The organism is Paenibacillus sp. FA6 (assembly GCF_051550225.1).
Classification (GTDB): domain Bacteria; phylum Bacillota; class Bacilli; order Paenibacillales; family Paenibacillaceae; genus Paenibacillus_AQ.
The window spans coordinates 3575625-3690967 of sequence record NZ_CP188820.1 but is presented as its reverse complement, the minus strand read 5'-3'; the positions used below and the strand labels follow the sequence as shown (position 1 = coordinate 3690967).

98 protein-coding genes, 1 tRNA gene and 2 riboswitches (1 of these 101 only partly in view) are annotated in these 115343 nt (G+C 42.3%); of the genes, 78 read left to right on the top strand and 21 right to left on the bottom strand.

All coding sequences use genetic code 11. The annotated features are described in order from the left end of the window. The 3 genes from ACP8HI_RS17260 to ACP8HI_RS17250 all read left to right on the top strand — a co-directional run. A protein-coding gene (locus ACP8HI_RS17260; protein WP_438347433.1) for a helix-turn-helix domain-containing protein crosses the window boundary here: on the top strand, nucleotides 1-249 show its 3' portion. It extends 114 nt beyond the left edge of the window; 249 of the gene's 363 nt are visible here — the last part of the coding sequence; the start codon falls outside the window, past its left edge; the stop codon is at nucleotides 247-249. Between the two features lie 102 nt (nucleotides 250-351). Then, nucleotides 352-433, top strand: a tRNA-Leu gene (locus tag ACP8HI_RS17255). Between the two features lie 100 nt (nucleotides 434-533). Continuing rightward, entirely contained in the window at nucleotides 534-1235 is a 702-nt protein-coding gene (locus tag ACP8HI_RS17250) for a copper homeostasis protein CutC (RefSeq protein WP_438347432.1), read from the top strand. 67 nt (nucleotides 1236-1302) lie between these two features. Here the strand turns inward: ACP8HI_RS17250 and ACP8HI_RS17245 are convergent, their stop codons facing one another. After that, nucleotides 1303-2502: a GNAT family N-acetyltransferase gene (locus ACP8HI_RS17245; protein ID WP_438347431.1), complete on the bottom strand. Its 1200-nt coding sequence runs from the start codon at nucleotides 2500-2502 to the stop codon at nucleotides 1303-1305. A 118-nt stretch (nucleotides 2503-2620) separates the two neighbouring features. Here ACP8HI_RS17245 and ACP8HI_RS17240 point away from each other — a divergent pair, with 118 nt between their 5' ends. The 3 genes from ACP8HI_RS17240 to ACP8HI_RS17230 all read left to right on the top strand — a co-directional run bounded on the left by ACP8HI_RS17240 (nucleotide 2621) and on the right by ACP8HI_RS17230 (nucleotide 10349). Continuing rightward, complete coding sequence (locus ACP8HI_RS17240; RefSeq protein WP_438347430.1) at nucleotides 2621-3634, top strand: LacI family DNA-binding transcriptional regulator; 1014 nt, start codon at nucleotides 2621-2623, stop codon at nucleotides 3632-3634. A 97-nt stretch (nucleotides 3635-3731) separates the two neighbouring features. Then, nucleotides 3732-5084 carry an FAD-dependent oxidoreductase gene (locus ACP8HI_RS17235; protein ID WP_438347429.1) on the top strand — a complete coding sequence of 451 codons (1353 nt, stop codon included), beginning with the start codon at nucleotides 3732-3734 and terminating at the stop codon, nucleotides 5082-5084. Between the two features lie 207 nt (nucleotides 5085-5291). Further along, the gene (locus ACP8HI_RS17230; protein ID WP_438347428.1) at nucleotides 5292-10349 is read left to right on the top strand and encodes an S-layer homology domain-containing protein; all 5058 of its coding nucleotides are present in this window, start codon (nucleotides 5292-5294) and stop codon (nucleotides 10347-10349) included. A gap of 74 nt (nucleotides 10350-10423) precedes the next feature. Here the strand turns inward: ACP8HI_RS17230 and ACP8HI_RS17225 are convergent, their stop codons facing one another. Next, entirely contained in the window at nucleotides 10424-10921 is a 498-nt protein-coding gene (locus tag ACP8HI_RS17225; RefSeq protein WP_438347427.1) for a glutathione peroxidase, read from the bottom strand. Nucleotides 10922-11160: 239 nt separating this feature from the next. Between ACP8HI_RS17225 and ACP8HI_RS17220 the strand changes: the two genes are divergently transcribed. From ACP8HI_RS17220 to ACP8HI_RS17150, 15 genes are all read left to right on the top strand, one after another. Then, nucleotides 11161-11439: a hypothetical protein gene (locus ACP8HI_RS17220; RefSeq protein ID WP_438351874.1), complete on the top strand. Its 279-nt coding sequence runs from the start codon at nucleotides 11161-11163 to the stop codon at nucleotides 11437-11439. Nucleotides 11440-11545: 106 nt separating this feature from the next. Beyond that, nucleotides 11546-11968, top strand: a complete 423-nt coding sequence (locus tag ACP8HI_RS17215) for a thiol-disulfide oxidoreductase DCC family protein (RefSeq protein WP_438347426.1) — start codon at nucleotides 11546-11548, stop codon at nucleotides 11966-11968. A 28-nt stretch (nucleotides 11969-11996) separates the two neighbouring features. Beyond that, nucleotides 11997-12251 (top strand): hypothetical protein, encoded by a 255-nt coding sequence (locus tag ACP8HI_RS17210; RefSeq protein WP_438347425.1) that lies wholly within the window; start codon nucleotides 11997-11999, stop codon nucleotides 12249-12251. A 50-nt stretch (nucleotides 12252-12301) separates the two neighbouring features. After that, entirely contained in the window at nucleotides 12302-12685 is a 384-nt protein-coding gene (locus tag ACP8HI_RS17205) for a VOC family protein (RefSeq protein WP_438351873.1), read from the top strand. Nucleotides 12686-12822: 137 nt separating this feature from the next. Further along, complete coding sequence (locus tag ACP8HI_RS17200) at nucleotides 12823-13977, top strand: hypothetical protein (protein WP_438347424.1); 1155 nt, start codon at nucleotides 12823-12825, stop codon at nucleotides 13975-13977. Continuing rightward, on the top strand, nucleotides 13970-15220 hold the full coding sequence (locus ACP8HI_RS17195) for a CpaF family protein (RefSeq protein WP_438347423.1): 1251 nt from the start codon (nucleotides 13970-13972) through the stop codon (nucleotides 15218-15220). The genes ACP8HI_RS17200 and ACP8HI_RS17195 overlap by 8 nt, the downstream gene beginning before the upstream one ends. Continuing rightward, the gene (locus ACP8HI_RS17190) at nucleotides 15217-15969 is read left to right on the top strand and encodes a type II secretion system F family protein (RefSeq protein ID WP_438347422.1); all 753 of its coding nucleotides are present in this window, start codon (nucleotides 15217-15219) and stop codon (nucleotides 15967-15969) included. Before ACP8HI_RS17195 ends, ACP8HI_RS17190 begins: the two co-directional genes overlap by 4 nt. Nucleotides 15970-16000: 31 nt before the next feature. Continuing rightward, on the top strand, nucleotides 16001-16855 hold the full coding sequence (locus tag ACP8HI_RS17185; protein WP_438347421.1) for a type II secretion system F family protein: 855 nt from the start codon (nucleotides 16001-16003) through the stop codon (nucleotides 16853-16855). Between the two features lie 13 nt (nucleotides 16856-16868). Further along, nucleotides 16869-17063, top strand: a complete 195-nt coding sequence (locus ACP8HI_RS17180) for a Flp1 family type IVb pilin (RefSeq protein ID WP_438347420.1) — start codon at nucleotides 16869-16871, stop codon at nucleotides 17061-17063. Continuing rightward, a complete protein-coding gene (locus ACP8HI_RS17175; RefSeq protein WP_438351872.1) occupies nucleotides 17053-17718 on the top strand; it encodes a TadE family protein in 666 nt (221 codons plus the stop codon). The genes ACP8HI_RS17180 and ACP8HI_RS17175 overlap by 11 nt, the downstream gene beginning before the upstream one ends. After that, entirely contained in the window at nucleotides 17699-20050 is a 2352-nt protein-coding gene (locus ACP8HI_RS17170; protein WP_438347419.1) for a hypothetical protein, read from the top strand. The genes ACP8HI_RS17175 and ACP8HI_RS17170 overlap by 20 nt, the downstream gene beginning before the upstream one ends. Beyond that, on the top strand, nucleotides 20019-20984 hold the full coding sequence (locus ACP8HI_RS17165) for a pilus assembly protein (protein WP_438347418.1): 966 nt from the start codon (nucleotides 20019-20021) through the stop codon (nucleotides 20982-20984). The genes ACP8HI_RS17170 and ACP8HI_RS17165 overlap by 32 nt, the downstream gene beginning before the upstream one ends. Before the next feature lie 67 nt (nucleotides 20985-21051). Next, complete coding sequence (locus tag ACP8HI_RS17160) at nucleotides 21052-21567, top strand: A24 family peptidase (protein ID WP_438347417.1); 516 nt, start codon at nucleotides 21052-21054, stop codon at nucleotides 21565-21567. Between the two features lie 15 nt (nucleotides 21568-21582). Beyond that, nucleotides 21583-23349, top strand: coding sequence for a DUF6382 domain-containing protein (locus ACP8HI_RS17155; protein WP_438347416.1), 1767 nt, complete (start codon nucleotides 21583-21585; stop codon nucleotides 23347-23349). A gap of 138 nt (nucleotides 23350-23487) precedes the next feature. Further along, on the top strand, nucleotides 23488-23994 hold the full coding sequence (locus ACP8HI_RS17150; RefSeq protein WP_438347415.1) for a hypothetical protein: 507 nt from the start codon (nucleotides 23488-23490) through the stop codon (nucleotides 23992-23994). Nucleotides 23995-24017: 23 nt separating this feature from the next. Here ACP8HI_RS17150 and ACP8HI_RS17145 read toward each other — a convergent pair whose 3' ends face one another. Continuing rightward, nucleotides 24018-24914: a TIGR01777 family oxidoreductase gene (locus ACP8HI_RS17145; RefSeq protein WP_438347414.1), complete on the bottom strand. Its 897-nt coding sequence runs from the start codon at nucleotides 24912-24914 to the stop codon at nucleotides 24018-24020. A 169-nt stretch (nucleotides 24915-25083) separates the two neighbouring features. Continuing rightward, a complete protein-coding gene (locus ACP8HI_RS17140) occupies nucleotides 25084-25554 on the bottom strand; it encodes a DUF2621 domain-containing protein (RefSeq protein WP_438347413.1) in 471 nt (156 codons plus the stop codon). Between the two features lie 124 nt (nucleotides 25555-25678). On the opposite strand from ACP8HI_RS17140, the gene ACP8HI_RS17135 reads away from it, so the two are divergent. The 10 genes from ACP8HI_RS17135 (at nucleotide 25679) to ACP8HI_RS17090 (ending at nucleotide 40983) form a co-directional block, all read left to right on the top strand. After that, on the top strand, nucleotides 25679-26806 hold the full coding sequence (locus ACP8HI_RS17135; protein WP_438347412.1) for a deoxyribonuclease IV: 1128 nt from the start codon (nucleotides 25679-25681) through the stop codon (nucleotides 26804-26806). A 43-nt stretch (nucleotides 26807-26849) separates the two neighbouring features. Beyond that, a complete protein-coding gene (gene purU, locus ACP8HI_RS17130) occupies nucleotides 26850-27749 on the top strand; it encodes a formyltetrahydrofolate deformylase (RefSeq protein WP_438347411.1) in 900 nt (299 codons plus the stop codon). A 251-nt stretch (nucleotides 27750-28000) separates the two neighbouring features. Continuing rightward, nucleotides 28001-30361, top strand: coding sequence for a DUF7408 domain-containing protein (locus tag ACP8HI_RS17125; protein ID WP_438347410.1), 2361 nt, complete (start codon nucleotides 28001-28003; stop codon nucleotides 30359-30361). Then, entirely contained in the window at nucleotides 30358-31287 is a 930-nt protein-coding gene (locus ACP8HI_RS17120; RefSeq protein ID WP_438347409.1) for an ATP-binding cassette domain-containing protein, read from the top strand. Before ACP8HI_RS17125 ends, ACP8HI_RS17120 begins: the two co-directional genes overlap by 4 nt. Beyond that, the gene (locus ACP8HI_RS17115; protein ID WP_438347408.1) at nucleotides 31284-32219 is read left to right on the top strand and encodes an ABC transporter permease; all 936 of its coding nucleotides are present in this window, start codon (nucleotides 31284-31286) and stop codon (nucleotides 32217-32219) included. The genes ACP8HI_RS17120 and ACP8HI_RS17115 overlap by 4 nt, the downstream gene beginning before the upstream one ends. Nucleotides 32220-32277: 58 nt before the next feature. Beyond that, a complete protein-coding gene (locus ACP8HI_RS17110; RefSeq protein ID WP_438347407.1) occupies nucleotides 32278-34050 on the top strand; it encodes a phage tail tape measure protein in 1773 nt (590 codons plus the stop codon). 29 nt (nucleotides 34051-34079) lie between these two features. Then, a complete protein-coding gene (locus tag ACP8HI_RS17105) occupies nucleotides 34080-35069 on the top strand; it encodes an AAA family ATPase (protein ID WP_438347406.1) in 990 nt (329 codons plus the stop codon). Next, nucleotides 35066-36001: a DUF58 domain-containing protein gene (locus tag ACP8HI_RS17100; RefSeq protein ID WP_438347405.1), complete on the top strand. Its 936-nt coding sequence runs from the start codon at nucleotides 35066-35068 to the stop codon at nucleotides 35999-36001. The genes ACP8HI_RS17105 and ACP8HI_RS17100 overlap by 4 nt, the downstream gene beginning before the upstream one ends. Before the next feature lie 118 nt (nucleotides 36002-36119). Continuing rightward, the gene (locus tag ACP8HI_RS17095; RefSeq protein WP_438347404.1) at nucleotides 36120-38117 is read left to right on the top strand and encodes a vWA domain-containing protein; all 1998 of its coding nucleotides are present in this window, start codon (nucleotides 36120-36122) and stop codon (nucleotides 38115-38117) included. Further along, nucleotides 38101-40983, top strand: a complete 2883-nt coding sequence (locus ACP8HI_RS17090) for a VWA domain-containing protein (RefSeq protein WP_438347403.1) — start codon at nucleotides 38101-38103, stop codon at nucleotides 40981-40983. The genes ACP8HI_RS17095 and ACP8HI_RS17090 overlap by 17 nt, the downstream gene beginning before the upstream one ends. A 132-nt stretch (nucleotides 40984-41115) precedes the next feature. On the opposite strand, the gene ACP8HI_RS17085 is transcribed toward ACP8HI_RS17090, so the two are convergent. Continuing rightward, nucleotides 41116-43377 carry an FAD-dependent oxidoreductase gene (locus tag ACP8HI_RS17085; protein WP_438347402.1) on the bottom strand — a complete coding sequence of 754 codons (2262 nt, stop codon included), beginning with the start codon at nucleotides 43375-43377 and terminating at the stop codon, nucleotides 41116-41118. Between the two features lie 132 nt (nucleotides 43378-43509). Between ACP8HI_RS17085 and ACP8HI_RS17080 the strand changes: the two genes are divergently transcribed. The 9 genes from ACP8HI_RS17080 to ACP8HI_RS17040 all read left to right on the top strand — a co-directional run bounded on the left by ACP8HI_RS17080 (nucleotide 43510) and on the right by ACP8HI_RS17040 (nucleotide 52771). Next, nucleotides 43510-44283, top strand: a complete 774-nt coding sequence (locus tag ACP8HI_RS17080; RefSeq protein ID WP_438347401.1) for a helix-turn-helix domain-containing protein — start codon at nucleotides 43510-43512, stop codon at nucleotides 44281-44283. Between the two features lie 372 nt (nucleotides 44284-44655). Next, a complete protein-coding gene (locus ACP8HI_RS17075; protein ID WP_438347400.1) occupies nucleotides 44656-46473 on the top strand; it encodes a cache domain-containing sensor histidine kinase in 1818 nt (605 codons plus the stop codon). A 29-nt stretch (nucleotides 46474-46502) separates the two neighbouring features. After that, nucleotides 46503-47366, top strand: coding sequence for a response regulator transcription factor (locus ACP8HI_RS17070; protein WP_438347399.1), 864 nt, complete (start codon nucleotides 46503-46505; stop codon nucleotides 47364-47366). A 156-nt stretch (nucleotides 47367-47522) separates the two neighbouring features. After that, nucleotides 47523-48836 carry an ABC transporter substrate-binding protein gene (locus tag ACP8HI_RS17065; RefSeq protein WP_438347398.1) on the top strand — a complete coding sequence of 438 codons (1314 nt, stop codon included), beginning with the start codon at nucleotides 47523-47525 and terminating at the stop codon, nucleotides 48834-48836. 204 nt (nucleotides 48837-49040) lie between these two features. After that, nucleotides 49041-49922: a carbohydrate ABC transporter permease gene (locus tag ACP8HI_RS17060; RefSeq protein WP_438347397.1), complete on the top strand. Its 882-nt coding sequence runs from the start codon at nucleotides 49041-49043 to the stop codon at nucleotides 49920-49922. A gap of 96 nt (nucleotides 49923-50018) precedes the next feature. After that, on the top strand, nucleotides 50019-50819 hold the full coding sequence (locus ACP8HI_RS17055) for a carbohydrate ABC transporter permease (protein WP_438351871.1): 801 nt from the start codon (nucleotides 50019-50021) through the stop codon (nucleotides 50817-50819). 109 nt (nucleotides 50820-50928) lie between these two features. Beyond that, nucleotides 50929-51252 carry a 2Fe-2S iron-sulfur cluster-binding protein gene (locus tag ACP8HI_RS17050; RefSeq protein ID WP_438347396.1) on the top strand — a complete coding sequence of 108 codons (324 nt, stop codon included), beginning with the start codon at nucleotides 50929-50931 and terminating at the stop codon, nucleotides 51250-51252. A 246-nt stretch (nucleotides 51253-51498) separates the two neighbouring features. Further along, nucleotides 51499-51888 carry an RDD family protein gene (locus tag ACP8HI_RS17045; protein WP_438347395.1) on the top strand — a complete coding sequence of 130 codons (390 nt, stop codon included), beginning with the start codon at nucleotides 51499-51501 and terminating at the stop codon, nucleotides 51886-51888. Between the two features lie 133 nt (nucleotides 51889-52021). Continuing rightward, nucleotides 52022-52771: a DUF4184 family protein gene (locus ACP8HI_RS17040; protein WP_438347394.1), complete on the top strand. Its 750-nt coding sequence runs from the start codon at nucleotides 52022-52024 to the stop codon at nucleotides 52769-52771. Between the two features lie 57 nt (nucleotides 52772-52828). Here ACP8HI_RS17040 and ACP8HI_RS17035 read toward each other — a convergent pair whose 3' ends face one another. Next, complete coding sequence (locus ACP8HI_RS17035) at nucleotides 52829-53392, bottom strand: hypothetical protein (RefSeq protein ID WP_438347393.1); 564 nt, start codon at nucleotides 53390-53392, stop codon at nucleotides 52829-52831. A gap of 435 nt (nucleotides 53393-53827) precedes the next feature. On the opposite strand from ACP8HI_RS17035, the gene tkt reads away from it, so the two are divergent. Further along, complete coding sequence (gene tkt / locus ACP8HI_RS17030; protein ID WP_438347392.1) at nucleotides 53828-55870, top strand: transketolase; 2043 nt, start codon at nucleotides 53828-53830, stop codon at nucleotides 55868-55870. Between the two features lie 40 nt (nucleotides 55871-55910). Then, entirely contained in the window at nucleotides 55911-56222 is a 312-nt protein-coding gene (locus ACP8HI_RS17025; protein WP_438347391.1) for a pyrimidine/purine nucleoside phosphorylase, read from the top strand. Nucleotides 56223-56601: 379 nt separating this feature from the next. Here ACP8HI_RS17025 and ACP8HI_RS17020 read toward each other — a convergent pair whose 3' ends face one another. Further along, nucleotides 56602-57498: an NAD(P)-dependent oxidoreductase gene (locus ACP8HI_RS17020; protein ID WP_438347390.1), complete on the bottom strand. Its 897-nt coding sequence runs from the start codon at nucleotides 57496-57498 to the stop codon at nucleotides 56602-56604. Nucleotides 57499-57693: 195 nt separating this feature from the next. Here ACP8HI_RS17020 and ACP8HI_RS17015 point away from each other — a divergent pair, with 195 nt between their 5' ends. The 11 genes from ACP8HI_RS17015 (at nucleotide 57694) to ACP8HI_RS16965 (ending at nucleotide 69290) form a co-directional block, all read left to right on the top strand. Then, nucleotides 57694-59049: a glucose-6-phosphate isomerase gene (locus ACP8HI_RS17015; RefSeq protein WP_438347389.1), complete on the top strand. Its 1356-nt coding sequence runs from the start codon at nucleotides 57694-57696 to the stop codon at nucleotides 59047-59049. A gap of 153 nt (nucleotides 59050-59202) precedes the next feature. After that, nucleotides 59203-59835, top strand: coding sequence for a YigZ family protein (locus ACP8HI_RS17010; RefSeq protein ID WP_438347388.1), 633 nt, complete (start codon nucleotides 59203-59205; stop codon nucleotides 59833-59835). A gap of 5 nt (nucleotides 59836-59840) precedes the next feature. Further along, nucleotides 59841-60419 carry a TetR/AcrR family transcriptional regulator gene (locus ACP8HI_RS17005; RefSeq protein ID WP_438347387.1) on the top strand — a complete coding sequence of 193 codons (579 nt, stop codon included), beginning with the start codon at nucleotides 59841-59843 and terminating at the stop codon, nucleotides 60417-60419. Nucleotides 60420-60724: 305 nt separating this feature from the next. Then, the gene (gene cysT, locus ACP8HI_RS17000) at nucleotides 60725-61540 is read left to right on the top strand and encodes a sulfate ABC transporter permease subunit CysT (protein ID WP_438347386.1); all 816 of its coding nucleotides are present in this window, start codon (nucleotides 60725-60727) and stop codon (nucleotides 61538-61540) included. Continuing rightward, the gene (locus ACP8HI_RS16995) at nucleotides 61537-62334 is read left to right on the top strand and encodes a sulfate ABC transporter permease subunit (protein WP_438347385.1); all 798 of its coding nucleotides are present in this window, start codon (nucleotides 61537-61539) and stop codon (nucleotides 62332-62334) included. The genes cysT and ACP8HI_RS16995 overlap by 4 nt, the downstream gene beginning before the upstream one ends. Nucleotide 62335: 1 nt before the next feature. Continuing rightward, on the top strand, nucleotides 62336-63400 hold the full coding sequence (locus tag ACP8HI_RS16990; protein ID WP_438347384.1) for a sulfate/molybdate ABC transporter ATP-binding protein: 1065 nt from the start codon (nucleotides 62336-62338) through the stop codon (nucleotides 63398-63400). A gap of 22 nt (nucleotides 63401-63422) precedes the next feature. After that, nucleotides 63423-64496, top strand: a complete 1074-nt coding sequence (locus ACP8HI_RS16985) for a sulfate ABC transporter substrate-binding protein (RefSeq protein WP_438347383.1) — start codon at nucleotides 63423-63425, stop codon at nucleotides 64494-64496. A 176-nt stretch (nucleotides 64497-64672) separates the two neighbouring features. Next, a complete protein-coding gene (locus ACP8HI_RS16980; protein ID WP_438347382.1) occupies nucleotides 64673-65443 on the top strand; it encodes an MBL fold metallo-hydrolase in 771 nt (256 codons plus the stop codon). Nucleotides 65444-65457: 14 nt separating this feature from the next. Next, complete coding sequence (locus ACP8HI_RS16975) at nucleotides 65458-66372, top strand: AraC family transcriptional regulator (RefSeq protein ID WP_438347381.1); 915 nt, start codon at nucleotides 65458-65460, stop codon at nucleotides 66370-66372. A 121-nt stretch (nucleotides 66373-66493) separates the two neighbouring features. Continuing rightward, nucleotides 66494-67999, top strand: coding sequence for an alpha-glucosidase/alpha-galactosidase (locus ACP8HI_RS16970; protein WP_438347380.1), 1506 nt, complete (start codon nucleotides 66494-66496; stop codon nucleotides 67997-67999). 181 nt (nucleotides 68000-68180) lie between these two features. Further along, complete coding sequence (locus ACP8HI_RS16965) at nucleotides 68181-69290, top strand: site-2 protease family protein (protein WP_438347379.1); 1110 nt, start codon at nucleotides 68181-68183, stop codon at nucleotides 69288-69290. A 232-nt stretch (nucleotides 69291-69522) separates the two neighbouring features. Here the strand turns inward: ACP8HI_RS16965 and ACP8HI_RS16960 are convergent, their stop codons facing one another. The 7 genes from ACP8HI_RS16960 to ACP8HI_RS16930 all read right to left on the bottom strand — a co-directional run bounded on the left by ACP8HI_RS16960 (nucleotide 69523) and on the right by ACP8HI_RS16930 (nucleotide 76716). Continuing rightward, entirely contained in the window at nucleotides 69523-70323 is an 801-nt protein-coding gene (locus tag ACP8HI_RS16960; protein ID WP_438347378.1) for a Cof-type HAD-IIB family hydrolase, read from the bottom strand. Nucleotides 70324-70375: 52 nt separating this feature from the next. Then, complete coding sequence (locus ACP8HI_RS16955) at nucleotides 70376-71284, bottom strand: DMT family transporter (RefSeq protein WP_438347377.1); 909 nt, start codon at nucleotides 71282-71284, stop codon at nucleotides 70376-70378. Between the two features lie 106 nt (nucleotides 71285-71390). Continuing rightward, complete coding sequence (locus ACP8HI_RS16950; RefSeq protein WP_438347376.1) at nucleotides 71391-72503, bottom strand: GerAB/ArcD/ProY family transporter; 1113 nt, start codon at nucleotides 72501-72503, stop codon at nucleotides 71391-71393. A gap of 21 nt (nucleotides 72504-72524) precedes the next feature. Further along, nucleotides 72525-72758, bottom strand: a complete 234-nt coding sequence (locus ACP8HI_RS16945; protein WP_438347375.1) for a hypothetical protein — start codon at nucleotides 72756-72758, stop codon at nucleotides 72525-72527. A gap of 19 nt (nucleotides 72759-72777) precedes the next feature. Next, complete coding sequence (locus ACP8HI_RS16940) at nucleotides 72778-73884, bottom strand: GerAB/ArcD/ProY family transporter (RefSeq protein ID WP_438347374.1); 1107 nt, start codon at nucleotides 73882-73884, stop codon at nucleotides 72778-72780. Between the two features lie 9 nt (nucleotides 73885-73893). Then, nucleotides 73894-75102, bottom strand: coding sequence for a Ger(x)C family spore germination protein (locus tag ACP8HI_RS16935; protein ID WP_438347373.1), 1209 nt, complete (start codon nucleotides 75100-75102; stop codon nucleotides 73894-73896). Nucleotides 75103-75105: 3 nt separating this feature from the next. After that, complete coding sequence (locus tag ACP8HI_RS16930) at nucleotides 75106-76716, bottom strand: spore germination protein (RefSeq protein ID WP_438347372.1); 1611 nt, start codon at nucleotides 76714-76716, stop codon at nucleotides 75106-75108. A gap of 156 nt (nucleotides 76717-76872) precedes the next feature. Here ACP8HI_RS16930 and ACP8HI_RS16925 point away from each other — a divergent pair, with 156 nt between their 5' ends. The 4 genes from ACP8HI_RS16925 (at nucleotide 76873) to ACP8HI_RS16910 (ending at nucleotide 80714) form a co-directional block, all read left to right on the top strand. After that, nucleotides 76873-77133, top strand: coding sequence for a YqkE family protein (locus ACP8HI_RS16925; protein WP_438347371.1), 261 nt, complete (start codon nucleotides 76873-76875; stop codon nucleotides 77131-77133). Between the two features lie 128 nt (nucleotides 77134-77261). Next, entirely contained in the window at nucleotides 77262-78476 is a 1215-nt protein-coding gene (locus ACP8HI_RS16920; RefSeq protein WP_438347370.1) for a hypothetical protein, read from the top strand. A gap of 59 nt (nucleotides 78477-78535) precedes the next feature. Next, entirely contained in the window at nucleotides 78536-79267 is a 732-nt protein-coding gene (locus tag ACP8HI_RS16915) for a hypothetical protein (RefSeq protein ID WP_438347369.1), read from the top strand. Beyond that, nucleotides 79257-80714, top strand: a complete 1458-nt coding sequence (locus ACP8HI_RS16910; RefSeq protein ID WP_438347368.1) for an alpha/beta fold hydrolase — start codon at nucleotides 79257-79259, stop codon at nucleotides 80712-80714. The genes ACP8HI_RS16915 and ACP8HI_RS16910 overlap by 11 nt, the downstream gene beginning before the upstream one ends. Nucleotides 80715-80857: 143 nt before the next feature. Here ACP8HI_RS16910 and ACP8HI_RS16905 read toward each other — a convergent pair whose 3' ends face one another. The 3 genes from ACP8HI_RS16905 to ACP8HI_RS16895 all read right to left on the bottom strand — a co-directional run bounded on the left by ACP8HI_RS16905 (nucleotide 80858) and on the right by ACP8HI_RS16895 (nucleotide 87445). Further along, complete coding sequence (locus ACP8HI_RS16905) at nucleotides 80858-81823, bottom strand: LacI family DNA-binding transcriptional regulator (RefSeq protein WP_438347367.1); 966 nt, start codon at nucleotides 81821-81823, stop codon at nucleotides 80858-80860. Nucleotides 81824-81916: 93 nt separating this feature from the next. After that, nucleotides 81917-85261 carry a GH36-type glycosyl hydrolase domain-containing protein gene (locus ACP8HI_RS16900; RefSeq protein ID WP_438347366.1) on the bottom strand — a complete coding sequence of 1115 codons (3345 nt, stop codon included), beginning with the start codon at nucleotides 85259-85261 and terminating at the stop codon, nucleotides 81917-81919. Nucleotides 85262-85279: 18 nt separating this feature from the next. Then, nucleotides 85280-87445, bottom strand: a complete 2166-nt coding sequence (locus ACP8HI_RS16895) for a glycoside hydrolase family 3 N-terminal domain-containing protein (RefSeq protein WP_438347365.1) — start codon at nucleotides 87443-87445, stop codon at nucleotides 85280-85282. 347 nt (nucleotides 87446-87792) lie between these two features. On the opposite strand from ACP8HI_RS16895, the gene ACP8HI_RS16890 reads away from it, so the two are divergent. The 3 genes from ACP8HI_RS16890 (at nucleotide 87793) to ACP8HI_RS16880 (ending at nucleotide 90889) form a co-directional block, all read left to right on the top strand. Next, nucleotides 87793-89052 carry a sugar ABC transporter substrate-binding protein gene (locus tag ACP8HI_RS16890; protein WP_438347364.1) on the top strand — a complete coding sequence of 420 codons (1260 nt, stop codon included), beginning with the start codon at nucleotides 87793-87795 and terminating at the stop codon, nucleotides 89050-89052. 103 nt (nucleotides 89053-89155) lie between these two features. Then, on the top strand, nucleotides 89156-90043 hold the full coding sequence (locus ACP8HI_RS16885) for a carbohydrate ABC transporter permease (RefSeq protein ID WP_438347363.1): 888 nt from the start codon (nucleotides 89156-89158) through the stop codon (nucleotides 90041-90043). A gap of 18 nt (nucleotides 90044-90061) precedes the next feature. Further along, nucleotides 90062-90889 (top strand): carbohydrate ABC transporter permease, encoded by an 828-nt coding sequence (locus ACP8HI_RS16880; protein ID WP_438347362.1) that lies wholly within the window; start codon nucleotides 90062-90064, stop codon nucleotides 90887-90889. 158 nt (nucleotides 90890-91047) lie between these two features. On the opposite strand, the gene ACP8HI_RS16875 is transcribed toward ACP8HI_RS16880, so the two are convergent. Then, on the bottom strand, nucleotides 91048-92049 hold the full coding sequence (locus tag ACP8HI_RS16875) for a lipoate--protein ligase (protein WP_438347361.1): 1002 nt from the start codon (nucleotides 92047-92049) through the stop codon (nucleotides 91048-91050). 353 nt (nucleotides 92050-92402) lie between these two features. On the opposite strand from ACP8HI_RS16875, the gene cobD reads away from it, so the two are divergent. The 11 genes from cobD to ACP8HI_RS16820 all read left to right on the top strand — a co-directional run bounded on the left by cobD (nucleotide 92403) and on the right by ACP8HI_RS16820 (nucleotide 103270). After that, nucleotides 92403-93494 carry a threonine-phosphate decarboxylase CobD gene (cobD, locus tag ACP8HI_RS16870; protein WP_438347360.1) on the top strand — a complete coding sequence of 364 codons (1092 nt, stop codon included), beginning with the start codon at nucleotides 92403-92405 and terminating at the stop codon, nucleotides 93492-93494. 13 nt (nucleotides 93495-93507) lie between these two features. Then, complete coding sequence (locus tag ACP8HI_RS16865; RefSeq protein ID WP_438347359.1) at nucleotides 93508-94233, top strand: adenosylcobinamide amidohydrolase; 726 nt, start codon at nucleotides 93508-93510, stop codon at nucleotides 94231-94233. Continuing rightward, on the top strand, nucleotides 94230-95204 hold the full coding sequence (gene cbiB, locus ACP8HI_RS16860) for an adenosylcobinamide-phosphate synthase CbiB (protein ID WP_438347358.1): 975 nt from the start codon (nucleotides 94230-94232) through the stop codon (nucleotides 95202-95204). Before ACP8HI_RS16865 ends, cbiB begins: the two co-directional genes overlap by 4 nt. After that, nucleotides 95195-95797 (top strand): histidine phosphatase family protein, encoded by a 603-nt coding sequence (locus ACP8HI_RS16855; protein ID WP_438347357.1) that lies wholly within the window; start codon nucleotides 95195-95197, stop codon nucleotides 95795-95797. The genes cbiB and ACP8HI_RS16855 overlap by 10 nt, the downstream gene beginning before the upstream one ends. Before the next feature lie 133 nt (nucleotides 95798-95930). Beyond that, a riboswitch (cobalamin riboswitch) is annotated at nucleotides 95931-96094 on the top strand. A 244-nt stretch (nucleotides 96095-96338) separates the two neighbouring features. Beyond that, nucleotides 96339-97346 carry an ABC transporter substrate-binding protein gene (locus tag ACP8HI_RS16850; protein WP_438347356.1) on the top strand — a complete coding sequence of 336 codons (1008 nt, stop codon included), beginning with the start codon at nucleotides 96339-96341 and terminating at the stop codon, nucleotides 97344-97346. After that, nucleotides 97343-98389 carry a FecCD family ABC transporter permease gene (locus tag ACP8HI_RS16845; protein ID WP_438347355.1) on the top strand — a complete coding sequence of 349 codons (1047 nt, stop codon included), beginning with the start codon at nucleotides 97343-97345 and terminating at the stop codon, nucleotides 98387-98389. Before ACP8HI_RS16850 ends, ACP8HI_RS16845 begins: the two co-directional genes overlap by 4 nt. Further along, the gene (locus ACP8HI_RS16840) at nucleotides 98386-99162 is read left to right on the top strand and encodes an ABC transporter ATP-binding protein (RefSeq protein ID WP_438347354.1); all 777 of its coding nucleotides are present in this window, start codon (nucleotides 98386-98388) and stop codon (nucleotides 99160-99162) included. The genes ACP8HI_RS16845 and ACP8HI_RS16840 overlap by 4 nt, the downstream gene beginning before the upstream one ends. Before the next feature lie 47 nt (nucleotides 99163-99209). Next, complete coding sequence (cobT, locus tag ACP8HI_RS16835; protein ID WP_438351870.1) at nucleotides 99210-100265, top strand: nicotinate-nucleotide--dimethylbenzimidazole phosphoribosyltransferase; 1056 nt, start codon at nucleotides 99210-99212, stop codon at nucleotides 100263-100265. Further along, the gene (gene cobU, locus ACP8HI_RS16830; protein ID WP_438347353.1) at nucleotides 100262-100834 is read left to right on the top strand and encodes a bifunctional adenosylcobinamide kinase/adenosylcobinamide-phosphate guanylyltransferase; all 573 of its coding nucleotides are present in this window, start codon (nucleotides 100262-100264) and stop codon (nucleotides 100832-100834) included. The genes cobT and cobU overlap by 4 nt, the downstream gene beginning before the upstream one ends. Continuing rightward, nucleotides 100831-101640, top strand: a complete 810-nt coding sequence (gene cobS / locus ACP8HI_RS16825; protein WP_438347352.1) for an adenosylcobinamide-GDP ribazoletransferase — start codon at nucleotides 100831-100833, stop codon at nucleotides 101638-101640. Before cobU ends, cobS begins: the two co-directional genes overlap by 4 nt. Nucleotides 101641-101656: 16 nt before the next feature. Next, nucleotides 101657-103270 carry a cobyric acid synthase gene (locus tag ACP8HI_RS16820; protein ID WP_438347351.1) on the top strand — a complete coding sequence of 538 codons (1614 nt, stop codon included), beginning with the start codon at nucleotides 101657-101659 and terminating at the stop codon, nucleotides 103268-103270. Between the two features lie 25 nt (nucleotides 103271-103295). Here ACP8HI_RS16820 and ACP8HI_RS16815 read toward each other — a convergent pair whose 3' ends face one another. Further along, nucleotides 103296-104984 carry a methyl-accepting chemotaxis protein gene (locus tag ACP8HI_RS16815; protein ID WP_438347350.1) on the bottom strand — a complete coding sequence of 563 codons (1689 nt, stop codon included), beginning with the start codon at nucleotides 104982-104984 and terminating at the stop codon, nucleotides 103296-103298. A 171-nt stretch (nucleotides 104985-105155) separates the two neighbouring features. Here ACP8HI_RS16815 and ACP8HI_RS16810 point away from each other — a divergent pair, with 171 nt between their 5' ends. The 3 genes from ACP8HI_RS16810 (at nucleotide 105156) to ACP8HI_RS16800 (ending at nucleotide 107736) form a co-directional block, all read left to right on the top strand. Beyond that, nucleotides 105156-105440 carry a hypothetical protein gene (locus ACP8HI_RS16810; protein WP_438347349.1) on the top strand — a complete coding sequence of 95 codons (285 nt, stop codon included), beginning with the start codon at nucleotides 105156-105158 and terminating at the stop codon, nucleotides 105438-105440. 32 nt (nucleotides 105441-105472) lie between these two features. Then, on the top strand, nucleotides 105473-106867 hold the full coding sequence (locus ACP8HI_RS16805; protein ID WP_438347348.1) for an L-cystine transporter: 1395 nt from the start codon (nucleotides 105473-105475) through the stop codon (nucleotides 106865-106867). A gap of 133 nt (nucleotides 106868-107000) precedes the next feature. Then, nucleotides 107001-107045, top strand: a riboswitch (PreQ1 riboswitch). Between the two features lie 4 nt (nucleotides 107046-107049). Continuing rightward, nucleotides 107050-107736 carry a queuosine precursor transporter gene (locus tag ACP8HI_RS16800; RefSeq protein WP_438347347.1) on the top strand — a complete coding sequence of 229 codons (687 nt, stop codon included), beginning with the start codon at nucleotides 107050-107052 and terminating at the stop codon, nucleotides 107734-107736. Between the two features lie 76 nt (nucleotides 107737-107812). Here ACP8HI_RS16800 and ACP8HI_RS16795 read toward each other — a convergent pair whose 3' ends face one another. Then, nucleotides 107813-108901, bottom strand: a complete 1089-nt coding sequence (locus ACP8HI_RS16795) for a M24 family metallopeptidase (RefSeq protein WP_438347346.1) — start codon at nucleotides 108899-108901, stop codon at nucleotides 107813-107815. 189 nt (nucleotides 108902-109090) lie between these two features. Between ACP8HI_RS16795 and ACP8HI_RS16790 the strand changes: the two genes are divergently transcribed. The 3 genes from ACP8HI_RS16790 (at nucleotide 109091) to ACP8HI_RS16780 (ending at nucleotide 112382) form a co-directional block, all read left to right on the top strand. Further along, nucleotides 109091-109939: an SDR family oxidoreductase gene (locus tag ACP8HI_RS16790; protein WP_438347345.1), complete on the top strand. Its 849-nt coding sequence runs from the start codon at nucleotides 109091-109093 to the stop codon at nucleotides 109937-109939. A 10-nt stretch (nucleotides 109940-109949) separates the two neighbouring features. Then, nucleotides 109950-110465, top strand: a complete 516-nt coding sequence (locus ACP8HI_RS16785; RefSeq protein ID WP_438347344.1) for an N-acetyltransferase family protein — start codon at nucleotides 109950-109952, stop codon at nucleotides 110463-110465. Between the two features lie 321 nt (nucleotides 110466-110786). Beyond that, a complete protein-coding gene (locus ACP8HI_RS16780) occupies nucleotides 110787-112382 on the top strand; it encodes a copper amine oxidase N-terminal domain-containing protein (RefSeq protein WP_438347343.1) in 1596 nt (531 codons plus the stop codon). Nucleotides 112383-112501: 119 nt separating this feature from the next. On the opposite strand, the gene ACP8HI_RS16775 is transcribed toward ACP8HI_RS16780, so the two are convergent. Then, the gene (locus ACP8HI_RS16775) at nucleotides 112502-113437 is read right to left on the bottom strand and encodes an ArsR/SmtB family transcription factor (RefSeq protein ID WP_438347342.1); all 936 of its coding nucleotides are present in this window, start codon (nucleotides 113435-113437) and stop codon (nucleotides 112502-112504) included. A gap of 430 nt (nucleotides 113438-113867) precedes the next feature. Between ACP8HI_RS16775 and ACP8HI_RS16770 the strand changes: the two genes are divergently transcribed. Then, nucleotides 113868-115250, top strand: coding sequence for an ABC transporter substrate-binding protein (locus ACP8HI_RS16770; protein WP_438347341.1), 1383 nt, complete (start codon nucleotides 113868-113870; stop codon nucleotides 115248-115250). Nucleotides 115251-115343 lie beyond the last annotated feature (93 nt).

Sequence of the window (115343 nt, the reverse complement as noted above, 5' to 3'; positions counted from 1 at the left end):
GGGAAGTCCACACCGAGTACCCATAAGTTAATAGAGATAGGTGAGTATTTCGATGTTAGTTTGGATTGGCTCATCGTGGGGAAAGACCCTCAGAATGACAGGTTGAAAGAAGAACAAGGTATATACATATTAGACAAGCATCGACTGCTACAACGTACAACTTCCGAATTAAGCGAGCGAGAAGAGGACTTTATTAGGGAATATATTGAATTTACAAATTACAGAAGAAACCACCATTTAGAGAAATGAGATTTCGGTGAATAGAGAAGGGTACCATCTGATAATGTGGTCTTCCCTTTACTTTTAATCGGTATCCATGTAGTATATATTGTGTTGTTAAAAATATTGTGCGCGGTCGTGGTGGAACGGCAGACACGCTACCTTGAGGTGGTAGTGCCCATTGGGTGTGAGGGTTCAAATCCCTTCGACCGCATTATAGCTCGAAATCATTGGAAGTCTTGCATAGCAAGGCTTCTTTTTGTTGTATAATTGCCTAAGATAACCGGATAGCATTGTACATATAGGTGATTGAGGTGAATGATTTGATATTAGAGGTTATTGCGACGAGTGTCGCGGATGCTGTATTGGCACAAGAGCATGGAGCGGATCGGCTTGAGTTGATCTCAGGAATCATGGAAGGTGGCGTAACGCCGAGCATTGGATTGATTGAGAAGGTGTTGCGCACTGTCACTATTCCAGTACATGTGATGGTGCGGCCTCACGCGAATAGCTTTTGTTATGATGAGGATGATCTTGCCGTCATGGTTCGGGATATTGAGCGTATTCGTGAGCTAGGAGCAGCAGGTGTCGTATTGGGGGCTTTGACGTCGGATAAGCGTTTGGACACTTCAGCACTACAGATGCTTCTACGTGAAATGGGGCAGACAGCGGTTATATTTCATCGTGCCTTTGACGAGCTAGAGGATCAGCTATCTGCACTTCTTGAACTCGCAAGTTATCCTGTTATTAAGGGTGTGCTAACTTCAGGTGGGATGCCGAGTGTGCTGGATGCTAGAGCGGAGATCCAGGCGTTAATGAAACAGAGCATGAGTCTACCGATTGAAATTATGGCAGGGAGCGGCTTAAGCGTAGCCTCATTGGATGAATTTATTTCTCAAACTGATGTTACGCAAGTTCATATGGGTACTGGTGTCCGCATAAACGGACATGCACTTGCTCCCATTGACCCTAATAAGGTTAGAGCGGCAGCAGCAATAACAGCGAAATACAAATAAGAATGACGGAATAGAAAAAGCCTGTTCATTAGAACAGGCTTTTAAATATGAGCTATAATATAGATATCTAAAACTTATCCATATTATAGAAGACAGAGTTCTGGTTCGGGAAAAGAACCTCAAGCACACTATGGAGTGATGCTTCCTTGGAAGAGCCATCATATCCTTGAAATAGCATAGATATGAAATTCTCTTGGCTTAATATGATGGTAGTATACTCGAGTCCTGTTCGTGCATCAGACTCAATAGATACTTCTCCATTCAGGTAATGAATATATGCCTTTTGTCCTACACACTCCAAACATAATGGTAGGCTTTCTTGAGCATACTCCGGACTGTTGCCCAGTCTCTTTTGAAAAATAGAGGTAAGCTTAGCGAGTAAGGGGTGAAATCGGATGACTTTCCACATCGCATAATTCATCGTATTCTTCTCGGCGCCCCATTGGATGAATGCTTCGACCAGAGCGTGATCGTCTGGAAGGCTTGCCTGAATGGAAGTAGCATCAAGACGCTGTTGCACCAATGCGTGAAATAAAGGGACGGCTGAATTTTCTTCGCCTTCGAGATAGCATAACTCCTCTAGATGAGCAATTCCGCCTTCCTTTGTTTCCGATATAAGTCCGTAGGCAACAATGACTCCATCTCGTACAGCTAATAAGCAGGCAGCGGCTTTCCATCTAGGCCAATGAAGCTGATCTTGCCACACAGCCGAGGATCTAATCGCTGTATAAGTTCTAGAATCGTTAAAATGTTCATAAATATCGGATACGGCATCGCAGTAGGACGAATCGAAAGGAATGGCCTCGATATGCGTATCGTTACTAGCCGTGATGGATGTGGCATTTAAATTGTATAAAGGTTCCGGGACAATATTCCAACCATGTTTTTCATAAAATGGGGTGATGACAGCGTATAGTAAGGAGAGATCGTACTCCTCCTGTTCCATCCATTGTGTGAGGGTATTCAGAATTTGTCGGCATTGTCCCTGTCCTTGGTATTCAGGAACGGTGGCTACGCTACCTAATCCTCCGATTTTCACTTCTGCATGATCAACGCGGCTAATAATCGGGAACAATTGGACGGTAGAAGTAATAGTGTTTTGTTGTGTAGCAATCCAGGTAGTAGACATGTCGTAGGTTGAATCTTGGTCTAACCGGATTTGAAAAAAGTCCCTTCCAACATGAAAGGCATTTCCTAGAATATCATAGACGGCTTCTAATTCTGTTCGGTTTACAATACTGCGTATTTCTGTTTGTTGGGTTGTCATTGAATATATAGACCTCCTATAATGAGAGCGTTTTCCTGTTTTTGTTGACATAAAAGCGCTGATGCATGATAATATGAATATAACATATATGGGAGCGCTCCCACAATAGGTGATGATAATGAAGCATACATTGGAATCCGTTGCAGGTTTAGCGGGAGTATCAAGAGGGACTGTATCCCGTGTAATTAATGGCTTACCGGGAGTGAAACCGAAAGTGCGGGAGAGAGTGCTGGAGATTATTGAACAGACCGGTTATGTTCCTCATCCGCAAGCAAGAAGCCTGGCCGGTGGCAAGACAGGGAATATTGGGGTTATGGTGTTTGGGCCGAAACCGGATTTCTTGAGTCATCATATTTTCTATGAGGCGCTTCAAGGTATTCAAGCAGACACCATTGCTAATGCTTATGATCTGCTCTTATTAGCTAACCGTAGCGACTCGGACCGGGATTATTGGAAGAAGGTCGCTACGATGCGGAAGGTGGATGGGCTCATCATCATGGGTGAGCATATTCAGCAGGAGTATTTGATGTATTACCGAGAACAGAAGATACCTTATGTTCTAATTGGAAAAAGGAACTATGATTCATTACCGATTGCGTGTGTTACCTCCGATTATCGCCATGGGGCTTACCAGGCAACAAGTCATCTGCTGCAATGTGGCAGACGCCGAATCGTATACATCCAAGGTCTTACGAATACTTATCATGAGAATGAGAGATTTGCTGGGTATATTCAAGCATTGCTTGAGGCTGGAGTAGAGCATGACCCAACTCTAGTTATCCATGGTAGAGCAGATCAGGAAGAGGCACGCCAACAGACGAAGCTTCTACTGGAGAGAAATATTCGATTCGATGCTGTATTTGCGGCAAACGATCTGATGGCATTCGGTGCGTTGGAATCGCTCTTCGAACGGGGTTTTCGAGTTCCAGAGGATATTTCGGTCATAGGTTATGATGATATTCAGGCAGCTGCGTACTCATCTCCGCCATTAACAACTGTACGACAAGATAAGATAAGGCTTGGGAAAGAAGCGGTCGGACTATTGTTGGATATTTTTCGCGGTAATCTCGATGTGAATGAACCCAAGGATATTATCATTGATAATGAGTTGATCATTCGAGGAACAACTTAACAGCAGGAAAGCTAAGAAGTATGGACATGAAGGTTAACTGTCCGTCTTTTGGACTATAGTGGGAGCGCTCCCATATTGAAGGGAATGAAACGAACAGATGTCTAATTTGCATAAAGAATATGATGTAGCAGTTCTTGGGGGTGGACCAGCGGGCATTACGGCTGCCATTAGTGCTGCGAGAAACGGAGCCAAGACGATCATTATAGAACGTTACGGATTTCTTGGTGGTATGTCTACTGCAGCGATGGTATATCCATGGATGACCTTTCATTCGGCAGTGGGTGAGCAAGTTATTAAGGGCATTGCCCAGGAAATTATAGATCGATTAATGGCTCTTGGCGCATCACCAGGTCACTTAAGAGATACCGTCGGATTCACTCATACTTTGACGCCTTATCATCCCGAGGTGTACAAAGTGTTAGCTTGTGACATGCTCGAGGAAGCGGGGGCTGATATCCTACTTCATACAGCGGCTATAGATGTCAAAACGAAGGATAACCGTATAAGTGGTGTAACTTTGTACAATAAAAGTGGTATTTCGGAGCTCAAAGCAAAGGTGTATATCGATGCAACCGGAGATGGAGATATCGCTTATATGGCAGGGGATCCTTGGGAGAAGGGGAATATCGACGGGAAAGTACAACCGATGACGATGAAATTTCGCATGAGGGGCGTCGACCTGAACAAGGTCAAGGACTACATGCAGAATAACCCTTCCGAATTCTACGAGAAATCATTGATTTCAGAACTGGATCTTATACCACTCACAGGGGTTATGGGCTTCTACAGTCAATGGAAAGAAGCGGATCTCCCTATTCAACGTGATGGTCTTCTATTCTTTAGCGGACCGAATGAGGATGAGGTTCTTGTGAACGTAACCCGAGTATCAGGTCTAGATCCAACGAATAGTGAGGAATTGACGAAGGCAGAGATTGAAGGGCGCAAGCAAGTCCTCCTTCTAGAAGCTTTTTTCCGGAAGTCTATTCCGGGATTTGAGAAAGCCAGCGTGTCAGCAGTAGGCGCTCAGATTGGAATTAGGGAAGCAAGACGGATTATCGGGAAATATGTGTTGAACGGTACGGATGTATTGGATGGCAAAAGATTCGATGACGTTATTGCCAGAAGTGGTTATCCGATTGATATTCATAATCCAGAAGGTAAAGGCGTCACCGCTAATTTCATTCGAGAAGGCGGCGCGTATGATATCCCTTATCGCAGTATCGTTCCAATGAATACGACGAATTTGTTATTGGCTGGGAGATGCATTTCAACGACGCATGAAGCTCAAGCAACGACTCGTCTGACGCCAAGTTGTATGGCAATAGGCCAAGCGGCAGGTGCCGCAGCAGCACTGGCTGTAATGCATAACTGTGCAACAGCAGAAGTTCCTATTCTTGAATTACAGGCACGATTAATCGAAGGCAATGCCGAATTAGGATATGTAGACTAAACGGATGATTTCGGGAAGATATGAACAATGGCTGGAATTATGAGTGGATGGAAGCGGATGTAATCACATCAAGGAGGTGAAAGAGATTCGTCCGCTCTTCGCTCTTATCATAATATCAAATACGTATAAATTCTATTTTGTAAGCGCTCTCTAACGAGTGTTTACTCCGTACTATTAATAATAATACCTAAGTTGAGGTGACCCCTAATGAAGAAGAAATTGTCTAAACGTTTGTTATCAATCACAATAAGTCTCGCGATGGTATTTGGTATGGTTCCATTGTATGCGGTTTCAGCGGCGGGTGATGTGAATGTTGGAATTGTGAATGCGGGATTTGAAGAGGGTTTGGTGGGTGGTTCTATTCCAGGCTGGAGTAAGGATGCAGCAACGGTAGGGCTGATAGAACTCAGTACTACACAAGCTAAAAGCGGTTCGAATAGTCTACATCTTCACGATACTGACAGCGGTGCTGCTTCTCCAGGATTGCGCGTGTTAAGCGAAAAAATAATGGTCAATCCAGATGGGAAATATACTGTCCAAGCGTCTGTATATGTCGTAGAGCAATCTCATAGTCTTCTGCATGAAGTTCAATATTTCGATGCGAATAATGTTGAAATCACACCAAGGCAGCAAGTGAGCAATGCTAAAGGAAGCCTAACGCTGAATGCTTGGAATGAGATTGTGAATGTCTCTACTGCCCCAGCAAAAGCATCTTATGCGAGAATCGGTTTCTATTCAGGTAAACCAAGCTTGACGGATGCTTACTTCGATGATGTATCGATGATTGAATCAGCGACGCCAGTAATACCAGACCCAGAGCCAAATCCAGGACTACCAACATCTGCTCTTGCTAATCCAGGGTTTGAGATGGACTTGGTTGGTATGGAAATCCCAGGTTGGGCTGTAGATCCTAGTACTGCAGCATTCGGAAGTATTGGACTTAGTAGTGCGTACTCAAGAAATGGAGATAAAAGTTTGCTTTTCGAAGATAAAGTGAACAGTGCAACGCCTAATGGTAGCTTCAGAATGCTAAGTGATCCGATTTCAGTGTCAGTAGGAGATAAGGTTACATTCGAGACTTATGTTTATAAAGTTGCTGCAGGAGATCAAACTGCGCAAATCCAACCTGTCATTCATTACTACGATGCGGAAGGAAAGACTGTAAAAATATATGATTTTGAGGGATATGGTGCCAATACTATCCCTGTGGGACAATGGAAGGACATAAAAATCACTCGTGAAGTTCCTACCAATACAGCCTATATTAAAGTAGGTTTGTACTCTGGTTTTCCGAGCCTTACAAAGTTATATGTGGATGATGCGAGTGTAATTATTGAACCCAATACACCTGTTGTGACTCCACCTGCAGAAGATGTTGCAGCCGAAATCCCAAATGCCGGATTTGAAGAGGCATTGGTAGCTAGTGCGATTCCAAGATGGAGTCTTACAGAAGGTCCTGCGGGATCAATAGGCTTGAATACATCTGTATTTAATAGTGGAAAGAACAGCTTACATTATCAAGATAAGAGTGATAAGACAGGCGTGCAAGTGTCAAGCGACAAGTTTGCTGTTATTCCTGGCGAATCGTACATTGCTAAAGCCTTTGTAAATGTCGTTAACCAATCACATAATGTCGGTTTCAAAATCAATTACTATAATAATAAGGATGTTGAAGTAGGCACGAAACAGGAATTGTTCGGATCATTAGCATTGGGTAATAATCAATGGACTGAGATGCGGGTATCTACTAAAGTTCCAGCGGGAACAGCCTATGCTAAAATTATATTCTTTTCCGGAGCTATTAGTTTCACAGAAGCTTATTTCGATGATGTTTCATTCGATATAGTGCCGACTGAAGTGCCATTAGATCGTAACTATCAAAAAGCAGTGGATCTTGGTCCTATGGTTAGCGTGAGCTTGGGTCAGGCTGGAGCTATTCAGGAAAATGCTTTAGGTGAGAACGAAGTATATTTCCATTCGAATGGATTGCCTGGTACATTCACAGTGTTAGATGCAGAAACAGGTAAGATGAAGTTTACAGAGGTAATTCCAAATACAGAAGCATTGTGGGCCATGACAGTTGGACCAGACAAAAATGTTTATTTTGCAGGGACTGGCGATGGGAAATTGTATCGCTATCTACCTGTAGAGAAGAAAATAGAAATGCTAGGTGGCAACCCATCGGATCCATGGGTATGGGACCTTGAAGCAACTGCAGATGGTAAAATATACGGTGGTACGTTTGCAGATAAAAAAGAAGGTAAATTATTCGAATACGATATTGCAACCAAACAATTCCGAGACTATGGTGTCGTTATGAAAGGTGAAGATTATGTCAGAGGCATAGCAGTAGACGATAAGTATATCTACGCTGGTTTAGGATCGAATCTACATTTGGTTAAAGTTGACCGTGTAACTGGGGAGAAAACAGAAATTAATATCCCAGGTTATACAGGCACGAAAGGCGGAATAATTGCAGATGTGTTCGTAGTTAATAACAAACTGCTTGTTTCAGTTAGTACCGTGAATATGGTAGTTATGAATATGGACACCTATGAGATTGAGCATACATTCCAGTATAGTAATATGATCTCAGATCCGAACCCGGCAGATCCTAATCTGATCTATTATAAGCATGGGACAAAGTTCTTTAAATATGATTTCAGTACAAATAAATCTTCTGAGATCATACTATCCGTGCCACTTCCGGATACAACACGTGTAAAAGATATGCAGTGGATAAAGATGAAGAGTGGAGAAAAGATAGGGAAAACAGTGTTGGCTATGGTAACTCAGTATGGGGAGTATATTTTATATGATCCTTCTGATAACTGGCTTTCATTTATTGAACTTGAAATATCAGCACAACCTGTTAGAATTCAAGCCATTGAAAGAGGTCCAATGGATGGAAGACTTTATCTCGGTGGTTATCAACGGGGAATGAGTATTTATAATCCCTTTACTAATAAAATCGATACGAATATATCTTCATTCGCACAACCAGAAGGCATTGGATTCTTGAATGATTATGTGTACTACGGGACTTATGTTGCTGCAATCATGTATCGCTTTGATCCAACGAAGCCTGTATCACTGAATGCTAATCCTGAAGTGGTCTATAATATTCAACACCACCAAGATAGACCGTTCGCTCTTACGTCTGGGGATAATAAGCTGTTCGTCGGTACTGTTGCTGACTATGGTATTCTAGGTGGAGTATTAGCGATCTATGATGAAGTGAAGGATAAATGGACACAGTTCAACGATGTTGTTGAAGATCAAGCTATTATTGGTCTAGCTTATAAGGATGGGCTTCTCTACGGAGGTACGACGGTATGGGGTGGTTTAGGTTCCGTTCCATCCAAGTCGGAAGCAAAACTCTTTATTTGGGACGTAGAAAACGGTAAGAAAATAGACGAAATCGCACTTGATATTCCTGGTATTGATGATATACCGAAGATGATCGGTGAGCTTTCATTCGGACCAGATGGTCTACTGTGGGGCGTAGTAGATGGCACGATCTTCGCCATGGACGTCACAACCAAAAAGATAGTTAAAAGTAAAGTTATTCAACCAAGTGTATACAATACTAGTAAGTGGAAACCATTCGACTTGCAATGGGCCCCTGATGGTATGCTTTACACGACATTATCTCGCAAATTGATCGCTATCGATCCAGAGACATTGTCTTACAAAATAATTGTGGATACATTCATGAATGATATGTCCATTGGTATCGACGGTAGTATCTATTATGCTCTTGATGCCGGAACAACCATGTCTCGTATTGCTGTACCAGAGACTGATGCAACGTTATCAGCGATTACAGTAAATGGCGTTCCTCTTGAAGGATTCTCGCCAGGAATAGTGAAATACAAGTCCGAACTTACTCCAGAAGCGGTTGTTCAAGCTACCACGACTCAAGCGGGAGCCACTGTGACAATAGAAGTTCAGGAAAAAGAAGGAAAAACAGTTATTACTGTAGTGGGAACAGACGGTAAATCAACGTTGGTGTACACGATTCATTGGAATGAAGTAGGTCCAGTTGATCCGGTTGATCCAGTAGACCCAGTTGATCCAGGAAAGCCTGGAACTCCGGGAACTCCAAGTAATCCATCAGGTCCAGTCAATCCACCAGTAACAACGGATAAGACGGGTCCGAAGACGCAAACGGTAAGTGGCAATAGCTTGAAAGTTAACAAGCAAGGTGTCATTTCTGTTGAAATTGAAAAGAGTAAGACATCGGTACTACTTCCAGTAAATGCAGCAGATATCGTAAAAGATCAATCCATCGTTTTGACGAGTGATGTATTTACGGTTGAACTTGCTCCGGAAGTGTTAAATCAATTGCAAAAGTTAGCGTCTTCAGAGAAGCTACAGGATGCACAGATTAAATTATCCTTCGATGCCGTTGCGGATTCATCGAAGCAAGCATTGCTTAATAAATCAATAAATAGTAACGATGCTAATATTCAAGCAGCAAGTGAGGTATATGACTTCAAGCTATCGCTTGTAGGTAAAGATGGAAAAGAAGTGAGCCCTACTAAATTTGCAGAACCACTAACTCTAACGTTAAAAGTAAACGGAGATGTGAATCCTGATCTAGTGGGGATATACAAGATCGAAGATGATGGCACTTTAACTTATATGGGTGGAACAATTGTAAACGGCCATATCAGTGCTGAAGTTCAATCTTCCGGCAAGTATGCGGTATTGGAATTCGATAAATCCTTCGGTGACATCCCAGTAAGCCACTGGGCTGCTAAGACGATTAAGAAAATGGCTGCAATGTTAATCGCCAAAGGCGTAAGTGATACAGACTTTGCACCTAATGAAAGTGTAACAAGAGCAGAGTTCGCTGCCTTTATGGTTCGTGCATTGGGATTAGAGTCAAAGGGAACAAGCCAATTTGCAGATGTAGCAGCTGGGAAATGGTATTCTTCAGATGTAGCAGCTGCATATGAAGCAGGACTTGTTAATGGATTGAGTGATACATTGTTTGATCCGACTCGTACGATTACGAGAGAGGAAATGGCTGTCATGTTGCTTCGCGCATATGAACTGCAGAAAGGTAACAAATCAGATGTATTGCAGACTAAGCCAATTGCTGATCAAGCAAGTATAAGCCCGTGGGCAAGTGCTTCGATAAATAAGGCACTTGAACTAGGATTAGTCAATGGCCGTGGGAATGATAAGTTCGTTCCACAAGGACAACTGACTCGTGCAGAAGCGATGCAAGCCATCTTCAATATGCTAAACAAATAACTTGAAAAATGAACAACAAGAGAATTAAAATAGAAGACCTCACTCGTATCTTTACGGGTGAGGTCTTCTATATTTCAGAGAACGAACCGAGGATTCTTTAAAAGATCTTCAATGACAATTCCGATTTTATCTGGTGCAGTGGATGGAGCGAAGCGTTCGAGAACCTTACCATCACTGTCGACTAGAAACTTGGTGAAGTTCCATTTGACTGCTTTTAAACCTAGAATGCCAGGGGCTTCATCTGATAAATATTGAAATAATGGGTGGGTGGTTTTCCCTTTTACATCTATTTTCTCGAATAAAGGAAAGGTGACTCCGAAATTAACTTGACAGAATTGCTCAATATCGTCGCTATTTCCGGGTTCTTGTTCATTAAATTGATTACTTGGGAAGCCTAAAACCTCAAAATTTTGGTCTTTGAACTTTTCATAGAGTGACTGAAGTCCTGTGTATTGAGGAGTAAACCCACATTTACTCGCGGTATTAACGATCAATAGCACTTTTCCTTCATACTTGGATAGAGAAATCTCTTCGCCACGAATTGTATTCACTTGGTAATCGTATATACTCATCCATTCTCCCCCTAATAATAATGTTATGATTCCGATACGGGTCTAACACTGTAAATTATACAGTAAATGAAGGGCGGCAGAGTCATTTCTTCTTGGCTGTCTACTTTTGTCTACTAATGGGGAGAATTAGTGGTATAATAAATTGACATCAAGTTGAAAATTAATTAGAATGTCTAAGTACTTGTTGGATAAGCTGGAATAAGATTGTGTTAGCAAATTTAATATAATGGGTGATAATGATGTCTTACAGACCGATCATTTCGAATGTGGAAGAAGCAAGCAATAATGAGAAAGATGGATTGTATGAATTCATCTTCTACTTGGCTGATGGAACAGAGTGTCGTACGTTTTATGATCGTTACCCTGCATGGAAGATGACGAACATTACGAGACTGCAAAAAACACCATGTCCTGTATGTCGCAAAGACTTCATTTGTAGATGTATGGAAGGTTTCAGAGGTACGTTACAGCAACAAATCGACGAGAATCAATGGCTTGAGAAGGCTATTGCCAAGTAAGAGTTAGGTTGCTAAAGACATGAAGCGTAGGAAATCGTCCTACGCTTCTTTTCTATATGTTGTATCGTGTTATGATATCTTTAAGAATGGTAAGTAGAAGGAGGGAATGCTTGTGAAAGAGAATCATATGGAAACTTCTTCAATTGTGCTTATCGATGGTGAGTGTCTTTTGTGCCAAGGTGCCACGAAGTTTATTATTCAGCATGATCCTGCTGGGAGATTTCACTTTGCTTCTTTACAGTCGGACACAGGTCAGAAATTACTATCCAAGAATGGATTGCCCATAGACTTTATGAGTGGTTTTGTCCTAATTGAGGACGATCGATATTTCACACAATCAACAGCTGCTTTACGTATTGCTAGGCAATTACGAGGCCTATGGCCGCTTACATATGGCTTTATTCTACTGCCTAGATTTATAAGGGATACCGTATATCAATATATTGCTAGAAATCGATACCGTTGGTTTGGAAAAGCGGATCAATGTATGTTACCAACACCAGAATTAAAGGGGAGATTGTTAAAATAGCTGGGAATTAGCGTGGGGAGGGTATTCAGTGAAATATATCTGGTTATTGATCGTTGTATGTGTTGTTATATTGATCTTGGTGTTCAAAGCGTTAGGAACTAGGAAATCGAGTGGAAATGTCGTTAAATTTCAGAGGAAGAATAGTAAGCAGGGCTTACAGAAATGTACTTATTGCAAAAAAATGAGTAAATTAACTTTCTATGCTAGTGATGAGGGCAGTGTGATAGGTGTTTGTAAGGAGTGTAAACCGAAGGCTGAATCCCGAGATATGCTACCTATATAATGAGGATAAGTAACTATTAAGATATGTGACAATACAAGGAGTGTATAATGATGATTGAGTATGTTCGGATACATCATGTGAGTTTGGCGGTAAGAGATCTAGAGAAATCTAAAAGGTTCTATTCGGAAATCCTTCGATTTCGTGAAATAGATCGTCCCTCTTTTAGTTCCAGCGGGGTATGGTATGCAGTAGGTGATCAACAACTTCATCTTCTTGAACACCCAAAGGGACAGACATTACGGGATCAGGGGATTGATACGACGGATGGGCACTTTGCAATGTGGGTCCAAAGTTATCAGAAGACGATAGATTGGTTAGACAAGAATGGAGTTCATTATGAAGCTAGGCCTGAGAGTGTTGCTGGATTTGCCCAAATATTCCTTCTAGACGTAGACCATAATATCATTGAATTATCGGCTGAATATGGATCTTAGTAATTCATACTTGCCGACTGGAACTAACTGTGATATTCTATCAGTAAATTAATGGATCGTAAACGGAAGCACCGTTTAACAACCGCGTAACTGCGTTTGTTGAACGGTGCTTTTTTGTTTCATTGGGGGGAGAGTGAATGATGATTCCTGCTAGAGTAGTGTTGGCTGTACAGGAGAGCGATTATATTGAGCCTCTACTTCGTTATGTTCACAGTAGTGAATATGGCGATAAGATGAGGATCGTTGCTTTTACTGAGGTGTCTCAATTTATGAAGTATATGAATGGAAGTGAACGGCCGGAAGTGATCGTAGGAGAGTCGGTATTTCTAGCGCCATGGCTGGAGCAAGGTGAACAGACTGTAACATGGATCGTCTTAGATGAAATGGGACAAGATTCGTTGCAAGGGCCTGTTCTTGCGAAATATCAACCGCTCCCTCAACTGCTAGATTCCATTCTACATTTATCTCGAAGAAAGGGCGTTGTAGCAACATCTCGAGCCACAGGTGAGACAACGATGGTTGGCATACTATCTGCCGTTGGAGGAAGCGGGAAGACAACGACAGCCCTAAATATAGCTAAGCAGTTAGGATCTAGTGGACTGTCAGTGTTCTATCTTAGCTTAGAGACGATGAATAGTAGTGCTGTGTTTCCAAGGCAGATTAGAAGTGGTGAGAGTGGTACAGGGCTGTCACGTCTACTATATGAACTGAAAGCCGCGCAGGAAACAAAAGATTATTCGTGTATTTCAATTCCATCTTATGTTGTCCACCATGAAGGGATCAAGGCAGATATGTTTGAACCGCTGACTAATATCAAGGAATGGATCCAGATGAGTAAGAGCGATGTATGTCAGCTTATGAAGTTGATAGCAGATAGCGGTCAATATGATGTCATTATTGCGGATACAGATAGTAGTGCAGAAGATCGATGCGAGGCTGTGATGGAAGCTTGTGGAAGTCTGGTATGGCTTCTGCTTGATGATGTGATCAGTATGCACAAGAGCGGACAATGGCTATCTTTTCTGGAAAGAAATAATCCTACCTTATATAGTGACATGATGTTGAAAAGTAAATTTATTGTGAACCGTTATGTTGGAAGTCTTGCGAATACACTCCCCTCCACTATAGAACATATTGATGGAGTTCTCCCTTATATACCCTCTTGGAAGCAAGTAAGTCATGAGGAGATTCTATTGAGTTCACCCATATTTCAAAGAGACATTCTGAATCTATGTAGAGAATGGGTAGGGGATCTTGTATCTGCTACGGTTGGGGGAGAACCCCATGGATGAAGAGATGTTTAGGGTCATTCGAAGTACTATTCGCTCAGGTCTAGATGTGACATCTGCGGTAGATGATGCTGAATTAATGAGTTATATCGAACGGACGGTATTGGGGCACAAGGAATTGCAGGATTTGACTGCACTGGAGAAGCGTACACTAGTCCGCCGAATATATGACTCATTTCGCGGATTGGATGTATTGCAGCCTTTAGTGGACAATCCGTCTATCACGGAGATCATGATCAATAGTCATCAAGATATATTCATTGAACAAGAGGGGGAAGTGAAACGAATTTCGCAGCAATTCGAGTCGCAGAACCGCTTAGAGGATATCATTCAGAGTATCGTAGCGGGCGTGAACCGTGTGGTGAATGAATCATCTCCGATTGTTGATGCAAGATTGAAAGATGGCTCGCGTGTCAATATTGTCTTACCACCCATTGCTCTGAAGGGGCCTACGATGACAATCCGGAAGTTTCCAGAGAAGCCAATGACGATGAATGATCTCGTCAGACGAGGTGCATTAAGTGATGAGACAGCTACCTTTCTTCAGAGGTTAGTAGTAGGGAAATACAACATATTTATCAGTGGAGGAACTGGATCGGGGAAGACGACGTTTCTTAACGCTCTATCACAGTTCATTCCAGTAGATGAGCGTGTGATTACGATAGAGGATTCAGCAGAGTTACAGATTGTAACTGTACCTAATCTAGTCTCATTGGAGACACGGAATGCCAACATAGAGGGAAGGGGCGAAATCACCATTCGTGATCTGATTCGATCATCATTACGGATGCGTCCGAATCGGATTGTGGTCGGGGAGGTTCGGGGGAGTGAGGCTTTGGATATGCTACAAGCGATGAATACTGGGCATGATGGTTCGCTCTCAACCGGCCACGCAAACAGCACTAAAGATATGATTAGTCGCCTTGAGACGATGGTGCTCAGTGGAGCGAATCTTCCCATTCTCGTCGTTCGTCAGCAGATTAGTTCAGCCATAGATATTCTAGTTCATCTATCTAGGTTGCGTGATCGTTCAAGGAGAGTGACGGAAATTAGTGAGGTGCTGGGTATGGAGAACGGAGAGGTACAACTGAGTCCGCTCTTTCAGTTCAAGGAAAGAGGGGAGAAGGATGGAAGAATTATAGGGCAACTGGAATCCTGTGGGTTCACTTTACATCATGTTGATAAGCTACGTATGGCAGGTCTTGAAGATACCATTGTGAAGGAAGGTGAGGAGGTCAAGCTATGAGTCGAAATCTCCCTGATTACAGTAGTTATGAGCTAAGTATGTTGGAGAGAGTCCTATGTATTGTGGTCGGGGCCATCATTTTTTATGGTATTGGGTATTTATTTTATCATCAATGGATTGTCTCCCTATTGATAGCATGTAGCGGATGGTTTATTCCTGGTTTCTGGAGAAAGCATATGCTGGATCGTCGTCGTGCTGCAATGAACTTACATTTCAAACAAGCGTTATTCTCCTTGTCTTCCTCTCTTTCGGCTGGCCGATCTGTAGAGAATGGGTTTAGGGAGGCGGTTGCGGATCTACGAATGCTGGATCCCGAAGCGGAGAATGATCTCATTATGGAACTGAACATTATTTGTGCTCGAATGGAATATGGAGAGCCGATTGAGGATGCGCTACAGGATTTCAGTCGACGTGCATCTATGGAAGATATCACGAACTTTGCCGATGTATTTACGACATGTAAGAGAACAGGTGGTGATCTTGTTGAAGTCGTACGTCGTACATCTAACATTATTAGTGAAAAGCTGGATATCCAACAGGAAATATCCGTTATGGTCGCTCAGAAAAAATTCGAATCCAAAGCGATTCTGGTGGCTCCGATCTTCATGATATGTTTCATGAATGTATCATCACCTGACTATATGCTTCCAATGTATAGCGGGGTTGGATTCATAATAACAACATTCTCCTTGGCGGTATTGGGGGCTTGTACTATCTGGATTACGAAGATTATGAATATTAAATTGTAGGCGAGGTGATGTATTGATTGTCTTATGTATCGTGATCCTGATTGTGCTAGTGGGTAGTTGGCTGGTGCTGAATTACATCAGCGGGGGGAAGTATCAGAAACTAAGGAAGATTTCCATGGATGGGCTACGACTTAGCAAGATGGTGAATCCGATGTTATATATTCTAGACAGATTGAGGATAACAACAAGGTTTCCATTCTTCTTCTATAAAGTTCAACGCTCCATTCAGAAAATTCACGGAATGAGATACAGCGGCGAAATGACACTGCTCTATCTAGGCGAGATGATGTGCTACAGCTGGCTGTTGCTAGGTTTGGGTTGTGTTATGTCCATAGGAATGGGGGATAAGACAGGCTTGATTCTAGGAGGTGGTCTAGCCATTCTCTTGCCAGCGGCAATGGTGAAAGATCTTCACAGACAGGTTCAAGTTCGTGATCAAGATATATTGATGGAGCTTCCTGAGCTATTGAATAAAATTGTATTACTTGTTGGAGCAGGCGAAACGGTTCAAAAGGCGATTGCTCATTGCGTTGAAGTAAAGAAAGAAGAACGGGATCATCCTCTGTATAAAGAATTGATACGGATGGTTGGCGATTGGGATAGCGGGTACTCTTTCCAACAAGCATTTGAAAGTTTCAGTAAACGATGTGCTTTACAAGAGGTATCGATCTTTACTACCACAGTGTTGTTGAATTTCAGACGTGGAGGCAATGATTTTGTATTGGCACTTCGTGATTTATCGCGAACACTATGGGAGAAGCGCAAGATGATCACTCGTACTCGCGGTGAACAAGCGTCTTCTAAGTTGGTATTTCCAATGGTCGTTATATTTATGGTAGTTGTTGTTCTGGTTGGTTCACCCGCAATGATGATGATGAATATGTAGGAGGAGTGATGACATGTTAATGAATATATGGGGAAAAGTTAAGGGGTTTTGGCAAGAGGATGAGGGGCTAGGAATGCTGGAGATGATCCTGATCATTGCTGCAATTGTTGTGATTGCTGTGGTTTTTAGGGATCAACTTAAATTAATTGTTGAGAATCTATTGAAAAAGGTTGGTACAAAAAGTGAAAACTTTATTGATGGGAAATAGGCTGAAAGACGATGAGGGAAGCTTCACGCTTGAAGCCTCCCTCGTTATGCCTATCGTGCTGACGACGACGATTATTCTCATGTTCTTCTGTATGTACATTTATCAGCAGTCTATATTACAGCAGGTTGCTTCTGCAGCCGCGGAGAGATCAGCCTATATCTGGGATAACAGCCACAAAGAAGCGTCTAATGGATCCTTTCAGCAGGGACAATATGATTCGCTGTATTGGAGACTGACAGATGATAGGATGCTGGGAACGATGTTCGGCTGGTCAGATGCTAGTAATGAAGAATCGATATCTCTACCCGAAGGTGAGATATCGGGTTCGCTACCAACTGCGAAGCTATCCAAAGTAAGTGTGCTTGTGACAGGTGAAATAAACGGAAAGATTTCTTATGAGAATAAACTGTTGTTGCGAAAAGTGAGTAGCGAATTACACCAGCTAATCAACTTGCCTCCACTAGATCAGATACTATCTGGGGGATCCGAATTGGGAGTGAGTGCACAATCTATCATCGTTGAACCCGTAGAATTCATTCGTACGGTAGATCTAATGAGATATTATGGTGCTAAATTCAAAGGATCTAGTGAAAGTGCTACGAATAAGGGTGATGCTGCCCAAGTATTGCAGAAGTATGGATCAAAAACCAAATAAAGAAAGGGGGAATGGCATGTTTGGCAAATGGCACACAGATCAGAGGGGCTCAGTCTCCATTTTTCTTATTTTGATACTGGCCGTTGTATTTAGTTTTGTTGCTGTGTTCATCGACTACGCTCGAATTGCTGCAATGAAGGTTCAAAGTGAGCGACTTGTGCGTTCTGCAGTTCGCTCTGTGATGTCTGCTTATGAACCGGAACTACAGCAGGAATATGGAATATTCGCCTATGGAGAGAGTAGTGGAGATCAGATTATGTCCGGGGTATTGAATGGAAGTATTGATCATGGAGACCGAGGAGATGCTTTCTCTTTGCTTAATCTCACATTAGATTCGTCCTCGCTGCAGATGGACCGCATGCTCGGAGAATACGAAGTATTCAATCGTCAAATTAGCGAAGAAATGAAATATAAGGCGCCCATTGATTTCACGCTAGAAATTATTAATAAGTTCAAACCGCTATCTCAATCCATGAAGGAAGCTTCTAATACGATGGATGTGCTTAGAAAATTACAAAAGCTATATGACAAACGAGAAGATGCATTGGATGAAATGATAGCTACGCAGAAGAAGACAGCTAAAAGCGTGGAATCGTTACCCAATCTGATCATGGCTCAAGTTGCTAATCATATCTCCAATCAATCATTGGGGGGGAGCATCGATTCGGGTGCCGATATTGCGACTCAATATGATGACTATGTTGCCAAAGCAATCGAGCTGGAGCAAAGAATCGCCGATAAACAGAACAGGCAAAATAACACCAACAGTGACAGTGATGATGACGATGAGGGTAACGATGACGACGAAGAAGAAGAGGACAAGATTATAAATATACTTACGGATTTAATTAGTAGATATCATCAAGGGACTTCAAGCTTGTTGTCTAATGTATCTAATAAGCAAAGTTCATCGCGTTCAGATCATATGAAGATGGGGCCTCAAGCGCTTGAACGATGGGAGGAAGCATACAACATTAATGAACAAATGAAACAAGTGATCGTGGAGTCAGAGAACCGCTCAGCTAGTGAAGGATATGACCATGTATCAAGTGAAGATAGCCCGGGAAGTACAGATATAGGTACTGGTGACACGGATGTCATTCGAAATATCAGAGAAAAAACTCAAAGTCTAATCCTCTCCGAAACGTTACTACAAGATCTTAAGCAGGGAATTGAGGATCAGACTACGGAATTTAAGAGATTAGATAACGGGATAACGTCTTCTAATACAGTATTGGGGATGGCTTTTGGTCAAAGTGGTAGTAGTGACCAAATGAAGTCAACTGTTATTCAGTCACGACACGGTGTAGATCCTTATATGCAGAATTATGTGACTTCCGGTTCAGGGAATATGCTTGATGCAGCACTGAGTAGGTTAGAAGAGAACCGTTCCTCTGATAAGGAGCGCAAGTCAATTGAGAAGGAATCCAAGGCGAAATTGAAGGATGCAACTAAGATATTATCTACGATTAATCGATTGAATGAGAAAGCACAGGGATATATGGAAGAATATCGTACACTACAACAATATTATGATGAAAGTATTTCATTTAATAAACAATCAGCAGATGGATCATATCAAGGGGCTGAACTGGATAGTGATCCTTACGATGCTGGTAAATCAGCTATGGACGATGTGGATGATTTATATGGTTCTATGAGTGGCATGTTGTCAGGATTACAAAATGAATTCTATCAGAATGAATATGCTGCGCTCTATTTTCATCATTTTGATATCACTCGGTTGGGAGATATCGTAAGTAACCCGGGTAGTTCAATTGGAGACGAATTAGTAGAGCAACTAAGTGTTCATAATCAGGAGCTAGAGTATATTCTATACGGCTTTCATAATCCCGTGGGAAATGTATCTGCCGCTTATGCCGAAATATTCGGAGTGAGACTAGCAATACGAACGATGGAAGGTTTAGTGAAGAGTAGTAAGTTGGGAAATCCATTGCTGATTCTGGCAGCAGCATTATTGTATGGGATTGAGATGGCTATCGTAGATATGATTCAACTGTGTCACAAGGGATCGATTGAGTTATCGGCCTATGTAAAAGTGGAGATGACTTACCGCGATTACTTGAGAATGTTCCTCTTTATTCATAGTAATAATGAGAAGAAGATGTCGAGAATGCTATCATTGATCCGTTTTAATACAGGAATTAATCCAAATGAGAGGGCGACCTATTCCTCTGGTGAAGTTGTGATCGGGATGAAGCTGTGGTTTCTTCCGGGAGTGATGAGAATGATAGGATCTACTGCAAGCAACGAAGATAAAGTGGAAGGAAACCGTTACTATGCTACTAAGAAAGCGGATTTTTCCTATTGATCGAAAGAAGAATGAAAAGGGCAGTATGGTACTTGAAGCTGCGTTAGTATTTCCCTTCTTTATCTTTTTCATTGTTTTTCTAATCTATATTGTTCAAATGACATTGATATCGACAGCACTTCAAAGCACCGTATCCGATACCGTGAAGATGGTGTCTTCCCATATGTACCCTATTGCTTTAATCGTAGAGAAAGAGGCTTCACCGGAGGAGGATAAGGACTCCCAATTAACTGGGAACTGGATCATTCCTAAGCTTTCTGTGACGGATTGGGTATCCCAGTATAGTAACTCACTTCCCGCTCCGTTCGCACAATGGATGATGGATGCTGCGACAATGGGAGACGAGCCATTACAGAAAGTAAAGAATAATATGGCTGAAACTGTTCTTGATCCTGTTGTTAAGCCCCTGCTTAAGCCGTTCATTCAAAGTGAGTTTATAAGCTATGATCGGATTCATATTTCCAACATATATCTTCCTGATATGAAGACTAGAGAAAATCCATATTTCGGTATTGAAGTCAGTTACGCGTTACCTGTGAAGGTACCTTTTATCAATAAAGAAATTATATTACAAGCAAAGGCACAGGAACGTCTGTGGATTGGAGATACTTCGGAGGGAATTGGAGGTGGTGTCGGTGAAGAGGTCGCATCTTCTATACAAATACTGGAGAAGCCGAATCCTGCCATTGTCGGAAAGAAGGCTAAGGTTAGGATAAAGGTAGAACCGAATGCTATGGCACAATTATCTGTTTTTTATAAGAGTGGTGAGAGTACTGCCAAGTATCTAGGATGGAGTCAGGCAGACGCTAACGGATATATCGAATGGGAATGGTTTGTTGGAACAAATACGACGCCGGGGACATGGCCTTTCATTATTACATTAGAGGATGGAGAGCGCATGGAAGTGACGTTTACCGTTATTGATCGAGATTAATGTCATTATAGTTCGAGTTCAAAAGATGATTTTTTGAACAACCCTTTATAGGAAATGAGGAAGAGATATGGAGATCGCTTTTGCTGGATGCGCACTTCTCGTAACGGCAGCCTTTATTACGGATATTAAATCGATGAAGATACCGAACAAACTGACTATCCCTGCTATTTTATGCGGAATAATCTATCACTTTATAGCTTCTGGCTGGAGTGGGGCATTGTTTGCCGGAATAGGATTAGCTGCCGGATTTAGTATACTCTTTGTGATGTACTGGATCGGAGCAGTGGGAGCGGGAGATGTCAAACTATTCGGAGGAATTGGTGCATGGACAGGAATGATGTTCACGATTCAGACGTTAATGTATTCCATATTATTCGCGGGACTCATTGGGATTATGATTCTGTTGTGGCGTAGAGAGACATTATCCCGTCTACGAGAAGTAGGGCGTGGAATAGCAGGTTTTTTTCTACTAAAGGATATTGATATATTAAAGAATTGGAGTAAAGAGCAAATTCGTTTTCCGTTTATGCTTGCCGTTGTACCAGGAATCATCTGTGCTTATATCTACGCTTTTCCTTATTAGAAAGGGGTGAATAGAATGTTTGGATTAACACAGGATTTCATCCACAATGGTGGTAACTATATGATTCTGGACAGCCCAGAGGGACTCACTTCATCTGAATTAAACAGAGTACAGACCAGCATGATCACTGCGACGAAGATTCCGCATCTATTATCTCTTCGGTTGAAGGAAATAAATTTTAAGGTGAGTCTTCAATATGATATTACGGATAAGAAGATGCTTACTCATCTACTCAAAAGTGAAAAGTTAACAATGGAAGAATTCTACGATCTGCTGCTTCAACTGGTGAATGCGCTAGAAGAGAGTACTTCATATATGCTAGATCAGGATAAATATATCATTCAAGAAGATTATATATTTGTGGAGGGTCCTCTTCATATTGGGAAATTATATTTAACCTATTACCCCATTCAATCTTTGAAGAATCCTGAACCATTAGAGTCATCGCTAAGTAAGTTGATCACAAGACTAATGACATCGGTGTCCGAATTACAAGGGAACGGGATCCAAACGTTACTACAATATATGAGTGTTGAGGGGTATGCGTTGTCCGGTATGAGAGGTTTGCTTCTGAATTTGTTAGCTCAGGCTGGGGAGCAATCACCATCTAAGCCTACTCACAATAGTATGCCTCCATCCAATTCGTACCGACCTGACCCTGATATAACACCTGATTCCCATTCGATTCTAACTCGAAATTCAACACCAATTCGTTCCACTAAGCCATATGAGCCTGATCTATTCTCCCAACCAGTTGCTAAAAGGGCTGAGGGTGTATATCTTGAACGAAAAGTGGGATTGTCTGCAGCTTCGTTTCAGATGGATAACCAATATGATAACGATTTAAAAGATGAAGATGGAGATTATGAGCCAGGGCCCATAGCAACATATGTATCTCTGGGTTGTCTAGTCGCTTGTGCTTTAGCATGGCGATATCTCTATATGGCATATCCAGGGACAGGCATGTTAATCGTAAGTATACTCGTCACAGGTCTGCTTGGAGCTATCGCATGGATGGGTTGGAAGGGAAAGATCAGGATGCCAATGAAAGGAGCAGAGCCTTTAACAGAATCAGTCGCTTTATTTGATTCACGAGGATTAGGAGATTCTAGTCTGATTCGAAAAAAGGCATCATTTCAAGTAGAGCGTTTAACAGGTTTCTTCGGTGGATCATCAAAGGATAAGGAATTGGAGCCATCGCGCGAAAGATGGGTATTTCCAGATAACCCAAAGACTGAGCGCACTCAAACAGACGCTGTAAATGAAATAGAGGATGAAGCCTCTTCAAGCGTTGGGGAAACTGAGGATGATTACTATGCCAAGCTTGGTCACAGAACAGAAATGTTATCTTCGCCTCGAGTGAATGCAACCGTTCTGTTGATGCCAGAGAATAACATAATTCAGGGTAATAATGGGGTGATTCGTCACTCAAATCCATACCTAGAAAGAAGAGAGATGGGGCAAGTAATTAAGGCTGGACTCATGTATGAGGACTCTGCTCAAGGGGATCTCCCATCCGTTCGAATCGAACTAAATCACCCACATTTCATTATTGGTAGAGCTGCGGAAGTTGCCCAATTCGTAGAAGAAACGCCTGGTACGTCAAGAGCTCACGTAGAACTCTCTAAAGGAAGCGAGGGATATGTCATTAAAGATCTGGGATCCAAGAATGGAACCTTATTAAATAAAGAGTTAATGGTCTCCTATAAAGAATATCTGCTCAACGATGGCGATATATTTACGATTGTTAAGGGTGAGTATACATATCACATGATGAATTAACTTGACCGAATACTCTATTCTGACGACCCTATTCATCCTAGCAATGATATCGGAATGTCCATTGTGATTAGTTTAGCATTATCCAACTTTACCCTCTGTTACAATATAGAAGAATAAACGTGGAGGAGGTAAACTGCCGTGAAGAAATATGTAATATCTATCTCAATAGGAGTCATCTTAATAGCCCTTGTAGTATTCTCTATCTATAGTCAAGCCCAACTTCATCGAGTACCTATTGAATATAGTTATGATATAGAAACGGAAGACTTTTATATCAAAGATATTAACTTTGTGGCTTACCATAATTCATTGTATGTGGCTGGGAATTATTATTTGGAGATGATTGGAGAAGATAATCAGTTTGACGGGGTTAGTTTCGAATGTTCTGTCGACGGGATATCGATCATGTCAGTGGCTCAGGCCGATGATCCTTTTCAACTGCCTGATGCTATGGGGGAGCGGAAATACTACTTCGATCATGGATTTTTATTAGAAAAAATGAAGATAAGCAAAAGAGATATTCTAGAATGGGAAATCAAATACAAAGTTAATGGAGAGACGAAAGAGGTTCACGGTGAAGTCAAATTAAAGGATGTCGTTAAGCCTTTTAGTTCAACGGGTAGTAGAAAACCAATACGCTTGTGATATATTTAAGAATTTCATGAGTATCACTTCAGATCTTGAAGGGCATCTCTGATTTCTGGAAAAGTAAATTCAAAGCCATGCTCAAGAGCTTTACTTGGGATCACTCGCTGACCTTGTAGTAGAATTAACGATAATTCCCCAACGACGGCCTTTAGCAGGAAGCTCGGAATGGGGAACCAATATGGGCGATGGTAGACAGCTGCGACGGTTCTGCCGAATTGGTCGTTCGTGACGGGATGAGGTGCCGCTGCATTCACGGGTCCATTCACTTCTGGGTGAAGGATGCAGAAATCAATTAATCTCACCATATCCGTGATATGAATCCAAGACATCCACTGCTGACCACTACCGATTCTTCCGCCTACTCCAAGTCTAAAAGGAAGTTTCATCATCGGATAGGCACCTCCATGGCTTCCAAGCACCACACTTACCCGAAGTTTCACTAATCGAACTTCCTGAATCGTGTCTGCCGCATCTTCCCATTGTTGAACAACATCTGATGGGAAGTCCATCACACGCGTGGGTGAAGTTTCTTCGAATGTTCCATCATTTGAAGTACCGTAGATGGCAATGGCTGAGGCTTGAATTACGACAGCGGGTTTTTTCTTCAACTGGGAGACTAAATTACTGACAGCTGAGACTGTCTTTAGACGCGATTCGATGATCCGCTGCTTGGCCTGCGTTGTCCATCTTTGGCTGAGAGATGCTCCGGCTAAGTTAACAAGTGCATCCAAATTCTCTAGTAACTCCGGGTGATGCTCTAATTGGTCCCAAGTGATATGCTCTATTTGAGATTGTATAGTTGTAGCATGTGTAGGAATCTTTCGAGTTATGATGATCAAGTGATGACCATCCTTGAGCCAATGTTCTTGTAACGCTTTTCCGATAAATCCCGTTCCCCCACAAATGGCAATCTTCATGATCAACAAACTCCCCTTCCATCACCTACAAATCACCAACAGTTGCAAAAAGGTCACCTAAATTCAGCGAATTCCTTTAAGCGCTAATTTTAGGTGACCAGAGTACATCTAATTACTGGAGAACTCCTAGTTTTCACTATTTCCCCGATTTTAACTGTCATTTTAAGTATTATTTGTTTAACAGATGTTCATAAGGCTTGTAATCAATTTGGTTCTTTTTTAGGAACTTCATCAGGAATTTATAGTCCCGTGCAGGCGTGGCAACAATGTATCCTCGAATGCAGTGGTCTCTCGTTACTTCGGTTGCGTTGCTTTCAACGGCTATTTTACCAATCTCGGCTGCAATGGAATGTTTGGCAATATCTCGAAATGCCGAGGGTACGGGACTAACTAATGTGTTTAATAGGGCTTTCGATTCGTCAGTCCACATCGGGCGACTCCGTTCTACCCAATAATTCTGCCAATCCAGTTTGGACTTTCCATCGGCCTTCGGGAGCACCTTTAGGAACTTGCGGAACATGAAAAATCCTCCGATACACATCGCGCCCATCATGACAATGGTCCAGAAGGCAATGGAGTTCATAAACCATCTGCTTGGAGTACTACTTGACAGTAAATTGACCACGAGTGTGGTATTCATATATGTTCACCTCAATGATATTAATCACTAATTAAGCCGTTACATCTTGATTATAGCGCATTTCTAGATTTTTTTCGCTATTCAAGTTAAAATAGAAGCTATTCGTAATAAAGGGGGATACAACATGTTGAAAATTGGTTCTCATGTGTCTTTTTCGGGCAAGGGTCTGCTAAGTGCTGCAGATGAAGCAAATAACTATGGTTCTAGTTCATTTATGATATATACAGGTGCACCGCAGAATACACGCCGTAAGCCGATAGAATCGATGTATCTTGAAGAGGGTAAGGAGCAGATGCACAAGAACGGTGTTGAGGAAATCGTCGTTCATGCACCGTACATTGTTAATTTAGGCTCGTACAAAGATAGTATATTCGAGCTTGGAGTTAGCTTCCTACAGGAAGAAATCCGTCGTACACATGCTATTGGCGTGAAGAATATCGTGTTACATCCTGGTGCATATACAGATAAGGATGCTGACTTTGGTATTCAGCGTATTGCTGACGGATTAAATGAAGTGCTGGAAGGTACAAATGAGACGGATGTTAACATTGCCTTAGAGACAATGGCTGGTAAAGGAACAGAAATCGGACGTAGCTTCGAGGAGCTAGCTCGAATTATTGATAAAGTAAAACATAATGAACGTCTAACGATATGTGTAGATACTTGCCATATTCATGATGCAGGATACGATATTGTAGGTGATTTAGATGGAGTGCTTGAGGAATTTGACCGGATTATTGGACTGTCACGAATTGGTGTGATTCATTTAAATGATAGCAAGAATCCACGGGGGGCAAGTAAGGACCGTCATACTCCTGTGGGAAGCGGATTTATCGGATTCAACACCATTAATTCTGTAGTGCATCATGAACGTTTACAAGGGATGCCTTTTATATTAGAAACTCCTTGGATCGGGAAAGATGCTAAAACTCAACGTCCGATGTATGAAATCGAGATCGCCTTGTTGAGAGGGAATGTGGCTGAGAGATTTGGCGCTGAGTTTCTGAATCAGGTTGATGAACTTCATTCCTTTTTTGCTACCAAGCAAGTTAACTCTCAGGAATTTGTATTGGACACTTGGAATTTGCTGAAGAATGACGCGAAGGCAAAGAAGGCTGATCCTCGTGAACCGTTAGAACGTCTTTATGATATGGTGATACAAGATAATCTTTTCCCAGACCTAAGTGAAGAAGGCGTAAACCACCGTATTGTGGCCTGGTTAGCAGGTCGAGATATCCTTACAAAACTTTAGGAATAACAAAGTGAAATTGAAGAGAGCGAGGTCTGTAAATATAATGGAAGTGCACATCAATAAGAACTTATCATTATCAGAAAATCCGTACAAAGAGCGTGCAAGGATGCTCATTTCATGTCCGGACGGGCCGGGGATCGTTGCTGCAGTGTCATATTTTCTTCATCAGTATGGAGCAAATATTGTTCAGTCTGATCAATACACGATGGACCCTGAGGGTGGCATGTTCTTTATGCGTATCGAATTTGACCTGACAGATCTAGATCAGAGAATAGCTGGGTTGAAAGAGCAGTTCCAAGAGGTAGCTTCAAAGTTTGCAATGAATTGGAAAATTAATAGTGTAAACCGCAAGAAGAAGCTTGCTATCTTTGTTTCGAAAGAAGACCATTGTTTAGTTGAACTACTGTGGCAATGGCAGGCTGGAGATCTCGATGGTGAAATTGCGATGGTCGTTAGTAATCATCCGGACATGAAGGACTATGTGGAGTCCTTTGGCATTCCTTATCATCAGATTCCAGTAACGGCAGATACGAAGCTAGAAGCAGAGCAACGGCAACTCGAAGTGGTGGGCGATGATATTGATGTCATTATTCTGGCGCGGTATATGCAGATTATTTCACCAACGTTTATTCAGCGCTATCGAAATCGGATTATTAATATTCATCACTCTTTCCTGCCTGCATTTGTTGGAGGGAAGCCTTATGCGCAAGCCTATCAACGTGGTGTGAAGATCATTGGAGCAACGGCACATTATGTGACAGAAGAGCTTGATGGAGGACCGATCATTGAGCAGGATGTACAGCGGGTTAGTCATCGTGATGATGTGAGAGAATTGAAGAGAATTGGTCGGACGATTGAACGTGTAGTTCTTGCCAGAGCTGTGAAATGGCATATTGAAGATCGTATTTTGGTTCATGAGAATAAGACGGTTGTCTTCGGTTAAAAAATAAATAGCTATATTAATGAAGAAATCCCGCCCTAATGGAGCGGGATTTTTGTGTTAAAATACATATATACCCTTTAGAGTAATTTATTCAAGAGATCAATTTAAATTCAATTGCAAACTTTTTGCTCACTCATCACGTCAATAGTTTTTAAGGAGAGATAGATTGTTAACCTAGGGCGACAGAGCTTGATAATCTATCAGTAGAAAAGTAGTTTCGGAGAGGGGAAGTTAAGATCTTGTTTATTCATTTGAGAAATATAAGAAAGTTGATTCTACCGATCCTAGTACTAGCCGTTCTTCTTCAAGTATGGATTATTCCAACCACGGTTGATGCAGATGGACCATCGATCACGATCAAGACGGAACTGGGTTACAACGGGAAGATGAAGAATGGCATGTGGAATCCAGTGAAAATCATACTAACAAGTGATACCGATATTTCGGGGGATATTGTAATCCAAGGCGAGGACCGTTATTCAGGGGCTGCATCCTATGTGCAACATGTGGAACTACCTCGGAATACACCGAAAGAAGTCACGATTGGAATCCCAGGATCGGTATATAACAAGGATAATAATCAGATTAGGTTCTTTAAAGACTCCGTTAAAAAAGGGGGGAGTATACCCTTTGCATCGGGAAAATCTTATATCGAGAGTATGCCTGTAAATGGTGCAATCATTGGGGTGTTGTCGGATGATCCGGATACGATGAATTTCATGAATGTCCTTCGTAGTGATGGATATGACCTCAATGTTATTCCAATGAAAGCGACTAGCATTCCAGAGGACCCTATGTTACTAAATGGTATGGATGTATTGATCATGAATCGATTCTCATCGGATACATTGAGCAAGTCACAGATCAACGGAATCTCAGGGTGGGTGAAGTCTGGGGGTACGCTAGTTCTTGCTGGTGGTGCGGGATATCCAAAGACGGCTGCAGCATTTGCAGATGTATCCCCTGTTCAATATGAGGGGACCTTCTCAGTATCGACGCTACCGGAATTAGCTGCACTTGGTGCTAAACCACTCAACTTGGAAGGGGACTTTACATTATCTAGCGCACAAGTACTAGAGGATAGTGAGATATTGTATCGAGCGGGGAATAAGCCACTATTTGCTACACGTCAAATGGAGCAAGGGAACGTCCTTTATGCAGCGTACGATCTGGCAATGACGCCAATGGATTCGTGGAATGGGCATCCGAAAGTATGGTCTTATCTTTTGAAAGACGATCTTCCTCTAATGAATCAAAATGGGATGATGTCTCAAGAGAACAACTTAAATAATCTAGGATACATACTTAATTATTTCCCTACTCTCACAATGCCTAGCTTTAGCGGATTAGTCTGGATGCTATTGATTTATGTCGTGGTGGTTGCACCCTTGCTGTATTGGATATTGAAAAAGGTGGATAAGCGAGAGTGGGCATGGTGGATTATTCCACTGATTGCTATTATTGCGAGCGGAACAGTATACACCGTAGGATCAGCGGATAAGAGTAGGGAGCTGGCCCATACGCTGAATATACTTGAATTGAATGGACGAGGTAGTTCGACTACGACGAGTGCAACCGCATTCTTCACACCAAGTAGTGGAGATTATACCCTCGAATTCCCTGGGAATTCGTACGTAAGACTTCAACGCGATAGCGGTGGATTTGGCGGAGATGGAGCGAATAATAGTTTTATAGAAGTTGGCAGTAAAGAGACACAAGTGGATCTATTGAATATGCCGCAGTGGTCCCTTGCTAAACTTTGGGTACAGCAGAGTGGTAATCGACAGGTTGGACAGTTGAACGTTACCGTATCTCTTGATGATCAAGGTAATATTGATGGACAGGTGATTAACGAAACGACAAGTGACCTAACGAAAGTTGTATTGGTCATAGGAGGAAAGGTGTATGAGCTCGGGGATCTAGGTAAGAACGAGCAAAGTAGCATCCTTTCAACAATGTCAGGAAAGAACATGAACATATCCGGAGGAAATCTAGGGTCACTGTTATTTCCTTATGTGAACACGAACAATGGAAGTAACTTCAATCGTGAGCGTGAAATATTAATGAATTATGCGCCGTATACTCCTTGGTCTCAACAGGGTTCGTACATTATTGCATGGAGTGAAGATCCGATCTTAACGTATACGCACAAAGGGAAAGCTATTTCTAGCAATCAATTGAACTTATGGACACAACCTGTAACGATGAATTTAATTCACAATGGCGCGATCAATATTCCATTTGGTTATGTCGTCCCGACTATGACGCAAGTAAGCGCAGGCTCTTGGAACCAAGATTCGAACGGGTTGATTAATATGTCACAGGGGACGGCATCATTTGAATATGAATTACCACAGCTAGATCAGAATGCGCTATATGAAGAACTGACGTTACGAGGAACAAGTCCTGGACAGAATACGGAATTCAAAATTTGGAATGAGAACAAGCTAGAATGGGAAGTTGTCGTTTGGCAAAGTGGTGGGTTCACGATTAATTCGAATGTAGAACAATATTTACTGAATGGTAAGATGTTGAGAATGACGGTAACTGTCCAGAATGAGACGACATTTGCTCTGCCGGATGTAAGACTGAAAGGAAAGGTGAAACCATGATTGAAATCTCACATCTTAGTAAACGATACGGTAATTTCGATGCATTGAAGGATATCAATCTCACCATTCCTAAGGGAACAGTATTCGGCTTTGTCGGTCCGAATGGTGCGGGTAAGTCAACTACGATGTCGATTCTAGCGACATTGGTATTACCAAGTTCAGGAACGGCTAAGGTTGATGGCTATGAAGTAACGGAATACCCCAAGGAAGTACGGAAGAGAATTGGTTATATGCCGGATTTCTTTGGAGTATATGATCAATTGAAGACGACAGAATATCTACATTTCTATGGGGCTAGTTATCATATACCCCGTAATGAACGGGAGAAGCTTATTCCACAATTATTAGACTTAGTGAACCTGAGTGATAAGGCTGATAGTTATGTCGATAGCCTTTCTAGAGGGATGAAGCAACGTCTTTGTCTAGCTCGATGTCTAGTTCATGATCCTGAAGTGTTGATTCTTGATGAACCCGCTTCAGGGCTTGATCCCCGTGCGCGTATTGAGATGAGGGAAATATTGAAAGAACTGAAATTAATGGGGAAAACGATTATTATTTCCTCGCATATACTCCCAGAACTTGCAGAAATGGTAGATGAGATCGGAGTTATTGAACATGGTGTGATGATAGCTCAAGGGAAAGTAGCAGATATTCAAAGTCGCCTGCGCGTCAAGAAAATATTGCATATTCGTACTATGGAAAGAGAAGAAGAGTTAGCAGTACGACTTCGTGATGAGCCTTGTGTTAGTGGCGTACTTGGTGACAATACGGGTGTGCACGTTCATTTCAGTGGAGGGGAACAGGAGCAAGCACTTCTACTTCAACAAATGATATCTTGGGGATTTCCAATTCTCTCTTTCCATGAGGCTCAGACCAACTTAGAAGATGTCTTCTTGGAAATTACCAAAGGGGGGCTGGGACAATGAACTGGAGTAAGAAATGGATAAATCCCGTACTTGATAAGGAATTTAGACTTCGGATGCGGACTTCCCGTTCAATGATATCTGTGATGCTGTACATATTAGCATTGGGATTCATAGCCATGGGCTTCATTTATATGACGATGTACTTGGATAATGGTAACGGTGGAAATCAACAGTTTAATTCGGGTATGAGTCAGATGATGTTCTACGTGCTGAGCTTCGCGCAATTGTTGATGATTGCCTTCATGGCGCCGGCCCTGACTGCAGGTGTAATCAGCAGTGAACGTGAAAAGCAAACCTTAAGTATGTTACTCACAACACAGCAGAGCTCAACGACGATTATTCTAAGTAAGCTGTTATCCTCACTAAGCTTTATGGCTTTGATCGTGATTGCAACTTTGCCGGTATATAGTATCGTATTTTTGTTTGGGGGAATTTCACCAAGGCAGTTAATAGCGTTATTCCTGTTCTATTTATTCATCATGCTGTTGTTAGGATCACTTGGAATCATGTTCTCTACGATATTTAAACGGACGATTATTTCGATCATTGTTACGTACAGTGTGGGCATCTTTATTTTTCTCATTACAGGACTTCTATATATATTCCTTATTAGTATGTGGCAACGTAATTATAGTGGTGCAGTTTCGTCTCCTACCTATTCATGGGTCGGGTTTATATTGGGGTTGAATCCTGCAGGAGCCATGTTAAGTTTGTTCCAGCCTGAATTTTCTAAATCTATATTTTATGTGAGAGGGTCATCCATTAATATGGAAGCTCCAATACAACTATGGGTTGAGTTCGTTCTTGTATATACGGTTGTCATTATCGGCTCATTATGGATTAGTATACGTTCTATCCGGCCCGTTCGCAGACGGAAGAAGCGTGAGCCAGCAGAAGAGATGATGGAGCCCAATGCTGAATTGATCAATTGAAGTAGCTTGAACTTGCAGGATGAAATACTCGTATTCGAAAAAAAGGGGGGTGAGAAGAATGGATGAACAGAATGATCCAGTAAACGCTAGCCGTAATCAGCAGGTAGGAAATGATGTATCCGATGCTAGGCAGGTGCACGATCATATGCAGGTGGTTCAACATTCCGTAGCTATGACTCGTAGAAGATTGCAGTTATTTCGTGTGCTGATCTATGGGGGTTATGGTTGTCTTTGTGGATTAATGATGGGACTTATCTTGTTATTGGTAGCTAGGATATGGCCTATTGAACATGTGCGATATTGGGTTGTTGGCATATTTGCTCTATGTGTCATTGTAGGGCTAGTATGGGGCTGGATCCATCGTATTAACGTAACCAAAGCGGCGAGTACGATGGATGAGTTCACTCTTGGACAAGAACGCAGCGACATGATGGTAACAGCCTTGTCGTTCAAGGATATGGAGAACTCAGCAGTTCATTGGCAGAGGAAACAGGCTGCAAAGTATGGACAGCAGTTTACTTCAACTATGAAGAAACGACTACCTCGACCGAGAAGACGCAAGCTTTGGATCATCTGTGCTTCGATGTTTATCGTCGTTCTGATCATTGCCATCCTTCCGAATCCACAAGATAAGGTGCTCGCTGAAGCTAAGAAACAACAAGAATGGGTTAAGACACAAGAGAAACAAGTTGAGGAGTTGGCTAAGAAGTTGCAGACGTCAAAGCTTGCATCACTAGTCAAGCAACCTCTTCAAGAACAGTTGGATCAGTTGCAAAAGGACTTAAATGGACAGAAGGATCCTACGCAGGCTCTTGATCAATTGGAGAAAAGTATGAAGGCAATGGAGAAGTTGGCAAAGCAACAGGAGATGAAGGAGAAATCCTTATCTGAGATGGCGGAGAAAATGCGACAAGTATCTCAGTTGTCTTCGCTTGCTAAGAGTCTATTAAATCATAGTAAAGACGAGCTTCAGAAATCGGTGAGTACTTTGAAGAATGAGATGCGTAAGCTGTCTTCAGAAGAGAAAGAAAAGTTACGGGAATCTTTAAATAAACTTGCTAAAGAAACACCTGCAAATTCTGAGAATAAGCAGATAAAAGATGCTCTGAAGCAATTGGAACAGGCGTTAGAGAAGGGCGATGCTGCGGAACAAGAACAAGCTTTGCAACAGCTAGCAGATGAGTTATCCAAAGCAATTGAAGCGAAGTTGCAAGCTATAGAGCAATCAGATCTAGCCTCAGCGCTCAGCGCAGCATTAGCACAACAGGGATTAGGTCTTGCTGATCAAATGGCTGTAGCTGGTCTTGCTTACTCGGATACATGGAGTAGTGGAGGCAGCGCCGAGATGCTTGCTCAAGCGTCAGCGGCGGGTAACCCGAGTGAAGGTGAGCCAAGCGAAGGGCAAGGAGCAGCGCTAGGGGAAGGTAGTTCGCCAGGATCGGGTACGGGTGAGGGCAGTGGATCTGGTCAAGGAAGTGGTAGTGGTTCGGGCCAGGGAAGTGGCTCAGGGCAAGGTGGTAGTGGAGGCGGCGGGACAGGAACTGGTTCGGGGGCAGGGCTAGGAGCAGGTAACCGTGAGCTAGTGACAACACCGCGTTCTTTGGATGGGAAAGCTGGGCTACAAAGTGACGGCGGCCCTACTCAAGGTGGGGGTGGAGATATTCAGAAAGGTGGAACATCTCCCATGATCGATGGTGCTAGTCGTCCCTATGAAGAAGTATATGAGGATTATGCAACAGAAGCCAAGAAGACGATTGGTAGAAGTGATCTGCCCCAGCAAATGCAGGGGTTGGTAGAAAGTTATTTCACCTCGATTAATCCTAATCGATGAATAAGACTTTTGAGGAGGACAGAGAAAATATGCCTGAAATAAAGATACAGCCTGAGGTGTGGAAAGAAACCATTTCTCGCGTACGTGAGCAGATTGGGGAAATTATTGTTGGCCAGCATGAGGTAGTTGAGCAGATGTTATGGTGCATATTCGCAGGGGGACATGCCTTGTTAGAAGGAATACCTGGACTTGGTAAAACGATGCTAGTACGTACGATTGCCGATAGTTTGGATTTATCCTTTTCACGGATTCAATTTACGCCGGATTTGATGCCGAGTGATATTACAGGTACGCAAGTTCTCTCGTTTGGGAATCAAGGTGTGACGGGGATGACTTTTCAAAGCGGACCGATATTCAGTAGCATTGTCCTTGCAGATGAAATTAACCGGGCTACACCGAAAACTCAGAGTGCCTTGCTAGAAGCGATGCAGGAACATACCGTTACGATTGGTAATGACACGCATCAATTACCACAGCCATTCTTTGTATTGGCTACACAGAATCCATTGGAGAATGAAGGAACTTATCCATTGCCAGAGGCACAGCTAGATCGCTTTCAGTTGAAGATTCTAGTTCCTTATCCCAATGCAGAAGAACTAAAGGAAATCGTGCGGAGAACGACTTCCTCGCATCAGGCAGTCGTGAGTAAACAGGCAAGCGCTTCGGAACTTATGGAAATTCAGCGTGGAGCACGAGAAGTGCTGGTTGCGGAAGAAGTGCTTGATTATGCCGTAAGACTTATGATGATGACGCATCCTGAAGAAGATTCAGCTCCGGAAGGTGTGCGTAAGAATGTAAGGTTCGGATCTGGACCGCGTGGAATCCAATCCATGATCTCTACGGGGAAGATTCGTGCTATATGTCATGGCAGAATGCACCTCTCTACGGGGGATATTCATGCTGTAGCTATTCCTGCACTAAGACATCGCATCTTTTTGAATTTCGAAGGACAGGCAAGGGGGATTACGACAGATCAGATCATTCAAGAAATATTGGATACGCTTGGAGGTAGAACATGAATGGGCAATATTTACTACCACCGGAGTGGCTCCCTCGCCTAGAGAGATTGAGTTTGGGTGCGGGTAGGAGAGTAGCGGGTACGTTGCAGGGGAAACGTCGTTCTCGCCGTTTGGGATCATCGCTTGAATTTGCTGATTATCGTCCATATAGTGCTGGAGATGATATCCGTCGGTTCGATTGGGGTGTGTACTCACGTACCGGCAAGCCATTTATTAGACAATTCATGGATGAACAGGAATTGATGGTTAGTGTGTATGTAGACTGCTCAAAATCAATGGATTTCGGTGAACGAACAGTAAAGGGGATTTCAGGAGGCAACAATGAAATTCCGAGTAAGCTACAATATGCCAAGCAGTTAGCAGCAAGTATAGGGTATATAGCATTATGTTCATATGAGCGTGTACAAGCAGCCTGCTACAGTAGCTCATTAGATTCTCGTCTTCCTGTATTAAGAGGTCGTGGAGCCGTTCATCGGTTGTTTCAGTTTCTAGAAGACGCAGCTGTAGGTGGAGAAGGTAGCTTAGCTGCAAGTCTGGGTGAGCCTGGGGCAATTCCGCGATTACCGGGAATGACGTGGATCTTCTCGGATTTCTGGCTCCGTGATGGAGAAGAGGAGATTGCAAATGCCTTATCTCGTCTTGCTGGTGCGGGTCAAGAAGTGGTACTTGTACATATCGTCTCACAAGAGGAAATGGACCCATCGTTGAGCGGAGATCTAAGGCTCGTAGATAGCGAGATTGGGGCAGGTAAGGATGTAGCTTTAACAGGAAAAGTATTACAGGCATATCGAGCAGAGTGGGATAAATACCGGAACAATCTATCAAGTTATGCAGCAGAACGTGGAATTTCTTATGTTCTTATTCCTAATGATATGCCCTTGCAGCAAGCTGTATTTGGAATATTAGCGGAGTCGGGGCTAGTAAAGACATAGTAGTGAGTCATACTACGCAAAGTTTAGGGCGTGCTTTCGAAGTCAGTTTTGCTTCGCAAAACTAAGTATACGCTTACGAAGTAGTTTTGCTTCGCAAAACTTTTAGGAGGAACTAAATGTGGGGATCGGGTCATGGCTTGGGATGGTGTTCGGTCTAAGCATACCAGCTATACTGCTGATGTATTTGTTGAAACGAAAATTTATAGATACGTTAGTACCGAGTCATCTTCTATGGGAACGAGTCCTTCGGAATATCGAAGCTAATCGTCCTTGGCAGAAATTACAGAGCAGGTTATTGCTGTGGTTACAGCTCATAGTAGCGGCTTTACTTGTGTTTGCATTGATGCAGCCATACGGGTGGGTGTCCGATAACGCTAAAGGTCATGTGGTCATTGTTGCTGATACCTCAGGCAGCATGAGTGCAAAGACAGCAGAGCCTGATGCTGAGGGTGAACATTCGAATCAAGAGATGACGCGGATGGATCTTTTAAAGTCGCAGGTAAAAGATTATTTGAAGGACCATGCCAAGGGGAGTGAAATCACACTGTTAAGCATGGACTCAGAGCCACAAGTCATCTTGTCTCGGGAGAAGAGTCATACTCGTGTTGAGGAAGCTCTGGATGGTCTTCAACCTTATTACGGTAAATCGGCTTATCAAGAAACCATTTCGCTTGCTTCGGCATTAACTCGGGATGAACAAGATGCTGAAGTTATTGTGTTTACAGATGGCCAGTGGAAGGGTGATGGGGAAGGGATATCTTTTCAAGTACCTAGCAGGGTCATTGATATCGAAGCATCCCCATTACGGAATATTGCGATCAAACAATTCGGTGTACAGCATCAATCTACGGGTAGCACGGCGGTAGCCGTCTTGGAAAGTACGGTAGGGGAGACCAGACCTATAGAATACAGTGTATATGGAGACGATCAATTATTAGTAACGCAGACTGCTGATTGGCATGAAGATGGCACGGCTACGCTCAGACTAGAACATCTACAAGATGCGGAAGTGTATCGTCTAGAGTTACATGGTGTGGATGCTTATGAAGCTGATAATACTTCTTTTGCATTTAGCAGTAAAAGTTCAACTCCACGGGTATTATTTCTATCATCAGGGAATCTGTTCTTGGAGAAAGCTCTCCAGTTAACCGGGGCGGAGATTACTAAGATGATTATTCAAGGTACAGGAAGCGATGCACCTATGCAGGAAGATGGGGAGATGGATATGTCATCACCTCCTGTTCCGAAGGAAGCGCCTGATCTGATTATTGTAGATGGAGATATACCGAATTTCGTAAGCAAGGGTGAATGGGAGAAGCTGCTTAGTAAGACACCGTTATGGACGATCGGTGGAATAGGAAAAGAAGTGAAGGTAGGTGGGGAGAAGGCTAAGCTACACAATCATGAGATGACCAAATACCTCTCACTTTCAGGAATATACTTCGGTGCAGTTCTAGAGAGAGACGATCCTGATTGGGGGGATCCGATTATAGAGATTGGGAGTAAACCGGCTGTTTATGCAGGTAAGTTGGGCGGACATTCACGATTATCTTTTCTTTTTAAGTTAGAAGATACGGATCTCCCATTGTCTGCTGAATTTCCAATCATGGTGAATAATGCTGTCTCGTGGTTGACTAGCGGAGAAGGATACGGTCTTGGAAGAGTGATCGCGGGGGGGAGCTTAGACATCCCAATATCTGCTGAAGTTACGAAGGCGCAATGGGTTGCTCAAGGTGGATTGGCCTTATCTAAGGGAATAGATCCAATAGATGCTGATCAAGGGTTAAGAGGCTACACAACGCTTCAGAAGACACCTGCCGTTCCTGGGTTATATGCCTTCGAACAACAGGATGCAGAGGGGAACAAGTCGAGTTATTGGGTAGATGTAGCCGCGGATCCTTTCGAAGGAGCTATTGGAGAGAAGACAGCCTTATCGTTTACTCAAGAAATAACGGACTCGAAGGCAACAATGGGTGAAGCAGAGCAGAATGACAGGGCGAGGAATAAGGCTGACGAGGGGCAGGTGCCGATGTCACTGATGTGGATTGTAGCTGCGGCTGCGCTCGTGATCATGCTATTGGAATGGGGGGTGTATCAGCGTGGGCGTTCAATTTAGTCATCCTTGGCTGTTATTATTACTTATTCCTCTTACTGGGCTTATGGTGTATTCCTATAAATCCGATTTCAGGTTGTCTGCTACTCGCAAGAAATGGGCTATTGGTATTCGTTCAACGATATTAATGTTACTTGTTCTGATGTTATCAGGGCTTCAATCGTATACTGATCTCTATCAAAAAGAAGTTGTCTACCTTGCTGATCGTTCTTTCAGTATGTCTGATGGAGAGCAGTTACAGCATTGGATTCAGCAATCGGCTGAATATAAAGAACAGGAAGATCTCATCTCGATTGTGTCTTCAGGATTGGGGGCTGCTGTTGAGCGTAAGCCCTCAGCATCAAAGATGGATCAGGTTCAGCTGAACGCTTCGCTTAAGCGGGAATTCAGTAATTTAGAAGCTGGGATGCAGCTAAGTAGCAGTCTTCTGAGTAACGAAGGGGATTCACGTATTGTGATGATCACGGATGGAGAAGAGAATGTGGGTAGCATGCTCGCGGCAGGAAGGCTGTTGAAGGACCGTGGTATTGCTGTGGATATATTGGAGTCACCACAACCTGCAATGAACGATGTAGCCGTTGAAGAACTCATCGTTCCGGATAAGCTGTATCAAGCGGAATCTTTTTATTTCGAGGTTATGCTGCGGAGTACGTATGAGACCACAGGGGAGCTTCGTCTATATGAAGACAATCGTGAAATTGGAAGACAAAAGGTAGAGGTAACGCCCGGGGATAACCGTTATGGTATGAAAGGATTGGCCAAAACGACAGGGCTTCATCGTTATCGTGCTGAAATCTTCATGAACGGGGATGAGCAATCAGCCAATAATGCAGGGTATACGTTTACTCGAGTGGAAGGTCCTCCTAAAGTGCTAGTTGTGGAAGGTGAAGCAGGGACATCGGGGAATATTACGTCCGCTCTGTCTTCTGGGCTTATTCAATATGATGTGATTGCACCTGAACTAATACCTTCTGAGTTAGCCAAATATGGAGCGTACGATAGTATTGTGTTCAATAATGTATCAGGCAATCAAGTGGGTGGACGTCAGATGGAGCTAATTGAGCAGGCTGTCAGAAGCTATGGAATTGGGTTCATGATGGCTGGCGGAGAAGAGAGCTTTGGAATGGGCGGATATTTCAAGACACCTATTGAGAAAGCCTTACCTGTATCGATGGACCTTGAAGGGAAACGAGAAATTCCATCCTTAGGACTGATTCTGGTGATTGACCGCTCAGGAAGTATGGGTGGAGACAAAATAGAGCTAGCTAAGGAAGCAGCGATGAGAACAGTAGAGCTGTTGCGTCCTAAGGATACGGTTGGTGTTGTTGCATTTGACAGTCAGCCATGGTGGGTGGTTACCCCTCAGAAAATGACGAACAAGGATGAGGTACTTGGCCTAATTCAGTCTATTCAACCGCAGGGTGGAACGGATATTTATCCAGCTTTAAGTTCCGCTGTACAAGAATTACTACTTGTTGAAGCACAACGAAAGCATATTATCCTTATGACGGATGGGCAATCAGCGGGTAACGGGGCCTATGATGGGCTTATACAGCAAATGAAAGGCGATCATATGACGCTCTCATCCGTAGCTGTGGGGGAGGATGTCGATACGGTGTTATTGCAAACCTTAGCTGATGCTGCCAAGGGAAGATATTACTTCGTGCAAGATCCATCAACGATTCCAGCAATCTTTAGTCGTGAAGCGGTAATGATGGCTCAGTCCTATATAGTGGATAAGCCTTTCATTCCTGCTGTGCTGGACGCGGGGGATTGGCGGGCGTTATTCGAAGCTGGATTACCAATGGTGAACGGTTATGTGGCGACCACTGCTAAACCAACTGCACAGACGGTTCTTGTGAGTCCAGAACCGGATCCACTGCTCTCTAGATGGCAGTATGGATCAGGACGGACTGTGGCATGGACGAGCGATCTAACGGGTAAATGGTCTAAGGAATGGGTGTCATGGTCAGCTTTCGCAGATGTTCTGACGCAGATGATTAAGTGGACCTTCCCGCAATTCACAGCATCTCCCTATGATATAAAGACAGAGGTAGCTGGTAACCAAGTTCAATTACAGGTAGTTGCTAATGGGGAGGAATCGGCACCGGATCAAATGACTGCGATCGTGACGGGCGAGGATTTGAAGGAGCGGGAAGTGACTTTATATCAAGAATCGCCGGGTCAATACTCCGGTGAGTTGATGGTCGATCAACCTGGAGCATTTATGTTGTCTTTAGTGGATAGTACTGGAGATAGCGATAAGATTGTTGCTCCGGGCACTGGATTTATCGTACCTTATTCCCCAGAGTATCGCATTGGCAATGGCGATTCGAAGCAGGTTCTTAGTCGTCTTGCCGAACTTACAGGAGGGCGCATGTTATCATGGGATCAGCCTGAGGAGCTATTCGCGCCAAAGGCTAGACCTAGCCGTATGCTCCACAATTTAAAATCCGCGCTACTTGTAGCAGCGTTGTTGCTCTGGGTCGCAGACATCGCAGTGCGCCGCTTGGCACTACCATGGGCTGTGATAGGGGCCCGGCTCGCCGCTATCCTGCGGCGACGGGCCGTCCCTGCCGGTGAGGCTGCGCCAGCCGCCGGCATGACCCGGCTTGCGGCGCGCAAGGAACGCGCCGCAGCCTTTTACGGCGGCGGTGGCGTAGCCTCACCGCCGCCGCAAGCAGCACCGCCCGCGGAACGTGGCGGTGCTGGCGGGCGCCGCCCGCAGGAAGCCGGGCGTGAGCCGGCTTCAGAAGTACCGGCGGCGCCTACTACGCCGCCGGTAGAACAGGCTTGGCTGCCGCAGGATCAAGTGGGATCCACTTCGATGGACCGCCTGCTCGCCGCGAAGAAACGCAATTCGCGCTAATGTGATGTATTAGACAAAGGAGCTGTTCCAGAAGAGTCCTAATGGACTTCTGGAACAGCTCCTTATTGGTATTGCTCCTATTCACTCGTCTGCTGAACGGGTTAATTCTTTGAAATCTGCAGCTCGCTTGATTTACACATAAGCCCCATAAGCCCGAATTTCAATTAATTCCGCGTGCTGACTCCCATTGGTTGACTCAATAATAACCTTGAGACTTTCAGCTTGAATGGGTTCTGATAGACGGTGAATAACTTTGCGTCTATGGTTATCCACGCCGCGAATGACTTCCGTCCAATCTCCTCCAGTTGAACGAGCCTCTACTCTATAGCTCCGGACTAGCTCTGGGATTATTGTGAAAGGAGTCCGGTGATGATGCAGGTTAACGAGGTCTTCATTGACATCATCGTTGAAGGTCAGATGAATTTCAACCAACGTCTGTTCTTTCTCCCACTGAAGCTGAAGCCATTCTGGCGTACCATCCGACATCGGTGCTGACATCCACTGCTGCGGACCGCCAAAGGGGCGATGATAGCCATTGATGACTTTGTCCGGTGTGAAAGCAGCAGTAGGAGTTCCAACACGGAAACAGAAAGGTTGACGTGACTTGTATTTCATTTGCCATTTAACTACGGGTTGGTCTGGAGAATGATCCTCGAGATCTTTTGAAACGGTGTGTCCCTTGTTTTCGAAGAATATTAAGGTACCACTTAGAGGCTGCTCAGAATGATATAGCGTGACATTTTCATTTTCTTTTACAACTATAAAAGCATTTTGAGCTTCTTCAGGGTGCCATTCAAGATCGAAGAAGGCCCATTGCTGCTCTCCTGGATTTACGATAGAAGTTGCAGAAGCTTGGAGTGTATGCGGCACGTAGTTCTCCTTACGTCCGGTATCCCAAAGTTCAAGCTGGATCTCAGTAGCCTTGTCTGCGTCAATCAGCAGATGTAATCCTGACAATCCAGGTTCGACGGGAAACAGAATCGCAACATCTTGAACCAATGGGAAGGCTTCTTCAGGGCGATTAATTTCGATTGTCGTTTGTGTACTGGAAGCCGTTACCCGTGCTTGCCGGGCCAAGTCTCTGTCATCACTGTTCTGAAGACCGATGATTGAAGCATCTTGGAGAAGTAATGATTGTTTTAATTCTTCAAGATGATCGTTATGAAGCTGTCGTGGCGTAATACCCTTGATTGCACACAGGGCCGCACCCGTACCAGCAGCTTCGCCCATGACGGCACATGTTGCCATGACACGTGTCGTACCGAAGGCAACATGTGAAGCACTGATATCACGCCCGGCCATCAGCATGTTCCGAACGTTCACAGAATACAGGGACCGGAATGGGATATGGTAGATTCCATCAGCATGCAAATGCTTGGAGCCACTTGCATCAGCGTACATGCCTTGCGGCGGATGCAAATCAATGGACCAGCCGCCAAAAGCTACACCGTCGGCGAAATCATTTTGTGCCATAATATCATTTTGATTCAATACATAATCTCCAATAAAACGTCTGTATTCTCGTTTACCCGGCACGGATCCGACCCATTCGAGTGTCATGTTGTCGGCATCGAACTTGCCGGAGTTTTTGATATAATCCCAGATACCATAGATGACGGACCACAATTCGTCACGGATCAACTCGTTATCGTGAACCGTATCATGCTCGCCGCCCCATTCAATCCACCAGTAATGGCAGCCTGAATCTCCGCTTTTAATGACACGGCGGATGGGAATGGAAGTCTTGGTAATATCCTTGGCAAAGGATGGTGGAATAAAGTTTACTGGAGTGCCGACATCCTTCGTATAAAATAGCATCGTACTGCCCAGTGTAATGTTATCCGCAACTTCGGGAGCCCAATCCTCGTTATACTGACTGCGAGGCTCCCGACCGATTTCAAATTTGGCACCGGCCAAGAATCCGATGAGCCCATCACCGGTACAGTCCAGATACATGCTACTCTGGAACGTGATTCTTCTCTCCGAGCCCATCATCCAGCCTGTGACTGAAGTAATATTACGGTCTTTCTCATCTCCCTCGGCTTCCACCTCATGCACATCCGTATTTAGAAAAAGCGTGATGTTGGCTTCGGATTTAACCGCCTCAAGCACAACCAGATCCCACAAATAGGGGTTCCCCTCGGGGTTTCGGTACTGATTTTCTAAGAATAACTCACCCATAATACCGGTTTCTCTAGCATATCGGTTCGTACCGTGTGCCGTAGCTCCAACCACCCATACACGTACCTCACTACTAGAGTTACCTCCTAGAACGGAGCGATTCTGGATGATCGCTACCTGTTGGCCTAGTCTCGCCGCTGCAATTGCTGCACAGACACCAGCCAACCCTCCACCAATGACAGTAATGTCGTTTTGAACAAGTTCTTGTTTCATATCGGACACCTCTTATTCAGAATTTTTGATTAACTTCATATCTATAATTTCATAATAGTGGCTATGAATTCGAATTGAAATGCACTATTGTATCATTAGGTATATACTTTATTTCATATAGGAGGAGAGCGAATGAAACTGGTCAACCATATCTATTGGAAGCAGAAGGCTCACTTTGCTCTGCAAAGTGATTGTTATCATACGTGGGTCGTGTTTGCTGTCGAAGAAGGCGTATTTCGCTACAAGATTGGCGAAGAGTCAGGATTGGCTTCTTTTGGAGATGTGGTGGTATGCCCACCAGGAATCGCCTTTTGGAGACAAGCAGTAACTCCACTATCCTTTCACTTTATCCAGTTCACCCGAAGTGATGAAGTTGTACAGGATATGGATTCTTGTCCATCCTCTGTAAAGCTACATTTTAATGATACGAAGCGGTTAAGTTCGAATTATGCTTATTTACGGCAATTTTATGAGGATAGTAGCCCCTCTGTACAACAATGGAAGATGCATCTTATGAATGATATTTGGCAGCTACACCATATAGAAAGCCGTCAAGAACTTGTGCCAGAGCGAAAATTCACGGAGGATGCACTAATGTCAGATGCTGCGGGATTCATTGAAGAGCGTTGTGGTAAGGCTGTTAGCCTGCAGGAAATAGCCCGGAGCTTGGCTCTAAGTCCTGTACAATTTACGAGGCGTTTTCAGGAAGCGTTCAATGAGACACCCTCTCAGTATTTAAAGACCATTAGGCTGAGAAGGGCAAGGTCTCTACTGAATGATAGTGAGCTGAATCTGACACAAATTGCTGAAAGATGCGGCTATGAGAATGGTTTCTACTTGAGCAGGGTGTTCTCCAATGCCATGGGGATGAGTCCTTCCGAATACCGACGAAAGCATCGGGTCTGAGAAGTAACCAATTAGAGGTTGTTCAAAAAGTCATCTTTTGATCACGAAGGTTAGCAGGGGGGCGTATTCGACATCGAATATTGAATTCAGCCGGTCCTTCTGGTGCTCACGTAGGTACTGCCTACGCTCCGCTCCTCACTCCCTAGCTTCATTCAATCTTCTGAAGCGTTTTGTAAAAACGCAGCATCGTAAGCATACACTTTAATGCTGAAAAGCTGACTTTTTGAACTCGCACCAATAGAACAAATATGTGCAACCCAAACAGGAATATAAGTAATAATGAAACAAAACAATGCAATTTGTATCAATCCCGTCTTGACGTTCAGGCGGATGATATAATCAAAGCACCAACGGATGGGGAGCCCTTATAAGATGAAGAAGCTAGACTGGAATATCTTTTTTCCACAAAAGTTAAAATACAGGATGTTTAGTGCCTTTCTTATCCTAATTCTTCTGCCCTTTAGTGTACTTAATATTTATAACTACGGACAGATTGAATCGCTGGTGGAGGAGAAGATCAGCCAGCAGAGCCATGAACAGCTTGTGCAAATGTACGGGACGCTGGAAGACCAGATGAGTATAGCCCTCAAGACGCTGATCTTTCTGGAGCAGGATTCCGGGGTGAGAAATGTACTGACTTCTCCAGACAACATGTCTTCTCTTGATAAAAAGCGTATTGTTGAAGAAAAATTCAAAATGCTTAATAATAGTTTTTTTCTGTATAATTCCTATGTATACTTCACTTTACTTGATTTTAATGATAGCGTTTACACTTCCTATTTGCCGAACCAAGCATTGCAATATGAACGTTATTTAGATCTCTTTCAGCAACATTTAAGTACAGATATCGGAAAGAAGGAGATTCCCCGAGTAGAGGTTTCTGGTAGGACAGCAGCTCAGATTTTATACCAATGGGATACAAGAGATGAGAATAATGTGCTTCATGAGGTATCTTCAAGCCCGTATTTGCTGTCGCTCTATGCGTATATGAGGGATACTTCAGGCAAGCCGTACGGACTGGCACGAATCAGTATTGATTATTCCTTTTGGTTTCAGTCTATTTTGAAGGGATCGCTTAATAATCAAGATTATTTCCTGATTACCGGCGCGGGGGAGGTCATGGCGAAATCCTCTAAGGACTCGGTCCTATCCCCTCAAGTGTCAGGGGAAATTGTCCGTAGCTCGAAACAATCTTATTTGACTGATGATGAGTCAGGTACCTTAATCAATTATGCGTATATTGAATCACTGGACTGGTATATGGTGAATCGTATTCCGCTGGATATCCTTTTCGATGAAATATCGGGACTTAAGAAGCGCTATTTTGTTACTTTTTTTCTGTTCACTGCAGCATTTGTACTGATGGCATTTATGATCTCTGCGACCTTTACTCGTCCTTTATCTCATTTGCAGAATAAAATGAAGGATGTTGTGCGAAAAAACCTGAAAATCCGTATTCCTGAAGGAAGAACCCGCGGTGAGGTGTTGGACCTAACCCGAACCTTTAATACGATGCTTGACGATACAAATCAACTTATTCATCAGCTGAAGGCGGAGGAAAGGCAAAAGGAAGCTATCCACTTTCGGATGTTGCTGGACCAGATGAATCCGCACTTCCTACTGAATACGCTGAACACGATAAAGTGGAGTGCGATTCGCAGTGGGAATGAGGATATTTCTGAAATGTGTGTGTCGTTAGGGAAGCTACTTGAGGTCACTTTGAATTCACAAGTTGAGCTAGTTTATTTAAAGGATGAGATTGAGCTGTTGCAGGCCTATCTGCACATCCAACGTATCCGTTATCGCGATAGCTTTGAGGTGATTTGCCAGTTCGATGATGCAATGGAGTATGCGCTAGTACCCAAACTTAGTCTACAGCCGCTCGTGGAGAACGCGATTCGCCACGGGGTCAGTCAAATGACGGGACGGGGTCACATTGCCATTCGAATTTACAAAAATGATAAGGGACTGCTCACGCTAGAGGTTGAGGATAACGGAATTGGGATGGAGGAATCACGCCGGATACAAGGCACCCGGAGTAGACCTGGAATTGGACTTTCCAATCTTAAGATGCGGCTTCATCTGCTATTTAAATTACAAAGCGAACTAGAAATTCTCGATTGTGCACCAGGAACGATGATCCGATTTAGTATCCCCTTTTTACTGTCGACACCTTATGTGCGGCAATAGAGAATCTATATGTGGGAGGAGGGCAAGCCATGTGGACCGTGCTGATTGTGGAGGATGAAGTATTCGTAAGGGAATCGGTGAAGGAGATTATTCGCTGGGAAGAGCTAGGCTTCACTGTCATTGGGGAGTCTGGGAACGGAACGGAGGCTTTGGCAATCATCACTCGTGAGAAACCAAACTTAGTGTTGACTGATATTGTTATGCCGGGTCTGGATGGTATTGAACTGTTGAAAAAGACACGGGAAGCTGGGCTGGAGACCAAATTTATTATGCTGACTTGTATGGGTGAATTCGAATATGTCCGGCAAGCGATGGAATATGGGGCATCCAATTATATATTAAAGCTGTCGATGAGCGTTAATTCCCTTCGGGATACGTTGCGCAAAGTGAGTGCAGAATTGGATGCGGCAGGTGCGGAGCTGAGAATTCCGTCTACGGAGGGCTTCGTAGAGAAGGATTACGTATCAGATGTTCCAGCAATTGGTGAAGTTGGCTCCACGAATAGCGAGGGATCTTTGCCACATGCTATCTCTGGATTCCAATCGGTGCTGGAGCCTGTACGCGATCTAGTCGTTACCCATCCTGAAGTGAATAAAATTATTGGTTATATCAATGCGCACTACGATAGTGATATAACGGTGAAATCTATGTCGCGCTTTGTAATGATGGGGGAAAATTATGTGAGTGCCCTCTTTAAAAAGAAAACAGGATATACGTTAATCCATTATCTGCATGGAGTACGTATGAAAAAGGCAGCGCATTATTTACGGAGTACGGATTTCCCGGTGTATGAGATTGGCCAGAAGGTCGGATTTGCAAATGATAATTATTTCATTAAAATATTTAAACGATGGACCGGTTGCACCCCCAGTCAATACCGTCATCTTCCGTAATAGAAGAAATATGTGTCTGAAGTACAATTTCTCAAATCATAAACTCCGTATATTTGTTAGGTTAGGTAGGTGGATTTGTATCTTAAATGAATGCTACGTCCCTGCTACGATGGATGAGAAGTAAAATCCACTTCAAATTTGGGAGGTCGTACAAGAATGAGAAATAAAAAGTGGTTAATCGTGTTGACGGTATGTGTCCTCATGCTGGGTGTGCTTAGCGCATGCGGTGGCGGCGGCAATAAAGGGAATGGCAAGGATGCGGTGAATAGCTCGGAACAGGTGAAGCTAACGATGTGGGGGGCTGTACCTCCGGAGAATGGACCACAGGAAGTTGTCGATACCTGGAATGCCGAGCATCCAGATATCCAGGTTGAATACGTGCGTTTTGTAAATGATGATGACGGTAATCTCAAACTGGATACGGCCTTGTCGACAGGACAAAATGTTGATTTGTATGTAAATTACACGATCACTAATTTGGAAAAACGTGTAAAGGGCGGCATTGCACTCGATCTAAGTCAGTTCAATGATTATAACATCGACGAGAAGATGGGCACAGATGCAGCTCAATGGAAACTAGATGATAAGTATTATGGATTACCGACTAAGAAGAATGCTCCTTTCTTTGCACTGAATCAAGATGCTTTGGATAAAGCTGGGCTAACGATTCCAAAGTCATGGACATGGGATGAAGCAAGAGAATATGCTGCCAAGCTTAAAGCGGTGGGCTTCAAATACGGTCTTGTTCAGCATACAGTACCGTTTATGGATCCGCTTGATTCTGTCTTGGTCAACAGAGGATATGTTAAGGAAGATGGCACTTCCAATCTGGATGATCCTCTCGTGACGAAATGGCTAGAAACGATGAACAGCATGATGAAAGAGGATGCTTCTACTCCACCACTTGGGGAACAGCTAACCTCCAAAATGCCTGTAGAAAATATGTTCCTCGGTGGTGAATCGGCGATGATCAACATCGGCGAATGGTTGATTCGTAGTTCTAATAACATGAAGGATTTTCCGCGTGATTTCAAAATTGCTTTTGCACCCGTACCAAGGTTGACAGATAATGAAGCTGATTTTGTGAGATCGGGAGGATTGGGAGATTTCATTTCAATTAATGCCAAATCCAAGAATACCGAATCTGCGTGGGAATTCCTGAAATGGTATGCTGACGGAGGTATGTTACCGATGGCTGCCGGTGGACGACTACCGTCCTCGAATGAGGTAGATCAGGCGGATGCGATCAATAATTTGCTCGGAGAACATGCAGATAGCTATGATAAAGAGTCGCTTGAGTATGTTCTGTTTAATGATGTGACTCCGACCTTTGTACGGAGCATTTCACAGGAAATTATAGATATGCGTGCCCAGGAATATGAGAAATACTTCCTCGGTGCTCAGACTAAAGAGGAATCAGTACAGAACATGACAAAACGTCATAATGCTTGGCTAAAGCTTAATCAGTAATTATCTTCTAGGCGATCTTCCCCATTTTGGGGAGGGTCGCCTTTTTAATGTAATGATAGAACAAATCCATACGTTTAATACTCTCCTGGTGCATGTAAATGCGTAATCTTGTGATATGAGTTCGGTGGTTATGTTCCTTAAAAGACCGGATTCATCTTGCTATACTTGATCAAAGATGACACATACAAAAGGAGTGAGTGAGCAATGAATAAATCTTGGATGAAAAAACAGAGTAGACTGGGTTACCTTTTCATCGGACCGAATATGGTCGGCGTGCTACTGTTTTTTATTATACCAGCGATCTTTTCTTTTTATCTAATGTTCACAGATTATAAGTTTATGGATCCCGAGGTACACTTTATCGGACTAGATAATATCACACGGATGCTTGGAGACGAGGTGTTTTATATTGCTTTAAAGAACACCATTATTTTTCTATTAGCAGTTCCAATATCGATATTACTGTCTTTCATTGTTGCTGTGGCGCTGAACAAGTCGGTCTATCTCCAAAAAACACTTAGAGCGCTGTACTTTATGCCATATATTACGAGTGGTGTAGCCATTGCGTTTGTATGGATGCTATTGTTCCAGCCATCCTCAGGTCCAATTAACGGTTTCCTAAGAGGAATTGGTATCGCGAATCCGCCTGGCTGGCTATCTACGGTAGAAACATCTATGTTTGCGATCGATATTATCTGGATATGGTTTATGCTTGGGTACAATATGATCATTTATATAGCAGCGCTACAAGAAATTCCTGAGGAGTTAATGGAAGCAGCGAAAATCGATGGCGCTCGACCATGGCAGATTATCCGTAGAATCATCTGGCCGCTCGTCAGTCCTACTACTTTTTTATTGCTCATTACTGGACTGATAATGACGATCAAGAATTTTGGCATTATTCAGGCTATTACACAAGGCGGACCCGGAAACAGCACAACGGTGTTATCGCTCTTTATTTATCAGAATGCCTTCCGCTACTATGAGATGGGCTACGCGGCTGCGATCTCATGGGCGTTGTTCGTGATCATTATGATCTTTACTTTGCTGCAGTGGATCGGACAAAAACGATGGGTTCATTATTGAGGAGGAATACGAATGAAAACAAATATCACGGTCAAGACGACTCATAAGGAAATAGCAGACATTAAAGCAGATTCCTTCATCGACATTCGGAAAATCATGATGACCCTGATCATGTCAGGTTTCGCTCTTCTAATGATTGTTCCGTTTATATGGATGATCAGTACCTCGTTCAAGTCGCCTGCAGACGTATTTAAATATCCGATCCAGTGGATACCATCCGGTCTGAATTGGGAGCATCACATTAAAGTATGGAGCGGAACGCATAGCTTTCTTATCTATTACTTGAACTCCTTGAAAGTATCACTCATCAGCACGATTGGAGCCGTTCTTCTGTCGGCCTTTGCCGCATATGGTTTTGCTCGAATCCAATTTAAAGGTCGGGAACCGCTGTTCCTTCTCTACTTGTCTATGATGATGGTTCCACCACAAGTGCTATTTGTTCCGAAATTCCTCATGTTTGAATGGGCGGGTATTTATAATACACACTGGGCGCTTATTCTTCCGGGGATGTTCACGATCTTCGGAGTGTTCATGCTACGGCAGTTCTTTCTCTCAGTACCTATGGAAATATCAGAAGCGGCATTTATTGACGGAGCAGGGCACTTTCGCATTTTCTTCCAGCTTGTATTACCGCTAGCTAAGCCCGCTCTGGCTACATTGGCAATCATTGACTTCTCCTGGCACTGGAATGATTATGAGAATGCCCTCGTATTCCTATTAGACAAGGATTTATATACTGTACCACTTGGACTGCAAAATTTCATTTTGGAAAACAACGTCGATTACAATGGAATGATGGCAGCGGCAGCGGCAGGGATTATTCCAATGATCGTTGTGTTCCTGATCGGTCAGAAATTCATTATTCAAGGCGTATCAGGAAGTGCTGTGAAAGGCTGAGAGCAGAAATAGTGGAGTGAGCCTCGGATATGGACTTTTATCATTGGTTCTCGCTTGATGGGGTATTCATAGGGTAGAATAGAGGGGATCAACGAAGGGAGTAATTCATATGCCAACGATTCAAGTAGAAGGAAAAGGTTCGTTTCAAGCTGAAGAAGGAAGAAAATTGGTACTCGTTCTTGAAGACAATGGGGTAGATATATTACACCGTTGTGGTGGGAACGCGAGATGTACAACTTGCCGTGTTGAGATTCTGGAGGGAGACGCAGGAGTTATCGGGCAGGTAGAAGCAGAACTTCTTGCGAAGAAAGAAATCACGGATCCGACTATCCGTCTCTCTTGTCAGATTCGCGTACATACAGATCTATCTGTGAAACCGTTGATGACAGCTTCCGAATCCGGTCTGGAACCAGGCGGACGCCCACAAGAATAGAAAATAAGAAATACATTATAAGTTCGTATCTGTACTGTATGTTGTAGTGCATCCCATAGAATAGACATTGGAATAACCTTTAGGTTTAACTGATGAAATTCTAGGGGGTGCATTTTTTATGTTCTAATCTATCTGGCTCAAATCCAGAACTAGTACTTGACGAGAACTTACAGGGTGAAATAGTGGTGGTGGGGACAAATAGCGGATGAATCACTTTTAATTACATGTAAAGAAAGGAGCTATTTCATGAATCGAGAAGCAGGGTTCTGGGTTAGGTTGGGGGCAGGAGTACTAGATGGAATTATCGTCGGGATTCCACTAGCTATCATTTTTGGAGGTTGGGACAGTGAAGGACAGTTGAATAATTTCTTGACTGGGTTGTATTCATTGATCCTACCTGTAATCTGGGGTGGATATACAATAGGAAAGCGAATCTGCGGTATACGAATTAGAAAAGTTAGTGATCTTTCATCACCTGGTATAGGTACTATGTTATTACGTAATATTGTAGGAGGAATAGTTTACGGACTTACATTAGGAATCGGAATCATTGTAAGCATATTTATGGTAGCCTTACGAGAAGATAAACGCTCACTTCATGATTTCATAGCAGGAACGGAAGTCATTCATGATTAACGAGTTGAATACTCAGTAAATTCGAAGAAGTGATTGTCGGGACAGATCACTACCACCTTAATTCCCTAGTAGGCTTTAAGGTGGTAGACGTTATGAAATGAACAAGGAAATGTTATTGAAAGGACTGAGGTAGATGCCCTTTACGTTTGCACACCCAATGTATGCCGCGCCATTAAAGGTTTTGAAACCCCAATATATTAGTTTAACAGGGATTATTCTTGGGAGTATGGCTCCGGATTTTGAATATTTCATAGCACTCGAGCCTTTTCAGAGTATTGGTCATTCATTAGAAGGTCTTTTCATTCAAGGCATTCCAATAAGTATAATGTTAGCATTTGTCTTTCATTACTTGATCAAGATCCCTCTAGCGGATAACTTATCTTCTTTATTTCAGTTGGATGCAAAAGCTAATGGAATAATTCAAGAGTGGAAATTGGACAAGTTACGTAGCTGGATTATTTTTATCATCTCTGTAATTGCTGGATTTTACTCGCACGTCCTATTAGATGCATTCACTCATAAGTCGGGACTAATGGTTACTAGATATACATTTCTGCAAGGTCATATGGTGGGTATTCCTATATATAAAATCCTTCAACATACGCTATCTATCGTAGGATTACTTCTTCAGGGAATCATTCTTTTACGCATACTCAATAAAGGCCAGGGGAGTAATAACTATGTTAGCGTAAAAACTAGAGTTAAAATAAAATATTGGGCAGTGGTGTTTCTGGTAACACTATCAACAATAGCTTTAAAGTTAATATTCACCTCGAGTACTAATCTTGTTGGAATTTTGGTCGTTTCATCTATCTCTGGGTTCTTCATTGGAATAGTAATATCAAGTACTCTTTATAAAATAAAACAAGCTGATACCGGTTGAATACCGATATCAGCTTATTGTTTAGAAGCCTTTTCGCAAGTTTACTATTTTCAACTTCTAAGCCGTTATTATACGTTTGAAAGGTAATTTAGTGGGTAGAACGTACGGTCGTAGTTTTCCAGCATAAATTAATTGCAGATGTGTATCGTTGATTAAGTCACCTGGAGTAGCAAATAAGCAGGATTTATTGACTAATTGAACACCGCTAGTCTCAAATACAGAAGCTACGAATTGAGAACAGAAATAAGCATGATCTCTTTTTATTTGGATATTTAGTAGGAGACCAAACATTCCAATCAGATTATATTTATACTGTTCATGATTAAGTTCCATATGAAGAATTTGATTGCGAATATTGTAATATTCTTTAGAGGTAACCTTACAACAGTAAACCGCACAAGTGGCATGTCTGAAAAATTCTCCACTCATATCTTCCTTTACAAAACCTGCGAAGAAAGGGTTCTGAGGATTCTTGCGACCGAAACTATATACCTCTGTTAATTCCCGATCAAAAGCGATCGATGCATGATTTAGAGGATCTTTGGTAAACCACTTTATCGTCTTTGTAAGAAGTGTCCCTGTATCTGTTAATAGAACATAGACTTCATACTCCTTAGACATATCTATCAACCTCCGCATAAATCATCTCATCACAGTAAGTTATTTGTTGGGAGTTATTAGTTCCGACTCATTCTCATGATATATATTCATAGTCTAACATATATTTCTGTTGATTTACCATCTTTGATTTTTCTTCTTTTTGTGGTGAAAATTAGGTGGTTAAGGTGATGCAGTCGATATATCTAGCTTATATTTTTATTTTTCTGATCGATTACGGTAGAATCAGGCTTTAAGGTTTAGATTTTCTTATTTATTAATGGAATAAGTCATCTCCAGAAGGTGAAAACTGAACAAGGTTATGGAAATGAATTGAGTCAAGTGTTACAATAAGTCATATTGAGACTTTCAAAGCGGATTTATTTCATACTAGCGCGGTATACACGCTATAGAAGGCTCCGCCAATGAAGATTCTACAGATGTAAGAGGAGGATTAAGATGACTGACAACAATCAAGTAATCAACAAAGAAGAGAATAACAAGATTGATAATTTATCTATTACTACAATTCGTACTTTGGCTATTGATGCCATTGAGAAAGCGAATTCTGGACACCCAGGTATGCCAATGGGTTCTGCTCCAATGGGATATCAACTATTTGCTAAAACAATGAATCACAATCCTGATGAACCTTCATGGATCAACCGTGACCGTTTCGTATTATCTGCAGGACATGGATCAATGTTGTTGTATAGCTTGCTACATTTGAGTGGTTATGATCTTCCGATGGAAGAATTGAAACAGTTCCGTCAATGGGGCAGCTTGACTCCAGGTCACCCAGAATACGGTCACACAGCGGGTGTAGATGCTACGACAGGCCCACTTGGTCAAGGTATCGGTATGGCTGTAGGTATGGCGATGGCCGAAGCACAGCTTGGTGCTACTTATAACCAAGATAACTTCAAAGTAGTTGACCATTTCACATATGCTATTTGTGGAGATGGGGATTTGATGGAAGGTATCTCAAGTGAATCGGCATCTTTGGCAGCGCATCTTAAATTAGGTAAGTTGATTACTCTTTATGATTCCAATGATATTTCTTTGGACGGTAAACTTAATCTTTCCTTCTCTGAAAGTGTTGAGAAACGTTTCGAAGCTTATGGTTGGCAAGTGTTGCGTGTAGAAGATGGTAATGATCTATCGGCTATTGAGCAAGCGATCAAAGAAGCACAAGCTGACACAGAGCGTCCAACGTTGATCGAAGTGAAGACAGTCATTGGTTACGGTAGCCCGAATAAACAAGGTAAGGGTGGAAGTGGCGGTACTCACGGTTCTCCACTGGGTGCTGAAGAAGCTAAGTTAACTAAAGAATACTATAAATGGGTATATGAAGAAGACTTCTACGTCCCACAAGAAGTTCGTGAACATTTCTCTACTGTAAAAGAAAAAGGTATTGCTACTTACAAAGCATGGGAAGAGCAATATGCGAAGTACAAACAAGCATTTCCTGAGCTTGCAGCACAATTTGAGTATGCTATCCATGATAGCTTGCCTGAGGATTGGGATGCGGACCTTCCGAAATATACTACTGAAGACAGCGCAGTATCCACTCGTGTGGCTTCTGGTAAAGCATTGAATGGTCTGACTGGACGTGTTCCACAGCTTCTAGGTGGATCTGCTGACTTGGAGAGTTCAACGATGACTCACCTGAATGGCTTACCTACATTTAATTCGGAAGACTATGCAGGCCGCAATGTGTATTATGGTGTGCGTGAATTCGGAATGGCTGCTGCCATGAACGGGATTGCATTGCATAAAGGCCTCAAGATTTTCGGAGGAACATTCTTCGTGTTTACCGACTATTTACGTCCAGCTATACGTCTAGCGGCTATTATGGGTCTTCCGGTTACTTATGTACTGACGCATGATAGTATCGCAGTAGGTGAAGATGGCCCAACACATGAACCGATTGAACAGTTGGCTTCCCTACGTATTATTCCAGGTCTTACAGTTATCCGTCCAGCGGATGCGAATGAGACTTCTGCAGCATGGGCTTACACAGTCGAGAATACTTCTAATCCGGTAGCGCTAGTATTGACACGCCAGAACCTTCCAATTCTTGCTGCAACTGTAGAGGGTGCTCGTGAAGGAATCAAACGTGGTGCTTATGTCGTTGCAGATGCGAAGAATGGCAAACCAGTAGCTCAAATTCTTGCAACGGGTTCCGAAGTTCAATTAGCTGTTAAGGCTCAAGTAGAGCTAGCTAAAGAAGGCATTGAAGTACGTGTTGTCAGTATGCCAAGCTGGGATTTGTTCGAGAAACAAGATAAGGCGTATAAAGATTCTGTGATCTTGCCAGAAGTGAAAGCCCGCCTTGCGGTTGAAATGGCTTATCCACTTGGATGGGAGAAATATGTTGGAGATCAAGGTGATATTCTAGGTATTTCTACATTTGGGGCATCTGCACCTGGGGATCGCGTTATGAAAGAATATGGTTTTACAGTTGAGAATGTTGTTAGTCGTGTCAAAGCGCTACTGTAATCGTATAATATTTATCTTGAAATAAGGGAGTAGTGAACTAATGCCGCAGTTCAGCAACGCTACAATTGTTAAGACGGCTAATGTGTATTTTAACGGTAACGTTACTAGCCGTACTGTTATACTCGATGGCGGTTCTAAAGTGACGCTGGGTATCATGCTCCCTGGCACTTACGAGTTCGGTACAGAATCCCCGGAGACCATGGAAATTCTCTCTGGGAATCTAGATGTCATGTTACCTGGGGAGACGGAGTGGCTAAAAGTTCAAGGGCCGAGTACATTTCATGTACCTGGGCATTCTAAATTTAAGCTTGAAGTCCATAGTGTAACGGATTATTGCTGCTCTTACGTGTAATGAGATCAAGTGAGCTCGACTTAATTGTAATCAACGGATGTGCAATGAAATAAAGGGTAGGCCCGAGATAATCTCGGGCATACCCTTTTTACTACAATTTCTAAATAAGATATTACTTTCAATGTAAGTTCAAAAAGCCAGCTTTTCAGCACTAAAGTGTATGCTTACGATGTTGCGTTTTTTCGAAACGCTTCAGAAGATTGGATGAAGCAAGGGAGTGAGGAGCGGAGCTGCACGTTTTCGTAGAAAACGACTTCGGAAGCCTACGCTTGCAGTACCTACGTGAGCATCGGAAAGACCGGCTGAATTCAATCTTCGATGTCGAATACGCTTCTTGGTATGCTTCGTGATCAAAAGATGACTTTTTGAACAACCTCTCTCAGAGTGGCTTGCCTGCGATGGTATGTCCGATCCATGCTTCATAGCACTTCACAACGGCAGAGAGATCTTCTTCACCGAAGCCTTCGCTTTGTCCCGTTTGGAATAAGCTTTTTGCTAGGTTAAGCATAGGTGTAGGAAGACCGATAGAATCGGTAAGTGCAGAAGCAAGTTTAAGATCCTTCAGCATGAGTTGCAACGAGAATTGATTACTGAAGTCATGATCGATAATTTTGCGACCCTTGAGATCAGCAGCTTTACTTCCTGCAGACCCTAGCTGAACGAGTTCTAAGAAGGTATCCGCTGGAATGCCTGCTTTCGAAGCCATAGACAATCCTTCGACTAAGGCTAGGTTGTTGATACCGACCATAGTATTATGAGCTAATTTGGCTACAGCTCCACTTCCGTTAGGTCCCATATGGAGTACCTTTTTGCCAAGTGTATCGAATATGTCTGATTCCTGGGCGATGATATCAGCACTGCCTCCGATCATGAAGACAAGTGTTCCATCGATTGCTGCTGGTTTGCTACCTGTAACAGGAGCGTCTAGAAAATGGCCACCTCGTTCGTTTACTTCGGTAGCTAATTGTTTGACGAGTTCTGGTGAAATTGTGCTGGAGTCAATCACGATGTGACCACTCTGAATGGATTGCAGAATACCGTCTTCACCATAATAAATACTGCGAATCGAATCGTCATTACTCACCATTGTGATTACGACGTCCTGTCCCACAGTAGCTTCGCGTGGGGTTGATGCTAGAGAAGCACCCTGTTCAATTAGGGATTGGCATTTGGAAGCAGTGCGATTATAGACCGTAACTTCGAAGCCTTTGTTAATGAGATTGGATGCCATCGGTAAACCCATGGTACCAAGTCCTATAAATCCGATCTTTTTCACACAAATCACCCTTTCAATCTGATGTTATAAACTTCATTTATATTAACACGAGCTTCTGGTACAATCCATTGATAGCACATATGAGTTGCAATTGATGTAGTGTATAATCTTGCCAGTGCTAGGATTTTGAAGTATTCTAGTCTAAAGCAGTTTTAGAGAGTATGAGAAAAAACAATCAGGAGGTTACCATTACCTATGTCTAAGAATATCCATTTTGACTACAGCAAAGCCCTTTCTTTTATCAATCAACATGAAATCGATTATTTAGCTGAACCGATCAAGCTTGCTCATGAGCAGCTGCATAACGGAACTGGAGTTGGATCTGATTCCCTAGGGTGGATTGATCTACCAACACAGTATGACAAAGAAGAGTTCGCGCGCATTCAGAAAGCCGCTAGCAAAATTCAAAGTGACTCGGAAGTACTGATCGTAATCGGTATTGGCGGTTCCTACCTAGGCGCTAGAGCAGCTATTGAAGCACTCTCTCATTCTTTTTACAATATGCTTCCTAAAGACAAACGTAAAACGCCTGAGATTTATTTCGCAGGTAATAATATTAGCTCAACGTATGTTACGCATCTATTAGATTTGGTGGAGGGGAAAGACTTCTCCGTCAATGTCATCTCTAAATCGGGTACAACAACTGAACCGGCAGTGGCATTCCGTATTTTCCGTGCTGCTCTTGAAGAAAAGTATGGTAAAGAGGAAGCGCGTAAACGTATTTATGCTACAACAGACAAAGAAAAGGGCGCACTCAAGAGTCTGGCTAACGAAGAAGGCTATGAATCGTTCATTATTCCAGATGATATAGGTGGACGTTTCTCTGTTCTGACAGCGGTTGGATTGTTACCGATTGCTACTGCAGGTATTAATATTGAAGAGATGATGACAGGTGCCGCTGACGCATCCAAGGAATTCAGTAATCCGAATGTGGCTGACAATTTGAGTTACCAATATGCTGCCGTTCGTAATGCGCTATACCGTAAAGGTAAAGCGATTGAAATTCTTGTGAACTATGAGCCTTCACTACACTATGTATCAGAGTGGTGGAAGCAACTGTTCGGAGAAAGCGAAGGTAAGGATTACAAGGGTATCTATCCTGCTTCAGTCGACTTCTCAACCGACCTGCATTCGATGGGACAATTTATTCAAGAAGGTAGCCGTAATATATTTGAAACCATTATTCAGGTAGAAGAAGTGGCTGAACATATTACCATTGAGAGTGATCCTAGCGATTTGGATGGATTGAATTTCTTAGCAGGCAAGACAATGGACTTTGTGAACAAGAAAGCATTCCAAGGTACGATGCTTGCTCACACGGACGGACAAGTGCCTAACTTGATCGTAACTATTCCGAATATGACACCATATTCTTTCGGATACCTAGTATATTTCTTTGAAAAGGCAGTCGCAATCAGTGGATATTTACAAGGTGTTAATCCATTTGACCAACCAGGTGTTGAAGCTTATAAGAGGAATATGTTTGCATTGCTTGGTAAACCGGGTTACGAGAAGGAAAAGGCTGAATTGGAAGCTAGACTTACTGAATAGGTTCTAACCATTATCATTGATGTAGAATATGCAGATATATCTAAGAAGCAGTTCACCGGTTGCACCATATTCGGGGAACTGCTTTCTTGAATATAAGAAGTTTTATGCTTCGTCCCGATTCAACTTAGTGATGATATAGGGAAGTGTTATTGAATGAATGAAAGTTATAAGACTGTAAGAGGATCAGGATCTAAGGAAATCGTCATCAAGAAGTCAAGATTCATTGGGCATGTCATGCCTGTTACGACTGAGTCTGAAGCTACTGCATTTATAGAAGACATCAAGAAGAAACACTGGAATGCGACGCATAATTGTTCAGCTTACATGCTCGGCGAAAGAAACGAGATTCAGAAGCAATCGGATGATGGTGAACCAAGTGGTACAGCAGGCAAGCCGATTCTAGAAGTGATCCGTAATCAAGGATTAAGTAATGTTGCGATTGTGGTCACTCGTTATTTCGGTGGGATTATGTTAGGGGCAGGTGGCTTGATCCGGGCATATACAGACGGGGCCGTCGTAGCGATTGAATCGGGAGAGCCCATCACTCGTGTTCTACATCGGCAAGTTTTTGTTGAAGTGGATTATACATGGTTAGGAAAGATAGAGAATGAATTGCGTAACCGTGAGGTTAGGACTGGGGAAACTTATTTCACCGAAAAGGTCATCTTGACATGTCTTCCAAGGAATAATGAGGTGGAGCAGTTCAAGCTATGGATGACTGACTTCACACAAGGTCAATCTCTAATAACAGATGGAGAACAGCTTTATTTTATTGAAGGGGAATAATGTCTATGGCAAGAAGAGTAGTAGAGCAGGAGTTATCGAGAGAACGAATTCTGGAAGCAGCTCGAAATCTATTTATCACCAAAGGATATCGGGCGATTTCAATGCGAAGTATAGGTCAGCATCTTGGTTATAGCCATGGGTCATTATATTATCATTTCAAAGAGAAAGCAGAGTTATTCTATGCGATTGTGGTCGAAGACTTTGCCCATCTCGCTCATCGTTTGATTCAAACAACAGGGGTACAAGGGACAGAAGAATTATCGAAAATGGAATATTTGATGATGGAGTTTATTTCTTTTGGTATGGATCATCCACATCAATATGAGATTATGTTTATGATTCGTGATGAAGAATTACTAGCTTATTGTCGTACGGAACAGGGTCGCTGCTTCGAATTGTTCACGACTATCGTTCTTAGTTACTTAAAAGAAGAACATGTTGGGGAGGAACCCAAGGCGTTAGCGCGGGCGATGTTTCTGTCTCTGCATGGTTTCATCTCTTATTATATTCAGGATCGAATGACCTTCGAGGAAGTCAAACCGATAGCGCTCTCTCATGTGAAGTTCCTTTCTCGCAGTATATAACGAAAACCTAACTAGGCTTCAGAATAAGTAGGCGAGACCTTACTTATTCTGAAGCCCTTTTTTGTTATATACGCATAGAAATTACCGTTCATTTCCCGTATGAAGTATATAAATGATAATGATAAATAGCTGTTCAAGCCCAGTGGTGCTGGGCTTGAACAGCTATTTACAATAAAAGTATTGACGGATATAGCCATTTGTTGATAAAGTACTGATATGTTAAACCAAGTATTTTAATGGGAATTCTTTTATTGTAAAAAGAATAAGCCGACCAATACAAATTTTGGAGGCAGGGGGAAATAAGTGTGAACACTATATTGAGGCATAAAGGATGGATTTGGGGGTTTCGAAGTACCGTTTTACTTTATTTTATAATATTAGTTATGTTGCCTCTCTTAGGCGTTTATTTCAATTCTTTCTCCCTTGGATGGGCAACGTTTATTGAGAGTATCAGCGACCCTATCGCATGGAAAGCCATTCTGTTAACACTGAAGTTAGCTATTATTTCAACAATAATCAATGTCGTTATAGGAACGATGATCGCATGGGTAATGAATAGATATGAATTTTTCGGAAAATCGTTTCTGAATAGTCTGGTAGATCTTCCGTTCGCGTTACCTACTGCTGTCGGTGGTCTTATGATATTGCTACTCTTAGGCCCCGGTAGTTTTATTGGGTCGTTAGCAGAATCATTAGGATTTGAGATTGTATTTCATCAGCCTGCAGTTGTGATTGCAATGGTATTTGTTACTTTTCCTTTTGTTATTCGAGCGGTGCAACCGCTGTTAGAGGAGATTGACCCTACAGAAGAAGAAGCCGCATATACGATGGGTGCTACAGGATTGCGTGTGTTTCACAAAGTTCTTCTCCCTTCGATGGCACCAGGAATTATTAGTGGAGGTATGCTTGCCTTCTCCAGAGCACTAGCTGAGTTCGGAGCTGTTGTATTAGTAGCTGGAAATATTCCAGGTCGGACATTAGTTGCCTCCGTCTATATATTTGGTGAGGTAGAGAGTGATAATGCGATCGGAGCTGCGGCTGTGTCTATTATTTTGTTAACCTTATCCTTCTCCATCCTTTGGTGCATTAATTTGGTGCAGATGAGAGGTAGAAGATTATGAAGAAATGGTTGATAGGGTTGACCTATGCTGTGTTCACGATATTAATTATTATCCCTTTGATCAAAATGACGACAGGCGCTTTCAGCGAAGGGTTCAGTGGTTTGACAAATGCTCTGATTAGACCAGAGGCCCTTCATGCATTGATGATGACTGGCTTGATCGTGGTAGTCGTCACATGTATTAACACGTTCTTCGGGGTTATGATGGCCATTTACTTGGTTAGAAGTGATTGGCTCAGTAATAAGGTGAAGGGATTCTTAAATAGCGTTGTTGACCTTCCATATGCCGTCTCACCTGTTATTGGAGGTTTAATGATCGTATTGCTGATGGGACCAGAAAGTATTATGGGTGCCTTCTTTGAAAATATTGGATTTCGAGTAGTATATGCCTTCCCTGGCATGATCATTGCCACATTGTTCGTCACATTTCCTCTGATGGTCCGAGAGGTGATGCCAGTGTTACAAGAGATAGGATCGCAACAGGAAGAAGCAGCTTCAACACTTGGTGCATATCGTTGGAGAACGTTCTGGAAGGTGACATGGCCTTCTATTCAGTGGGCAGTTCTATACGGTGTTGTTCTAACCGTAGCTCGTTCACTCGGTGAATTTGGTGCAGTTCTTGTCGTGTCAGGTAACATTATGAATAAAACTCAAACGGCAACTACGTTGGTGTATCAGGATGTGGAGAATTTCAATGTGGTAGCAGCCAATAGTGTAGCTCTGGTACTTGCGGCTACTTCGGTGGGATTACTTCTCTTGATGGAATGGACGAAGAAAAGAAAGGGCGTGTCCTAATATGCATATTGAAGTTCGTAATTTGAATAAACACTTTGGAGATTTTCATGCGGTTAATGACGTTAGTTTCGATATTGAGAAAGGACATCTAATCGGATTGTTAGGACCGAGTGGCGGTGGGAAAACGTCTATATTAAGGATGTTGGCGGGCCTTGAGCATCTCGATTCCGGCGAAATTCGTTTTCATGGAGAGTTAGTGAATGAATTACCTCCGCAGGAGCGTGGAATCGGATTTGTATTTCAGAATTATGCCCTGTTCAAGCATATGACGGTATTCGATAATATCGCCTTTGGTCTGAAAGTGAAGAAGATACCCCATGCCAAAGTGAAGGATCGGGTTATGGAATTGGTAGAATTGACAGGTCTCAAAGGATTCGAGAAACGTTATCCTCATCAGTTATCGGGTGGACAACGTCAACGGGTGGCCTTTGCACGTGCTTTAGCCCCTGAACCGCAGCTGTTGCTGTTGGATGAGCCGTTCGCAGCTATTGATGCTAAGATTCGCCAAGAGCTACGAACATGGCTGAGAGACTTGATTGAACGCGTAGGGATCACTTCGATATTTGTCACACATGATCAGGATGAAGCAATTGAGGTAGCGGATGAGATTATGATCATTAACCATGGTCGTGTCGAACAGAAGGGAACACCGTGGGATATTTATAAAGAACCGAAGACACCATTTGTGGCGACATTTATCGGGGAGTCTACTGTCATTGAAGATGCATCCGAATTGAAAGGTTTCGAAGAGGCAGGAAGGTCACCAGGAACACGCGCGCTCATTCGCCCAGAATATATTGAGGTGGGACATGAGAATGAGTTTATTCTTCTCTCTGCTACAGAACAGGGAATCATTCGACATTTACATTTTCGTGGAAGTCAATGGCTTGTTGAGGTAGAAGTGGGTAGCCATAAGCTGAGTACTTATCGTTCATTAGAGAAAGAAACGCTGAGTATTGGTGAAGAAGTTCGGGTATTGGTTCACCGAGCCTATTTGTTCAATGACGAACGCAGCTGGATTATGGAGAACAAGTTGAAAGAAGATCCAATGACGATGATGATATAGAATATAAAAGTGCATATGGGAAATGGAGGGGTTAAGGGTGACAAGGGGATTAAGTATTCGTAATATAGGCTTGAGTATGCTGATGATGATTTCAATTCTTGCTGTTATTGGTTGTAGTAAAGATGTTGCAGTCGATCCAGACCAACCGACTGTACAAGTAGGTGAGACGACCCTTGTCATCGGTGCATATAGCGTAGCTAAGGATGCATTAACGGAAATATTACCTCAATTCCAGCAGGAGTGGGAACAAAAGACGGGGCAGATCGTCAAGTTTCAAGAGTCTTATGAAGCTTCCGGTACACAAGCACGTGCCATTGCGGGTGGGTTCGAAGCAGACGTGACCCTACTAGCGATGGAAGGGGACATAGACAAACTGATTAGAGCTAATCTGTTGGACGCGAGTTGGAAGAACAAGCCTGAGAGCGGAATGGTGAGCCGGTCGATTGTGGTGCTGGGTACTCGGGAAGGAAATCCGTTAGGAATACAGGATTTCACTGATCTAACGAAACCAGGGGTCAAGGTTGTATATCCCAATCCGAAGACTTCTGGTGGAGCACAGTGGGATATTAATGCTATTTATGGAGCAGGACTAAAATTTTCTGAGGAACAAGGTAAGAAAGATCCGGAATTAGCTAAACAATTTCTTGAACAGGTACATCACAATATTGAGTCGCTTGATAAAAGCGGCAGATCATCCATGGCGGCATTTGAATATGGCGTCGGGGACGTCATTGTTACCTATGAGAATGAACTGCGGGCTCGTATTGCGAAGGGTGTGAAATATGATATTGTCGTTCCCCGTGATACGATCCTTATCGAGAATCCAGCGGCTGTCGTTAGCAAATATGCGGATAAGCATGGTACACGTGAGGTGGCTGAAGCCTTTGTGGCATATTTATGGAGTGAAGATGCACAAAGAATCTTTGCAAAACATGGATTTCGTTCAGTGAATGAAGTGATATACAATGAGAACAAAAGTGAATTTCCAATACCAGAAGGATTATTCGATATTGAATACCTCGGTGGATGGGAACATGTACGTGAAACGATATACTCTAAGCGTGGTGTATGGTATCAGGTGCTTGCCGGGCTGTGAAATAAAGCCTGCATTCGCGCTCCTATATACCGGGGGTAGCCCATCGGATTTCCCTCATGAATTTTCCCACCAAGGGCGCCGTTGGGCGTCTTTTTTTGCGTTAGGATGTTAATGAATTATAATAGAACTATACATATACGAGTAAAAAGTGAAAGAAGTATAAGGAGAAGGTCATTATGGATAGATTGATGTTTCTAGGGACCGGCGATGCCATGGGCGTTCCACGGGTGTATTGCGATTGTAACGTATGTCTGGAAGCGAGGGAGAGCGGTGCGAATCGTAGACTGAGATCATCCGTTATAGTTGAGGGGGAATGGGGTTGTTTTCTCATTGATTGCGGACCTGATTGGCGTACTCAGATGGAGACATTAGGCTACCGAATGACGGAGAAGATTCTGGTTACGCATGCGCATTTCGATCATATTGCCGGATTACCAGAGTGGGCTGATGCTTGTCGTTGGACAGGTAGAAAGGGTCAGTTGTATGCGCCAGGTGAGGTTATAACAGCTATTTTGGCTCAATTCCCTTGGTTGAACAATCATCTGGATATGATAGCTATAGATCATGGAGTCCAACTGGGTGAATGGCAGATTATAGGTTGGAAGGTCTATCACGGAAAGAATGGGTATTCGTATGCTTATCGGTTGGAGAAGGAAGGATATAGCTGGGGATACTGCTCTGATGCTATTAACCTTAGTCATGAAGAGAAACAATTATTAGTTGGCTTGGACTTGTTGGTGCTAGGGACTAGCTTCTATCATGAAATGGCTGAATTCTCAACGCGTTCTGTGTACGATATGAAGGAAGCGGAACTATTGTTGCAAGAGATTAGGCCGCATAGAGTGATCTATACGCATATGTCTCATGATGTTGATCTGAATCAAGATTATCCCCTTCCACCAGAAGTGACACTAGCACGTACGGGTTTGGGTGTTGATCTAATCTGAAAGGATGATCATTAGTGAATGGATATGGTTTATTTCCTGAGTTACTGATGGTTAAGGACTACCAACCAGAAGTAAGTGCTTATTACTATAAAGAATGGAAAGATTTCGAAATGTCATATCATACCCATGAGGCTGCAGAGATCATGTATGTCATGGACGGAGTCTGTTCCGTTGAGTTGTTGGCTAAGAGGAAGAACCGTTCTGAAGTGACGCTAAAAAAAGGTGAATTCATCATTCTGAATGGCAGTGTTCCTCATCGGTTATTAGTAGCGGATACATGTCGAATGCTTAATATAGAATTTCGATTCACCCGATCCAATGGCTTGTTTCCCTCTATGAAACAATTAGCTGAACAGGAGGAGTCCCTCGCCGCATTATTTCATGACACCGATTCTTTCCTCGTACTACGTGAGTTTCATGATATTCATCATGTTCTTAGGAGTCTTGTGTTCGAGCTGGATGCTAGTTCAACGGGATTGGAGCCTATGGCCCAAATTCTACTTGCCCAGCTCCTCATTCGGATTGCTAGATTACATCAAGAGAACATGACTGAGGGAGCGTCGGGTACACAGGGGAAGTATGTTCAACAATGCATACAGTATCTACAACAGAATTATGACCGCAACGTTCAGATTAAAGATATTGCCGAGTCTATCAATTTACATCCGGGCTATCTCCAACGAGTATTCAAGCTGAAGACGGGAACATCCATTATGGCTTACCTGAATACCTTTCGTATGGAGAAGACTCAAATGTTATTGCGACAAACAGAAATTCCAATAGCTGAAATTGCTGATTATGTTGGGATTAGTAGCCGTCAGTATCTACATATGATGTTTAAGAAGCATATGGGCATGACGCCTGTTGAATATCGTAAATCATCACCTCCCGATGGTCAATTTGTAATCCAAAAAAGTGAGGATTGTTGACACCTTTCTAATAAAGAGGTAATGAATTTGATAACGCTTACCTAATAAGGGCTGATATAATCAAGCTATCAGAGAGACCTGATGCTTCACCTTGAATTCTACCTTGAAGGGAGTATTATTAATGTCATTTAAAATTGCATTTATTGGTGCAGGTAGTATAGGATTTACGCGCGGACTGCTGCGAGATATGCTGTCAGTTCCAGAATTCAACAATATCGAAGTTGCTTTTACTGATATTAATTCACACAATTTGGACATGGTAACTGAGCTATGCCAAAGGGATATACGGGAGAATGGTCTTGATATTACCATACAATCCTCGACAGATCGTAGAGCAGCTCTGAAAGACGCCAAGTACGTCATTTGTACGATCCGTGTGGGTGGACTTGAAGCATTTGCAACGGATGTAGATATCCCCTTGAAATATGGGGTTGATCAGTGTGTTGGTGATACGCTTTGTGCAGGTGGGATCATGTATGGTCAACGAGGCATTCATGAGATGTTAAATATTTGTAAAGATATCCGTGAGGTGGCAGCCGAAGATGTACTTCTACTGAATTACGCTAATCCGATGGCGATGCTTACATGGGCTTGCAACAAGTACGGTGGAGTTAAAACCGTTGGTCTATGCCACGGTGTGCAGGGTGGACATTCACAAATTGCAGAAGTATTCGGTTTGGACAAGAAAGAAGTCGATATCATCTGTGCAGGGATCAACCATCAAACTTGGTATGTACAAATTGGTCATAAAGGCGAAGATTTGACGGGTAAGTTGTTAGAAGCTTTTGAGAATCATGCTGATTTCAGTAGAACGGAAAAGGTTAGAATCGATATGTTACGGAGATTTGGGTATTACAGCACGGAGTCGAACGGACATTTAAGTGAATATGTACCATGGTATAGAAAGCGCCCGAATGAAATTGAAGAATGGATTGATCTTGGGAATTGGATCAATGGAGAGACAGGTGGATATCTACGTGTCTGTACAGAAGGACGTCATTGGTTCGAGACGGAATTCCCCAACTGGATGAAAGATTCACCGCATGCTTATAAGCAAGAGGAGCGTAGCGAAGAGCATGGTTCGTATATAATAGAAGGACTTGAGACGGGCAGAGTATATCGTGGGCATTTCAACATGGTCAACAACGGTATTATTTCTAATCTGCCGGATGATGCTATTATTGAAGCACCAGGTTATGTGGATCGTAATGGTATCGCGATGCCTGTGGTGGGAGATCTTCCCCTAGGGCCAGCAGCTGTATGTAATGTGAGTATTTCGGTACAACGATTAGCAGTAGAGGCAGCAGTTCATGGTGATGATCAACTTCTTCGTCAGGCGTTTATGATGGATCCTTTGGTCGGGGCCGTATGTAATCCGAAAGAAATATGGCAGATGGTCGACGAGATGCTCGTTGCTCAAGAAGCGTGGCTTCCGCAGTACGGTAAAGCGATCGCAGAATCGAAGGGACGCCTCGCGGCAGGCAATCTTATTCCAACGAAGGAAGGTTATCAAGGAGCAGCTCGTCTGAAAGTGAAAACAGTAGAAGAAATGCAACAGGATCGTGATGCAGCTAACAAGAATGCAGGCGAATCAGATAAAGGTAAAGATAGAGCTAAAGCTAAATAAATCGAACCACTAATATAGGCAAAATTCATATTTGAACAAGGGAACCGTCACTTTAATAAGGACGGTTCCCTTGTTGTGTTTCTGAACTACCTCTACAATGGAATTCAGTTTAATTTACTGTTCTTATGCCATATGATACTATCGGGATACTACATATAATATGTTCAAGGTATGTGAACTTATGGTTAGGGAAAGTTTCGGAGAATGGAAGGGGAGTAATCGTTTGCAGAAAACAGAGAAGAAAAAGGATTCACGGCTATGGTATCTGGGAAGTGCAATGACGTTTATACTTCTCAAAGGGAAGTCGCTATTAGCGCTTCTGAAATTCGGTAAACTAGGTGGAGCTATATTCTCTATGGCGATTTCGGTTGGTGCTTATGCACTGATCTATCCATGGCAGTTTGCTATCGGAATAGTGTTATTGTTATTAATTCATGAGATGGGTCATGTGATCGCGGCTAAACAGAAGGGACTTCCAGTCTCAGCGCCTTTGTTTATACCCTTTCTTGGGGCGATGATTGCGATGAAGAAGCATCCACAAGATGCTAAGACGGAGGCGTATATCGCATTAGGTGGACCAGTACTAGGAACATTAGGGGCGATAGGTGTCTTTACGGCTGCTTATTATATGGATAGTCCGCTATTGTATTCATTGGCTTATGTTGGATTTTTTCTCAACCTAATTAATTTATTGCCGATTCATCCGTTAGATGGAGGAAGGATTGCTACCGCGGTTTCACGTTGGTTATGGCTTGTAGGATTGATCGGTGGGTTAGGCATTATTATTTATTTACGTTCAATTATTTTCTTTATTATATGGGCGTTATTTGCTTATGATTTGTATAAGAAGTATGTCAAGGGTAGGAAAAATGATGTCATTGAGTCTGTAACAGCTACATTTGTGGTTCCTGTGGAACATCTTTACGCTCAAGGACATGTGATTCCTGGACCTGAGCATAAGAGGGAGCTACCCTTCATGACGTATAGTGAACTCGGGGATCAACGACAATATGTAAAGACTGAGTGGGTGAGCATGGATTTCAGGGGAAAAATCTCCATGCCACAGCAGGGAATCATTAAGAGAGTCCAAGTGACGGGGTTAGAGCATCAACACTTGCCAGAGGGATACCATGTTAAAGTAAACTGTAAGTTGGAATATACTCGTTATGAGAATGACAAGTATTATGAAGTGCCACTGTCATCCCGCATTAAATTTGGGGTTAGTTATGCGTTACTTGCTGGATTGTTGCTAGGGATGATGTTCATGGTTCATAGTGTAGGGAATATGTAAGGGTACATCCGCTGTAAAAGTCGTGTTCCTTGAATGATCCTCCCAATACTATGTTTAGTTCTACAAATGACATTTAGTTTCTGGGAAATTCCTGCTTTTCACTAATCTCCCTAGCTTAACTGTCATTTGGGCAACTGCTCCACTAGCAAGGAGCTTCAAAGGAAAAAACCTGCACTTTGGCAGGTTTTTTTGTGTCTGATTCTTATAGCAAAGGTATTTATACACCACTCACTTACTCCGCGTTCAACACAAACTTCTCAATGACATGCTTAATACCATCTTCATTATTGCTTAATGTTATATAGTCCGCGATTTCCTTGAGGGCCTCAATAGAATTACCCATAGCGACGCCTAGACCTGCAACTTCTAACATTTCGTGATCATTCCAAGAGTCGCCAATAGCGATTGTTTCCGAGAGTTCCACGTTGAAGTGATTAGCCAAGAAGGTAAGGGCATGACCTTTCGTACCTTCATGATGCATGATTTCCAAAAACTGTGGTTTAGATTTGGTGATATGGACTTGGTCACCCAACAATTCACGAAGAATAGGAGATAATTCATCCAAATAAGCTGGATCATCAATAATTAGCATTTTAGGTGTGGGTTGGTCCACCAGTTTAATGAAATCGGGCTCAATATAGTAAGGAGTTCCGTTGAGCGCACAATAATCAATCAGCTTTTGATTCTCTTCTCTCGCATATAGTTTATCATCAATATAAGTCTGGACATGTAAGTCATGCTCGATACAATAATCAAATAGTTTGCGAGCAGCGTCGGTTGGGACGAAACGTTCAAATAGTACCTTTTCATCTAAGAGATTCTTAATCAGAGCACCTTGATATGTAATGATAGGAACGTTTAGACCCGTCTGGCGTGCAACGTTCTTCGCAGATGCATAAGCACGACCTGTAGCAAGGGTAACGACAACATCTTTAGCAATGGCTTGCTCGAGAGCTTTTTGTGTAGAAGGCAAGACTTCCTTGTCATCGTTAATCAGTGTGTCGTCGATATCGATAGCAATCAATTTGTACATGAGATTCTCTCCCTAAATATGATAGTTATAGTCTGTCTATCTCTATTGTAATCTATTTCGCTTGCAATGTGCTCGGTATAGATTTCAATTCAGCAATAATCATGCCGGTGAGAATACAAATACATCCGATTCCAGCAAGCGTCCCTAGCACTTCACCACCAAAGAAGACACCCGTGAAGACCGCAAATACTGGCTCCATCGCAAAAATAATAGCCACTCGCGAAGGTGAGGTAAATTTCTGGCAAACCGTCTGAATCCAAAAGGCTAATGCGCTTGTAGGTCCTATGGATATGAGTAATGCGAGAAGTACTTCTGGCTGTACCAATTGATCTACGACCTGATGGATTGGACCCAGATCCTCAAACAACAAGGATGAGAATGTGCTTAGTAACCCCACGATGAACATTTGAAGCGTGCAGAGCAGCAGAGCTGGGTATGTTGGTGCGAAAATGGCTGTATAGGTTACATGTAAAGCAAAGGCAATAGCACATAACAATATAAGTAGGTCACCTTTATTGAGACTGAAGGATGAGCCTGTGAATGCCAGTAAATATAGCCCGATTACAGCTAATAGAGCACTTATCCATGTGTAGCGAGAGATCGGGTGTTTCAACAGAATCAAAGACAGGAAGGGAACAAGGATAACAGAAAGCCCTGTGATAAAGCCTGTATTCGAGGTTGTTGTATAGAGTAGTCCTACGGTCTGAAATGCATAGCCCATGAATAGAAAAATACCTAATAGACTTGCATGCTTAAGCATCTTCCAAGATAATATCTTCCACTCTTTCCGATAAAACACAGTAATAATAAGAGCCAATAATGCGGCTGCGCCAAGAAATCGTAACCCGTTAAAAGCGAGAGGTGGAAGCACTCGAACGGCTTGTTGAACGATGAGAAAGGTAGAACCCCACATCATGGCAACAAGAAGTAGACTGAGATTAGCGAGATGAGTACGGTTCACTTGAGACATCCTTTCATAAGCAAGTGACCAAATTGTACCGTAAAGATTAGGGTTGGACAAGAAGGAGGTGGAAGGTGAGCCGTACTGGTGATATTACTATTACTGATTATGTTGAAGTTTTTATCAAACTCTTAAATCCTTTTCTAATAAAATATACCCCTAACAATATCACTGGTAAGAGAAATCCGTAAGTCATGTCATAAAACGGCCAGTATTCGGCAATGACATTATTGAAATACGTTACGTTCGAGGAGACGATCAATGAAAGTACAACTAGGAGAAACCCCGTAGGTAGGGTTAACATCCGATAGTCCTTTAATTTCAATAATTGGGCTAATCCTATATTGAAAGCTAAATAATAAACCGTGATTTTTATAAAAATAGTTAACAACCACATGAGAGCTAACATAGCTTCAACTCTCTCGAAAAAGCTGTCGATACTTACCCTTCTGGCCAAGGAATAGCTAGGATATAGGCTTCTTGAAGTCTCATCGGCACCAAGAACTAAAATTGAGATGACGATAAGGATGATTAAAATGACACCGCCTAATAGTGTACCTTGTAAAAAGCCTTTCTTTATTTGTTCTCTTTTAATTACATAAGGAAAGATCATTAATAGAACAACTAACTCTAAAAAGGGGAAGGCTATAAAAGAGATAGTACCCTTCAATACGGGTTTTATTCCGTTTTCTAGGATGGGTTGTAAGTTCTCGATTTCTGCTTCAGGAGTGAGGAAAATGACTAGTATGATGAACAACAGGATGATCACCGGGAAGAGAAGTTCCGCTGTACGACCAATGACTTCAAGACCTAATCGCCCCCCCATAATAACTACAGCTATAAACAAGATTAGAATCGCTGAAATGGGGGTAGCCGGCATCATTTCTGAGGTTATAAAATCCCCGATTTCCCTTAAATGTGATGCAGCAGAAAGAAAAAGGTAAAACAGGAAAGAAAACGATATGATCGTCCCAATCCATTTACCTAATATTTCTTGAATGGATTGAACTAGGGTTAGATGGGGATAGATCTTTCCTACCATGCTGAAAATGTATACGGCAAATAAACCTACGGCTACTCCAATGAAACTAGATATCCATGCATCTTGTTGTGCCTTGAACACAGTGATGGAAGGTAATACTAGAATGGAATCACCAATGGTGATGATCATCACTAGTAAGGTGAACTGACGAATACTTATTTTACCATTCTCAGGCATGTCGTTACCTCCCTCAGGTGTTCACTTTAGCCATACATCCACGATATCAGAAATCGGTTTGTATATAGCTATGACCCAATCCAAAGGATTGGCAATTTTGATATGTAATGCTTGAGCAATACCTAATACAGTCCCGAACAATAAGAGGAGGGAAAATGCCCAAAGCTCCTTTTTTAATTTCCTTCTCCTAAGGGATGGAACCTCAATGGCGATGATGGCAGTGACAATGATAAGGATCCCTGTTATAGATAGCATGCCTATGGCTCCTTTTTATTCAAGTTTCATTTGATTGCTTAAATCTATTTTTAATAAAATGGATCGCTAATAAAAACAAAGGTAAGAGTAGGCAGCAGGTCGCAACAAAATAAGGCCAGTATTCGGCAAGGACTTTATTGTAATACGTTATATTTGGGGAAATGATAGGCGAAAGTATTATAATGAGAAACCCAGTAGGTAAGGTTAACATCCGGTATCCCTTTAATTTCAATAATTGAGCCAACCCTAAGGTAAAAACATAGAAATAAAAGGTGGTTTTCATAAAGATCGTTAACATCCAGAGAAGAGCAACCATAGCTTCCATTCTCTCGAAAAATTGACCGATACTTACTCTTCTGGCCAAGGAATAACTCGGATAAATGGTTCTCGAAGTCACATCGGCACCAAGAACAAGAATAGAGATCACGACAAGGATGATTAGTACGATTCCACCTAATAGTGCACCTTGTAAGAAACCTCTCCTTATAGGTTTAACTTGATTTATATAAGGAAAGATCATTATAAAAACAAAGAGTTCCAAGAATGGAAATGCTATAAAGGAGAGGGAACCATGTAATATGGGTTTGATTCCGTTCTCTAGAATAGGTAGTAAATTCTCCATTTTAGCTTGTGGACTAAGAAAAATGACTAATAGGAGAAACAGAAGGATGATGCAGGGTAAGAATATTTCCCCTGTACGTGCAATAACCTCAAGGCCTAAACGTACCGCGAAGATAACAATACATGTAAATAAGATTTGAACTGCTAGAGTTGGGGTTTCAGCCATCATCTCTGTAGTGATGAAATCACCCAACTCCCTTGTATATGCCACAACTGTAATCAAAGGGTATAGAAGAAATAAAGCGGCTATGAGTGTTCCGAACCATTTACCGAGAATTTTTTGAATCGATTGTATCAAGGTTAATTTCGGGTATAGATTTCCAAGCATGCTGAAAATATAAACGGCTAACAAACCTACTAATAACCCGACGATGCCTGATATCCATGTATCTTGTTTTGCAAACGAACTAGATATATAAGGTAATATCAGAATTGAATCACCAATGGTGACGAATATCACTAGGATGGTGAATTGACGAATACTTATTTTACCGTGCTCAGGCATGCTTTCATCTCACTCCGTTTTTTGTTCTTTGATTTCTTCTAGAAAAGAATTGGATATTTTCCCTAATTGTTGAACTTTATAATTAACCTTCACATTCACTGGAATATTTGAAAAAGTCTGATTCCAATTGTTCTTCATCGTTTTCCAGGCTTTAGGATTAGATCGTCGAATGGCTTCACCAAATCCGAAAATATCGACTTTGTAATCTTGTTGCACCCTAGCTATTGTCGAATCAATAATATCTGCTAGTTTTCGTTCCGCCCATTTCTCTAATTCCGCTATAGTTTCTGGTTTTGTCATGTCAAGCGAGCATTGAACCTCGGCCACATGCGCTTCGGTGTTCACTTCGATATCGATTCGCGGCCGCCCATCCCTCATACTGCCTTTAACCTTTGAGTCTGCTCGAATGATTCTAAATGTGACTTTTCCTCCATCGGGACAATCAACAGATCCAGCCGTGCTGTTAATATTATTGTTAATAAAATTGTACGCTCTCCCTTCTTCGTCACTCAACCAACCAATCAGCTTATCTTTTCTAAATACAGCTAATCCTGAGTACTGTAAATCAGTAGGAGACAGGATGCTTTCAACATTTTTTTTGGAATCTCCTACTTCGGGATCGCCTATGACTCTCAGTCCTGTTAATACGGGCTCTCTTCCTTCGCTCACAAGATCAGCTATTAATTCATCCAATTTAACAGCTGTTGTAGGTGCCCACTGTTTTTCTGACGTTTTCAAAGTTGTAAATAATCGAACAGCAGGCACTTTTTCCAGATTGGTTAATATTTTTAGTGTATCCATAGCTTTAGCGTCTTTTGCAACCACAACAAAAAAGTCATTGCGTGCTTCAGGATCTCTTGATATGAAATCTAAAGCGTCACCTATACCTTCTCTGGCCAAGGCTTCACTAATGACGACAATTCGTAGATGGGCTATATAAATTTTACGTGGACTAATTGTTGTCATTTTTCGAAGTGCCTCTAATAGGCTATCGGCAGTGGCATGATACATTGTGACTGGTGCCAGACCGCTTCTTTTATTTCCGGATACTTCACTGGGTTCTACTACTTGAACAGAAATGTTGTATTTGTTTCCGACTTTATCGATTCCCAATCCTACAGCAATAGCTAGATCATTCAATTCCCGACGGCTCCAACAACCAGTGACAGATACAGCCAAGAGAATACAAATACAAAGTAAGAGTCCCATCCGCTTCATAGGTCAACCTCCTGTATTGTTTCGCGGTTTTTCCGGAGGGGTACTTTGTTCCCGGATGATATTCTTCTTATTGATCAAACGAGGACGGGTGAACATGGCCCAACGGGGCATTCGAAATATCGTATCCTTCATATCGTCAAGGATAAACGGAGCAAACGGACTCATATAAGGAATTCCGAAAGAACGCAAGCTGCACAAGTGAAGAACAATCGCAATGACTCCGATGATAATTCCAAACAAGCCGAAGGAAGCGGCAAGCCCCATCATGAGGAATCGTAACATTCGGATGGTCATAGCCATGTCATAAGCAGGTAGGACAAAACTAGAAATGGCTGTGATCGCAACGACGATGACCATAGCCGCAGATATGATTCCGGCTTCTACTGCCGCTGATCCAATGACTAAAGTACCCACGATGGATATGGATTGTGCAATGGCTTTAGGCAACCTTAAACTGGCTTCTCTCAAAATTTCAAATGATATTTCCATCATGAGTGCCTCAACAAATGCAGGGAAGGGAACTCCTTCTCGTTGAGAAGCCAAACTGATCAACAATTGAGTTGGCAACATCTCCTGATGAAAAGTGGTGATGGCTATGTACAGAGATGGGCCTAGCAGGGAAATGAAAATACAGACGTATCGGAGCACACGAATAAGGCTACTAATATCCGATCGTTGATAATAGTCCTCCGCAGCCTGTATGAACGAAACAAACATGGTAGGAACGACTAGGACAATCGGAGTTCCATCCACTAATATGGCAACTTTACCTTCTAATAGGTCGGCGGCAATGACATCAGGACGTTCGGAATGATATATTGTCGGAAAAGGAGTGTATGTTTCATCTTCGATCAATTCTTCAATATAACCACTTTCCAGAATCCCATCGATATCGATTCTGTCTAAGCGTTTAAGCACCTCTTCTACAATGTCGTCGCTGACAATTCCTTTGATATACATGATCGCGACATCGGTTTTGGTGACTCTTCCAATTTCCTTAGTTTCTAGCCAGAGATTAGGGTCCTTTATTTTTCGACGTACTAATGCTGTATTCGTACGTAAGTTTTCTGTGAACCCTTCTTTAGGTCCCCGAATGACGGTTTCCGTAGTCGTCTCCGATACGGCACGGTCTTTCCATCCCCGCATACCGATACTGAAACCTTTTGCGTATCCCTCTAATAAGAGGATGGCATCTCCGGATAACAGGGATGTAAATATAGGAGTCCATTCCGTAACGTCTTTAATACTTCCAGCGGTAAGAAAGTGATCTTTTAATACCTGAAAAATATCCTCTTGAGACGTAACCAATTTATTGGAATCCGCATTTGAAATATTTAACATAAGAGATTCCATAATGAAATTCTGAATGGATTTAGAATCCGCCAATCCGTCTGTAAATATAATGGCTGCTTTGATCTGTCGTTCCGATCCGATCTGAATTTCTCTGATGACGATGTCACTGCTATTTCCAAGTGAATTTTTAATATATTGTATATTTTCTTGAAGGTTTATTGTTAAAGGTACTTTAGTTTGTTCCGGTTCTTTACTTGAGTCGCTGTTTTCAATTGAAGGGGTGCTAAATATATTTGTAATGACTCTGCTGATAAAGTTCATAGTTGTAGTGTTCCTTTCTATAGCTGCTATTAACGTTATTACCATAATGACGAGCACATATACCGCATATTGAGGGATCAATGATCGCTATCAAGCAAAGAGATAGAACGTCGTATCGAAAACTGCTATAATGTAGTTGGAAATGGAGATGATTCTATGGCTAAGAAGAAAAGATCTACCCCAGCTCCAAAGCCTGTATCTGACGATAGACCAATCACGTTGAAAGATTTATTAAGTGGTGAAATACTTGAGCAATTAAAGTCTCAGGCAGATGAGATGAAGGCTGAGGAACTGAAGAAGAAGGAAGAACAAGAATTGATGAAGGCGGAAGCTCGTAAGCAAGAGCAAAAGAAATTGGATAACAATTTTGAACATCTGCTTGAGAATAGTAATATGGATTGGCATAAATATAAATAGGTTACGGGAAACCACTGGGATTAGGCAGCGAGTCTAGTCATAACCGGTGGTTTTTTTTTATATGTAACTATATTGCATATTATCCGTCTTAGTTATAGATGAGGAAAATTCCAAGGAGGAATATAAACATGCAGATACTTAGAAAAGCAAGGATTCAAGTGGGGTTGGTGACGATACTTCTTGCCTCAGTATGGGGTACGTACGTTACATCTGCAGCACAAGCAGAAGAGATTAAGCCAACTGTATATGCGGAATGGAAAGATCCAAGTTCAGGTAGTACGTATTATAACTGGAGTGGTTCAGATGGTGAAAAGTATACGAATAAAGTGATCGTTTCAACGAATGATGGTAAATGGGCGCAATTAAACGATAAATTCGCACGTATTTCAACGGATTATTCGAAATTGAGTTCTTATCCAGAACTGAGTATCGATTTCAGTAATGCTTCTGCAGTAGATTTATTTGACTATATTAATCCTTTATATTTAGATACAACAGCGCAGGCTGCGGTAAGAGGCCTTAATTATGACATCTCACCTGATGGTAAATGGGGGTTATATAGGACGTCCAATTTCGGTGCTGAGATGTCAGCGAACGGTAAATCAGTCTATAGTACTAAATTGCATAGTTATTTCCTCAAAAATATGGCAACAGGTGAGATTCAAGAATGGATTTCAAGTCTCCGATCTGTAACGGTGTATTGGCTGGCTGACAGCAAGCTGCTAGTAGCGCAATATAGTCCCGAAGCGAAGCAAAAGGAAATCTCAACGTATGATCCTGCTACGGGCGAAACAAAACAGCTTGTACTTGGGACACTCTATGTTTACTCGGATAAGGAACAGAAATTGTTATTTACTAAAAATGAACCTTGGAGAATTCCGTGGGTATACGATCTAAAAACAGGGAGATCAAGTTTGGCAACCAAAACAGAGCAAGAGAACTTATACGCATGGATCGATCCTCGCCCGACAACGAAAGCACCGGACAATTTAGATATGAAGACATTGCCTGTTATAGATCTGCCGATCCATCGTCTGTATGAACATGAAGTGATGACCTCTCAAGGTTCAGAACTAGTGCCGTTTACATTTGTAAAAGACGGGGAGAAGTATATCCCTCTTCATTCTCTTGTATCCAAATTCAGTTTAAGTATCGGCCTTCGTGAAGGGAATATGTATGACTATCAATATAAGTTAACAGGTGCTTCTGACCAAACCGTGATACTAGACCGAAATAATAGCTATATGTTTCAATTCCGCTTATACGTGACGCCTGAAGTGTTAGAGAAAGTTGGACTTGAGGATGTTACTGTTAGAACGGATATGAAGGGAGTTATTAAGTAGAGGATGATCCCTAGTTTATAAATCGTATTTGAAGTAATAAATTTGGACGGGGGAGGATTATGTCATTTCATCTGGATCTACCATTGTCGTATAACGTCGTCAAATCTTTATGCACAATATTGGGCTGGATCATCGTAATTGTTCTCGTATCCCGTCAGTTTTTGAAGCAGCAGGAGAAACCTGCATATTGGAGAGTCATGCTCGTAGTTCTGCTCGGAATATTCTCTTTCACGATAAACTTTAACCTATTTCATATTTCGTTGAAGTTATCTATACTGCCTCTTGGCGTATGGGTATTATATGGGATGCTTCGAAAAAAGTCATGGAAGACGTATCGTCCGTTTGCTTGGATAGGGTTTGGGGCCAATTTTATTTTCTTAGGTACGGCGTTAATGAGTGGTGTCATCGATAACTGGGTTTATCCCAAAGAGGATCCATCCACGTATATTGCAGATATCGAGCATGCATCCATTGTAGCTATTCACCCTTCTGCTACGCCGGCTTTTCTTAATAAGGAGCGATTTCAAAACGAGCTAAGTGATCTTAAGTCTGCTACTATTACGGGTCTTGAGTGGCACCGCGAGTCTGTGCTGGAATCGGGATCCTATTATCGGAAGGAGCGCTTTCCTTATGTACTATTAGGTGCACTCCCTAGATGGGGGAGTGGTCTGGATTCTGTTGTTTATATCCAAGATGACGGCAGAGGACTGTTAATTACGACACCCAATCAGAACTATTACTATCTCTCTAAGGAACCACTTATAGAAATGGAGGGGCGAAATGATGAATAAGAAAACAATTCTGATCCCCTTTCTGATCGTAATGATAGCTATCGTCGGTTACTTGTTTTATGAAGGGAAACCGCAAGCATTCCCAGATAACAGCTATGCGATTAAGGCTATGAATCAGCTTTATGCAGAGGCCAATGTTAGTGGAATTCTAGATGTCATTCCGCTAGATAGCAAGCATGTCTTTGTTCCTTTTATCTCGGACGATGGACATTATGGAATGAGCTTCTGGGAATGGGATTGGTTTCAGTGGAAACTGAGAAGAATCGATACAAGGGGCGAGCCTTATATTTGGAAGATAGACGAGAAGGATGCTTCCACGCATTATATCGTATGGAATATGGATCCTAAAGATGAATTAAGCGAACTCAAATATTATCTAATTGGCGAAAGAGGTGCATACAGGAGTCAAGATGTAGATTCATATACACCGCGAGTTCAGCTGGGGTTGACAGTGTCCTTGCAGAAGCATAAGTATGGAGTGCTCCCTTTCCCTAAAGATTGGGTAGAGCTTATAAATGGGAATCTTCAAATGAATAGCCTATCTTCATCTATGTACATTGGTTGGATACCTTATGGAGATCAAGGAAAGGTGACATTTCCTGATTATACTATAAACGGGAGTTCTTACAGCAGTGGTCGTTTCAACTTGGATTTCGTGAGGATTCTCAATGAATATGAACTGGAATTTACCGGAAATATAATGGATACCAACGAAGTGATTAACATACATGAAAAAGTAGATATTGGAGGATATGGACTAGTCGTTAAGATGAACGGGATCAAGAGCGACGAGCCTGTTATCGTCTTTGAGTCAGGTTTTGGCGGTACATCCGACACATGGGAGAAATTACAGTCTGAGCTCTCGAAGCGAACTCTAACGGTTTCCTATGAACGTGCTGGATTGGGAAGGAGCAGTTCAAGCCCCCTGTCTCGAACAAGTGAGAATAAGGCGATAGAGCTGCATAAATTACTTCAGGCATGCCAAATAGAGGGCCCATTCATCATTGTGGCCCATTCTCTCGGCGGGTTTACTGCCAGAATGTATGCAACGAAATATCCGGAAGAAGTAAAAGGTATTGTATTTGTTGATTCATCTTACGAGCAACAATTGATAGATCATCCTGAACCGCAGTTTGAGGAAGGTAGTATAGAAGAAGTAAGGTCTAGTATTGGGCCGGATGGTAGTTATGATGAGATGCTATTGAGTGCTGAACAAGTGATGGAATCTAAGAAGAAGGATGCATTAAGAAATATACCCATTAATGTGTTAGTTGGTATGAAAGATAAAGCTGATGGGTCATCAGCCTGGTTAGAGTATCAGCAAGAAATAGCGAAATTATCGGATAGAAGTCATCTGTTAACCATCGACGCTGGCCATGGTATTCATATGGAGAAGCCGGATATTGTAATACAAGAAATTATCAATATGATGGAGGAGAAATACTAGCGACTACCAAACTAACGATTGATCTAAATATTTCTTTGTATGAAATGTAAAAATAGGAATTAGTAACATTAAAAGAATGGCTAGAGAATCAGATGATTCTCTAGCCATTCTTTTACGTTCTAAATGCAGAAATTAGAATAGAATTATAGCTGATGTACAGAATCACCTTGAATTAACGTAACATAGATTCGTTCCTGCTCTACATCTTCCGAAGCAATGAGTTTTAATAATTGCTCTGAAGCGATTGAACCCCATTTGTGTTTTGAATAATCTATGGTAGCTAGTCGAGGTTGTGTATATTGCGTTAGCTCCATGTTATCAAATCCGATCAGGTGAATATGTTCGCCGATACGGAATTCACTCTGCTGTACGGCGTTGTACATACCGATGGCCATTTCATCATTGAGACAGAAAACAGCAACCGGCTCCGTATAATCTTCCATAATTTTATGCGCCGCATGTACTCCAGATGATTTATTGAAGTCTCCCTGGATGACAATGTATTCAATAGGCTGATTTCTATCAATCGTTTGCTTGACGGCTTGTAGTCGTTGATTCGAATCGAAAGAGCCAGGAGGTCCTGTAACTACATAAATTTTACGGTGCCCTTGTTCAATTAAGTATTCAACGGCGAGCCCGGCCCCTGCTTTATTATCGAGTAATACTTGGTTGATGTTAGGGTGCTTTAATTCTCTGTCGAGCACAACCAGCTTATGACCACGATCTGCATGAAGCAACAATTCCTCACTCGAGAAGAATGCATCTAAGACAATAGCGCCATCGATCATTTTCTCCGGCAACAGACGATGCGACTGTTTTCCACTACAGACAATTAAATCATAGCCATTCTTGTTCAGAACTTCCCTCATTCCTTGCAATAAATCACCATAAAAGGCACCATTGAAATCCGTTAAGAAAGCGCCGATAATTTTAGTCTCTTGTCTTTTTAAATTTCGAGCAGCTGCATTAGGTACATAATTTAATTCTTTTGCAATAGCTAATATTCTTGATGCGGTTTCCTCTGTGACTTTGGGACTTCCGTTTAGCGCATAAGAAACGGTCGAGATCGAAACCCCGGCTTGTTTAGCGATATCTTTTATACTGATCACGACATTCGCTCCTAACGTTCACTTGGTCATTATGAATACTTCGTTCTATTATATCAAGTTTGATGGCGATCCCGAAAGATCGCCAAATAGATTTTACATATAAATGTTGATTTCATTCATCGTTTCGTTCATCAAATCTCCAAGTTGTTGCTCGCCGATACGAAGGCCACCATTACGATAGCGGTTCGCTGTTTGCGTTATAGCAACATCATTTCCATTTACGCTTACACGGTTGATTGCTTGACCGGTAATATGGTAGACAAAGCGTGTCTTAAATCCATTGAGTGTGAAGTCAAATAGCATACCATCGCATGTTGTTGGTAGGACAGGATCTAGAATAAGATCGCCGCCTTCATGGCGAATACCTAGGCAGTTGGAGATCAATTGGTTCATGTAGATCCCAGGACCGCTAGAATAAATTCTCCAACCGCCTTTGACAGCGACATCACCCGTACGTAATTCGTTGAACCGTTCCTGTGCCTCGTAACGGGTATTGAACTTCCCGTCGGAGCTACTAAAGTAAGCGTTGCTCTGACGCATTTCAGCATTAGGTACAACGTTGCGGATGCCTATAGGGTTAATCATGGCAAGCCCTTTCCAAGTTTCATCTGCTTTCCCGAGCTTCGCCATCGCTTCTACAAAGCGGATGTGAGCATGGACGTACTGCAGACCGACTTCACGACCGAAGTTCGATGCTTGTTCCGCACGCTTGAAGTTTGAGCTTACACCGCCAACGTATTGAGCTGGACGGTTCATCAAACGTACGCCATCCGGACAATAGAGTTCTTTCTTAATAAGTTCATAGTGGGCCGCTGCTTGCTCTTCAGTTAGCAATTCACCGATCATACTGCGAGTCATCGGAAGGAGGCGGTATTGAATGCCAGTCTTCGTATCTGTTGGATGTAGCATCAATTCCGCTTGACCTGGTTCTTCCATGTATACAAATCCTGGAATGACATCGGTTTGCAACATATAGCGATTAAAGTCAGTTTGAATACCTGTAGCAAGATCGCTTAATTCAGCAGCCATCGCTTCATCATGATGGGATAGAGCCGAAGAGAGTTGGTTGAACACTTGGTAAGTTAGTGCAACCGTCCAACTGCTGACCATATACTGTTTCAACTGTGCATTCGCAGGTTGAAGCGTATCGTCCCAGTCACCATCGCCATAAGAAGATAAGTGCGTATCATGTAAGAAATGATTTTTAATATATTCAATTTCTTTTTTAGCATGATCGTAGATAGTTGCTTTCTTCTCTGTTAATTCGCCTGTGTGACGGATGGAATAAGGTACTTCTTCTTGGAGAATGCTGTAATCCTTCGTAAAGTTCAGATAGTCACCCAATATTTTGAGTGGCCATACAATAATATCGCCATGGCTTTCTTCTTGTTGAATACGATAGTATTGATCGAACATGAACCATTGCGGCCAGTTGCCTTCATCCTCATATTGATGCGTGAACACCATCTTAATAATGTCACGTACTTCATCGTATTTTTGAGTTGCCATGAAATATTCTGTTGGACCTTGGCATACATCACGCGTACCCCATGCTGCACCGCCGTATTGCTCTAATCCGTGTGGAACAGAATAATGTACTAGCATATTGTGCGTATACCACCATGCTAGGGCGTTTACTTTTTGAATCTCATCAGTAAGGCCTTCGGGATGATTCAGGCTAAAGCCGTTCATCACTTGCTCCAAGAATGCACGGTACTGAGCGATCTCGGTAGTTGCATCCGAAGTTCCGAAAGGTATATATTCTCCATCAATTAATCCTTGAGCCGTCATATTCCACTCACTTGTCGTAGATAGTTCAAGGACTACTAGTGAAGTTGATCCGGCATCTACATGCTTAGCAATCGCCGTTTCGTCTTGCACTGTCATATCAGCACCTGTAAATTGCATGCGATAGCAGAGCTCCGGAAGCGTAGTAGCACTATCAGATGCTGGATCTGCACGGAATGTAAGTACGGAATCAGATTGTTCCATGTGATAAGGTGTAACGTACTCATTGTTGTTCATTACGACTTGATTAGTTACGAGATAACGATAAGCTTTGCCACTTGCAGAACGAACTTGTAAGTGTAATTCAGGTGTGTTTACCGTTGTATGATTCGTAATGATAATCATATCGTCTGCCATTTTATAGTGCCAGCGAGCATAGTTGAAGCCCATTTCGAACAATGAAGGCATGGTGAGTAGGTGATAAGTACCTTCGATTTCGATGTAAATGCGTTGACCAGACGTTTTCATCACGTTCAGCGCGTTACGAGCATTCGTTATCATTTTGTTGCAAGACGTATTTCCAACAACTAATTGTGAATTGAATATACCATACATATACGAAGTTGTTGTTAAGATTTGACTGTTTAAACGTGCGTTATCCCCAGTCATTAGAATGTGACCATGTGGGCGTTCTACGAGCAATTCTTTGGCTTTCAATACAATATGTTCGTACGTATCCGTAAAGAAGGACAACAAATCTTCGCCATGCCATTCTTCTTGGTGACGGTTAGGGAAGAGTGTCTTCACTTCTTCTAATGTCATGGATTCGGTTGCTAGTGGTGATCCGATATGCGATCCAATGCTTACATTACTAATGGATATAGTTGCTGCTACTTGCAGTTCAGATACGTAAGCCCATGCTTCTGCAATTTCTTGGTTGAATTCAAGAGATGTAATGGCGCTCGGATGATCTGGACTGAATTGCCCGTAGAATACAAAATTTGCGGTCCCGTTGATCGTTACCCGTTCGGATTGTAGCGCCGTATAAGCAAATTCATATTGATAGATTTCATTATTTAATTGTGTCTGTTGAAGTGCAGCAGGTTGATTCGTCGATTTATAAGATAGACCGAAGAATTGGAAGCCATCTGTTGAGAAGCCCACGGACTTCGTTAATGAACCTTGTTGGATGTAAGGGAACGCCCCGGCTTGTGGCATATTCTGACGTGAGCAGACGACGTAACCTTTCTCTGCATCTTCAAACATGGCATGGTCTATATACTGAGATAGATAGGCTTCGTTCGAGCGCACAGCCGCTTGATCCGCTAGACCCATATCTTGTCCGTAAATGATATCAACAACTTCGCCTTGTCCTTCAACTTGAACATCCCAGAACCAAATATTCATAGGTGTTAACGTGAACGTTACACGATAGCGAAGGGATTCGAATATGCCGTTATAGATCACTTGAGTATCGGTGTAGCTTATTTCACTAGTGGATTGAATACCAAGAAGTGGCGTGATATTCATGCCGGATTCGTTGTGTATACGAAGGTATAAATTGTTTAGTGATCCATCTAGTGGATTGGCGATCCATTGATTAATCATCGTACGATCCATGAGTATTTCACGTATATCTCCGCTATTCATAAATGTAAACGTTAAGTTATTTGATTGTATTTGAAAATTTGAATTATTCCTCGTTGTCATTTTCTACACTCGCTTTCATTACTTTTTTAATGTGAATTTCAGTTCCGTAACATCTCGACTATTACTGCCAACAAAGGCATAGAAGTCACCAGAATCACTCTTGAATTCTAGGTTTGAATGATGGTAACGGAGTTGTTCTTCCGTTAATATAAAGGTGATTTCTTGACTATCTCTCGGTTCTAATATGATCTTGCGGAAGGATTTTAATTCCTTGACTGGACGTACCACATCTCCGACGATGTCACGGATATATAATTGTACAAGCTCTTCACCCTTACATTCCCCTGTGTTGGTAACACGTACCTTGATGGTCAAAGGTTGTTCCATCGTCATCGTTGTGGAGGGAATAGTAGGCTCGCTGTATTCAAAGGTTGTATAGCTAAGACCATATCCGAAAGGTAATAACGGTTCATTAGGAATGTCCAAATACTGCGATACATAACGTACTTGTGCATCTGCTGCGCCTTGTGGACGACCTGTATTGAAATGGTTGTAGTAGATAGGTATTTGACCCACTGCATATGGGAACGACATCGTTAATCGAGCTGATGGATTTCGTTTGCCATATAATAAATCAGCGATGGCTGCTCCGCCTTCGGTTCCTGGATACCAAGCTTCAAGTACGGCATCCACTTGGTCGTAGACTCCGTGTAAATCTAGTGGGCGCCCGTTAAAGAGAACCGCAACCATAGGTTTATTCAATGATTGTAACGCAGCGATCAAATCTAGCTGAATCTGAGGGAGACGAATATCTGCGCGGCAGCCAGCTTCGCCGCTCATGTCTGAATGCTCACCTAATGCGAGCACAATGACATCGACATGTTGTGCTGCTAATAAGGCTTCTGCCAATTGAGCTTCCGTTCCCGTCTCAATATCACAACCTTGTGCGGTAGTGATATGCGCGGAGCCTACTAGATCGACCATACCAGTATATAACTGGATGGCTTCTTCTTTCGATCCCATCCAAGACCATGGACCGAGAATATCTCCACTTTGAGCGAATGGACCTATCAAAGCGATTTTTTGCTCTTCATTTAAAGGTAGAACATTATTATTCTTCAATAACACACAAGATTTAGCGGCTGCGTCTCGTGCAACTTGACGATGTGTTTCTGATAATATGAGCTCTTCTTCAAGCTCAACACTTGCGCCACGATACGGGTTATCGAACAAGCCTAGTTTGTGCTTCAATGTCAAAATACGCATGACGGCTTCATCAAGAAGGGACTCATTGACTTGACCGTTCTCGATTAATCCTTTTAGATGATGTTCATAGGCAGGCGTCATCATTTCAATATCAACACCGGCTTGAATGGCTTTATAGGCAGCTTCAGCTTCATCGGCAGCTATGCCGTGAGGAATCATCTCTTTAACTGCGCCCCAATCAGAAATTAAGACACCGTCAAAGCCCCATTCATCTCGAAGTAAGTCTCTCATTAAACGGCGGTTTCCAGTAGCTGGAATGCCATCGACCGTATTAAATGCTGTCATCACCATTTCGCAACCTTCATCTAAAGCTGCGCGGTAAGCTGGTAGATAGTATTCGCGCATTTGGCGCTCGGACATATCCACTGTATTGTAATCACGACCACCTTCTGCTGCACCATAAGCGGCGAAATGTTTCACACATGCTGCTACCCGGGAACGATCGTGAGTTAAATCCGTTCCTTGGAAACCTCTTACGAAGGCTCGTGCAAATTCACTATTAAGGAAAGGATCTTCCCCAGTAGTCTCCATAACTCTTCCCCAACGAGGATCACGTACGAGATCCACCATTGGTGCGAACGTCACGTGTACACCAGCGGCTGAAGCTTCTGCGGCAGCTACTACAGCGGTGCTCTCGGCCATATCCATATCCCATGAGCAACTGATCGCAAGTGGGACAGGGAAGATCGTTTTATATCCGTGAACAATATCCGCCATCATTAATAATGGAATACCTAAGCGATTATTTTTCAAATGAGCTTGTTGCACTTGTATAACTTCTTTAGCTCCTGTTAACCCTAATACCGACCCTGAATTTCGAATCGAATCATTTGAAATTCCAAGACCTTCCATAGGACCTGTAATTTCACCTTGGCTTTCGGAACCTTCAAAAAAGGGTCCCGCCAACTGAAGTAACTGACTGATTTTTTCTTCTATGGACATTTGATTGATTAATGTACGTAACTGTTGTTCCGGCATATGTTTCCCTCCATCTTGTTAAAGCTATTAATACGTTTTCAGGAACACTTTCAAACTATCGAAACGTTTCTATCTTTGATAATAACCATTATAAACACCTTTGAATGTGACGTCAACCAACCCATTTTATCAAAAAAAAGGAATATAAACGTTTCTATAAATCCTAATTATGCACTTGAATACGATTTCATCATGTTATATAATGAGTATCGAAACGTTTATATTGCAGGTGAGACAATTATAATGTTAGTATTAATATAACTCTGAGGGGGCCGGTCTAGCTTATATTAGACATAGAGATTCAAGGGGATTATCAACTACTATCATGATTTAGGAGGAAATTAAAAATGCGTAAAAAAACAGTAGCAACCGTATTAGCATCTACATTAGTTGTTATGGGTATCCTTACAGGGTGTGGGGCGAAATCAGAAAACACAGGTAACGCAAGTGATAAAGTGACAACCATTAGTGTATGGGGAATGGGTGAGGAAGCCAAATCGATTCCGAAAATCGCTGAACTTTTTGTAGCAGAGAATCCAAACATTAAAGTTGATGTACAAACATTACCTTGGGATACAGCACACGACAAATTGTTAACTGCTGTTGCATCGAAAAAAGGTCCAGACGTTGTGCAAATGGGTACAACTTGGATTCCTGAATTCGCAAATGCGAAAGCATTGATGGATTTAACTCCATATTTAGATGAATACCCTGGATTGAAACAAGAGAACTTCTATCCAGGTTCGGTTGAAACTGGAACATTTGAAGATAGCTATGTGGGTGTACCTTGGTATATCGATACTCGCGTGCTTTACTATCGTACAGACCTTTTGAAAGAAGTAGGTTATGATCAAGCACCAAAAACATGGGATGAAATGCTTGATGCTTCGAAGAAATTAGCTGCTCGTGGTGAAGGGAAGTACGGATTTGCTCTTGATGTTAAAGAACAATCTCTTGCCTTTATGTTAGCACGTCAGAATGGTTCCACATTGTTTGATGCAGACGGTAAACCGTTATTCAACCAACCGCCATTTGTGGATACAGTTAAATACATGCAACAATTCTTTACAGACAAATCTGCTCCAATGGATCTTGGTATCGACGCAGTTCAAGGATTCCGGGGCGATGGTATTACGCCGATGTTTATCAGTGGGCCTTGGATGGTTAATTTGATTCAAGAGCAAGCACCTGAGCTTGAAGGTAAATGGGCAACAGCGGTGTTACCTACGGGCAAAGAAAACAACTTCTCATCTCTTGGTGGAGCTAACATGTCCGTATTCCAATTCACAAAAAATCAAGAAGCATCTCTGAAATTTGTAGAGTTCATGGCGAAGCCAGAAATACAATTGAAGTGGATGGAATTAACGAAATCTCTTCCATCATCGCAAGAAGCTTGGAAAGATCCAGTTCTTCAAGATGATGCGAACTACAAAGTATTCGGTGAGCAATTAGCAACAGCTGTTCCAATGCCTTCTACGAAAACATTTGAAGAAACGGCACAAAGCTTCTTGAGCAGCTTTGAAAAAGTGTACCGTACACCAGGTATTGATATTCAAAAAGAAATGGACACTTTCAACAAGAAGGCTGAATCCATCATTAAGAAATAATAATAATAATAATAACGAACAATGAGGCTAACCCGCTAGAAATAGCTGGTTAGCATGCTCATTGTCTGTTTATTGGAACCTGAGTAAAGGAAGTGACTAGGGTATGAAAGGTTTCACATCAAGAAAGGCGCCTTACCTATTTATTGCACCAGCGATCATATTACTCGCAGTATTTTCGTTGCTACCTATCTTCGTGGCCCTGTTCATTAGCTTTACGGATATGGACTTGGCGGGATTAGCAGACTATTCGAATTTGAGCTTTGTTGGTATTAAGAACTATATTAATGTGCTCTCGGATCCTGTGTTCTTGAAGGCTATTTTTAATACGTTGTTTTACGTTATTATTGGCGTTCCGTTAGTTATTCTAACATCTCTTAGTGTAGCTTTATTGATTAACTTAGGTAAGTCTAAAATGTTTAAAGTATTTCGTGTTGTCTTTTATTTGCCTTCGGTTACGAACGTTGTAGCTGTGGCGGTTGTCTGGGCTTACTTGTACAATCCGGCATTTGGACTGTTTAATTACATTTTAGAATCTATGAATTTATCTGCAATTCCGTGGTTAACCGAACCGACGGTAGCTAAAATATCATTGATTCTCATGGCTCTCTGGAGAGCGGTAGGTCTAAATATGATTATCTTCATTGCAGCATTGCAAGGTATTCCAAGGTCCTTATATGAAGCAGCGGAATTAGATGGTGCGAATACTTGGCAGCAGGTTACGACAATTACGATTCCGATGTTGCGCTTTGCGATCTTCTTCGTATCCATTACGACGATGATCGGCTGGCTACAGTTCTTCGAAGAACCGTTCATCATGACCAAGGGTGGACCTCTGGATGGTACGATGTCAGCTGCATTGTTTATTTATAAAAATGGTTTCCAATTGAGTAACTTTGGATATGCTGCGGCCGGATCATTTATCTTATTTATCGCTGTCATTACGGTAACGTTAGTTCAATATAAAGCACAAAATAAAGAATCGGATTATTAAAAGAGTGGAGGTGAACCGATGAAAGGCAACAATAAAGATAAAATATTTCAGTGGAGTGCAGGAATCGTATTAGCGATCGGGGGTATCTTGTTTATACTTCCATTCATTTGGATGATCTTGTCATCCTTTAAGACGGAAAGTGAAGTTATCCTGATTCCGCCGACATTATGGCCGCTGGATATTACTTTTGAGAATTATAAAAATTTATTCGCCAATATGAATTTTGCTGTGTATTTGAAAAATACATTGATTATCGTCCTTTTTGCTTTCTTTGGGATGTTCCTAAATGCGATGGCGGGCTTTGGTTTTGCTAAGTATAATTTTAAATGGAAAAATAGTATTTTCTTCATGGTGTTGGCAACGATGATGATTCCTAGCCAAGTAACTATGATTCCAGTTTATTTGATCTTGAATAAAATGAATTTGACGAACACCATGTTGGGGATTGTATTGCCAGGTCTTGTAGGGGCATTTGGGATTTTTCTATTCCGTCAGTTTATGACGACCATTCCAGATGAAATTATTGAGGCGACACGACTTGATGGAGCTAGTGAGTTTAGAACCTTCATGCAAATTATACTTCCGGTTTCGAAGCCTATTCTTGCTGTACAAGCCATTCTTGCCTTTATCGGTGGATGGAATAGCTTCCTATGGCCATTAATTATGGCGAACGATGAAAGGTTATATACCTTGTCCGTCGGCCTCTCATTACTAAAAAGTCAGTACGGCGGGAATTTTGCCTTGCAGATGGCAGGTGCAACCTTTATGGTTATGCCAATTATCATCATCTTTATTATTTTCCAGAAAAGTATTATTGAGAACTACGCGACAACCGGTTTGAAATAATCTGGATTATTGAGATGATAAAACAAAAAAAGAATGGATAGAGAATCAGATGTATCTGATGAGCTCTATCCATTCTTTTATATTCTAAATGCAGAGTGTAGGGAGACTAACTCTTATGAACGGGAGGGGAAATCCGTATTCGTAGTGATCAATTTACACTATTCCTCCAGAAATACGAGCCCAACAAAATCGTCCATTTCAAGATTACCGAAGTAATGGTTTATATGAAGATCGGATAAAGCCTCACGCACTTCTGCTTCATCGTATCTTTTACCTCGTAATATATCCTCAATATCAGTCACATCACCAACGCCGAAGAAATCACCGTAAATTTTGATATCACGAATTCGCCCTTCATTAATGTCCATGCGCAGATCAATGATACCGACAGGGAACTTCTTCGAATGTTTAACGTTCGATTCAGGTGATATACCGTAGTTCCAATCCCAGTTCTGATAATGTTCCTTGGAAATTCGATTGATCTGCTCCCAATCTTCTTCTTTTAGGTGGTATTGGGGCACATCTTGTGCATCCATTCCGAATATCGAACGAAGTAGCTCAGCACGGAATTCTTCAATCGTCATAGTGTTTTCCATAAGATCACTGATGTTGGCTACGCGACTACGTACGGATTTGGTACTCTTGGATTTGAATTTCTCTGGATTCACGTTGAGAGAGGCTTGGACATTGTCTAAGTTTAGGTTGAACATCAGCGTACCATGACTGAACATCCGGCCTCGAGAAGAGAATTGGGCGTTACCAGATATCTTCTGTTCGCCAACCTGTATGTCGTTGCGCCCCGTGAGTTCAGCGTTTATCCCCATTTTTTGCAGAGCATCAATAACAGGTTGGGTGAATTTCAAGAAGTTGTGGAATGAACGACCATCATCTTTCGTAATAAAGCTGAAATTAAGGTTACCTAGATCGTGATATACCGCACCCCCGCCGGAGAGACGACGTACGATTTGTACATTGTTCTCTTTGCAATACTCTTGGTTAATCTCTTCAATAGTATTCTGATGTTTACCAATAATAATAGAAGGTTGATTAATATAGAAAAGCAAATAGCTTTCGTCCATTGAAAGATGTTTTAAAGCGTACTCTTCTATGGCTAAGTTAATAGCAGGATCATGAATTCCTTGGTTATCGATGAATAGCATAGTTTACTCTACTCCTCCACTTGTCTAAGGTATGTAATGTTATTGAATCTTGTATAATTAGGAGTTCAAAAAGTCAGCTTTTCAGCACCGAGAAGATTGGATGAAGATAGGGAGTGAGGAGCGGAGCGTAGGCAGTACCTACGTGAGCACCGGAAGGACCGGCTGAATTCAATATTCGATGTCGAATACGCCTCTTGCTATACTTCGTGATCAAAAGATGTCTTTTTGAACAACCTCTATAATTGTAAACTATAAGTGGATTAGAAACAAAGGAAGGTTGAATTGACGCAAAGGAAGAGCCTAAGCAATAATGGAGCTATCAATGGTAAATTAAAGACAGAGGGGTAATAAGGATGCTAGAACGTTATGGTCATGGAGGAGATTTAGAAAGTGCCGCGAAGGCTTATGGAAAAGATGAAGGTGCATTCCTCGACTTCAGTGCCAACATCAATCCGTTGGGGCCGCCTCAACAAGTACTGAAGCAATTGGAGGGAGCGTTATCATCTATTATCCGTTATCCTGACCCCGGTCATAGGAAATTCAAAACTATTCTTGGGCGTAAGCTGAGTGTTGACGAAGACAACATCTGTGTTGGGAATGGTGCAGCTGAATGTATGTCACTTATTCTGCTCGGACTTCAGCCACAGAAGGTTGGTATTATCGAACCGTGTTTCTCTGAGTATCGGCAATTATCGGAACAATTTAATGCGGAAGTATATTCGGTACGGGGAAGACAGGATAAAGATTGGAAAGCAACGATGGAAGACATAGGACAATTGATACAGCAAGTGGATCTGCTATTCATTGGTCAACCTAACAACCCGAATGGTGTGCAATATACGCTTGGGGATCTGAGGATGTTAGCTGAGATAGCTGAGCAATTCAACACCTATCTGGTCGTAGATGAAGCCTTCATAGATTTCATTCCGAAGCAACAACAGGCGTCTTTGTTGTCGGATCTTAATCGTTATCCTCGTACATTGCTTGTGCGATCAATGACGAAGTTCTATGCGATTCCAGGTTTGAGGTTAGGCTATACATTGGCACATCCGGATATCGTCAGATCTATGAAGAGCAAGCAGGTGACGTGGAGCGTGAATGGACTAGCGTTGTTAGCGGGCGAAGCAGCATTGGATAGCGATGAAGAATTCGAGCGTAGTACGATGGAACTGATAGCTACTGAGCGATTAGTGCTTGTCGAAGCACTTACACAGTTAGGATGTAAAGTGAGTCCAGGAGAAGCAAATTTCTTGTTGGTAGAGCTTCCTAATCCATGGCGTGCGATAGATATGCAGCGTGAACTTGGCCTGCGGGGGATATTAATTCGTAGTTGTGCGATGTATGCTGGGCTGGAAGAAGGGCATATTCGAATCGCTGTCAAAGACTCGAAAGCTAATCGGTTATTTCTAGCGGAGATACAGAATGTGATGGAGATAGTGATATAAGAATAGGAGAATAATGATGACAACACCTTTTGTAAATGATGAAAACAACGTGTATCAATCTACGCTCTGGCCCGGTCTAACCCTTACCCGACAAGAGCGCCATTTGTTACTCCATTGCCCAAGCCCTGTGGATAGTCTTAGTAGTGCAATATATGGGGGAGGTATAGGGAAGATCGATCGAATAGCTAATATCTATGTAGATCGGTTCTATAACTGTGCTAATCCAGAAAAAGATGTCGCGGAATTGTTTCAGAATTGGGGTTATCCTCAGGAAACGACTGCAGGATTGTTGACGGCTGTTCGGTTGGAACATGCTGCAGTTCTGGAAGAGAACGGCAAAGACGCATCCTTGTTCTGTTGTACAACAGCGGGAGTATCGAACGGTGCACGTGCTGGATCTGAACGCACTACGTTCCCAGTCTATCAACCCGGAACGATCAATATTATGCTCATGATTGACGCGAAGTTGACGCAAGCAGCGATGGTGAATGCTATCATGACAGCTGTGGAAGCGAAGACAGCAGCACTAGGGGATCTGGGTATTCGGGACGCCGAGAATGGGTTGGTCGCTACGGGAACTACGACGGATGCTATTGTGCTAGGTGTCAGCCAATCCTCTTCCTATTCTATAGAACATCGCTACTGTGGAACGGCCACTGATCTGGGAGCTGCTATTGGAAGAGTGGTTTATGGCGCGGTACAAGAGAGCCTGCGGGCTGCAGGAGTGAAGCCGTCATGATGGGATGGGCCATATTCATTCTATGGGCTGCTTACATATTAGATTTGATCATTGGAGATCCACGTTGGCTACCCCACCCTGTGATCGGTATGGGTAATAGTATCAAACGGATAGAGAAGATGATTCGTAATCATGTCTCTCATCCGGAGAATTTGAAAAAAGCCGGAATTCTACTCCCAATCATGATAGTGGGCGGTTCGCTGCTTATAACGTGGGCATTGTTGAGAGGCCTTTATATGATTCATCCGTGGCTTGCAGTGGGAGCTGAAATCGTATTAATTGCTACGACGATTGCTACGAAAGGACTTAAGGATGCGGGTATGGAGGTGTATAACCACCTTGACCGAGGGGATCTACCTGCTGCGAGGCAAGCACTTGGCATGATTGTTGGACGTGACACAGACCATTTGGAAGAGCCTGAGATTGTTCGCGGAACAGTCGAGACCGTCGCAGAGAATATTGTTGATGCCATTGTGTCACCGTTGTTCTATGCACTTATTGGAGGAGCCCCACTGGCGATGGCTTATCGTGCTGTGAATACATTAGATTCCATGGTTGGTTACAAGAATGATAAATATATCAACTTAGGATGGGCTTCGGCCCGATTGGATGATGCCGCTAATTTCATTCCAGCTCGAATAACAGGGGTACTATTGGTCGTTAGTAGTTGGCTTATGCGTCTTGATTATAAAAGGTCATATCGCACCATAAGACATGACGCCCGTCTCCATCCGAGTCCTAATAGTGGATTTCCTGAATCAGCTGTAGCTGGAGCTCTAGGTATCCGGCTCGGGGGTGAGAATACGTATCACGGTGATGTATCTTTTCGCGCCTATATGGGTGAGTTCTTACGTCCAATGGCTAAGGGGGATATTAAGTCAACCATACGGTTGATGCTAGTCGCATCGCTGTTATTCCTCGTGTTATGTATTATTGCTATATGGGGTTGGGGTGGAACATTATGGAGTTAGAATTGGTATGTATTCGGCATGGCAGAACGCAGTGGAACAGGGACAAACGTTATTTGGGACATACGGATATAGGAATACTCGAAGAGTCACAGTTGGAGCTTTTGTCAGTGAAAGAAGCCCTTAAAGAAAGGGTGTTCCAAAAGGTATTCTGCAGTGATCTGAAGAGATGTAGGGAAACGTTAGATTTGATATATCCTACTTCAGCTGATCAGGTGGCTTTTGATAAACGTTTGCGAGAGATGGATTTCGGAGATTGGGAGGGGCAGACCTACGATCAGTTAAAGCATTCTGATATGTATAGAGAATGGCTGGACAATCCTCAAACGGTGACTCCGCCAGGAGGAGAATCTTGGGGATGTTTTCAGCAGAGACTGGTGGACTTTATGGACAGTTTGGTGTGTATTATGAAAGAAGAAGATAACGACAACCCTATGCGTTCTATACTGCTTGTTACACATGGTGGGGTCATCAGACAACTCGCCACGATGACGATTCCTGACTTGATGTTCTGGGATTTCACCGTTGATCCGGGAAGCTTGTTATCGTTGAAGCTTACGATGTATGAGGGGCAATGGGTAGGACGCTTAAAATGACCCAATATTTAGAGGATGTTCAAAAATCCGACTTTTTGAACTCGAACTATAAGGTCTTGTTAACAATTGGTTTGTAAGGTATCTCTTTTTGATCTATAATTTTGAATAGAGAAGCAAGAACTGTGCTTAAATGAATATAATAACCTTATAAGGTCTAGGAATGTAGAAGCTGAAATAATTGCTTTTAACTCTAGTTAAAGGGGAAGCCGGTGTGAATCCGGCACGGTCCCGCCACTGTGAATCAGGAATGTTAGCTAACCTGTGAGTCAGGAGACCTGCCTTATGAGAAGTACGACGATCCTTCGAGGAAAGGGTTACGTTTGGCTTGTGGAAGTGCCTGTGATTTATTTTAGGTACATAACATACGGCATCTATAGTAGTAACATATGATGCCTGTACAGACGTAATCCCTGGTTCTTTCTAGAAATAGAGGATCAGGGTTTTTGCTATGCGTATATCCTTTCGAAAAGGGGATTCATTGAAATAACAAGGAAAGCATCTCGCACATGATGGAATAAGAAGATAGAGGAGAGAAATAATAATGAAACAAATTTGGAAGAATTGGACCACAGGGGCTTTAGCGCTCATACTCGTACTATCACTTGCGGCTTGTGGAAGTAACAATGAACCGAAGCAAGTAACAGGGCAAGCACCAACACCTACAGAACAAGTCACTCCACCCGTAGAACAGGCAAATGAATTGAGAACGGAATATCCACTAACCGTAGCGGATGCGACAGGTGAAACATTTACATTTACAGAGGCTCCGAAGCAGATTGTATCTATTTCCCCAGCCGAGACGGAAGCCTTGTTCGCGCTAGGATTAGATGATCAAGTTGTTGGAGTATCTGATTATGATGATTATCCAGAAGCTGTGACAACGAAGCCCAAAATGGGTGGTCTGTACAATCCAAACGAGGAAGCGATTATTGCGGCACAACCAGATCTTGTCCTTACAGGTATTTCTATGAGTGTAGAAGCTACTGAGAAGCTGCGTGGTCTAGGAATTACGATCTTCAAGACAGATCCGAAATCGGTGGATGATGTCATTGCAAATATTGAATTGTATGGTCAGATTACAGATCATCAAGCAGAAGCGAAGATCGTTACAGAAAAAATGAAACAAGAGCGAGATGAAGTGACAGAAGCGGTTAAATCACTTACTCCTGATCAGAAAAAGAAAGTATATATTGAGTTTTCCCTAGGCTGGACGGTAGGTAGTGGAGAGTTTATGGACGAGTTAATCACCCTAGCTGGCGGAGTTAACGTTGCCGGAGATATGGTGGGTTGGAATGAAATCAGTGAAGAGAAAATCATTAATGATAATCCTGATGTCATTCTGTACTCCAAGAATGTCATTGATGAGAATACAAAGGAAACATTAGACCAGATTATTAAAGCTCGCAGTGGCTGGAATAAAATTACAGCGGTTAAGAATGATGCTATTCATGCATTAGATGATAACCTGCTTAGCCGTCCGGGTCCACGGGTGACAGAAGGTCTTAAAGTCATTGCAAATGCTATTTATCCTGAACTTATGAAGCCATGAGTAAAAAACTGGCTGGGTATGGAGGACTTGGGGTAATCTTGCTTATCGTGAGCTTCCTGCTCTGCCTTGGAATGGGGGCTGTGGAGCTCCCTATCAAGGATATTATAGGGATTCTATTGCACCGATTACCTTGGGCTGGTGATGCGATCACTCCAACATGGAGTCCTGCATATGAACAGATACTGCTTAAGGTGCGATTGCCTAGAATTATACTAGGTATGCTGGTTGGCGCGGCACTTGCAGTTGCTGGTTCTGGATTTCAGGGAGTATTGCGTAATCCCCTAGCTGACCCATTTACGCTTGGAGTATCTTCTGGGTCTTCTGTTGGTGCGGCTGTTATTATTTTTTTCGGAATGCAGTATTCACTTGTAGGTGCTTGGACTCTTCCTTTGGTTGCTTTCTTAACTGGCATATTGACTCTTTGGGGAGTCCTATCTTTAGCACGCGATGGAGGTAAGATCCCCACAAATAGTCTGATCTTATCCGGTGTTGTTATGCAATCATTTCTAGGTGCAATCGTATCCTTCTTAACTGTGATGTCGAAGCAGACGATTAATGAGATCATGTTCTGGACGATGGGGGGACTTAGTTTCCGCGGATGGTCATATACACTTATGCTGTTGCCATACGTATTGGTTGGATTTGTTGTTATTTGGGGTAGTGCACGTTCTTTGAATTTAATGGCACTTGGCGAACGTCAGGCTGCGCATATGGGTCTTCATGTGGAGCGACTTAAGCTGAGAACATTGATCATATCCACCTTGCTTACAGCAGCGGCTGTATCCGTATCCGGTGTGATTGGATTTGTAGGACTCGTTATTCCTCATATCATTAGATTGATTACCGGACCTGATTATCGACTTATCGTTCCATTATCAGCACTTGGGGGCGCGATCTTCACCATGTGGTGTGATACCGTTGCGCGTTCACTTCTTGCTCCTACGGAAATTCCGCTTGGAGTTGTTACAGCATTCATAGGTGCGCCGTTCTTTGCTTATTTGCTGTACCGTAATAAGAAGCAGAGGAACGGAGGTATGATATGATCGAGGTGACAAAGGTATCCAAAAAATATGGTGAATTCTCCGCACTTCGAGATGTAGATTGGTCGATACGAGAAGGTGAGTGGTGGGGCATCATCGGTCCTAATGGGAGTGGTAAATCAACACTTCTCCAACTAATATCTGGAGTCGATAAGGTCAGTAGCGGGGAACTTATGATTCAGGGACGTCATGTCTCGGACTATAGTCGACGGGAGCTATCTCAGATGTTAGCCGTACTCCAGCAAGATGGTCTTCCTGCGATTCATTATCCGGTTCGAGATATTATAGAAATGGGTAGATACCCATTTCAAGACTGGCTCGGACGAGATCGGGGTAATAATTCTGCAACCATTATTGATGACATCATGTCCAGATTACAACTGATTGATCTAAGTGATCGCCCATTGGATGAACTCAGTGGTGGACAAAGGCAACGTGTCGCATTGGGTAAAGTGATGGCACAGGAGCCACGTATTTTATTGCTAGATGAACCGACAACATATTTGGATATTTACTATCAGCTTCAGTTCATGGAAATGGTTTCTACCTGGCGCAAAGAGACAGGGATTACGGTTATTGCGGTACTCCATGATTTGAATTTGGCAGCTCAATTCTGTGATAAACTGTTAGTGTTACAAGAAGGGGAAGTAGTCGGAATAGGGACGCCGGAAGAAATGTTAACGAAGGATAACATCCGCAGGGTCTACGAAGTGGATCCAGCGGTTGTCCAGCATCCAGTTAGCGGTGTCCCGCAGATCCTTCTATCCCGTTATTGAATGGATGATGTTATTAGAAGGAGTGATGATGAGTGAGTTTGGACATTATGGAACGTATCGGGGAGATTCGTGGTCTTAATCAGGATGCGATACAGGCCGCGAAATTACATATAAGTAATCTGACGGTTCCACCTGGAAGTCTGGGTAAATTGGAGACTATGGCGATACAACTTGCTGGTATCACAGGAGTTGTAAAGCCATCTTTTGATCGTAGAGAAGTCATTATTATGGCGGGGGATCATGGGGTATGTGAAGAAGGTGTGAGTGCCTTCCCACAAGAAGTGACTCCTCAGATGATTCAGAATTTCCTTGCGGGCGGTGCAGCTGTTAACGTACTTGCTCGACAAGCGGGTGCGGAAGTCGTATGCGTAGATATCGGAGTGAATAGTGAGTTGTCCCATCCTAATCTACTATCGCGCAAAATACGCTACGGTACGGCGAATATGGCACAAGGTTCTGCCATGACTTATGAGGAAGCAATACAGTCCATCCTTGTTGGAGTCAATGTCGTCGAAGATGCTGTCAAACGTGGCGTTCAATTATTTATAACTGGCGAGATGGGTATTGGAAATACGACGGCAAGCTCGGCAGTGATCTGCGCACTATCGACAATTAGTGTTAGGGATGCCGTTGGAAGAGGGACTGGCATTGATGATTCCCGTTTAGAGCATAAGATTAGTGTTGTTGAACAGGCGTTGAAAGTGAATGCCCCAGATCCGCTTGATCCCATTGATGTTCTAGCTAAGGTGGGCGGTCTTGAAATTGGTGGATTAGTGGGTGTCATTCTTGGCTCAGCCGTAAATGGTTGTCCCGTTATTATAGATGGCTTTATTTCTAGTGTGGCAGCATTACTCGCCAAAGCAATCTGTCCAGCAGCCGCTAATTACATGATTGTGTCACATGCTTCTCATGAACAGGGACATCGTCTCTTGTTACAAGAGTTGGGTCTTCGTCCTGTATTGGAATTAGACCTCCGTATTGGTGAAGGTACAGGTGGCGTACTATGTCTACATCTTGTAGATGCAGCGTGCCGTATTGTTAACGAAATGGCAACATTCGAAAGTGCGGGCGTTTCCGGTGAATCGAAGGAACAGACGACATGATCACACTTGTCACAGGTGGGGCACGAAGTGGAAAAAGTAGCTTTGCTGAGAAGTTATGCATGTCCATTTCACAAGAGGCAGTATATGTGGCCACCGCTCAAGCCTTCGATGATGAGATGAAGGAGCGAATTGCTCTTCATAAGCTACAGAGAGATGAAGCTAACTATCGATGGCGTACTGTGGAAGAACCATTTCAGCTCGTTAAGCTTCTGAGCGCTTGGCGTGAGAACAGTCTTGGTGAAGAAGATTCTGCACCTACCATCCTGGTGGACTGTCTCACACTATGGTTATCTAATATTCTTCTGTCAGTTGAGGGAAAGACGGATATGTTTGAGCAAGTAAAAGCTGAAATTCTACAATTGGTAGACGAGGTGCAATTGTATCCAGGACAATTGATCATGGTAACTAATGAAGTTGGGAATGGGATTGTACCGGAATATCCATTAGGAAGAATATATCGCGATTTAGCAGGGATCATGAATCAGGCGATATCCAGAAACTGTGCTCAAGTGTTTCTGGTTACGGCAGGGATTCCTATTGAGCTGAAGAGCAGGGAGTATAAACTATGATCAAATGGGGACAAGCGGCTGCGGCCGCTTTTCAATTTCTATCACGCTTTCCTGTTAAAGCTAATCTTGATTATTCACCGACGCTTTTTCGCCAAAGTGTGAAGTTCTACCCGCTCGTAGGTGCTGTTATTGGGTTGGTCGTGTGGGCAGGAGCGGCAGGGTTTGTCTATTTACTGCCGCCTTTACCTGCAGCAGTGCTAACCCTAATATTATGGGTTGGGCTTACAGGCGGACTTCATTTGGACGGTTGGATGGACACGGCGGATGGAATTTTAAGTTATCGTTCTCGTGAGCAAATGCTGGACATTATGAAGGATAGCCGTGTGGGAGCTATGGGTGTGATAGCGTGTGTATTGCTTCTAATGCTTAAGCTCTCATTAATCTATTCACTGTTAGTGGACGGACTTGATTACTCAGGGCTTCTTCTCCTGCCTTTGATTTGGAGTCGCTGGTTCATGGTTCATGCCATGTCTTCATGGCCCGCGGCCCGTGGGAAGGATGGCTTGGCCGGACAATTGAATGGGTTGGATAAAGGACAAATATGGGCGACATTACTCATTACGATTGTGTTAACAGGAGCTGCAGCATCAATAGCACCTATGGTCCATATAAATAGCCATTCATGGACTACAGCATGGTTTGGACTCATTACGATTCCTCTTGGAACGTGGGTTGCAGGAACGTGGATGGCAAGAAGACTGAACGCTACATTAGGTGGATTAACAGGGGATACTTATGGTGCTCTTAATGAATTTCTTGAAGTTGTGGCGTTGCTGATGCTAGTGCTGTTACACAATGTTATGTGAGAGGGGAAGAATGAATATGGAGAAATCTGAATCTCACAATCTGAGTGAGGGTTCTTTTGGAAAAGTACTGATGTTGCAGGGGACGGCCTCAGATGTAGGCAAGAGTGTCATTACCACTGCTTTATGTCGTATTTTTACACAAGATGGATACGGCACAGCCCCCTATAAATCGCAAAATATGGCTCTGAACTCTTATGTCACGGAGGATGGAAAAGAGATTGGTCGTGCACAGGGAGTTCAGGCTGAAGCTTGTGGTATTAAAGCTACAACGGATATGAATCCTATACTCATTAAGCCGGTGAAAGATATGTTCTCACAGATTGTCGTTCATGGTGAACCTTATCAACAAATGAGTGCATCAGACTATCGGAGTTTGTTCTTGCCAAAGGCGAAAGATACCGTGATGGATGCGTTGAATCGGTTACGTGCACAATATGATATCGTATTGATGGAAGGCGCGGGAAGCCCAGCAGAAATTAATCTAAAGAGCAACGACATCGTTAATATGAATTTAGCAGGTTGGGCGGATGCTCCAGTATTGTTAATTGCAGATATTGATCGAGGTGGTGTATTTGCATTTATCGTTGGAACGTTAGAACTACTAGAACCCCACGAGCGGCAAAGAGTGAAGGGGTTCATTATTAATAAATTTCGCGGTGATATTGCTTTACTTGAACCAGGGCTCGATTGGCTTACCGAACGTACGGGTATTCCAGTACTAGGTGTCCTACCATTTATTGAAGAGATTAAGATTGAAGCAGAGGATTCTGTTGTGTTAGATACATTGCGTCAGAAGGTAGCGGAGCAGCGTGAGATCGATATCGCTGTTATTCAATATCCGAGAATATCTAACTTTACGGACTTTGATCCGTTGCGAGAGGAGAAGGATGTCTCCATTAGATATGTGAAGTCAGCTACAGAGTTGGGATCACCTGATGTTATCATTCTACCGGGGACGAAGGACACGATCGGGGATTTGGACTACCTTCGGTTGCAGGGATTGGAAGATGGAATAGCAGAAGCTATGAAATCAGGAGTGCAACAACTTGTAGGCATCTGCGGAGGGTATCAAATGTTGGGTGAGATACTGCACGATCCTTTTTCAGTTGAGGGTGGAGAACCTCGAAGTGCCAAAGGGCTCGGCTATCTTCCAGTCACGACGACCTTTCTGAAAGAAAAAACGACTGTGCGTGTTCAAGGTGCTCTAGCAATGGGTCATCCCCTTGCCCTTGTTACGGAATCAAAAACGGGCGTTATCCCGATGGAAGGTTACGAGATTCATATGGGAGAAACGGGTTGCTTGAACATGAATAATGTAGCATCATTGTTTCAGGTAGAACGAATAACAGGAGAACTCGTAGATGAAGGTTGGGGATCGAAAGATGGTGGGAGATGGGGTACATATCTTCATGGCGTATTTCATAACGATCATTTCCGCAGGTCCTGGCTGGATGGTATCCGTGTAAACAAAGGATTGAGACCTTTGGGTCAGACGTTTACTTCTAGTACGCTCAAGGAACAGGAATTCGATCGAATCGCTGAGGTGGTCCGCAACCATATCGATATGAAGAAGATATACGATATTATGGGTGTCTACCATAAGAAAGACGCCTATCGGCGCCTTGAGTGAATGAGTTAATGTGGTAGATGAATAACTATATTTTGAATTGTTGGATAGCCTCTTGTAGCTGAATAGCATGCTCATGGAGACGAGTTACGGTTGAACGATGCTGCTCCATTTCATTCAATTGTTGCTCACTTGTAGTTGCGATTTCATGCATACTTATTCGAGATCTTGATGTGATTGATGCCGTTTCTTCTACAGATGCACTGACTTCTTCCGTGCCTGCTGATACTTGTTGTGTTGCTGCGGATACGGCTTGTATGCTCTGATTAACATTGTGAATGAGAATATCTAACTGATTGAAGGCTTTTCCAGCATCTTGTACTAATTCTTTACCCGAACGGACCTCTTGATGGACATGACTCATCGTAGTAACTGAGGCATCAGTGTCTTTTTGGATCGTTAATAAGTGTTCCTCAATGTCTTGAGTTGCAATGCGGGATTGCTCAGATAATTTACGAACCTCTCCTGCAACAACTGCAAATCCCCTTCCATGCTCGCCAGCACGAGCAGCCTCGATAGATGCATTAAGTGAGAGCATTTGTATTTGCTTAGTAATCTCGGATATCGAAGTAACCACTTCTCCAATCACTTGCGAACGTTTATTCATGGAACGGAAGGATTCTAGAGAATCTATAGAGGTCTGCTCTAATCGTTGCATTTGCTCTATAGCACGTTGTGCTAGTAAATTACCACTAACAGCTTCATTAGTTGCTTCAGCTACCTGTTCGGATACATCACCGGAGGAATTGGCAATGTGCGTGATTCCTTGGGTGATCTCTTCCATTGCGATGGCATTTTCTTTGGAGGTCGAGGCAATACTTTCACTACCTTTGTCAATCTCTTGAAGGACTGAGTTGGAGCGTTCGACCATCGTTTTCATAGTTTCTGTGCGGTTTAATAAATCATTAGATCCAGCCAATACTTCATGAGAGGTTAGTTGGACATGTCCGATCATTTCTTTTAGATTATGAGTCATTTGTTGGAAACTGCCGGCAAGTTGAGCTACCTCGTCATGTCCCGCAACGATGATATCTTGCTGCAGATTACCTTGTGCGAGACGGTTACTGTGTGTCGCTAGTTGAACGATCGGTCGGATAATGCGTCGACTGCTGAAGTAAGCAATGCTTAAACCCACCAGCATTCCAAGAAGAGTTATCCCTATACAGATCCATATAATAAACTGAGTCTCCTCCAAGATAAAGCTCGCATCTAAGCTGACTGCCAGAATCATTGTACTCCCCGGAATAGCTATAAAATCAGTTTTAAATGTGCCATGTTCGTTAGTATATACTTCGCTAGTAGCGGTCTTATTATCGACTGCGGTTTGCATTTCTTCCTGGAATGGAATAGATTGATTCACTTTTAGGGTTGATATACTGTTTGTGGCTAGTACGACTACTTCATGATCCTTTACATTAGCGAGATAAATATTATGTAATCTAAAATGGTTCATTTTTTCATCGAAGTAATAGGAGAGTGTGGTTTGAGATCCTTCGTTTCCCTTCTGTGTTTGCAACACTTGAGAAGTATTTAAGTGTTTGTATGTATCAGTAGAACTCATCTTAAGATTGTTATCAACTTCAGGTAATACATAATTATTGAATATATTCATTAGAACAAGATAGAAGCTTATACTGAAGAGCAAAGAAACAATGAATAGTACGATAGTAACTACGGACATGAACTTACGACTTATAGAATTTCTAATCCCGAACATGGTGAAACATCTCCTTTGCATATTGTGCTTATGGTTTCTATTGATTTTACAGAAAGAACAGAGAATTGAATAGCGTTATTTTCAACAATTTTGAAACTTTTCAGTAAACTTCGCAAATCCATGAATTTAATCATTCATTTATCTTGTTTGCAGGCTTGGCAATGGTAGTCTATGTTTAATTTGAGTTGGGGAACAGTAGACGGATGCAAGTGGGGAACTTATCTTCATGGTGTATTTCATAACGATGCCTTTCGTAGGTCTTGGCTGGATGGTATTCGTGTGGAAAAAGGATTAAAAACTTTGAGGAATACATATAGTTCTAACGTGCTCAAGGAACAGGAATTTGATCGGATTGCTGAAGTGGTTCACCAACATATCGATGTGAAACTATCCCTATCCAAATACTTGGTTATGTGCTATTATAAAAAATATCGACATTCTAACTTATTTGTTTAGCAATATATTTTAATTTTTTGGGGGCATATATAATGGAAACTTTATGGATTATTATTAATATCGTAGTCATGCTGTTACTGATCGGGTTACTCGTATGGATGCAAAAGAAACATATTTCCTTCACGAAGCGAGTATTTACAGGTTTAGGGTTGGGAATTGTATTTGGAGTTATTCTACAATTCTTCTTCAAACCAGATTCCGCTGTTATAGGGAAGTCGACGGAATGGTTTAACTTGGTAGGTTATGGTTATGTAGGGTTGCTCCAAATGATCGTGATCCCGCTAATCATGGTGTCAATCATTTCTGCCATCATGAATTTGAACGGTGTTAAGAACCTTGGGAAGATGAGTTTTTCTATTATTGCAGTTCTTCTACTTACGACTGCAATTGCGGCATCTGTAGGTATTATCACCACGCTGAGCTTTGATTTAAAGGCTATTGATATTCAGAGCGGTGACAGAGAACAGGCACAGGGTTTGAAATTAGAGGAGAGACTTGGCGTTGTTGAAGATAAATCTATTCCGCAGCAAATGCTTGAATTTATTCCGAAGAATCCATTTGCAGATATGACGGGATCCCGTAGTTCTTCTACGCTTGCTGTCGTTATTTTCTCTGCCTTTATCGGTGTAGCAGTTCTTGGAATAGATCGTAAGAAGCCCAAGCAGGCACAAGTCTTCCGCGATTTGATCGATGCGGTGTATGCTGTTGTTATGCGAATGGTTACCCTTGTGTTGAGACTGACTCCGTACGGTATATTGGCGTTGATCACCAAAACTATCGCTACGACTCATGTTGATGAAATATTAAAGCTGATTAACTTCGTAATCGCTTCTTATGTAGCTTTGATTGTTATGTTTATTATTCATTTAATATTGATCACGCTGTTCGGGTTCAAGCCGCTAGTATATCTCAAAAAGGTACTGCCTACGCTGACATTCGCATTTACTTCACGCTCTAGCGCAGCTACCATTCCACTTAATGTAGAGACTCAAACGAGGAAACTCGGTGTATCTACAGGTATCGCGAATCTGTCAGCTACGTTCGGGGCTACCATTGGTCAGAATGGTTGTGCCGGAATTTATCCAGCCATGCTCGCAGTGATGATTGCTCCGACAGTAGGTATAGATCCAACAAGCTGGAGCTTTATTGTGAAATTGATTCTGGTTATTGTGATTAGTTCCTTTGGTGTGGCAGGAGTCGGTGGAGGTGCTACCTTTGCATCACTTATTGTCCTTTCTACGATGGGCCTACCTGTTGCATTAGCAGGTCTACTGATTTCTGTGGAACCTCTAATTGATATGGGACGTACAGCACTGAATGTGAATGATTCGATGACTTCAGGTCTTATTTCTAGCAAAATATTAAAAGAGAATGACCCGAAAGTATACAATGACCGTAATATAGATTTAGATGCTACACAAGCTTAGGTAAGTAGGGTCTTCATAATCCAATACATGAGAAACCAAAGCAGAGGGTTGCTTTGGTTTCTTTTGTTTGCAGGCTTGGCAAGCGCAGTCTTCTGTGATAAAGTAAACCATGTTTTGAACGTCTATGACGTTTGGAACCGCGGTTCGTAACTATCCCGCGTAACAAAACTAGGGGGACAACCATGTTTAATTTAGGCTGGGGTATTTTTTATGTTGTTGTAAATTTTTCACTTTTTTTACTATGCTATCGCCTTTTTGGCAAAAAGGGACTTTATGCTTGGATTGGTGTAGCTACGGTAATTGCCAACATTCAAGTTACTAAAACTATCGATATGTTCGGAATTGTTATGACTCTGGGCAACACGATGTATATAAGTTTATATATGACTAGTGACCTTTTAAATGAAAAGTATGGTCATGGAGAGGCACGAAAGGCAGTGTGGTTCGGTTTCTTCACCCTGTTGATGACGACGGTTATTATGCAAATGGCACTCATCTTTACTCCGCAAGAGGGAGATTTTGCTCAAGCTCCACTGGAGGCTATCTTCGGACTCATGCCAAGATTGGCACTAGGAAGTCTTACAGCATACTTCGTAAGCCAATTTCTTGATGTAAGGCTATACAGTTGGATTCGCAAGTTTTATCCCAAACCTGAACAGTTCTGGATTCGTAACAACGGAAGTGCGATGATCAGTTCTTTTGTAGATACATTGATATTCTGCTCTATTGCTTTCTCCATACCGAAATATAGTTGGGAAGTGTGGCTGGAAATTCTCTTCACCACCTATATTATTAAATTTGTACTCATAGCTGCCGGAACGCCATTTCTGTATATAGCTCGTTCTTTTAAATTTAAAGATGAAGATTAAAATGGAGGAATTTCGACCGATACACTTCTATAACAAAGAACCTGACGGTAGTTTCTCCGTCAGGTTCTTGTGGTTATTAACCGATTATAGTTAGCTCTTTAGGGAAAGAAGTTAATACATCTACTCCATCGTCGGTTACGACAATATCATCCTCAATTCGTACTCCACCCAAACCGGGAACATAGACTCCTGGCTCTACGGTAAATACCATACCAACCTGAACCAGATCCATATTGTTTGCATGCACGGATGGATACTCATGAACATCCATTCCTAGTCCATGTCCAAGTCGATGCATGAACTGGGGACCATATCCTGCAAGTTCAATAACACTACGAGCGCTTTGGTCTACAGATGCTAATGTTACTCCTGGGCGAATGGATTGAATACCTTGTAGATTGGCGCCAAGAACTGCATTATAAATATTAGTAAGTTCCTTACTAATGTCTCCAATTGCAAATGTGCGCGTAATGTCAGAAGCATAGCCATTCGCAAATACGCCCATATCGAACATTAATAAGTCACCATTTTGAATTTTTCGTTGCCCAGGTATTCCATGAGGAAGAGCCGTGTTAGGTCCAGAAAGCACCATCGTATCAAAAGAGGGACCGTCTGCGCCAAGCTTCTTCATCAAATATTCAATCTCAGCGACTAACTCTATTTCAGTTACACCGACCTGAACTCGAGTCAGGCTTTGACGGAGAACCTCTTCAATAAGGTTAATGGCATGTTTCATTCGGACGATTTCTTCGGGTGTCTTCTTTACTCGCATGCTTTGGAGTATAGGACCAATATCATGGTATGACTGTGCACCAATGGATTCTTGAAGGAGCTCAAAGCGAGAGACGGTTAGCTGGTCCTTCTCAATGCCGAGGGAGTGAATACTCGCTCGAAGTTGTTTCTTAAGTAGTGTATATGGATGATCTGTATCAGCGTGCGTAATAATTCTCTGAACAGAGGATGTAGCATGAGCGGCTTCGGCATCAAGGGCGGGTACGATTAATACAGGTTCCTCTCCGCGCATAAGTACTAATCCCAAGAACCGTTCATGCGGATCGCTAGCAAAGCCTGTCAAATAGTAAATATGCTTAGGATCTGTAATAATTGAGGCATCCAATCCTTGCTGATGCATTGCAGTATCTAATTCAATCAATCTTTCATTCATTGTATTGTCATCCTTTCGTGTTGCCATATCAAGGTGGAAAAGCGTGTATATCTAATTGTATTATAAACATCTACTCATAAATGAGAAAGAGAGTAGAGCTATATGGATAGTTTGTAGTGTAAAATTAGTATGTAAAGAACCTAAGGTATTGATTATACTATTACCTATTAGATAGGAGGATGATGGTGCATGCGAAATAAAGTCGTCATGGTGACCGGAGCTAATTCAGGAATGGGGCTTGCTACATCCATTGAATTAGCCCAAAGAGGGGCTCATGTCATCATGGTCTGCCGGAATGAAGAACGAGCTAGATTAGCTCATGAAGAGGCTGTAAGACAGAGTGGGTCAGAGCGTATCGAATGGATGCTTGGGGATCTAGGTGATTTGGATAGTATTCGTAAGTTAGTCGTGGACTTCAAAAAGAAGTTTGATGTTTTGGATGTACTCATTAACAACGCGGGTGTGGTCTCTTTGAAGCATGAATACACGCAACATGGTTTTGAAATACATATGGGTATTAATCATTTGGGACATTTCCTACTCACAAATTTGTTGATAGATAAACTTAAGAATGCCGAACAAGGTCGAATTGTGAATGTCTCTTCTGGAGCTTACAAGGTTGGGAAGATCCATTTCGATGATCCAGCTTTAAAGAAAAGATATCATGTTGTCAAAGGATATGCACAATCTAAACTGGCGAACATTCTGTTTACTAAGCAATTAGCTGAAAGGTTAAAGGATTCTCGAGTGACAGCCAATTGCTTGCATCCTGGTGCGGTCATGACTAATCTTGGCATTGACCGTAAGACGGGATTTGGTAAACGTGTGTACGCCTTGTTACGTCCTTTTTTTCTGACTCCGAAAGAAGGAGCTCAATCAGCTATATATCTAGCAACATCATCTGAAATTACGGGAGTAAGCGGGGAATACTTCTATCGTCAAGAAGTGAAGAACCTTTCAGTACGTGCTAATAATAAGCAGGATGCCGAGCATCTATGGCGTTGGAGTGAAGAGCAAGTCGAACTATATATGAAGTGAGGAAATAGGAATGAACTTACAGGATTACGTTATTGATTATGCAAAAATTGAAGATTTACCATCCATTGTAGACATCTATAACTCAACGGTTGCAGGTAGGGTGGTTACAGCAGATTTAGAACCAGTGAGCGTAGAGAGCAGAAGCCCGTGGTTTCTTGAACACAATGATCACCACAGACCGCTATGGGTTATGAAATCGGCAGGCAATGTCATCGCTTGGATGAGCTTTCAATCCTTCTACGGAAGGGCGGCTTATGATGCGACGGCGGAGATTAGTATTTACGTATCAGAAGATTACCGTGGTGCCGGAGTCGGAAGTATCCTAATAGAGAAAGCTATTGAAGAATGTCCAAGGCTTGGGGTTACTAACCTGGTTGGCTTTGTATTCGGACATAATGAAGGAAGTTTAAAGCTTCTAACAAGGTATGGATTCAAGCAATGGGGTTATCTGCCGGGAGTTGCCGAAATGGATAATGTGGATCGAGATCTAGTTATTGTTGGACTAAAGATCATAAAGGAAGTTTAAAAAGTCATCTTTTGATCACGAAGTATAGTAAGAGGCGTATTCGACATCGAAGATTGAATTCAACCGGCCCTAGCATATGCTTCCGAAGTCGTTTTCTACGAAAACGTGTAGCTCCTCACTCACTCCCTTGCTTCATTCAATCTTCTGAAGCGTTTTGAAAAAACGCAACATCGTAAGCAGACATTTTAGTGCTGAAAACCTGACTTTTTGAACTCGTATTTATAATAGGTATAATGTAGGAGAAATTTCTCTTTACAGAATAATCGCCCACTGGCATACTTGGTAAATAAGTGTAATTTAAATTTACTGAGGAGGCAAGAAATGAAACGTATCAAATGGTTAATAGCTTCAGTACTGGCATCCATGCTTGTAATATTATCTGGATGTCAATCTGTTGGGGGATTGGATATTAACAAAAGTATGGTAGATAGCTTTGCGGTCAAATCTTCAGAATCGAAACAAACCTTTTCACTTGAAATTGTACCTGCACTCGGGCAGGCCAGTGAAGAAGATAAGAAAATGATTGATCTACTGAACTCATTTTCATTAAGTATTGACCATGTTAAAATGCAGGATGCATCAACTGCATCTGTAGAAGGATCATTGAGCTTGGATGGAAAAAAGGTGCCGTTCCATGTATCCGTGGATAAGAAAGAGATGATTATTTGGGTCCAAGGAGCTAAAAAGCCGGTCTCTATCCCTCTCGATACATTGAACTCAGCGTATGGCGTAGATTTAGCTAGTCTTCAACCATCTACTGAACAATCCCTTAAATTGATAACAGATGTAGGTAAGTTCTTCTTCAAGAATGCGCCTAATCCAGAATCGATATCCTTGTCAACCGTAACAGATACCGTGTATGGTGAGGAATTAAGTCTCAAGAAGCTTCATGTGGATGTTCGTGGAGATGAATTGGTTGGTCTCGCTAAATCCTTCCTAACGGGTGTATCTAAGGATAAAGAAGGGGTCAAAGAATTAATTAGTACGTTATATGATGTGTATTATCCTATTTATGAATCTGGATTAAACATGTATAGCGAGGAATATTTAGAAGAAGAATACTTTGAGGATAAAGTATCATCTTTTGATTCATGGGAAAGTGTTATCCAAGATAAAGAAGCCACCGTTATTTATTTGACTAATCAATTGCAAAAGGTATTGAATGATATACTGGTGGACTATGATAGAGATATAAAGGATCTTTTCGAAGAAGAACCATTATTGAATGAAGTGTTTAGTAAAGATACAGTGCTGTCAATGGATATTATGTTTGATAACAAGCTACAGATACGTAAGCAAAATGTAGATCTTATCGTTCAGCTTCCGATCATGGAAGGAATTCCAGTGAAGCAAATTAAGATTCATTCTAAAAGTGAAATCTGGAATGTGAATAAGCCTGTTACTATAAATAAAGTAGACACGACTCAAGGCGCTTTGGAGCTAGATATATTAGCTGTGGATCAGATTACTCCTGGAACCCTTCTACGTAATTTCGAAGGTCAATCTGAGGCGTATCGTTTCTTGAAAGAAGATATGAGTATTACGAGTAAGTATGTTATTCTAGAAACGCTTGTGGATGAAGAGTATGGTTGGTACTATGATTATTCTCTTCCTATCGAAGTGAATAGAACGACGATGGTACCACTTCGACATGTTGCTGAACAGTTGGATGCTGAAATGAAATGGGATAATACGTTGAAGCAAGCTACAGTTATTGATGATCTGACAGGTTCAACTATTGTTCTTAAGAATGGTTCCAACCAAGCACTTGTGGACGGTAAAAAGGTGAAGCTTGCTGAGCCTTTCATGAACTATGAAGGAACATATTATGTGCCACTTCGATTCATATCCGATGCGTTAGGTGCTACGGTCGAGTGGGATAATTATACGAAGTCAATCATTATTGAACGTAAATAATGAATGGCTAGGGAAATATAATAAAAAGGTTGAGCAGGATCATTCTGCTCAACCTTTTTATTTGGAGCGTCTAGCATAGTCACTATCTCCTGCACGGATTTACTCAGTGAATGTATTCCTTAACTTAAGGTGGGACTATCATCCTCATGGACTGTGTAAAGTACGCGTGAGAGCAAGTCCTGAGCATAATTACCGAAGGATTTACCGTAGATGGTTAGTCCTCGTTTATTGGTAGGATTATCAGTGACAGCGATACGGAAAAGGATATCGCTCTTGTAGTCGAGTTGAATATTTTTAAGTGTAACGTTTGAAATCCGACAACCATCGATGTAACTGCCATCATTATTAATACGTATCAATTTAAGCATACCATATTGATTCAAATGGGGAGGCCACCAGTCAGGATTAAATGTTCCTCTGATTTCACCGAAATCTCCGGGGCTGGTCCAACATCCAATTTCAATACCATTAACATAGAAGTAAATATCAGACGGATAATTATCACAATATCCTGGAGCCTCAGAGCTAAGTTCCATTGAGAATTGAATTTCACTGAATGATTGATTTGGTTTTAAGTAGTTGGGAATACGATATTCTAGAAAACCTTCGGATAACCAGATGATTTCAGAATCAACACGCTGTGGATCAGCGAAATACCTAGGCTCATCAAAGTCTCCGATAATGCTATCTTTTGTAGCGAGCCCGCATGTAGGAACGACATGATAGTTGCTGTAATGACCTATCTTTATATCGACCTCATACAGATTGGCGACCTCTTTATTTCTTAAATCCACCATCAGCTTATCTTTATTTAGATAGCAAATTTTCTGTAGCCCATGCTTGCCAACGGAGGTATTGATCTCAATTAGACCACTATCTTCTAGCTTCTTGATATGCATCGTAATAGCACCACTACTAAGATTGAGTTTACTTGCTATTTCATTAAGGTTAAGGCTTTGGTTGTTAGCTAGTAACTCAAGTATTTGTATACGAACTTCTGAACCTAACGCTTTGAAAATATTAATGCCAGACATGAGATTTTTAATATAAATCATATGAGTGAATTCCTTCCTTTTAAATTATTTATTTTAGGTAAATCTAAATTGATTTATAGTTATTGCGTATTCTGGGACAGGGATCTATAATTTCAGTATATTCTAAAGTGATTAAGACTTAAAGGTAATTATTATCGATCATTCAACATAAGTATAAATCAGTTCATATTTATGTTGACTAATTCGTTTTTATTTGGTAAATTATTTTTAGAAATAAAGATGTTATTGATTAATGTTAATATTAACTACTCCACACGCAAAGAGAGGATGATGAGTCCCAAGATATTTCAAGTACATTGGAATATCAGTCGTTACTGAAGATTGAGGGTGAGAATTGATAATATACGTAATTAAATAATTATCAATTATGTATGCGCTTCCAATCAATTTCGGAAGATTTCTTTCTTATTAAATTTATGGAGGGGTTAAAGTGATTAAGAAAAAAAGTCTATTTATCGTAATGACACTCATTTTGGTATTTGCTACTGTGCTTGCGGGCTGTGGAGGTACAAACGAAAAGAATAGTACTGTTGATAAAACTACTAGTGCTAAACCTAGTGATAAGAAGATAGAACTAACATTCATGTACAGAGGTGGAACGGATGAGCAAGCGGCCTATAAGAAAGTAATTGAGAAATTTGAGGCTGATCATCCAAACGTTAAGGTTAAGATTATAGTTACAGCAGCTGACCAATACGCAACGAAGCTAAAAGCATCCATTACTGGGAAAAGTGTGCCGGACGTATTCTACTTTGAATCCGGAGACTTGAAGGCTTATGTGAACAGCGGCGTGTTACTGGATCTTACAAGTTATGTTGAAGGTAATGAAAATATTAACCTAGATAACATTTGGAAATACGGTGTCGATTTGTATCGTTATGACGGTACAATGGCAGGACAAGGTAACTTGTATGGTATGCCTAAAGACGTAGGACCATTCGCACTTGGATATAACAAAGATATGTTTGAAGCAGCAGGTATTCCTCTACCTGACAAAGATGTTCCTTACACTTGGGATGAATTCATCAAGGTTTCCAAACAACTGACAATTGATAAGGATGGCGATGGTAAATCTGATCAATATGCTACCGGTTTCAACGTGAACTGGGCTCTACAATCCTTTGTATGGAGTAACGGAGCGGATTGGATCGATGCTACTAAAACAAAAGTAACCATCGATGATCCGAAATTTGTAGAAGCGCTACAATTTTTCGCAGATATGCAAAACGTGCATAAAATTACACCTTCAACTGAACAAGCACAAACGTTGGATACTTACCAGCGCTGGATGAAAGGCGAAATGGCTTTCTTCCCTGTAGGTCCTTGGGATATGAGCACTTATGAAACACTGCCTTTCACATATGACTTGATTCCTTACCCTGCTGGTTCAACAGGTAAATCAGCATCATGGACGGGTTCCCTGGGTATCGGCGCATCTGCTAAATCGGCGCATCCAGCAGAAGCTGTTGAATTGATCAACTACTTGACAGCATCGAAAGAAGGTATGGAAGCGCTTGTGAAAGCTAAAGTTCAAATTCCTAACCTAATTGATATGGCTACTGAGTGGGCTGCAGATACGACTACTAAACCAGCCAACAAAGAAGAATTTCTACAAATCGTAAATGAATATGGAAGAGTATTACCTGGTCATTACACATACAACGCTGAATGGTACAACCTGTTCTTCACAGATGTTCAACCTGTGATCGACGGCAAAGTTACAGCTGCTGAATACGTGAAGACTGAACAGCCAAAAATGCAAAAGTTATTAGATAAAGCAATTGAACAAGAAGAAAAATCCAAAAATAAATAACATAAGTTTCTTTTAAAACCAGATGTAAGATGATGTTAGTTGTGGATTTTCTCAACTAACATCATTTTCATTCTGAAATCAGAACTTGAGGTG

Bases quoted from the DNA above. Each gene is read 5' to 3' on its own strand.
- ACP8HI_RS17070 (WP_438347399.1), top strand. From the start codon at position 46,503: ATGTGGACCGTGCTGATTGTGGAGGATGAAGTATTCGTAAGGGAATCG.
- ACP8HI_RS16875 (WP_438347361.1), bottom strand. From the start codon at position 92,049: ATGCTATTCATCGATAACCAAGGAATTCATGATCCTGCTATTAACTTA.
- ACP8HI_RS17060 (WP_438347397.1), top strand. From the start codon at position 49,041: ATGAATAAATCTTGGATGAAAAAACAGAGTAGACTGGGTTACCTTTTC.
- ACP8HI_RS16900 (WP_438347366.1), bottom strand. From the start codon at position 85,261: ATGACAACGAGGAATAATTCAAATTTTCAAATACAATCAAATAACTTA.
- ACP8HI_RS16880 (WP_438347362.1), top strand. From the start codon at position 90,062: ATGAAAGGCAACAATAAAGATAAAATATTTCAGTGGAGTGCAGGAATC.
- ACP8HI_RS16915 (WP_438347369.1), top strand. From the start codon at position 78,536: ATGTCATTTCATCTGGATCTACCATTGTCGTATAACGTCGTCAAATCT.
- ACP8HI_RS17015 (WP_438347389.1), top strand. From the start codon at position 57,694: ATGTCTAAGAATATCCATTTTGACTACAGCAAAGCCCTTTCTTTTATC.
- ACP8HI_RS16815 (WP_438347350.1), bottom strand. From the start codon at position 104,984: ATGTTCGGGATTAGAAATTCTATAAGTCGTAAGTTCATGTCCGTAGTT.
- ACP8HI_RS17075 (WP_438347400.1), top strand. From the start codon at position 44,656: ATGAAGAAGCTAGACTGGAATATCTTTTTTCCACAAAAGTTAAAATAC.
- ACP8HI_RS16855 (WP_438347357.1), top strand. From the start codon at position 95,195: ATGGAGTTAGAATTGGTATGTATTCGGCATGGCAGAACGCAGTGGAAC.
- ACP8HI_RS17175 (WP_438351872.1), top strand. From the start codon at position 17,053: ATGGGAAATAGGCTGAAAGACGATGAGGGAAGCTTCACGCTTGAAGCC.
- ACP8HI_RS16970 (WP_438347380.1), top strand. From the start codon at position 66,494: ATGTCATTTAAAATTGCATTTATTGGTGCAGGTAGTATAGGATTTACG.
- ACP8HI_RS16840 (WP_438347354.1), top strand. From the start codon at position 98,386: ATGATCGAGGTGACAAAGGTATCCAAAAAATATGGTGAATTCTCCGCA.
- ACP8HI_RS17205 (WP_438351873.1), top strand. From the start codon at position 12,302: ATGATTGAGTATGTTCGGATACATCATGTGAGTTTGGCGGTAAGAGAT.
- ACP8HI_RS17230 (WP_438347428.1), top strand. From the start codon at position 5,292: ATGAAGAAGAAATTGTCTAAACGTTTGTTATCAATCACAATAAGTCTC.
- ACP8HI_RS17180 (WP_438347420.1), top strand. From the start codon at position 16,869: ATGTTAATGAATATATGGGGAAAAGTTAAGGGGTTTTGGCAAGAGGAT.
- purU (WP_438347411.1), top strand. From the start codon at position 26,850: ATGGAAGTGCACATCAATAAGAACTTATCATTATCAGAAAATCCGTAC.
- ACP8HI_RS16785 (WP_438347344.1), top strand. From the start codon at position 109,950: ATGAACTTACAGGATTACGTTATTGATTATGCAAAAATTGAAGATTTA.
- ACP8HI_RS17135 (WP_438347412.1), top strand. From the start codon at position 25,679: ATGTTGAAAATTGGTTCTCATGTGTCTTTTTCGGGCAAGGGTCTGCTA.
- ACP8HI_RS16810 (WP_438347349.1), top strand. From the start codon at position 105,156: ATGTTTAATTTGAGTTGGGGAACAGTAGACGGATGCAAGTGGGGAACT.
- ACP8HI_RS16945 (WP_438347375.1), bottom strand. From the start codon at position 72,758: ATGCTATCTATAACAGGGATCCTTATCATTGTCACTGCCATCATCGCC.
- cobS (WP_438347352.1), top strand. From the start codon at position 100,831: ATGATCAAATGGGGACAAGCGGCTGCGGCCGCTTTTCAATTTCTATCA.
- ACP8HI_RS16925 (WP_438347371.1), top strand. From the start codon at position 76,873: ATGGCTAAGAAGAAAAGATCTACCCCAGCTCCAAAGCCTGTATCTGAC.
- ACP8HI_RS16910 (WP_438347368.1), top strand. From the start codon at position 79,257: ATGATGAATAAGAAAACAATTCTGATCCCCTTTCTGATCGTAATGATA.
- ACP8HI_RS17165 (WP_438347418.1), top strand. From the start codon at position 20,019: ATGCTACTAAGAAAGCGGATTTTTCCTATTGATCGAAAGAAGAATGAA.
- ACP8HI_RS17145 (WP_438347414.1), bottom strand. From the start codon at position 24,914: ATGAAGATTGCCATTTGTGGGGGAACGGGATTTATCGGAAAAGCGTTA.
- ACP8HI_RS17155 (WP_438347416.1), top strand. From the start codon at position 21,583: ATGTTTGGATTAACACAGGATTTCATCCACAATGGTGGTAACTATATG.
- ACP8HI_RS17045 (WP_438347395.1), top strand. From the start codon at position 51,499: ATGAATCGAGAAGCAGGGTTCTGGGTTAGGTTGGGGGCAGGAGTACTA.
- ACP8HI_RS16935 (WP_438347373.1), bottom strand. From the start codon at position 75,102: ATGAAGCGGATGGGACTCTTACTTTGTATTTGTATTCTCTTGGCTGTA.
- ACP8HI_RS17140 (WP_438347413.1), bottom strand. From the start codon at position 25,554: ATGAATACCACACTCGTGGTCAATTTACTGTCAAGTAGTACTCCAAGC.
- tkt (WP_438347392.1), top strand. From the start codon at position 53,828: ATGACTGACAACAATCAAGTAATCAACAAAGAAGAGAATAACAAGATT.
- ACP8HI_RS16790 (WP_438347345.1), top strand. From the start codon at position 109,091: ATGCGAAATAAAGTCGTCATGGTGACCGGAGCTAATTCAGGAATGGGG.
- ACP8HI_RS16845 (WP_438347355.1), top strand. From the start codon at position 97,343: ATGAGTAAAAAACTGGCTGGGTATGGAGGACTTGGGGTAATCTTGCTT.
- ACP8HI_RS17010 (WP_438347388.1), top strand. From the start codon at position 59,203: ATGAATGAAAGTTATAAGACTGTAAGAGGATCAGGATCTAAGGAAATC.
- ACP8HI_RS16930 (WP_438347372.1), bottom strand. From the start codon at position 76,716: ATGAACTTTATCAGCAGAGTCATTACAAATATATTTAGCACCCCTTCA.
- ACP8HI_RS17120 (WP_438347409.1), top strand. From the start codon at position 30,358: ATGATTGAAATCTCACATCTTAGTAAACGATACGGTAATTTCGATGCA.
- ACP8HI_RS17025 (WP_438347391.1), top strand. From the start codon at position 55,911: ATGCCGCAGTTCAGCAACGCTACAATTGTTAAGACGGCTAATGTGTAT.
- ACP8HI_RS16780 (WP_438347343.1), top strand. From the start codon at position 110,787: ATGAAACGTATCAAATGGTTAATAGCTTCAGTACTGGCATCCATGCTT.
- ACP8HI_RS17080 (WP_438347401.1), top strand. From the start codon at position 43,510: ATGAAACTGGTCAACCATATCTATTGGAAGCAGAAGGCTCACTTTGCT.
- cobU (WP_438347353.1), top strand. From the start codon at position 100,262: ATGATCACACTTGTCACAGGTGGGGCACGAAGTGGAAAAAGTAGCTTT.
- cobD (WP_438347360.1), top strand. From the start codon at position 92,403: ATGCTAGAACGTTATGGTCATGGAGGAGATTTAGAAAGTGCCGCGAAG.
- ACP8HI_RS17005 (WP_438347387.1), top strand. From the start codon at position 59,841: ATGGCAAGAAGAGTAGTAGAGCAGGAGTTATCGAGAGAACGAATTCTG.
- ACP8HI_RS17085 (WP_438347402.1), bottom strand. From the start codon at position 43,377: ATGAAACAAGAACTTGTTCAAAACGACATTACTGTCATTGGTGGAGGG.
- ACP8HI_RS17055 (WP_438351871.1), top strand. From the start codon at position 50,019: ATGATGACCCTGATCATGTCAGGTTTCGCTCTTCTAATGATTGTTCCG.
- ACP8HI_RS16920 (WP_438347370.1), top strand. From the start codon at position 77,262: ATGCAGATACTTAGAAAAGCAAGGATTCAAGTGGGGTTGGTGACGATA.
- ACP8HI_RS16980 (WP_438347382.1), top strand. From the start codon at position 64,673: ATGGATAGATTGATGTTTCTAGGGACCGGCGATGCCATGGGCGTTCCA.
- ACP8HI_RS17240 (WP_438347430.1), top strand. From the start codon at position 2,621: ATGAAGCATACATTGGAATCCGTTGCAGGTTTAGCGGGAGTATCAAGA.
- ACP8HI_RS16800 (WP_438347347.1), top strand. From the start codon at position 107,050: ATGTTTAATTTAGGCTGGGGTATTTTTTATGTTGTTGTAAATTTTTCA.
- ACP8HI_RS16885 (WP_438347363.1), top strand. From the start codon at position 89,156: ATGAAAGGTTTCACATCAAGAAAGGCGCCTTACCTATTTATTGCACCA.
- ACP8HI_RS16940 (WP_438347374.1), bottom strand. From the start codon at position 73,884: ATGCCTGAGCACGGTAAAATAAGTATTCGTCAATTCACCATCCTAGTG.
- cbiB (WP_438347358.1), top strand. From the start codon at position 94,230: ATGATGGGATGGGCCATATTCATTCTATGGGCTGCTTACATATTAGAT.
- ACP8HI_RS16890 (WP_438347364.1), top strand. From the start codon at position 87,793: ATGCGTAAAAAAACAGTAGCAACCGTATTAGCATCTACATTAGTTGTT.
- ACP8HI_RS17220 (WP_438351874.1), top strand. From the start codon at position 11,161: ATGTCTTACAGACCGATCATTTCGAATGTGGAAGAAGCAAGCAATAAT.
- ACP8HI_RS16950 (WP_438347376.1), bottom strand. From the start codon at position 72,503: ATGCCTGAGAATGGTAAAATAAGTATTCGTCAGTTCACCTTACTAGTG.
- ACP8HI_RS16995 (WP_438347385.1), top strand. From the start codon at position 61,537: ATGAAGAAATGGTTGATAGGGTTGACCTATGCTGTGTTCACGATATTA.
- ACP8HI_RS17200 (WP_438347424.1), top strand. From the start codon at position 12,823: ATGATGATTCCTGCTAGAGTAGTGTTGGCTGTACAGGAGAGCGATTAT.
- ACP8HI_RS16965 (WP_438347379.1), top strand. From the start codon at position 68,181: ATGGTTAGGGAAAGTTTCGGAGAATGGAAGGGGAGTAATCGTTTGCAG.
- ACP8HI_RS17195 (WP_438347423.1), top strand. From the start codon at position 13,970: ATGGATGAAGAGATGTTTAGGGTCATTCGAAGTACTATTCGCTCAGGT.
- ACP8HI_RS17170 (WP_438347419.1), top strand. From the start codon at position 17,699: ATGGATCAAAAACCAAATAAAGAAAGGGGGAATGGCATGTTTGGCAAA.
- ACP8HI_RS17190 (WP_438347422.1), top strand. From the start codon at position 15,217: ATGAGTCGAAATCTCCCTGATTACAGTAGTTATGAGCTAAGTATGTTG.
- ACP8HI_RS17100 (WP_438347405.1), top strand. From the start codon at position 35,066: ATGAATGGGCAATATTTACTACCACCGGAGTGGCTCCCTCGCCTAGAG.
- ACP8HI_RS16820 (WP_438347351.1), top strand. From the start codon at position 101,657: ATGGAGAAATCTGAATCTCACAATCTGAGTGAGGGTTCTTTTGGAAAA.
- ACP8HI_RS16985 (WP_438347383.1), top strand. From the start codon at position 63,423: ATGGAGGGGTTAAGGGTGACAAGGGGATTAAGTATTCGTAATATAGGC.
- ACP8HI_RS17050 (WP_438347396.1), top strand. From the start codon at position 50,929: ATGCCAACGATTCAAGTAGAAGGAAAAGGTTCGTTTCAAGCTGAAGAA.
- ACP8HI_RS16960 (WP_438347378.1), bottom strand. From the start codon at position 70,323: ATGTACAAATTGATTGCTATCGATATCGACGACACACTGATTAACGAT.
- ACP8HI_RS17105 (WP_438347406.1), top strand. From the start codon at position 34,080: ATGCCTGAAATAAAGATACAGCCTGAGGTGTGGAAAGAAACCATTTCT.
- ACP8HI_RS17160 (WP_438347417.1), top strand. From the start codon at position 21,052: ATGGAGATCGCTTTTGCTGGATGCGCACTTCTCGTAACGGCAGCCTTT.
- ACP8HI_RS17115 (WP_438347408.1), top strand. From the start codon at position 31,284: ATGAACTGGAGTAAGAAATGGATAAATCCCGTACTTGATAAGGAATTT.
- ACP8HI_RS16805 (WP_438347348.1), top strand. From the start codon at position 105,473: ATGGAAACTTTATGGATTATTATTAATATCGTAGTCATGCTGTTACTG.
- ACP8HI_RS17215 (WP_438347426.1), top strand. From the start codon at position 11,546: ATGCTTGTGAAAGAGAATCATATGGAAACTTCTTCAATTGTGCTTATC.
- ACP8HI_RS17035 (WP_438347393.1), bottom strand. From the start codon at position 53,392: ATGTCTAAGGAGTATGAAGTCTATGTTCTATTAACAGATACAGGGACA.
- ACP8HI_RS17040 (WP_438347394.1), top strand. From the start codon at position 52,022: ATGCCCTTTACGTTTGCACACCCAATGTATGCCGCGCCATTAAAGGTT.
- ACP8HI_RS17235 (WP_438347429.1), top strand. From the start codon at position 3,732: ATGTCTAATTTGCATAAAGAATATGATGTAGCAGTTCTTGGGGGTGGA.
- ACP8HI_RS16990 (WP_438347384.1), top strand. From the start codon at position 62,336: ATGCATATTGAAGTTCGTAATTTGAATAAACACTTTGGAGATTTTCAT.
- cobT (WP_438351870.1), top strand. From the start codon at position 99,210: ATGGAACGTATCGGGGAGATTCGTGGTCTTAATCAGGATGCGATACAG.
- ACP8HI_RS17245 (WP_438347431.1), bottom strand. From the start codon at position 2,502: ATGACAACCCAACAAACAGAAATACGCAGTATTGTAAACCGAACAGAA.
- ACP8HI_RS16775 (WP_438347342.1), bottom strand. From the start codon at position 113,437: ATGATTTATATTAAAAATCTCATGTCTGGCATTAATATTTTCAAAGCG.
- ACP8HI_RS16850 (WP_438347356.1), top strand. From the start codon at position 96,339: ATGAAACAAATTTGGAAGAATTGGACCACAGGGGCTTTAGCGCTCATA.
- ACP8HI_RS17110 (WP_438347407.1), top strand. From the start codon at position 32,278: ATGGATGAACAGAATGATCCAGTAAACGCTAGCCGTAATCAGCAGGTA.
- ACP8HI_RS16865 (WP_438347359.1), top strand. From the start codon at position 93,508: ATGATGACAACACCTTTTGTAAATGATGAAAACAACGTGTATCAATCT.
- ACP8HI_RS17065 (WP_438347398.1), top strand. From the start codon at position 47,523: ATGAGAAATAAAAAGTGGTTAATCGTGTTGACGGTATGTGTCCTCATG.
- ACP8HI_RS17225 (WP_438347427.1), bottom strand. From the start codon at position 10,921: ATGAGTATATACGATTACCAAGTGAATACAATTCGTGGCGAAGAGATT.
- ACP8HI_RS16795 (WP_438347346.1), bottom strand. From the start codon at position 108,901: ATGAATGAAAGATTGATTGAATTAGATACTGCAATGCATCAGCAAGGA.
- ACP8HI_RS16895 (WP_438347365.1), bottom strand. From the start codon at position 87,445: ATGCCGGAACAACAGTTACGTACATTAATCAATCAAATGTCCATAGAA.